The organism is Rathayibacter sp. RFBD1 (assembly GCF_002932915.1).
Classification (GTDB): domain Bacteria; phylum Actinomycetota; class Actinomycetes; order Actinomycetales; family Microbacteriaceae; genus Rathayibacter.
This window is the reverse complement of the sequence record NZ_PSWQ01000021.1, coordinates 1-115,343: the sequence shown is the minus strand read 5'-3', so window position 1 is coordinate 115,343 and position 115,343 is coordinate 1. Positions and strand designations below refer to the sequence as shown.

The window sequence follows — 115,343 nt, the reverse complement described above, 5'->3', positions numbered from 1 at the left end:
GGCGATCTTCTCGCCGACGAGGGCGTTCGTGAGCGTCGACTTGCCCACGTTCGGGCGGCCGACGAAGGACACGAAGCCCGCCCGGTAGGGAGCGGCGGCGGGAGTGGTGTCGGTCATCGTGCGTCCTCGTGCTGATCGCCCGTGGCTCCGCGGGTGGGAGCCGTGCTCGGGCTGGGGGTGGTGGTGCCGCCGTCCGCGATGATCGCGACGGGGCCGGTGCCGGGCTCGCCGGCGGTGTCCAGATCGGGATCGCGGCGGACGATCACCGTGGAGATGGTCCCACGGCGCGGGTCCGCCTGCTCGGCCTCGAGCAGCACTCCGCCGATCCGCGCCGTCGCGCCGCGCTCGGGGAGGCGCCCGTAGGCCTTGGTCAGCAGTCCGCCGACCGAGTCGACGTCGTCGTCCTCGAGGTCGAGCTCGAACAGCTCGCCGAGCTCGTCCACCGGCAGGCGCGCCGAGACGCGGTAGACCCCGGGCGCCGTCTCCTCGAAGAGGTCGACCTCGCGGTCGTACTCGTCGGAGATGTCGCCGACGAGCTCCTCGATCAGGTCCTCCAGCGTCACCAGGCCCGCGATGCCGCCGTACTCGTCGACCACCATCGCGAGGTGGTTGGACTCGAGCTGCATCTGGCGGAGCAGCTCGTCGGCCTTCTTCGACTCGGGCACGAACAGCGCCGGGCGCGCGAGATCGGCGACCGTGTCGTCGTCGTCCGGCCGCTCGTAGGTGTGCCGGGCCACGTCGCGCAGGTAGAGCACGCCGAGGACGTCGTCGACGCCGTCGCCGATGACGGGGAGCCGGGAGATGCCGCGGCTCAGCAGGAGCCCCATGCCGGCGCCGACGGAGGAGGTCGCCTCGATCGTCACCATGTCGGTGCGGGGCACCATCACCTCGCGGACGAAGGTGTCGTTGAACTCGAAGATCGAGTGGATCAGCTCGCGGTCGTCCTGCTCGAGCACGTCCTGCTCGGTCGCCTCGTCGACCATGCTGAGCAGCTGCTCCTCGGAGGAGAACCCCGCCGAGCGCCCGGTCCCCGGCGTCACCCGGTTGCCGAGAGCCACGAGCCCGTGCGCGACCGGGCCCAGCGCGAGCCGGAGCACGTGCACAAGCGAGGCGCTGGTGGACAGGACCGCGCGGGCGTTGGCGCGCCCGACGCTGCGGGGGCTGGAGCCGACCAGGACGAACGAGACCGCCGCCATGATCAGGACCGCCAGCAGGAGCGCGAGCCAGAGCTGCGGGACCTCGACGACCAGCACCGTGGTGACGAACACCGCGGCCGTCGTCTCGGCCGCGATCCGCGAGAAGTTGACGACGTTGACGTGGGCGCTCATGTCGCCCGCGATCGCGCGGAGAGCGCGGGTGCTGCGGGAGTGCTGGGCCATGTCGAGCAGGTCGCTGCGCGAGAGGACGCCGAGGGCGGCGTCGGTCGCGGCGAACCAGCCGCCGACGGCGACGAGCGCGAGGGCGGCGATGAGGAGCTGGAGAGTGGGCACGGCGCGCTCTAGCGGCGTCGCTCGCTGATGTGGAAGCCGACCAGGATGTCGCGCTGGATGCCGAACATCTCGCGCTCCTCCTCCGGCTCGGCGTGATCGAAGCCGAGCAGGTGAAGGAGCCCGTGGGCGGTCAGCAGCTGCAGCTCGTCGAGCACGGAGTGGCCGGCCGACTCGGCCTGGGACTGCGCGACCTGCGGGCAGAGCACGATGTCGCCGAGGAGCCCCGCGGGGGTCTGCTCGTCCTCGGTCCCGGGACGCAGCTCGTCCATCGGGAAGCTGAGCACGTCGGTCGGCCCCGGCTCGTCCATCCACTGCACGTGCAGCTGCTCCATCGCGCCCTCGTCGACCAGCACGATCGCGAGCTCGGCGTCGGGGTGCACGTGGAGCGAGTCGAGCGCGTAGCCGGCGAGGCGCAGCAGGGCGGCCTCGTCGACGGGGACGCTCGACTCGTTGTTGATCTCGATGCTCACGGGGGCGGGTCTTCCTTCGGTTCGGGAGGGGCGGGCGGGCTCAGCCGCGCGGAGGCTGGCGGTCGCCGGGTGGGCGGGCGGCCTGGCCGCGGCGCTCGGCGCGGTTCGCGAACTCCCGGGCCTGCTCGCGCTCGAAGTGCTGCGCCTGCTTCTGCTGGTCGTACTCGGTGTACGCGTCCACGATGCGGCCGACCAGGCTGTGGCGCACCACGTCCTCGCTGGTCAGGCGCGAGAAGTGGATGTCGTCGATGCCGTCGAGCACGCGCGTCACGAGGCGGAGTCCGCTCGCGCCGGTCGGCAGGTCGACCTGGGTGATGTCGCCGGTGACGACCATCTTGGAGCCGAAGCCGAGGCGGGTGAGGAACATCTTCATCTGCTCGGGCGTCGTGTTCTGCGCCTCGTCGAGCACGACGAACGAGTTGTTGAGCGTGCGCCCGCGCATGTAGGCGAGCGGTGCGACCTCGATCGTGCCGGCCGCGAGCAGCTTCGGGACGATCTCTGGGTCCATCATCTCGTTCAGCGCGTCGTAGAGCGGGCGCAGGTACGGGTCGATCTTGTCGGTGAGCGAGCCTGGCAGGTAGCCCAGCCGCTCCCCCGCCTCGACCGCCGGGCGTGTCAAGATGATCCGCTCGACCTCCTTGCGCTGCAGCGACTGCACGGCCTTCGCCATCGCCAGGTAGGTCTTGCCGGTTCCGGCCGGGCCGATGCCGAAGACGATGGTGTTCTGATCGACCGCGTCGACGTACTCGCGCTGCCCGAGCGTCTTGGGCCTCACGCTCCGTCCGCGTGCCGTGAGGATGGCCTGGCCGAACGCCTCGGCCGGGCTCACCGGCCCGCCGTTCTGCAGGATGCGGGCGGACTCGCGCACGCCCTCCGGGTCGAGATCGTGCCCGCTCGCGGTCATGCGCACCAGTTCTTCCACCAGGCGCGTCGCAGCGGTGACGGGCTCGCGCTCGCCGTCGAGCGTCACCTCGTTGCCGCGCACGTGCACCCGGACATCGGGGAATCGTCCTTCGACCGCTCGGATGAGGCGGTCCTGGGGTCCGAGGAGGCGAACCATCGCGACTCCGTCGACGGCGACGACGCGCCGCGTCGTCTCGGACGCGTCCGCGCCGGGGGCGGGACGCTCGTCGGGGCTCGCGCCCGTGTTCTCAACCGGTGGCAAGGGAGCCTCCCGTCTGGTGGCCGCCCAGGACGTGGGCGTGCACGTGGAACACGGTCTGGCCCGCCTCTTCGCCGGAGTTGAAGACGAGGCGGAACTGACCGTTGCTGTGGGCGTCGGCGAGCGACTGGGCGACCTGCACCATCTCGGCGAGCAGGGCGGGATCGGCGGCGGCGAGGGCGGCGACCGTGGCGTGCTCCTGGGTCTTCGGGAAGACGAGGAGGTGGACGGGCGCCTTCGGCTCGATGTCGGTGATCGCGAGGATGCGCTCGTTCTCGAACACCACATCGGCCGGGATCTCGCCCTGGACGATGCGCGTGAAGACGGTGGGTTCGCTCATGCACTCATCTTAAACGGGGCCCGTGCGCGACGGGCGCCGCGTTCGCCCACGGCACCCTGCTCCGGCGCCCCGAGGCGGCTGTGGAGGAGCGTCACCAGCGGCCCAGGCGGGCCGAGAGGACGGCGATGGCAGCGGGACCTGCGGTCGAGGTGCGCAGGACGGAGTCGCCGAGCGCGACGGCCTCGGCGCCCGCCTCCGCGAGCAGCCGCAGCTCCTCCGGAGCGATGCCGCCCTCGGGCCCGACGACGAGCACCAGGTCGCGTCCGTCCGGGACCACCTGGGAGAGCCGCGCCTGCGCCGAGGGCTCGAGGACCAGCACGCGGGACGTCGCGGCGCGCGCGACGAGACCGCGCACCTGCTCGAGCGGCGCGACCTCGGGCACCCGGGGGCGCAGCGACTGCTTGCTCGCCTCGCGCACGATGGCGCGCCAGCGCTCGCGCCCCTTCTCCTCCTTCGGGCCGGACCACCGCGAGATCGACCGCACGGCCTGCCACGGGACGACCTCGTCCACCCCGAGCTCGGTCGCCGCCTGCACGGCGAGCTCGTCGCGGTCGCCCTTCGCGAGCGCCTGCACGAGGACCAGGCGCGGGGACGGCACCGGGGACTCCTGCACCGACTCCACGACGAGCACCACTCGCGTCGGCTCCGCGCTCTCGACGACCGCGGTCGCGACGAGTCCGCGCCCATCCCCGACCCGGACGCTCTCGCCCGCGCGGATCCGGCTGACGGTCGCGGCGTGCCGTGCCTCCGCGCCGGTGAGCGCGAGCCGGCCCCCGACGACGAAGCCCTCGGAGTCCAGCGACTCGTCGATGTAGTGGTGCGCCACGGGCTCAGCCCAGGAAGCGGTCGCGGAGCTTGGAGAACAGGCCCTGCTGGAAGTGGGTCAGCGCGGGCTTCTGCGGCTTGTAGTGCTTCGCCAGCTCCTGGACCAGCTCCCGCTCGCGGTGGCCCAGCTTCGTCGGGGTGACGACCTGGATGCCGATGCGGAGGTCGCCGCGTCCGCTGCCCCGCAGGCGCGTGACTCCGCGTCCCTTGATCGTGACGATCTCGGTGCTCTGCGTGCCCGGCTTGATCTCGATCTCGATGTCGCCGTCGAGCGCCTTGAGCGACGCCGTGGAGCCGAGGATCGCGTCCGTCATCTGCACCTCGAGGGTGCAGAGCAGGTCGTCGCCGTTGCGGCTGAAGACGTCGTGGTGCTTGACCTTGATCTCGAGGTACAGGTCGCCGTTGGGGCCGCCGGCCGGGCCGACCTCGCCGCTGCCGGGCATCTGCAGGCGCAGGCCCGTGTCGACTCCCGCGGGGACGTCGACGGGGATGGTGCGGCGGGCGCGGACGCGTCCCTGGCCCTGGCAGGTGGAGCAGGGGGTCGCGATGACGGTGCCGTAGCCGCGGCAGGTGCCGCAGGGGCTGGCCGTCATCACATTGCCCAGGAGCGAGCGGACCGTGCGCTGGATCTGGCCGGAGCCGTGGCAGATGTCGCAGGTCACCGGCGAGGTGCCGGGCTGGCAGCACGAGCCCTGGCACGTCTCGCAGAGCACCGCCGTGTCGACCTCGAGGTCGCGGTGGGTGCCGAAGATGACCTCGTCGAGCGAGACCTCCACGCGCAGCAGGGCGTCCTGGCCGCGCTCGCGGCGGGAGCGCGGCCCGCGGGACGAGCCCTGCGCGCCCTGCCCGAAGAAGGTCTCGAAGATGTCGCCGAACCCGCCGAAGCCCTGGCCGCCGCCGCCGAAGCCCTCCTGGGGCCCGCGGTCGTACTGCGCCCGCTGCTGGGCGTCGCTCAGGACGTCGTAGGCGTGCGTGACGAGCTTGAAGCGCTCGGAGGCGTCCGCGCTCGGGTTGACGTCGGGGTGCAGCTCGCGGGCGAGTCGGCGGTACGCCTTCTTGATCTCGTCGGCGGAGGCGTCGCGGTCGACGCCCAGCACTTCGTAGTGATCGGCCACAGGTGGCTTCGTCCTTCGTTCGTGGGTCGGTGGGCCGGGCACGGCGCACCGGGGGGATCCGGCGAGGGCCGGGAGGTCGGGCCTACTCCTCGCCGAGGAGGCGCGAGAGGTAGCGGGCGACGGCGCGCACCGCGGTGATGTTGCCGGAGTAGTCCATCCGGATCGGGCCGAGCACGCCCAGGCGCGAGACCTGGCCGCCCGCGGTGTTGTACCCGCTCGTGAGCACCGAGGTCTCCTGCAGCCCGAACGGCGCGTTCTCGCGGCCGATGCGCACCGAGATGCCCCGGGGGTCCGGGGTCATCTCGGCGAAGAGGCGCAGCAGCTCCACCTGCTCCTCGATCGCCTCGAGCACGGGGTAGATGCTGCCCGAGAAGTCCTCCTCGGTGCGGACGAGGTTGGCGGCGCCGGCCATGACCAGGCGGTCCTGCCGGTTGGCGCCGACCTGCTCGAGCAGGGTCTGCACGATCGGCGTCAGCACGTGGCGCCGCTCGGGGCTGAAGCGCTCCGCGACGGAGCCGAGCGTCTCGGCCGCCTGCTGGAGCCCGAGGCCCAGCACGGCCGTGTTGAGCTTCGCGCGGATCTCACCGAGGAGCGCGTCGTCCACGTCCTCCGGGGTCTCGAGCACGCGCTGGTCGACCCGGCCGGTGTCGGTGATCAGCACCGACAGGAGGCGGCGGGGAGCGAGGGCGACGAGCTCCACGTGGCGCAGCCGCGCGGCTCCGAACGACGGGTACTGCACGAGCGCGACGCTGTTGGTGAGCTGCGAGAGCAGGCGGACGGTCTTGACCAGCACCTCGTCGAGGTCCGGGCTCTGCCCGAGGAACGTCTCGATCGCCTGGCGCTGCGCGGAGGTGAGCGGGCGCAGGTCGGCGAGCTGGTCGACGAAGAGGCGGTAGCCCTTGTCGGTCGGCACGCGGCCGGACGAGGTGTGCGGAGCCGCGATCAGCTCCTCCTCCTCCAGCTGGGCCATCTCGTTGCGGATGGTGGCGGCCGAGACGCCGAACGCGTGGCGCTCGACGATCGACTTGGAGCCCACCGGCTCCCGGTTCGCCACGTAGTCCTGCACGATCACGCGCAGGACCTGGAGACCGCGCTCCGTGACCATACGACCGACCTCCCGCCGGACTCCGAGTGCCCGCGGGCACGACCGTCTGCGGCGCTGACGCCGCGCGGAGCCTGGCACTCCGCAACTCTGAGTGCCAATCATAACCGGGAGGCGGACCGCCCGGCGGGGTTGCGCGGGGATCGGCCGGGGTGCACTCCTGCAGGGCCGCGGGGAGGAGCCCCGTCATCCCCGAGGAGGAGGTCCCGCGCGGCCCGGTGCGGAGGGAGTCGCCGCATGCCACGATGGACGCCGAGCGCACGGGGGACGCCCGTCGCCGCCGCCGGAACGGAGACCATCATGTCGGCCACCCCTCCCCCGCCCCCCGTCTACGGGACCCCGGCTCCGCCGCTGAACCCGGCGGACGAGAAGACCTGGGCGATCGTCACGCACGTGACCGGCATCTTCTTCAGCTTCCTGCCCTCGCTGATCGTCTTCCTGGTCTTCAAGGGGCGCGGACCGTTCCTCGAGGCGCACGCCAAGACGGCCCTCAACTTCCACCTGACGACGCTGATCGCCTACGTCGCCGGGACGATCCTGTCCTTCGTGCTCGTCGGCTTCATCGTGTTCCTGGTCGTGCCGATCCTGGTGATCGTCTTCGCGATCATCGCCTCGGTGCGCGCCAGCGCGGGCGAGTACTACACCTATCCGCTCAGCATCCCGTTCTTCAAGTAGCCGCGGAACCGGGCGGCCGTGCGTCGGCCGCCCCGGGATCCGGCCTCAGCCGTCGGTGAGGCGGCGCACGACCGCGTCGGCCAGCAGACGGCCGCGCAGAGTCAGCACGATCCGGCCGCCGAGCGCCGCCCGGCCGTCGACGAGGCCGTCGGCGATGAGCCCCGCCACCTCGCTGCGCCGACCGGCGTCGATCGCGTCGATGGGCAGCCCGTCCGCCAGGCGCGAGCGCAGCAGCACGTCCTCCACCCGCCGCGTCCCCGCGTCGAGCGTCTCCCGCCCGGCAGCGGGCGAGGCCCCGGTGCTCAGCCGGTCGGCGTAGGCCGCCGGGTGCTTCACGTTCCACCAGCGCACGCCTCCGACGTGGCTGTGCGCGCCGGGACCGACGCCCCACCAGTCGTGGCCGAGCCAGTACGAGAGGTTGTGCCGGGAGCGGTGGGCGTCGTCGCGCGCCCAGTTGCTGACCTCGTACCAGGAGTACCCGGCAGCGGCCAGGCGCGCGTCGGCGAGCTCGTACATGTCGGCGGTGAGGTCGTCGTCCGGGGTCGCGACCTCGCCGCGGCGGATCTGCCGGGCGAGCTTCGTGCCGTCCTCCACGATCAGGGCGTAGGCCGAGAGGTGGTCCGGCCGGTTGGCGAGCGCGGAGTCGAGCGACCGCTCCCAGTCGGCGAGGGACTCCCCCGGAGTGCCGTAGATGAGGTCGAGGCTGACCTGCAGGCCGGCCTCCCGCGCCCACTCGACCACGAGCGGGACCCGCTCCGGGTCGTGGGTGCGCTCGAGCGTGGCGAGGACGTGCGGCACGGCCGACTGCATCCCGAAGCTGACGCGGGTGAAGCCCGCCTCGGCCAGCGCGCGGAGGTAGGCGGCGTCGACGGAGTCCGGGTTCGCCTCGGTGGTGATCTCGGCGTCGGGCGCGACCCCGAAGTGGGTGCGGAGGCCGCCCAGCATCCGCACCAGGTCGCCGGCGGGCAGGAGGGTGGGCGTCCCGCCGCCGAAGAAGACCGTGCGGGCGGGGCGCCGGGGCAGGCCCGCGCGCTGGAGCACCTCGGCACCGAGAGCCATCTCGGTGATCGCCTCGTCGGCGTAGTCCTGCTGCTTCGCCCCGCGGAGCTCGGTCGCCGTGTAGGTGTTGAAGTCGCAGTAACCGCAGCGGACCCGGCAGAACGGCACGTGCACGTAGAGGCCGAGGTCGCGCTGCTCCACGCCGTCGACGACGGACGCGGGCAGTCCGCCGTCGAGCGGAGCAGGATCGGCGATCGGGAGGGCGCTCCCCACGTCAGCTGACGCGCGCCGGCAGCAGCGCGCGCAGGTACTTGGCGACCTGGCGCTTCTGCACGGCGCGCAGCACCGGCGCGCCCAGGCGGTAGAGACGGGTGGAGGGACGCGAGAAGACCCGGATGACGAGCCAGACGGAGTCGTCCGCGCGCTTCTCGACGACGAAGGACTCCTCGCCGCTCTCGGGGTGGCCCTCGAGGGTGCCGTAGGCGAAGCCGACCTGGTCGGGCTCGTCGACGACGTAGACCACGCGGACCGGGGCGTCGAAGACGCGGCCGAGCAGGGTCACGCGGAGCACGGCGGTCACGCCGGCGGTGATGTAGGGGGTGCCGTCGGGAGCGAAGTGCTCCTCCGTCGGCCGGCTGACGAGGTCGATCGGGGTGCCCGCCGCGTCGAAGTTGACGCCGGTGTACTGCACGCCGCTCCCGCTGGTGATGTCGGTCACCTCGATGCCGCTGCCGCGCTGCACGCCCCAGGTCATCAGGGAGGCGGTGGTGATGGCGAAGCGCTCGTCGCCCGAGCCGAGACGGGCCTCGAAGCGCTCGGCCGTGAAGCCGTCCGGCGGGTACTCGAGCAGGTCGGGTGCCAGAGTGCCGCCGACGGCCGCATAGGTGACCTGCGGCTGGCCCTCGAAGTTGGAGCGGCGGATGCTCACGTCCCGACCTTCTTCCCGGACTCCTCGAGCGCGGCGCGCGTCGAGTCCGCGTGCCGGGTGGTGCTGTCCATCCGACCCAGCGTATCCGACCGTCGGCGCCCCGAGCCGGGAACGACGGAGGGCCCTCCCCCGCCGGAGCGGGAGGAGGGCCCTCGTCGTGGTGCGGGTCGGGTCAGCTGCAGGGAGTCAGCTTCTGGACGGCCGGCGACAGGGTGCCGGTGCCGCCGAGGAGGACGACGCGCGTCGCTCCGCCGGCCTTGATGTCCTGCAGCACCTTGACCGGCACGCAGGTCGGGGGCACGGCGAAGAGGGGGCTCCCCGTGCGCCCGGCGGCCGCGGCTCCGGCCAGGGCGTCGGGGAAGTTCTCTCCGGTGGCCAGGAACACGGTCTTCGACCCGCGGGGGAAGGCCGCCCGGTTGAGCTGCTCCGAGGTGTCGTAGCGGTCGACCCCGCCGATGCGGGTGACGACCGGTCCGGCCGGCACCGTGAGGGAGTTCTGGATGCCGGCGCTGACCGACAGCTCGGAGCCCGCGATGGTGAGCACCGGAGGCCGGAGCCCCCTCAGGATCCCGACAGTGGTCGGGTCGGCCGCCGGGAGGCCGCCGTTCACGAGGACGACGGGGGCCGAGTTCTTGCCCGCGGCGGCGGTGGCGCTGAGCGCGTCGGGGAACTTCTCGCCGGTCGCGAGCCAGGCCCCCTTCGGCGAGCCGCCGCCGAAGGCGCTCTCGATGATCTTCCGCGACGTGTCGTAGCGGTCGGTGCCTCCGAGGCGGAAGACCCTCCCGTTCGCGTACTGGCCGAGGTCGGTGGCGAGGGCGTCGCTGACGCTGAGGTCGGAGCCGACGACGACGATCCGCTGGGGCTTGAGACGGGTGAGCTCGTCGCGGACGACCTGGCTCACCGAGTCGCGGTCGACCAGGAGGAGCGGGCCGCCCTGCTTCGCGGCGGCGGGACCGGCGCTGAGCGCGTCGGGGAAGTTCGCGCCGGTGGCGATGTAGACGACGGGGACGCCGGGGGTGTCGAAGGTCGCCTTCGAGATCTCGACGGCGGTGCCCTGGCGGTCGGTGCCCGCGAGGCGGACGACCTCCGGGCCGGTGCCCGGCGTCGGCGTCGGGGTGGTGGTCGACGGGACGACGCGCAGCGGCGCGCGCACGATGACGCCGGTGCCGGAAGGCTGCTCCCCGCCGCGGCTGAGTCCCTTCACCTCGACCGACGGGGCGCCGAGCGGCGTCGTGTCGCTGAAGGTGAGGTAGCGGTCGAAGAACTCCTGGGTCGGACGGATCGCGATGCCCCGTCCGCCCTCGACGACCGTGGGGGCGGCCTTCAGGCGGCCACCGTCCTCCGTTCCGACCGTGGCGCTGAGGCCCGCGAGGTCGAAGAAGCCGGGGACACCGGAGTCGAGGACGATGACGTCGCCCGCGCCGGCCTCGGTGACGGTGCCGCCGCCGGCCCAGAATTCGCCGCCGACGGCGCGGTCGGAGGAGGTGGACGTCGACAGGTCGAGGTCGGCCTCCGCGGACCCGCTCGCAGCAGTCACCTGGAGGTCGGCGGAGAGGGCGAGGACGAAGCCGGTCCGGTCGACGCCGGCCGGAGCGTACGCGTCGTCCGCCTCGTCCTCGGCGCCGTTCAGGAGGAGCGAGAGCGAGGTGCCGCCGAAGGAGCCGGCGGCGCGCCCGATCGGGATGTCGATCGAGTTGGTGGCGGTGTCGACGACGGATTCGCCGCTCGCGACGTCCGTCGCGGTGCTGCCCAGCTGCCACGTCACGACCCGGTAGCCGGGGTGCGACCACTCGGTGAAGGTGTCGGGAGCGGTGGAGTCGGGCAGCTCGACGGTCAGCGTGGTCGCGTCTGCGGCCACCGGCAGCGGCACGTCGGTGCCGAACCGGGCGCTGTCCGACCAGAAGTAGGGCGCGGGCGCGACCGGGATCACCTTGTTCGCTGCCGAGGCCGGTCCCGCCGCCACCAGCGATCCCGCTGCGACGGCCGCGATGCTCGCGAGCGCCGCCCCCGTCCTGATCCAGCGCTTCCTCGTGCTCGTAGGCACCACGGACTACCACCCTTCGTCATGGTGGAGGACCGGTCGTCGACGCTGCAGCCCCCCGTGCGGATCGATCCCGATCCACGGCCGCGTCCTGGCGTCCGAAAGCTATCGGTCCGCTGTGAGGCGCCGCAATCCCCGCGGACACGATGTCCCGGACGGGGGGTGCGTCACCCGTCCGGGAGGGGGGACAGGCGCCGACGACGGGGCTCGCGCTACTTCTTGTCCTTCGTCTCGACGTCGCCCGAGAGCGCGGCGATGAACGCCTCCTGGGGGACCTCGACGCGGCCGACCATCTTCATCCGCTTCTTGCCCTCCTTCTGCTTCTCGAGGAGCTTGCGCTTGCGGGTGATGTCGCCGCCGTAGCACTTGGCGAGGACGTCCTTGCGCATCGCGCTGATCGACTCGCGGGCGATGATCCGGGCGCCGATGGCGGCCTGGATCGGCACCTCGAACTGCTGACGCGGGATCAGCTTGCGCAGGCGCCCCGTCATCAGCACGCCGTAGGCGTAGGCCTTCTCCCGGTGCACGATCGCGCTGAACGCGTCGACCTGCTCGCCCTGCAGCAGGATGTCGACCTTCACGAGGTCGGCCTCCTGCGAGCCGGCGGGCTCGTAGTCGAGCGAGGCGTAGCCGGCGGTCTTGGACTTGAGGTTGTCGAAGAAGTCGAAGACGATCTCGCCGAGGGGCATGTGGTAGCGGATCTCGACCCGGTCCTCGCCCAGGTACTCCATGCCGATCAGGGTCCCGCGGCGGCTCTGGCAGAGCTCCATGATCGTGCCGACGTAGTCCTTCGGCGCGAGGATCGCGGCCTTGACGATCGGCTCCGTGACGGCGGCGATCTTGCCGACGGGGAACTCGCTCGGGTTCGTGACGGTGACGGTCTTCTTGTCCTCCGTCGAGACCTCGTAGATGACCGAGGGCGCCGTGGTGATGAGGTCGAGACCGAACTCGCGCTGCAGGCGCTCGGTGATGATCTCGAGGTGCAGGAGGCCGAGGAACCCGCAGCGGAAGCCGAAGCCGAGCGCCACCGACGTCTCGGGCTCGTAGACGAGCGCCGCGTCCGAGAGCTTGAGCTTGTCGAGGGCCTCGCGCAGGTCCGGGTAGTCGCTGCCGTCGATCGGGTACAGGCCCGAGAAGACCATCGGGAGCGGCTCGGTGTAGCCGGGCAGCGCCTGCGTCGCGGGCTTGGACGCCGTGGTGACGGTGTCGCCGACCTTCGACTGGCGCACGTCCTTCACACCGGTGATCAGGTAGCCCACCTCGCCGACCGCGAGACCCTGCGTCGCGACGGGCTCGGGGCTCGACACGCCGATCTCGAGGATCTCGTGCGTGGCGCGGGTCGACATCATCTGGATCTTCTCGCGCGGCGAGAGCTTGCCGTCGATCATCCGGACGTAGGTGACCACCCCGCGGTAGGCGTCGTACACGGAGTCGAAGATCATGGCGCGCGCAGGGGCGGAGGGGTCGCCGACGGGCGGCGGGATGAGCTCGGTGACGCGGTCGAGCAGCGCCTCGACGCCCATGCCGGTCTTGCCGGAGACGCGGAGGACGTCGTCCGGGTCGCCGCCGATGAGGCTCGCGAGCTCCTTCGCGTACTTCTCGGGATCCGCGGCCGGCAGGTCGATCTTGTTGAGGACCGGGATGATCGTGAGGTCGTTCTCGAGCGCGAGGTAGAGGTTCGCGAGCGTCTGGGCCTCGATGCCCTGCGCCGCATCGACCAGGAGGATCGCGCCCTCGCAGGCCGCCAGCGAGCGGCTGACCTCGTAGGAGAAGTCGACGTGGCCCGGAGTGTCGATCATGTTCAGGGCGAACGTGCGCCCGTCGCGCTCCCACGGCATCCGCACGGCCTGCGACTTGATCGTGATGCCGCGCTCGCGCTCGATGTCCATGCGGTCGAGGTACTGCGCGCGCATCGCCCGGTCCTCGACGACACCCGTGATGCCGAGCATCCGGTCGGCGAGGGTGGACTTGCCGTGGTCGATGTGGGCGATGATGCAGAAGTTGCGGATGGACGCCGGATCGGTAGCGGCGGGCTCGAGCCCGGAGTGTGCACGTGGAGACATCGTGGGACCAGTGTCCCATGCCCGGCGGCGGAGGCCGGGACCGGCGGCTACAGATCGAGTCCGTAGGTGCGGGTGGGCTCGACGCCGGGCGGGTTCTCCCGCTCGCCGAGGCGGACGAAGCCCATGCTCTCGTAGAGGGCGTGCGCGGTGGTCATCAGCGTGCCGCTGTTCATCACGACCCGCTGGAGGCCCCGCTCGGCGGCGAGCATCACGACGAACTCGGTGAGCAGCCGCCCGAGACCCCGCCCACGTGCCTCCGGGCCGACGGCGAGAAGCCGCCAGTCCATCTCGCCGGGGCGGCCGAGCTCGTACAGGTTGGCGCCCGGGCGCGCAGTGGTGACCGTGGCGAGGATCCGCCCGTCGCCCTCGACGGCGACCCAGACCTCGCCCTCGACGTCGTGCCGGGCGACCGCGGCGACGTCGGCGGCGTACTCCTCCCCCAGCTCGTAGTCGTGGGCGTAGGCGGCGAGCCGCAGGCGCGAGACCTCGTCGTACTCCTCCGCCCGGACGCGCCGGACCAGCACCTCGGCGGCGCTCATCCGCGCACCGGGGCCGGGAGGGCGCGCAGCCCGTGCTCGAGCGCGGCGGGATCCGCGGCGAGGCAGACGCGGATCCAGCCCTCGCCGGTGCGGCCGAAGGCGCTGCCGGGCGCGACGGCGACGAGGGTCTCGAGGAGGAACGACTCGACCCACGAGGCGACGTCCCCGCCGGTCGCGTGCGCCATGTCGATCCACAGGTAGAACGCGCCCTCGGGCTCGCGGTAGGCGATCCCCCGCTCGTCGAGCACGCCCGTCGCGAGCCGCAGGTTGGCGAGGTAGTGGTCGGAGGCGGCGGCCACCGCGTCCTGCGGCCCGGTCAGAGCGGCGAGGGCGGCGCGCTGGTCCGGAGTGGCGACGCAGCTGATCGCCGCCTCCTGCACCGTGACCATGATCGACGTGAAGCCGGGAGGCGTCACGAGGTAGCCGACGCGGACGCCGGTCATCGCGTAGGTCTTCGAGAAGGAGAAGACGCTGAGGACGCGGTCGGCGTCGTCCCCGCGCTCCTGCGCGATCGCCGCGAGGCTCACGTGCGGGCGCCCGTAGGTGAAGTACTCGTAGACCTCGTCGCTGAGCACCCACAGGTCGTGGCGCCGGGCGATGTCGAGCAGGCGCTCGAGGACCTCCCTCGGGAACACCACGCCGAGCGGGTTGGACGGGCTGTTGACGATCAGGACGCGGGTCCGGTCGGTGATCAGGCGCTCGACCTCCTCGGGATCGGGGAGGAAGGCGTTCTCAGCGCGCAGCGTGTACGGCACGGGGACGGCGCCGATGGTCCGCGCGTTGGTCGTGAAGACGGTGTAGCCCGGGTCGGGGATGAGCACCTCGTCGCCGGGCCCGAGCAGGAGCGTCATCGCCTGGTGCAGCGCCTGCGTGGCGCCGACGGTCACCCAGACCTGCTCGACGTCCGCCTCGATGCCGTTGTCCCGCGCCAGCTTCTCCACGATGGCCCGCCGGAGCTCGGGGACGCCGCCGTTGGGCCCGTAGCGGGTGTCGTCGGCCGCCCACGCCGCCCGGGCCGCCTCGATGATGTGCGGCGCGGTCGGCACGTCGGGCTCGCCCACCGCGAGGAGCGTCACTCCGTCGAGCCGCAGCGCGATCTCGAACAGGTGGCGGATGCCCGAGGGCGGCACCGCGGAGAGGTGATCGGCGAGACGGGGCACCGGCGTCACGTTACCGGCGGGCCCGGGCCGCGAGACGCCACGGCGGTCCGCCTCCCCCGGCGTGTCGCCCCGGCGGCCCCGACCCGGACGGCGCCGCACCCGCGGGCGCGGCGCGGTTGAAGGGTGACGACGGGTGCGCTAAAGTTCCTTGTTGGCTTGCGCTCCCCCTCCGGACACCCGGCAGGCGTGGAGTGATCAGAAGCCGGCGACCTCCAGTCGCACCGCAGGGCGTTCAGACGCCCGCGGAAGGGGCACTCCGTCGAGTAGCCGGCTGCACACACGCACATCCGAGAAGAAGGTAATCCACGTGGCAAACATCAAGTCGCAGATCAAGCGCAACCTCACCAACAAGAAGGCGAACGAGCGCAACAAGGCCGTCAAGAGCGAGCTGAAGACCGCCATCCGCTCGGTCCACACCGCCATCGCCGCCGGCGACACCGAGAAGGCCGGCACCGCCCTCGCCTTCGCCGCCAAGAAGCTCGACAAGGCCGCCAGCAAGGGCGTCATCCACAAGAACCAGGCCGCGAACCGCAAGTCGGCCATCGCGAAGCAGGTCGCCGCGCTGTAGTACTGCGCGAAGCTGCAACGACGAAGGGTCCGGCCTCTGGCCGGGCCCTTCGTCGTTTCCGCTTCGCGGTCGACGGGCTCCTCGTGCCTCGTCGCCCGTCGCGCAGTCGGCTTCCGCGCTTGGTTGCGGTGGGAGGAGCGGGTTTCGTTCCGGGTACGACGATCCGCTCGCACGCGGATCGCCGGTGACCCTGCGAGGGCATCGTCCGGCTCTCGATCGGCTGCGGCCCGGTCCGCTACCGCGGAGGGTCGCGGGGGGAGGAGCGGAGAGCGTTTCGGGGTACGACGATCCGCTGACTCGCGGATCGGCGGTGAGCTGTGCCGTCTTCGACGGGCTCCTCGTTCCTCGTCGGCCGTCGCGCGGTCGGCTTACAGGGGTGGTCGCTGTGGGAGGAGCGTCCTGCGTTCCGGGTACGACGATCCGCTGACACGAGGATCGGCGGTGACCCGCACCGATCTCGACGGGCTCCTCGTGCCTCGTCGCCCGTCGCGCAGTCGGCTTCCGCGCATGGTCGCGGTGGGAGGAGCGGGTTCCGTTCCGGGTACGACGATCCGCTGACACGCGGATCGCCGGTGACCCTGCGGGGTCGTCGTCCGACTCTTCGTCGGCCGCGGTGCGACCCTGCGAGGGGAGGTGATCCCCTCACTGCTGGTCGAGCGGCCGCGGAGCGGCGTACCGAGAACCGCAGGGGACGAGGTCGGTGCGGATCGCGGGCGCAGGGTCTTTCGGGCGGGTCAGAGGCCCCGGGCGGAGACGACGGAGACCATGCGCTCGAGGGCGTACACGGGGTCGCGGGTGGCGCCCTTCACGTTCGCGTCGGCGTCGGCGACCGTCAGGATCGCGGTGCCGAGGCCCTCGCCGGTCCAGCCCTGCAGGTCGCGCCGGGCCCGGTCCACCTGCCACGGAGCGAGGCCCAGACGCGAGGCGACCTGGCCCGAGCCCTCGCGCGAGCCGGCGACCTTCGCCATGGTCCGCAGCTTGCTCGCGAACGCGGCGACGATCGGTACCGGGTCGGCACCGGAGGCGAGGGCGTGGCGGAGCCCGAGCAGCGCCTCGCCGTGACGGCCCGCGATCGCGGAGTCGGCGACGGTGAAGGCCGTGGTCTCGACGCGGCCGCCGTAGTACTTCGCCACGGTCGCCTCGGTGATCTCGCCGGTGACGTCGGACAGCAGCTGCTGGCACGCCGACGCGAGCTCGTCGAGGTCGTCGGAGAAGGCAGACACCAGGGCTCGGACGGCACCGGTGGTCGCCGTGCGGCCGGCGGTGCGGAACTCGGCGATCGCGAAGTCGACCTTGTCGCTCTCGCGCTTGAGCTCGGCGCAGACGATCTCGATACCGCCGCCCGTGCCCGAGCGGATGGCGTCGAGGAGCTTCTTGCCCCGGTTGCCGCCGCCGTGGCGGAGCACCAGGGTCGCCCCGTCCGCGGGCGCCGAGAGGTAGTCGAGGGTCTCGAGGAGGAACGCGTCCGTGCACTTCTCGACGTTCGAGACGCGGATGAGGCGGGGCTCGTCGAAGAGGGACGGGCTCGCGAGCGTCAGCAGCTCCCCCGGCGCGTAGCCGCCGGCGTCGATGTCGCTGACCTCGAGGCTCGGGTCCTCGGCCCGGAGGAACTCGCGGAGGAAGCGCAGCGCGCGGTCGGCGAGGAACTGCTCCGGGCCGGTGATCAGCACGATCGGCGCCGGCCGGGTCTGGTTCCAGGCGAGCTGCGGGATCGCCGCCTTCGAGGGCGCTGCCTTCGCGCGCGCCGGGGCCCTGCCTGCCATGCCGTGTCCTTCCGTACCGCGCCCGTCCGAGCGCCCTCCACCCTACGGCCCGCTCACGGCGCCCCGAGGCCGCCGCGGGAGCCGTCGCGCCGCTCACCCAGACCGCGATCCCGTCGCTGCGGGACGCGAGCACGACCGTACCCTCGACATCCGACCTCAGCGCCTCGACCCCGCGCTCGGCCAGCAGAGCGAGCAGCGATGGATTCGGATGTCCGTAGTCGTTCTCCGCCCCGACGGAGATCAGCCCGACGCTCGCGCCGAGCGCGTCGTAGAGGGCGGGCGACTGGTCCGCGGAGCCGTGGTGCGCGACCTTGACCACGTCGACCCGGCCGACCGGCAGCCGGGAGACGCGTCCCTGCTCCTGCTCGCCGAGGTCGCCCAGGAGTGCGACGGAGAGCGGGCCGCCGCGGGCGTCCGGGCCGATGTCGACCCGGAGGGTCACGCTCGCCTCGTTCCCCCGCAGCGCGCTCCGCCGCTCCGGCCACTCGACCCGCCAGCGCAGCGAGCCGAGCGCGCCGCTGTCGCCGCGGACCGCCTCCTGCACGGCGACCCCCGCGCCGGTGAGCGCCGCCCGGTCGCGCTCGTCGTCGCGGCCCGCGGCGGGCCCGACGAGCGCGGCGTCGGTCCGTCCGAGGACGGCCTGGAGCCCGCCGACGTGGTCGAGGTCGTAGTGAGTGAGCACCAGCAACGGGATCCGGTCCACTCCCATCAGGCGGAGGCAGGCCTCGAGCGGTGCGGGCCCGGGCCCCGTGTCGACGAGCAGCACGCCCGCGTCTCCGCGGAGGAGGACCGCGTCGCCCTGCCCGACGTCGCACATCGCGACACGCCAGTCCTCGGGAACCGAGGCGGCGCGGAGGAGCGGCGTGGCGACGGTGGTGCCGCCGGCGGCCGCGATCGCGCACGCCAGCCCGACGGCGGCGATCCGGCGCACCCGCGCGAGCCGCGGCGACTGCGTGACCAGCACGAGACCGAGCAGGGTCAGCACGGTGAGCGCGAGCGCTCCTCCCACTCCGGGCCACCAGGCGATCCTCGGGGCGGGCCACGAGTCGACGGCGCGGGCGATCGAGGCGATCCACCAGGCGGGGACGGCGGCGAGCCGGATCGCCGCGTCGGCGGCTCCGGGCCACCAGGGAGCGAGCAGGCAGCCGATGAGCCCGAGCCCGGTCGCGGCGGGTGCCGCGGGCTCGGCGAGCAGGTTGGCGAGCACTCCGTACACCGGCACCGACGGGTCCACGAGCAGCAGCACGGGCTGGCAGGCGAGCTGCGCCGCGGTCGGCACCGCGAGCAGCAGGGCGAGAGGCCGGGGCAGCACTCGACCGAGAGCGCCCGCGATCGGCTCGGCGAGCAGCAGGAGTCCGGCGGTGGCGAGGACGGACAGCACGAAGCCGAGCCTCCCCGCGATCGAGGGGTCGGCGGCCACGAGGAGGACGACGGTCGCGAGCAGAGCGGGCACGGCCGCTCCGGAGCGACGCCCGAGCCGAGCGAGGAGGACCACCGTCGCCATCACGGCGGCCCGCACCACGCTCGGCTCGGGGGTCACCAGCACGACGAAGCCGGCGAGCAGGGCGAGGGCGGCGACGGTCCGGAGGCGGCGCCCGGCGCCGAGGAGCGCCGCGATCGTCCAGCCGGCGACCACCACCACGGCGCAGTTGGCGCCCGAGACGGCGGTCAGGTGGGTGAGCGACGCGGTGCGCATCGCCTCCTCGAGCCCCGCGTCGAGCGCGGACGTGTCGCCGGTCGCGAGGCCCGGCAGCAGCCCCGCCACATCGCCGCCGACCAGCGCCGCGCGCTCGAGGAAGCGCGAGCGCAGCACCTCCGCGACGGCCGCCGCTCCCCCGGGACCGCGCCGGTCCTCAACGGACGCCGCTCTCAGCATCGTCGCCTCGCCGACGGGCCCCTCCTGCGCGGCAGCACGCGCCTCCAGGTCGAGCTCGGCGCCCACGGGCAGACGACCGCCGGGATCGGCGAGCAGCACGCGGACGGGGGCCGCGGTCGACGCGTCTCCCACCCGCAGCGCCGTCGCGTCGAACCACACTCCCCCGGTCGCGAGCGGTCGGGCACCCGTGTCGACGCGCACGGTGACCGGAGTGAGGGCGCGATCCTCCTGGGCCTCCCGCAGCGACGCCGGGTGGCCACCGGGCGCCGCAGCGACGACGGAGGTGAGGGCCAGGGCGGCACCCGCGCCCGCGACGAGCACCGCTCCGACCAGCCGCCCGCCGAGGCCGCGCCGGAGCAGGACGCACGCCGCCCCGAGGAGCACCCAGCCCGCGGCGCACCACGAGAGGCCCCCGTCGAGCACCGCCGCGACCGGCAGCATCCCGGCCGCCCACGCCGTGGTCCAGGCGGACACAGCTGCCGGCAGGAGCCGCAGGTCCGCCGCCCGCACGCTCCTCACGGCGCGACCTGGTCGCGGAACGCGGCGAGCGTCTTCTCGCCGATCCCGGGGACCTCGAGCAGCTGGTCGACGGAGGAGAACGGGCCGTTCGCCTCCCGGTGGGCGACGATCTTCTTCGCGGTCGCCGGGCCGATCTCGGGCAGCTCCTCCAGCTGGGCCGCCGTCGCCGTGCTCAGGCTCAGCACGGATCCGGCGGCGGAGGCCCCTCCTGGAGCGGCCCCGCCCGGAGCCGCTCCCGCCGCGGCCGGCGCCGCTCCCACGGCCGGCACGACGATCTGCTCGCCGTCCACGAGCCTCCGGGCCAGGTTGACCGCCGCGCGCTCCGCCGACTCCTGGAACCCTCCGGCGGCGGCGACCGCGTCCGCCACCCGCGCCTCCGGCGACAGGACGTACAGCCCCGGAGAGGCGACCTCCCCGGCCACGTGCACGTACAGCGACTCGACCGCCGCAGCAGCGGGCGCACTCGTCGACACGGCGGGCTCCAGGACCCGCTCATGACCGCTCGACCGCGCTCCCGCGAGCAGCACCGCGACCACCGCGGCGCCGATGACGAGCACGACCGCCGCTCCCACTCCCACGCGCCAGCGCGGGCGGGCGCGGCGGGGCCGCAGCAGCGCCGTCAGCTGCTCGTCGTCCGTCCCGCTGGTCTCTGGCATCCGCCGACGGTAGGACCCGGAGCGGGAGCCCCGCGGGCGGCCGAGGCCGTTCCAGGGACAACTTCCCGATTCGCGTCCTGTGAAGGAGACGCCGAGGTCACGGTGGTGCCGCCATCTCGAATGCGCGGCTCGCGAGATTCGTGTCCCATCGCTCTCTTCCTCGTGTCTTCGGAGAACGAGGACTCCGCAAGAGTAGAACACTCTCGATATCCATAAATCCTCGTCCTGAATCGCCAGGGAGAGCGTGAAAGAAACCGTGGGAAGGAAGCAGTAGACAAGCTAGGCTCCGTTACATGAGCGAGCCGATAGATCCCACGACGACGAAGCCGCCAGGCGACCCGTGGAGATCCGGTCGATTCTGGCGGATGACTGTCGCTCTCATACTGACGATCGGCTATGCGATCGCCGCCGTGTGGTTCTACAGGGAATGCAGCGGGATCCGACTTTATGAGGGCGGAGCATTGCAGAGCACGTCTCTGACGTGCGCCCCTCCTGATCTGAGCAGTGCGTCCGTTCTTGCCCTGGTCCTCGTCGTCGTCGCACTCCTCTGGCCCGACCTCTCCGAGATAGCGGTTCTCGGCATTTCTTTGAAGAGACGAGTCGAGGCCGTCGAGGCGGGTGGCGAGGTTATCCGGGACGAGGTGGAACTCCTGCGCAACACTGTGCAGCTCCAACTCGTGCAGCAGGACGCCTCCGCTTCCGCCAGCACCACGACGTCGACCATCATTCACAACTATCCCACCCCCTGGAATGCTGAGGACAGCTTGAACCTCCAGGGCGTGAGCGGATCCGGCACCGGATTGGCTCCCGAATCCACCGGCTCGAGCAAGGAAGAACGGAGTAACTCGGATCTCGTCGTCGACATTCTGCGCGAATACGAGTCTCTCGCCACGCAAGCGGGATTCAATGCCGTGCGTGGACGAGGACGGCCGAGCCTGGCCGAGGCCGACCGGAGGAAGAGGGAGACGAATTTCGTCTCGAATCACGCGGACGCCATCCGGACCGTTAGGAACCTGCGGAATGCCGTCGCTCACGCCCAAGAAGTTCCACGACGAGACCTCGAACGTGGAATCGAACTGCTCGAGGAACTGAACACCGAGGCGGCCAAGGCCCTTCCGGCCTCCGAGGGGGAACCCGAGCAGAGCTGACCCTCAGGCGAGCGTCATCGAGCAGATCGTACGCACGACGGGGCCCCTCCCACGAGAGGAGGAGCCCCGTCAGCACGAAGCGGCTAGACCGCCTTCGTCACCAGGTTCACCAGGCGCGGCGCCCGCACGATCGCCTTCACGACCTCGCGGCCGACGAGAGCCCGGGCGACGCCGGCCGTGGCCCGCGCCTTCTCCTCGAGCTCGTCGGAGGAGATCTTCGGCGAGACCTCGAGCCGGTCGCGGACCTTGCCGTCGACCTGCAGGATCGCCGTGACCTTCTCCTCGACCAGCAGCGACGGGTCGGCCTTGCGCCAGAGCGCGTGCGCGACGGTGCCCTCGTAGCCCAGGCGGTGCCACATGTCCTCGGCCGTGTACGGCGCGAACAGGTTGAGAGCCATCGCGACCACCTCGACCGCCTCGCGGACCGCGGGGTCCCCGGCCCCGGCACCCGAGTCGACGACCTTGCGGGTCGCGTTGACGAGCTCCATCAGCCGCGCGACCACGACGTTGAACTTGAACGCCTCGATCAGCGACGGGGACTCCGCGAGGAACCGGTGGGTCTGGCGGCGCAGAGCCGCGTCGCCCGACTTCCACTCGACGTCGGGCCTCGAGGTGACGTCCTTCGCCAGGCGCCAGGCGCGGGCGAGGAACTTCGCGCTGCCGCCGGGCGAGACGTCGGCCCAGTCGATGTCGTCCTCGGGCGGGCCGGCAAACGCCATCGTCAGGCGCACGGCGTCGACGCCGAACTCGTCCAGCTGGTCCGAGAGGCGGACGATGTTGCCCTTCGACTTCGACATCGCCGCGCCGTCCATCTGCACCATGCCCTGGTTGAGCAGCGCCGTGAAGGGCTCCGTGAACGACACGTAGCCCAGGTCGAACAGCACCTTGGTGATGAAGCGCGCGTACAGCAGGTGCAGGATCGCGTGCGTCACGCCTCCGACGTACTGGTCGACGGGCGCCCACTTCTCGGCGAGCTTCGGATCGAAGGCCTGCGTGTCGTCCTTCGGCGAGAGGAAGCGGAGGAAGTACCACGAGGAGTCGACGAAGGTGTCCATCGTGTCCGGGTCGCGGCGGGCGGGCGAGCCGTCCACCGGGTGCGGCACGTTCACCCAGTCCTCCGCCGCTCCGAGCGGCGACGATCCCTTCGGCTGCAGGTCGAGGCCGTCGGTGGAGGGCAGGACGACGGGCAGCTGGTCCTCGGGCACCGGCACGAGCTCGCCGTCGGCTCCGTGGATGATCGGGATGGGGGTGCCCCAGTAGCGCTGGCGCGAGATCAGCCAGTCGCGCAGGCGGTAGTTCTTGGCCGAGCGGCCGCGGCCGCGCTCCTCGAGCATCCTGATGACGCGCTCGATGGCGGTGCGCTTGGAGAGCCCGTCGAGCGGCCCGGAGTTGATCAGGCGGCCGTCGCCGATCAGCGCCTCGCCGGTCGTGGCGGGGTCGAGCGAGTACTCCTTCTCGAGCGCGGCCAGCTCCTCCGGGTCTTCCGGGATGACCGGGATCGCCCCGGTGACGGAGGCGTTGGTGTCGACGACCACGCGCACGGGCAGGTCGAAGGCGCGGGCGAAGTCGAGGTCGCGCTGGTCGTGCGCCGGCACGGCCATGACGGCTCCGTGGCCGTAGTCGGAGAGGACGTAGTCGGCGGCCCAGATCGGCAGCCGCTCGCCGTTCACGGGGTTCACCGCGTAGCGGCCGAGGAACACGCCGGTCTTGGGGCGGTCGGCGGTCAGGCGCTCGATCTCGCTCGACTTCTGCACCGTCTCGAGGTAGCTGCGGAACGCGTCGCGGATCGCGGGCTCGGAGCCCTCGACCAGCTCGGAGGCGAGGTCGGAGTCGGGCGCGACGACCATGAAGGTCGCCCCGTAGAGCGTGTCGGGGCGCGTGGTGAAGACGGTGACGCGCTCGTCGCGGCCCTCGATCTCGAACTCGACGTCGGCGCCGATGGAGCGGCCGATCCAGTTGCGCTGCATGGCGATGACCTTCGACGGCCAGGAGCCCTCGAGCTGGTTCAGGTCGTCGAGCAGGCGGTCGGCGTAGTCGGTGATCTTGAAGTACCACTGCGTGAGCTTCTTCTTGACCACGACCGCGCCGGAGCGCTCGGAGGTGCCGTCCGCCAGGACCTGCTCGTTCGCCAGGACCGTCTGGTCCACCGGGTCCCAGTTGACCCAGCTGTCCTTGCGGTAGGCGAGGCCCTTCTCGTACATCTTGAGGAACAGCCACTGGTTCCACTTGTAGTACTCGGGGTCGGAGGTGTGCAGCACGCGGTCCCAGTCGAAGGACGCGGCGTAGCGCTTCATCGAGCGCTTCTGCTGCTCGATGTTGTCGTAGGTCCAAGTGACCGGGTTCAGCCCGCGCTTGATGGCGGCGTTCTCGGCGGGCAGGCCGAAGCTGTCCCAGCCGATCGGGTGGAGGACGTTGAAGCCCTGCTGGCGCCAGTAGCGCGCGATCACGTCTCCGAGCGCGTACGCCTCGGCGTGGCCCATGTGCAGGTCGCCCGAGGGGTACGGGAACATGTCGAGCACGTACTTGCGGGGGCGCTTGTCGTCGGGGTCGTCCGTCGCGAACGGGCGCGTCTCCTCCCAGATCGGGAGCCACTTCTCCTGGAGCGCTCGGAAGTCGTAGCGCTCCTCGTCGCTCGCGCCGGTCTGCCGGGAGGTGTCTTCTGCCACAGGTGCTTCTCACTTCTGAAGGAGGGGGAGAACGCGCACGCGTGGGCGGCTGCGTTCGACCATCAACCCTACTGGCCCTGCGCGCACGGCAGACGAACGCGGCGCCTGCTCACTCCTCGGCGGCGCCCAGCACCGCGAGGAGCGCCCGCGCCTTCAGGCGCGTCTCCTCGACCTCCTCCTCCGGCACCGAGAGCGCGGTGATGCCGCCGCCGGTCCCCAGGCGGGCGCGCTCGCCGTCGAGCACGAGGGTGCGGATCGTCATCGCGAGGTCCAGCGACCCGTCCGAGCCCAGGCGGCCGAAAGCGCCGGAGTAGACGCCGCGGGGACCGCGCTCCCACTCCCGCAGCAGCTCCACGGCCCGGCGCTTGGGCGCTCCCGTCATCGAGCCGGCCGGGAAGAGGGCTGCGATCAGCTCGGCGATCCCGACGCCGGGCGCCCGGCGGGCCGAGACCTCGCTGACCAGCTGGTGGACGTGCGGGTAGCTCTCCACCTCGAGCAGGCGGTCGACGACGACGGAGCCGGGGGCGGCGATCCGGGCGAGGTCGTTGCGGACGAGGTCCACGATCATCACGTTCTCGGCCCGCTCCTTCACGCTCGACACGAGCTCGTCCCGGAGCGCGCGGTCCTCGTCGGCGTCCCGGCCCCGGGGGCGCGTGCCCTTGATGGGATGCGTGGCGACGCGTCCGTCGGCCCCGCCGGTGAGGAACCGCTCGGGCGAGGCGCTGACGAGCGCGAGCGGGCCGAGGCGGATCAGCCCGCCGTGATGGCTCGGGCTGGAGCGGCGGAGGCGACGGTACGCCTCGACGGGATCGAACCGGCCCTCGACGACGATCTCGTCGGTGAGGCAGAGCTGGTAGGCGTCGCCCGCGCGGATGGCCTCCTGGCAGCGGCCGATCAGCGCCGTGTACTCGGCGGCGGAGTGGCGGCGGACCGGGTCGCCGGCGGGCTCGGGATCCGCGGGGTCCGCGGGTGCGGGCGCGCCGACGAGCTCGAGCAGGCGCGCGGTGAGGTCCTGCGCGTCGCCCGTGGCGACCAGGCGGACGGTCCGGGCCCCGTGGTCGAACTCGAGCACGGGGTCGCCCCGGAGCAGGGCGAGGGCGGGCGGATCCGCGGGGCCGGTCGGCGCCGAGGGCAGGGAGACGGAGGCGGCTCCCGCCTCGTAGGAGATCCAGCCGTAGCGGCCGAGCGCGCGGTCGCCCGCGGGGGCCTCGTCGTCGATCGCGGCGAGCGCCGCCGCCACGTCGCCGCCGGCCTCGACGAGGAGCACGTCCTCGCGGGCGCACGCGCCGAGGTAGGAGCGGCCGCTCGTCGCTCCGAGGCCCGAGTCGAGCCAGAACGACGCCTCGGCCGTGGCGAACAGGGCGTGGTGCGCGAGCTCCGGATCGACCCAGGGCAGCTCGATCGAGCGGACGTGCCGATCCTCCGAGACCACTGGGCTAGCGTAGGCGGTCGTGGACGGCGAGCAGGTTCGGGAGTGGGACGGGCGGGCCCTGACGACCGTTCCCGAGCCGCCCGGCACGTCCCTGGACGCAGCCGACTCCTGGCTGGTGGACGAGGGACGGGTCCGCGGGCTCGACCTGCACCGCGAGCGGTTCGCCGCCTCCGTCGCCTCGGCGGGCGGGCACCCGGACGTCGAGGCGTTCCTCGACGCCGCGATCGCCGCCCTTCCCCGCGAGGGCCGCTCCTTCCCCCGCGTCGAGCTCTCGGGTGGCGCCCTGCGGCTCCGGCTGCGACCCGCCCCGCCGACGACCCGCTCCGTGGTGCTGTGGACGAGCCCGGTGGATCCGCGCCGGACACCCTCCTGGAAGGGGCCGGACATCGCACGTCTGGCCCTCCTCCGCACGCGCGCGCACGCCGCGGGAGCGGACGAGGCCGTGCTGCTCGACGCCGACGGCGCCGTCATCGACGGAGCGAGCAGCGCGATCCTGTGGTGGCTGGGCGATGCGCTGGTCGTCCCTCCGGCGACGAGCACCCGCGTGCGCAGCGTGACAGCCCGCACGGTCTCGGTGCTCGCCGGCGCGCTCGGCGTGGACGTGATCGAGGCCCCGGCCGAGCCGGAGTCGCTGGAGGGCCGTGAGGTCTGGACGGCCAACGCCCTGCACGGTCTCCGGCTGGCGACCGCCTGGGTGGACGGACCGGCGCTCGCCGCGGAGCCGGGCCGCCTGGACGCCTGGCGGAAGCGGCTGGACGCTCTCAGGCGGCCCCTCCCGGCGCTCTGACCCCGCGGAGGACCTCAGCTCCCGCGCGTCCCCCAGACGGAGGGCCCCCGTTCCGGTCGCACTCGGGCGTCGGCCGTGCGAGCATCGAGTACCCCCTCTCCCGGCCCCCGCCGGCCACTCGAGAAAGTCCTGCGATGACGCGTTCCCCCTCCTCCCGCCCCCTCGCCTCCGGGCTGATCGCGCTCGTCGCGACCGGTGCCCTGCTCTTCGGCGCGACCCCGGCCCTCGCCGCGGAGAACCCGCAGAAGCCCCTGTCCTCCTCCGAGGAGGCGCCGACCGGCCTCGCTCCCGCGAGCGAGTCGCCCGAGGCCGCCCAGCAGACCGCCCGCGCGGCCGTCAGCTACTACAACGCCCTCGTCGGCGGCGAGGAGCTGGCCGCCGGACAGCGGATCGTCTCGGGCACGAACGGCTACTCGTTCCGGATGCAGACCGACGGCAACGCCGTGGTCTACGACCCGCAGGGCCGCCCCACCTTCGCCACGAACACCCAGGGCCGCGGCGACCACCTGGTCATGCAGACCGACGGCAACATGGTCGTCTACTCCGCCAAGGGCGGCCCCGTGTGGAGCACGAACACGATCAACGAGGCGGGAGCCTCGGTGATCATGCAGCCCGACGGCAACCTCGTCGTCTACCGCGAGAACGGCTCGCCCGCCTGGGCGAGCAGCGTCCGCCGCGTCATCGCCGAGCCGGTGACCGACACGCTGTTCACGGAGCAGACCCTCCGCCCCGTCCACCAGCTCACCTCCGCCGACGGCCGCTTCAGCGCCGTCATGCAGAACGACGGCAACTTCGTCGGCTACGGCCCGCAGGGCGCCGTCTGGGGCACCGGCACCGGCGGCTCCGGCAACCGCATCACCATGCAGAAGGACGGCAACGCCGTCATCTACGGCTCCGACGGCTCCGTCAAGTGGTTCTCGGGCACGCGCGGCAAGGACCTCCGCCTGGGCATCAACAACGCCGGCTCGCTGATCATCGTGAACCCGTCCGACGACGTGATCTGGACCAGCCAGGCCGCCTTCCCCTCGACGACGCTCTACGCGGCGAACTCGCTCGAGGCGGGCAGCTTCCTCCGCTCCGCGAACGGCGTCTACCGAGCGGTGATGCAGGCGGACGGCAACTTCGTCGTCTACGGCAAGAACGGCCCGATCTGGGCGTCGAAGACCACCCGCGCAGGCGGCTTCTTCGCCATCGACACCAGCGGGCAGATCGCCGTGGGCACCGAGACGACGAGCGGATGGTCGGTCGTCCCGCCCGCCGCGTCGGTCGGCCCCTACAAGCTCGTCATGCAGGACGACGGCAACCTCGTCGAGTACGACAGCCGCCGCGCGGTCTGGGCCAGCCGCGGCTGACGCCCCTCCGCCACGACGCCCCCTGGTCCCCGGACCGGGGGGCGTCGTCGTCTCCCCCGCCGTGGGACGATTCCCCCGACCCCGCCGCCCTCCCCGACAGGACCCCTGCGATGACGCACCTCCCCTCCGGCCGCTCCCTGACCGCCTCCCTCGCGGCGCTCGCCGCCACGAGCGCGCTCCTGCTGGGCTCGCTGCCCGCCGCCGCGGTCGAGGCCCCGCCCTCGGCGTCCTCCGCCGTCGCCTCCGCCGCGGTCCTCCGTGCCGGCGAGCAGCTCGCGCGCGGCGAGCGCCTGGTGTCCCCCGACGGCGCCTCCTCCCTCGTGATGCAGACCGACGGCAACGCCGTGGTCTACGCCGCCGGCGGCCGTCCCACCTGGGCCTCGGGCACGCAGGGGCGCGGCGACAGCCTGCGGATGCAGGACGACGGCAACCTCGTCGTGTACGCCGCGGACGGGCGCCCGGTCTGGGCGAGCGGCACGGTGGCCGACCCGGGCGGCGAGCTGCGGATGCAGGACGACGGCAATCTCGTGATCTACCGCCGCAGCGGCTCGGCCGCCTGGGCCAGCAGCATCGGCGGCCGGATCGACGAGCCGCGCACCGACACCCTGCGCCGCGGCAGCACCCTCTACGCGGGGAACCGGCTCGCCACCCCGGGAGGCACCACGGCGGTGATGCAGGCGGACGGCAACCTCGTCGTCTACGGGCAGGGCGGGGCTCTCTGGGCGAGCGGCACCCGCGGCCGGGGCAACGTCCTCCGGATGCAGGACGACGGGAACGCCGTGGTCTACACCGCGGACGGCGCGCCTCTGTGGGCCTCGGACACGTCCGGCGAGCCGGGCGCCACGATGGTCCTCCGCGAGGGCGATCTCCGGATCGCGGACGACTCCGGCGTCCTCTGGAGCAGTGCCGCGCTCGTCGTGCGCGACTCGCTCTCCCCGAGCGGCCTCGTCGTCGCGGGCACGCGGCTGACCTCGGCGAGCGGGCAGTGGCGGGCCGAGATGCAGCGCGACGGCAACTTCGTCGTCTACGGGCCGAACGGCGCGGACTGGGCGACGAACACCTCCTCCGCCTCCGGTGCCGCCTTCTCGATGAGCTCCGAGGGCCGGCTCGACGTGGCCGACTCCCGGATCCTCTGGCTGCGGTTCCCGAGGATCTCCTTCGGCATCGGCCAGACCGGCGTCGTCGCGCCCTACCGCCTCGTGCTGCAGGACGACGGCCGCCTCGTCGAGTACGACGGCATCGGACGGGCCGTCTGGGCCAGCCGGGGCTGACGCGCGACGCATGATGGAGGGGTGAGCGACCCCGGCGACTTCATCCGCTCGGCCCTGGAGTACGAGGGCGACGTCTGGCGCGCGCAGGACGTGCGCGAGCGCCTGGGAGCAGGGCTCGACTCGACGGGCGCCTCGGTCGGGGCGGTCCGCGGCACCGTCCGCGACGCGCTGAGGAAGTTCCACTCGCTCGAGCACGACGACGTGACAGCCCTCTCCTCCGAGCTGTGGGACCCGGCGGTCTTCGAACCGCGGCTGGCGGCCGTCGTGCTGCTGCAGTCCCGAGCCGAGTGGCTGCGCGGCTCCGACCTCACCCGGCTCGAGGGCTTCGTCCGCGACTCCCGCGTGGACGAGCTGAGCGACCCGCTGGCCCGCGACGTCGTCGCTCCGCTCCTGGCCGGGCTGCTTGGTGCGGCGCGGACCCGGGCGGACGCGGTCCTCGACCGCTGGGAGGCGGAGGGCGGGCGCCTGGCGCGCGCGGCCTCCCTGGCGCGGGCCTCGGTCCCCACGGAAAACGGCTGAACGGCCGCTCGGACCGACCGCCCCGCGGAGCCGGGCGCCTGCTCAGGCAGCCCGGTGCTCCTGAGCCGCCGTGCCGTCCGCCACCCGGATCCGCGTGTCGAACTCCAGGCCCGGATCGACCCGGTGCGCGATCAGGACCACCGTCCGCCCCTCGGCGGCGCGGAGCAGATCCCCGAGCAGAGCGTCGGCCACGGGAGCGTCCACCGACGCCGTCGGCTCGTCCAGCACCAGGACGCGGAAGTCGGCCAGGAGTGCGCGTGCGAGGGCGATCCGCTGAGCCTGGCCGCCCGAGACGAGCGAGCCCCGCTCCCCCACCCGCGCGTCGAGCCCGCCGCGTGCAGCAAGCCAGCTGCCTAGCCCGACCCGCTCCAGCACTGCCTCGAGAACGGCGCCATCGGCCTCGGGCCGCGCGAAGAGGAGGTTCTGCCGGATCGTGTCGTCGAAGAGGTACGGCTGCTGCTCCACGAGTCCGACCCGCTTCCGCACCTCCGCCTGCGGCAGCGTCCGCGCCTCGACCCCGCCCAGGAGGTAGCTGCCGGAGTGGTCGAGGAAGCGCACCAGAGCGTGCGCGAGCGTCGTCTTCCCGGAGCCGCTGCCGCCGGTGACGAGGACGCGCGCACCCTCCGGCAGGTCGAGCGAGACGCCCCGCAGCGCGGGCGTGTGCGCGCCGGGCCAGCTCACCGACAGGTCGCGCAGGACGATGCCGGCGCCCCGGGGAGCCGGGGCATCCGGGTCCACGTCCGCGTCGGTCGCGAGCGCCGGCGACGCCGCCTCGGCGTCCAGATCGGCCAGGCGCTGAGCGCTCGAGAGCGCGGTGCGCGCCGCCTGCACGGCGAGCGGCGCGGCGGCGGCGACCTCGAAGACCGCGAGCGGCACGAGCGCGACGACTCCCAGCGCCGGACCGCCGAGGTCGCCGATCGCCGGGATCCCGAGCGCGAGGCCCGCCCAGACCGCACCGCCCGAGCAGAGGGCGAGGACGGCCGCGGCCAGTCCGGCGGAGGCCGCCCGCCGACGCGCCGCCCGGGCGAGCGACTCCTCCGCGCGTGCCACGTCCGCCAGAGCGTCACCCGCCGCATCGAAGGCGATGAGCACGTCGAGACGGGTGACCAGCAGGTTGAGGCGCTCGGCGAGCTCCCCGCGCAGCGGCGCCAGCTCGCGGTCCGCCTGCGCGGAGAGCCGGCCGGCGCCCAGAGCCCCGCCGGCGAAGGCGAGGACGAGCAGCGCCAGCAGCACGGCGCCCATCGCCGGCAGCAGCAGCCAGACGCCGACCACGGAGACCGCAGCGACCAGCGCCGCGACGACCAGCGGCTGCACGACGCGCAGCGGCACGTCCTGCTGGGCGTCGACGTCCGACACCACCCGGGCGACCAGGTCGCCGCGGCGCACGCGGCCCAGCCCGTCCGGCGCGACCGGCACCAGGCGCTCGTAGACGCCCGCCCGGAGCTCCGCGAGCGCGCGGAAGGCGGCGTCGTGGCCGGTCAGCCGCTCGAGGTAGCGGAAGAAGGCCCGCGCCAGCGCGAAGGCCCGCACGCCCACGACGGCCATGGAGAGGAACAGGATCGGCGGCTGCTCGGCCGCGCGGACGATCAGCCAGGCCGAGCAGGCCAGCAGCGCCACGACGGCCGAGGAGGAGAGCAGACCGAAGGACAGCCCCGGCAGGAAGCGGCGCGGCCCGGGCATCGCGGCGCGGAGGACGTCGGAGCGGTTCACCTCGCGACCGCCCCCGCCGGCGCCAGGGCGATCACGGCGTCGGCCGCCGCGACGGTCGCGGGCCGGTGGCTGGCGACGACGACGATCGTCCCGCTCTCCGCCAGCGTCCGGAGTCCGGCGAGCAGCGCCCGCTCGGACTCCTCGTCGAGGGCAGCGGTCGGCTCGTCCAGGGCCAGCACCGCGCACCCGCGCTCGAGCAGGCGGTGCACGGCGCGGGCGACGGCGACGCGGGCGCTCTGCCCGCCCGAGAGGCCCGTCCCCTCGGCGTCGAGCCGGCGCTCGGGGTCCACGTCGACCGCGGCGATCGCCAGGGCCCGCCGCACGCGCTCGGGGTCCGGCGAGAGTGCCCCGAGCCCGACGGCGGAGGCGACGCTCCCCGGGAGCAGGTCGGGCCGCTGGCCCGCCCAGGCGAGCGTCGACCGCAGATCCGCGACCGGCGACCCGCCGAGCAGCAGCGTGCCCGAGAAGGGCACGAAGCCTGCGAGCGCGGCGAGCAGCGTCGACTTCCCGGATCCGCTGGGCCCGGTCACCACGGTGATCGACCCGACGGGGAGCACCGCGTCGACAGGAGCGAGCGCCCGCCCGCGTCCGTCGTCGACCGCGAGACCCCGCAGCTCGAGCGCCCCCGTCGCCGCCGGGGCCTTCCCGCGAGCGGGCAGGGCCGCCGCGCGCTCGAGGACGGCGAAGGCGCGGTCCGCCGCCTGCACCCCGTCCGCCGCCGCATGGAACTCGGCACCGACCTGCCGCACCGGCAGGAACACGTCCGGCGCCAGCACCAGGACGAACAGCCCGACGGCCAGCCCCAGCGAGCCGTCGACGAGCCGCAGCCCGATCGAGACGGCGACCAGCGCGACCGAGAGCGAGCCGGCGAGCTCCAGCACGAAGCCGCTGACGAAGGTCACCCGCAGCACCTTCATCGTGTGCACGCGGTAGTCCTCGGTCAGCGCGCGGATCCGCGTCGCCTGCCGCTCGGCCCGCCCGAAGATCTTGAGTGTTGCGAGGCCGCCGACGGTGTCGACGAAGCCGGACGCGAGCGCCTGCAGCCGCTCCCACTGCCGCGCCTGCACGGCCTGGGTCGCCCAGCCGATCAGCACCATGAACACCGGGATGAGCGGCAGGGTCACCACCAGGAACACCGCGCTGAGCGGATCGGCGAGGAAGACCACGAGTGTCAGGAGCGGCGTCGCCACCGCGGTGGCGATCAGCTGCGGGAGGTAGCGGGCGAAGTAGCCGTCGAGGGAGTCCAGTCCGCCGCCCAGCAGCGCGACGACCCCGCCTGAGCCCCCTTCGGAGCGGCCCGCCGGGCCGAGCTCGACCAGTGCGGCGAGGACCGCCTGCCGCAGCTGCGCCTTCGCTCCTGCTCCTCCGCGCACCGCGTTCACCTCGGTCGCCCAGGCGAGAGCCGCCCGCGCCGCGACGACCGCGAGCAGGGCGGCCAGCAGCGGCGCGAGATCGTCGGCGCTCCTCCCGTCGACCGCACCGGCCACCAGCTGCGCCACGAGCCACGCGAAGGCGACGATCGCCAGGGTCCTCGCCAGCGCGAGCACCCCGCCGAGCAGGAGGAACACGCGGGCCGCCCGGGCGTAGCGGAGCAGGCGCGGATCGAGGGGCTTCACGTCAGTGGGCGTCGACCGGGATGTGCGCGCGGCTGATGCGCTTGCGGAAGATCCAGTAGGTCCAGGCCTGGTAGCCGACGATGAGCGGCACGAACACCAGGGCGGTCCAACTCATGACCGTCAGCGTATAGGGCGTGCTGGAGGCGTTCTCGATCGTCAGCCCGTAGGCGGGGACGTTCGAGGCCGGCATAACCGCGGGGAACAGCGTCGCGAAGAGGGCGAGCACGGCGAGCGCGATGGTGCCGGCCAGCAGCGCGAAGGCGCGTCCCTCCCGGCCCCGCGTGATGGCGAGCCAGCCGCCGACGAGGGTCGCGGCCGCGCCCGCCGAGAGCGCCCAGGAGGCGGTGCTCCCCTGGCCGAGGTTGGTCCAGGCCAGGAAGACCGCGGCGACGACCACGGTGAGCAGCCCCGCGCGGGTCGCCAAGCGGCGCGCACGCTCGCGGATCTCCCCCTCCGTCTTCAGGGCGACGAAGACGACTCCGTGCGTGAAGAAGAGCAGGAGGGTCGTCGCTCCGCCCAGCAGGGCGTAGGGGTTCAGCAGGTCCAGGACGGTGCCGGTGAAGTTGTGGTCGGCGTCCATCGGGACGCCCTGCACGATGTTCGCGAAGGCCACGCCCCAGAGGAAGGCGGGCACCGCGGAGCCGACGACGATCATCGTGTCGAAGCGCCGCTTCCACTGCGCCTCCGGACGCTGGTGACGGTACTCGAACGAGACGCCGCGGGCGATCAGCGCGAGCAGGATGAGCAGAAGCGGCAGGTAGAACCCGCTGAAGAGCGTGGCGTACCACTCCGGGAACGCGGCGAACAGGGCGGCGCCGGCGACGATCACCCACGTCTCGTTCAGGTCCCACACCGGGCCGATCGTGTTGATCAGCACGCGGCGGTCGGTGTCGTCGCGCCCGAGGAACGGGAGCGACATGCCGACGCCGAAGTCGAACCCGTCGAGGACGAAGTAGCCGATGAAGAAGAAGGCGACGATCCAGAACCAGAGAACGGCGAGATCCATGAGGGGTGCCTCCTAGTAGACGGTGCCGACGAGCTGCGGGCGACCGCTCTCCTCGTCGACCTCGGGAGCGTCGTCGGGGCCGGCCTGCGCGGCCCGCTTGATCAGGCGGAACTCGACCACGGCGAGCGTGCCGTAGATCGCGGTGAAGGCGAGCAGCGAGATCAGGACCTCGACGCCGCTCACTCCGGGCGAGACTCCGTCGGCTGTCTTCAGCAGCCCGAAAACGAGCCACGGCTGGCGGCCCATCTCGGTGAAGACCCAGCCCACGATCATCGCCATCAGCGGCAGCGGGGCGGCCCAGATCGCGACCTTCCACATCCACTGCTTCGGCTCGCGGCCCTTCCGGGTGAACCAGAGGCCGGCCGCGGCCACGCCGATGGCCAGGACGCCGAGGGCCATCATCCAGCGGAACGACCAGTAGGTGACCCAGATGATCGGCGTGTAGTCGCCGGGTCCGTAGACCTGGGTGTACTGCGCCTGGAGGTCGTTGATGCCCTCGACCGTGCCGGTGAAGGTGTGCGTCGAGAGGAAGGAGAGCAGGTAGGGGATGCGGATCGAGAACAGCTCGCTCGAGCCGTCCGGCGTGCCCCAGGTGAAGACGGAGAAGGAGGCGTCGACGCCCGTGGAGGTCCTGTAGAGCGCCTCCGCGGCCGCCATCTTCATCGGCTGCGTGTCGACCATCGCGAGGCCGAGCGAGTCGCCGGTGAACAGGGTCAGGCCGCCGCTGACGAGCATCATCCAGGCGCCGAACCTCAGCGCGGGGCGCATGGTCTCGAGGTGCTGGTTCCGCGAGAGGTGGTAGGCCGCGACGCTGATGATGACGGCGGCCGAGACCATGAAGCAGGCGAAGATCGTGTGCGGGAACGCGGCGAGCGCGACCTTGTTGGTGAGGAGCGCCCAGATGTCGGTGAGCTCCGCGCGGCCCTTGGTCTCGTTGATGCGGAAGCCGACCGGGTTCTGCATGAACGCGTTCGCGGCGATGATGAAGTAGGCCGAGAGCGTGGTGCCCAGCGTGGTCAGCCAGATGGTGGCCAGGTGCAGCTTCTCGGGCAGCTTGTCCCAGCCGAAGATCCAGAGGCCGATGAAGGTCGCCTCGAGGAAGAAGGCGAGCAGGCCCTCGAACGCCAGCGGGGCCCCGAAGACGTCGCCGACGAAGCGGGAGTAGTCGCTCCAGTTCATCCCGAACTGGAACTCCTGGACGATCCCGGTCACGACGCCCATCGCGAAGTTGATCAGGAAGAGCTTCCCGAAGAACTTCGTCAGCTGCAGGTAGTGCACCTTCCCGGTGCGCACCCAGCAGGTCTGGAAGATCGCGACGGTGAGGGCCATGCCGATCGTGAGCGGCACGAACAGGAAGTGGTAGATCGTCGTCAGACCGAACTGCCATCTCGACAGCAGGAGCGGATCCAGGAGTTCGTTCACAGCTCCGAGAGTAGGTCGGCGGAAGGGGTCCGTCGGCTCCGATCCCAGTACTGGGGCGGATGTGCGGCCATCCGCGAGCTCCTGGCGGCACCCTTTCCGGGGTGGCCCCGGACGCCCCTCCGAGCGCTCCCGCCGACCGGTCGCTCGACGTCGAGACAGTCCCTCTCGACGTCGAGGGAGTCCCCCGCGCGGCGACTGCCGAGCGGGGCTCGCCTCCGTCGGACCCGCCGCCGCCGGCCTCTCGACGCCGAGCGATCAGGCAGGAGGCGGAACGCTGAGACTTCCTCTCACGAACCTTCAGTGAATTCCCAGGCGCACATCCGCGAGATCGGCCGTGGGAATCCGTTCACTGCGCGACGCATCGACGGACTCGCCCGGTGGAGAGACTCCCGGAGCCGATGCCGAGGCGCCGCCGGCGGGCGCCCCGCGGTCAGCCGGCGTCGACGCGAGAGCGGGAGCCGGAGAACCAGGCGGGCGCCTGGAAGCCGTACTTCAGCACGGGCAGGTCGCGGGTGAGGCGCCAGTAGCCCAGTGCCGCCGCGACGCCGATCCCGCAGACCAGGAGCGGCACGACCGGCCCGATGACGTCGAGCCAGCGCTCTCCGTCGAAGAGCAGCAGGGCGCTCGTGGCGAGCGAGACGAAGAGGACGTGCACCACGTACACCGGGAGCGTGTTGCGGCCGATGAAGGTGATCCAGCCCGCGCCGCGCCGGTTCGAGAGGAAGCGGGCGACCACGAGCCCGGCGAGGACCGCCAGCACGCTCACCAGGACCAGCCCGATCGTCAGCAGCGGGAAGCGGGCGCGGACGGCGAGGATCACGCCGGCGAGCACGAGGAACAGCACGCCGAAGCCGACTCCGCTGAGGATCCCGCGGCGCTCCACGAACGCGATCACCGCGTTCCGCAGGTAGAGGCCGAGCAGGAAGAACATCAGGTAGCGGGCCATGCCGTCCCAGGCGATGTTCCCGGTGCCCTCGGAGGTGCTGGAGCGGACGGCGTACCAGACCACGGCGATCGCGGTCGCGATGCCGATCTGCACCCGCCAGTCGATCCGGCCCTGCGCGAGCTTGGCGGCCACGAAGAAGATCGTGAGCGCGTAGAGGAACCAGAGCCCGTTGTGCGGCATCACCGGCTGGAGGAGCAGCGCGAGCGGGTCGGACTCGTCGGTGCCGCCCGGGTTGGGCACCACCAGGAAGAAGAGGAACCGCACCACGGACCAGAGCAGGAAGGCCCAGACCAGCAGGCTCAGCCGCGAACGCCAGAGCTCCGGCCACGACCGGGTGAGCACGGAGCCGGCGAACAGCCCCGAGGCGAGGAAGAACAGCGGCATCCGGAAGGTGATGAGGAGGAGGTTGATCTCGTTCCACGAGTCGGGGGCGATCCCGGCCGTCGTGGTCCACTGCACGGAGTGGGCCAGGGCGACCAGGATGATCGCGATGCCCTTCGCCGTGTCCACCCAGGTGATGCGTGCGCGTGCCATGAGTCCTCGTCGTGATCGTCCATCGGAAGTCGGCCGGCGGCGACGATGGCGATGGCGATGTGCAAGTGTCGCACGGCTGTGCATCCTCTGTGATGTTCTGCGCGTATCCGATCACGGCGATCCGGTGACGGAGAGACGGCCACCGGGTGCGCGGGTCCTCGGCCGGCCGCATCGTGGACGACGCGCCCCCGCCGATGCCCGAAGATCGAGCCATGACTCGAGCGACGCCCCCCGGCTCCGCCCCCGGCCCCCGCCGCATCCGCCTCCGCCTCCTGGTCGCGCTGCTGGTGCTCGCGCTGGTCCTCGCCGGCGCGGGCATCGCCCTCTCGCTCGCCTCGCGGAGCGGAGGCGCGGGCGCTCCGGCCGCGAGCTCCCCCGACCCCGGCCCGACCTCCTCCGTCGACATGGCCGAGCGCGTCGCCGGTCTCGAGAAGCGCTTCGCCGCCGGGTTCCCGCAGCACAGCATCGTCCTCACGGGCAGCTCCACGATCGGCCGCTGGACGACCTCCAAGGAGGACCTGCGCCCGCTCGAGACCTACAACATCGGGATCGGCGGCACGACCGTCGCCGATCACCTCGCGTGGCTGGACCGCATGGTCGCCCCCTTCGATCCCCGCGCCGTGATCGTGTACGTGGGGGCGAACGACATCAGCGGCGAGGAGGGCTCGCGCACCGGCGCCCAGACCGCCGGTGCCGTCGTCGAGTACCTCCAGCGCGTGGAGGAGGCCGCCCCCGACGCCGAGCTGTTCTACGTCGAGATCGCGGAGACGCCCGCCCGCGCCTCCGTCGGCGCCGAGGTCCGCGCCGCCAACACCGCGGTCAGCGCCTACGCCGAGACGGACGACCGCGTCACCTTCGTCCCCACCGCCGACGCGCTCGTCACCTCCGACGGCTCTGTCGACCCCTCCCTCTTCGTCGACGACGGCCTGCACTTCGACGAGGCCGGCTACGCCCGGTTCTCGGAGGCGGTCCGCGCGGTGGTCCTGCCCGCTCTGGAGTGAACCGGCGGGCCGACGCACTGCAGCCCCGCTCGACGTGAGCGGCCCGGGGACACCGCGCCCGGAGCCCCCAGTGTTGACCCTGAAGGGGGACACGGCCCCTCCGCCGCGCGCGCCTATCCTGGCCCCGCGTCATCGCCGACAGCGCCCTCTGCACCGCCGCAGACCGCCGCTCGCTCAGCAGCGCCGACCGTCTCGGAGTCACCGATGCCCCGCTCGAGGATCCGCCCCCGCGGTCTCGCCCTGCTCACCGTCCTGGCGATCACGGCCGCCGCGCTCGTCGCCGGGCCCGCGGGTCCGGCGTCCGCCGCTCCCGTCGTGCCCGTCGGCTTCACCGACTCCCGGGTGGCGGCCGTCCCCGCGCCGACCGCCCTCGCCTTCACGACCGACGGGCGCACCCTCGTCTCCTCGCAGACCGGAGCGATCCGGGTGATCCGCGCCGGCGGCCTGGTCGCCACTCCGGCCCTCGACCTGCGCTCGAAGGTCTGCGCCAACGGCGAGCGCGGTGTGCTCGGCCTCGCGGTCGACCCGGCACCGGGCTCGCGCACCGTCGTCGTCTACTACACCGCGAAGGGCTCCGACTCCTCCTGCCCGACCAACGCCGGCGGCACGGTGAACCCCGCGGGAGCCCCGCGCAACCGCGTCTCCTCGTTCCAGCTCGGCACCGACGACCGCATCGACCCGGCCTCCGAGCGCGTCCTCCTCGACGGCATCTACTCCCCCGCGAGCAACCACAACGGCGGCGACCTCGCCATCGGGAAGGACGGCCTGCTCTACGTCAGCGTCGGCGACGGCGGCTGCGACTACCGCGGCGGAGTCGGCTCGCCGGGCGGCAGCGGCTGCGGCGGCCGGAACGACGCCGCCCGCGACCCGAACATCCTGAACGGCAAGATCCTCCGGATCACCCTCACCGGGGGCGTCCCGGCCGGCAACCCCTACCTGGGCACCGGGACCGCCTCCTGCCGGCTCGCCCCGGCCGCCGCGGGCGTGCGCTGCCGCGAGACGTTCGCGAGCGGCCTGCGCAATCCGTTCCGGATGGCCTTCGACCCGAACGCGACCGGCACCGTCTTCCGCATCAACGACGTGGGCCAGGACGCCTGGGAGGAGATCGACCAGGGCGTCGCCGGCGCCGACTACGGCTGGAACACCCGTGAGGGCCACTGCGCGAAGACCGGCTCGGCCTCGAACTGCGGAGCCGCGGCGCCCGCCGGGCTCACCGACCCGGTCCACGACTACGCGCACAGCAGCGGCTGCGCCTCGATCACGGGCGGCGCCTACGTCCCCCGCGGCGTCTGGCCGGCCGCCTACGACGGCGCGTACCTCTTCGGCGACTACGTGTGCGGGAAGATCCGGACCCTCGGCCGCACCGGCGCGGCCGGCGACCTCGTGACCGGCCTCGGCGGCAGCAGCGCCGTCGCCATGGCCTTCGGTCCCTCGCGCGGGACCCAGGACCTCTTCTACACCAGCTACGCGAACGGCGGCGAGGTCCGGCGCCTCGCCTACACCGCCGCGGCGAACCGCGCCCCGACCGCGACACTCACCGCCGCCCCCTCCTCCGGCGCGGCTCCTCTCGCCGCGCGGCTGAACGGCTCGGGCAGCAGCGACCCGGAGGGCGGTGCCCTGACCTACCTGTGGTCGTTCGGCGACGGCACCCCCGACCGCATCACGACCGGCCCGACCTTCACCCACAGCTACGCCGCCGGCAGCTGGACCGCGTCCCTCCGCGTCCGCGATCCGAAGGGAGCCGTCTCCGCACCCGCGACGACGAGGATCACCTCGGGCGACAGTGCCCCGACGGTGAGCATCACCGCACCCGCCGACGGAGGGGTGTTCGTGACGGGCCGGAGCTACGGCCTCCGGGCCACGGCGACCGACGCCGAGGACGGCGTCCTGCCCGCCTCGGCGCTCACCTGGACCGTCCAGCGCCGCCACGCTCAGCACACGCATCCCTTCCTCGGGCCGCTGACGGGGAACGACCTCTCCTTCGTCGCCCCCGGCCCGGAGGACCTCGCCGCCGCCGCGGACAGCGACCTCCTGATCAGCGTCACGGCGACGGACTCGAGCGGAGTGTCGACGACGGCGACGCGGACGTTCTCCCCGCAGAAGGTCTCCGTCACCCTGGCCACCGCTCCCGCCGGCCGGACGGTCGTCGTCAACGGCACCGAGGTCGCCGGAGGCACGACCGTCGTCTCGTGGGCGGGCTCGGCCCTCCAGCTGGAGGTCCCGGACCAGACCGACGCGTCGGGCACGGCCTACCGGTTCTCGTCCTGGTCGGACGGCGGCGCCGCCTCGCACAGCGTCGTCACTCCCGGGAGCAGCACCACGCTGACGGCGACCCTCGTCGCCGCCGGGCCCCCCGGCGCGCCGACCGCGGTCACCGCCACGGCGGGCTCGGACGGCACGGCGACGCTCGCGTGGTCGCCCCCCGCGGGGACCGGTGGCTCGGCGGTCACCGGCTACCGGGTGTCGCGCGACGGGTCCGACACGAGCGGAGCCGGAGCCTGGAGCGCCGTGGTCGCCGCGACCAAGCGCTCGCAGACCTTCACGAAGCTGGTCCCGGGCCGCAGCTACACCCTCTCGGTGCAGGCGGTCACGGCGAACGGCACCGGCCCGGCGGCCTCCGCGCTCGTCGCCGTCCCCTGACCGCTCGGCGTCCACCGGCCTCCCGGGCGCAGCCCTGCCGCCGCCCAGCCGTGCGCCCCTACGATCGAGCCATGCCGAGCATCCGGAGCCGCCGTCGGCCCCAGCCCTTGATCGAGTCCGCGGCGGGCGGGGGCGCCCGGTGAACGACACCCTCACCGGAATCCTGGACTTCGTCGTCAGCGTCCCCCCGGTCTGGCGGACGCTCCTCGCCGGACTCGCGATCTTCTTCGAGACCACGATCCTGGCGGGCCTCGTGGTCCCGGGCGACACGATCGTGATCGTCAGCGCGACCGGCGTGACCAGCCCGCTGCAGTTCGCGGCGCTGGCCGTCACGGTCGTCATCGGCGCCCTCTGCGGCGAGTCCGTCGGCTTCTACCTCGGCCGCTGGTTCGGGCCGCGGATCCGCGCGTCGCGTCTGGGACGCCGGCTCGGCGAGAAGAACTGGCTGAAGGCCGAGCGCTACCTCGCGCGGCGCGGCGGGTTCGCCGTGTTCCTCTCGCGCTTCCTGCCGGTGCTGCACTCGCTGATCCCTCTGACGGTGGGGATGAGCGGGATGCGCTACCGGACCTTCATGGCCTGGACGATCCCGGCGTGCGTGCTCTGGTCGTCCGCCTACGTCGGCGTCGGCACGGCCGCGGCGGGCAGCTACCGGGAGCTCTCGGAGAGCCTGCACGGCGCCGGCTACGTCTTCGTGGGCGTCATCGTCGTCTTCGCCCTGCTCGTGCTCCTCGGGAAGAAGCTCCTGAACAGAGCGGAGGCGCGTCACCTCGACGAGTGACGCGCCTCCGGGCGTGGATCCGGGGAGGATCAGTCGACGAGACCCGCCGACTTCAGCCACTCGCCCGCGATCGCGGACGCGGACTTCTGCTCGTTGACGCTCTCGGAGTTGAGGGCGACGAGGTCGTCCGCCGTGAGCTTCGCGCTGACCGCGTTCAGCACCTCGGCCGCGTCGTCCGTGATCTTGCTCGAGACGATCGGCACGACGTTGTCGGCCACGAACAGTCCGTCCGGGTCCTCGAGAGCGACGAGGTCGTTCTTCTGGATGTTCGGGTCGGCCGTGTAGACGTTCGCCAGCTGGATCTGGTCGCTGGTGAGCGCGTCGACGGTGGTCGATCCGCCGCTGTCCTCGATCGCCTGGAAGGTGGTCGTGATGCCGTACTTCGACTGCAGGGTGTCGGGCCCGTAGGGCCGCGTCTGCAGCTCGGAGTTGCCGCCGACCACGATCGGGTCGGTGACGTTCTTGAGCGACGCGATGTCGGTCAGGTCCCACTTGTCGGCGAAGGCCTGGGTGACGGTGTACGAGTTCTGGTCGCTGGCCTCGGCGGCGTCGAGGGCGCGGAGGCCGTCGGGCAGCGCGTCGCCGAGCGCGGAGTACACGTCGTCGGCGGTGGTGGCCGTCGCGTCGGGCTCGAGCGCCTGCAGGAGGCTGCCGTCGTACTCCGGGAAGACGTCGATGGATCCGCTCTCGATCTCGGGCAGGTAGATCTCGCGCTGGCCGATGCGCAGCTGGCGGTCGACGGTGAAGCCGTCGTTCTCCAGCGCCTGCGCGTAGATCTCGGCGAGGATCTCGTTCGAGTAGTAGTCCTGCGAGCCGACCACGATGGTCTCGCTGCCCGCAGTCGCACCCGATCCCTCATCGAGCGGATCGCTCGAGGAACACCCTGCCAGTGCCACGACGGCACCGACCGCGAGTGCGCTGAGCGCGACACGGCCCTTCGTGAAATGTGCTGTGAACATTGCTATTTCCCTTCTTCGATGGGGATTCCCATCACCGCGCGTCGTCGGGGCGACGAGGCGCGGGAACCTGTGCGGCCGGCGGTGCCGGCCAGGCCGAGCACGACTCCGCGCGGCACGGCGAGCCGCTGGAGGAGGGCGAAGAGGATCTCGCTGAGGAGCGTCAGCACGATCACCAGGATCGAGCCGGCGAGCATCTGCGGGTAGTCCCCCGACTTCACTCCGCGGAAGATGTACTGCCCGAGGCCGCCGGCGCCGATGTAGTCCGCGAGCGTGGCGGTCGCGATGATCTGCAGCGCCGCCGAGCGGAGCCCGCCGATCAGCAACGGCAGCCCCAGCGGGATCTCGACCTTCGTCAGGATCTGCCACTCGGTCATGCCCATCGAGCGCGCCGCGTCGACCGTGCGGCGGTCGACCGCCTCGAGCCCGGAGTACGCGCCGGCGAGCACCGACGGGATCGCGAGCACGACGAGGGCGATCACCGGAGCGCCGAGGCCGAGCCCCAGGCTCATCGCCGCGAGGACGAGCACGCCCAGCGTCGGCAGGGCGCGCAGGCCGCCTGCGACCGGCACGGCGATGCCCTTGCCGCGCCCGGTGTGCCCGATCAGGTAGCCGATCGGGATCGCGATCGCGGCCGCGATCACGAGCACCAGCAGGCTGATGCCGACGTGCTGGGCGACACGGGTCGGGATCGCGTAGACCCCGGTCCAGTGCGCGGGGTCGGCGATCCAGGCGAAGGCCTCGGCGATGAGGTTCACGACGTCACCGCCCTCTCGACCGCGACCGGTCTGCGCGAGCGGCGCGTGCGGTCCAGAGCCGTCCAGGGCATGAGGAGACGGCCGATCAGCACCAGCAGTCCGTCGAGCACCAGCGCGAGGACGATCGTGAGGACGATGCCCGTGACGATCTCACCGGTGATGCCGCGCTGGAAGCCGTCGGTGAAGAGCAGGCCGAGGCTCTGGATCCCGAGCACCGCGCCGACCGTCACCAGGCTGACCGTGCTGACCGTGACCACGCGCAGGCCCGAGAGCAGGACCGGACCGGCCAGCGGGAACTCGACCCGCCAGAAGCGCGCCCAGCCGGAGTAGCCCATCGCGGTCGCCGACTGGCGGACGTCGTCCGACACCGCGCCCAGTGCGTCCGAGGTGGTGCGAACCATCAGCGCGACGCCGTAGAGGGTGAGGCCCGTGATCACGTTGGCGGTCGAGCGGAGCGGGATGCCCAGCAGGACCGGCAGCAGGATGAACATGGCCAGCGAGGGGATGGCGTAGAGCACGCCGAGCCCTGTCAGCAGGGTGCCGCGGCTCCAGCGGTAGCGGTTCGCGAACCAGCCGAACGGCAGCGAGACGAGGAAGCTGAGCAGGATCGGCGGGACCGACAGGGCCAGGTGCGCCAGCAGGTTCGCGACGATCGCGTCCGTGTTGTTGACGACCCAGTTCACGCGGCGGGGCCGTCCTGCGCGCGCAGCACTCCGGTCGGGCGCCCGTCGCCGTCGACCACGATGCGGGCGCCGTCGCGCTCCTCGATCCGGAGCGAGCGCTTGCCGCGGTCGGCACCGACGAAGCCGGCGACGAACTCGCTCGCGGGGTTCGCCAGGATCTCGGCGGGCGAGCCCTTCTGCGCGATCCGGCCGCCCTTCTCGAGGATGACGACCTGGTCGCCGAGGAGGAACGCCTCGTCGATGTCGTGGGTGACGAAGACCACGGTCTTGTCGAGCTCGTCCTGGAGCCGCAGGGTCTCGCGCTGCAGGTCGGCGCGCACGAGAGGGTCGACCGCGCCGAACGGCTCGTCCATCAGCAGGATGTTCGGGTCGACCGCCAGGCCCCGCGCCACGCCGACGCGCTGCTGCTGGCCGCCGGAGAGCTGGCTGGGGTACCGGGCGGCGAGCGCACGGTCCAGTCCGACCGTGTCCATCAGCTCGAGCGCGCGGGCGTGCGCCTGCTTCTTGGCGACCCCGTTCAGCCGCGGCACGGTCGCGATGTTGTCGATGACCTTGCGGTGCGGCAGGAGGCCGGAGTTCTGCATCACGTAGCCGATGCGGCGGCGGAGCGCGACGGCGGGCAGGGACGAGATGTCCTCGCCGTCGATCTCGATGGTGCCGGAGGTCGGCTCGATCATCCGGTTGATCATGCGGAGGATCGTGGTCTTCCCGCAGCCCGAGGAGCCGACGAAGACGGTCGTCTGCCGGGAGGGCAGCACGAGCGAGAAGTCGTCGACCGCCCGCGTGCCGTCCGGGTACTGCTTGCTGACGTTGCGGAACTCGATCACGAGGCCGCCCGCCGTCCGGCGGTGTGCGCGCCGATCTGTCCCTGGTCCACGACTGTGCCCGCTCTCGCTCCGCGCGTCCGGCCGTTGCACGGCCCGCGGCCCCGAACGGGGCCAGGCGGCAAGGAAAACACCATTAGCAGCCGCCTGCCAACCCGGACCGCGAAGTGTTGCGGGATGTTCCGGGAGCGACTAGGGCCTTGACAGCCCGGGCGGGTCAGGACTCCTCGACGGCTCCGTAGTGCGAGGTCATGTAGTGGCGCAGCAGCGAGCGGCTCTCGTCGATGAAGCGCTGGTCGCCGTTGGGGTCGATGAGGAACGCGCGCGTGAGCAGCGCGTCCGCGACCTCGATGGTCACCTCGAGGCGGAAGGACAGCTGCGCGCCGCCCGGGAGGCCGTACTCGGACGCGAGGATCTCGGCGAAGCGGCGGGCGAAGAAGCCGGCCTCGAACGCCTCGCCCGCGACCTCGGGGGCGTGGATCGTGTCGACGAAGCGGATGGAGCGGAAGCCCGGCTCGTTGCGGTGCATCTCGCAGAAGGCGTCGATCGCGCAGTCGACCGCGCCCCACCAGTTGCCCGGGTGGGTGTCGCGGATCTCGGTGATGACGCGGCGGCGGAAGCGCTCGAGGGCTCGCTCGCGCAGCGCCTGGAGGACGGCGATGCGGTCCGGGAAGTAGCGGTAGACCGTGCCGATCGCGGCTCCCGCGCGCTCGGCGACCATCGCCGTGGTCAGGCGGTCGAAGCCGACCTCGTCGACGACGGCGGCCGCCGCGTCGAGCAGCGAGGCGAGACGGGCGGCGCTGCGCACCTGCACCGGCTCGTTGCGGACCTGGGACGATTCACCGAACGGTCGATCGACGAGGTTTCCAAGAGGCACGGCGGGCTCCTTCGGTCGTGGTTCCTACAATCGTACGCACGGCGACCGCCGGTCGGGGTCGTCTCATCGAAAGTCCCTCGTGTTTCGCGCCCCCGGAAGGGCGACGGCTCCGCGGGTCCGATCCACCCGGGAGAAACCATGTGCGGACGCTTCGTCCTCTCGCAGACCACCGCCGACCTGGTGGCGCTCTTCGACATCGACGAGCCGGGCGCCGACCTGCCGGAGCCGTCCTGGAACATCGCGCCGACCCAGCGGATCGCCGTCGTCGCGGAGTCGATGAAGGGGGTCGAGGAGGGCAGCCCCCCGCGGCGCCGGCTCGCCGGAGCCCGCTGGGGCCTGGTGCCCCGCTCCGCCGCCGACCCGTCCGCGGGGCCGCCGCTGTTCAACGCGCGGATCGAGTCCGTCGCCGAGAAGCCGTCGTTCCGCGAGTCCTACGCCTCCCGGCGCGCGATCGTGCCCGCCTCGGGCTGGTACGAGTGGCGGGTCGGCGCGGACGGGGCGAAGGCACCCGTCTACGTCTCGCCGGGCGAGGGCTCGCTCCTCCTGTTCGCCGGTCTCTACGAGTGGTGGCGCTCGGCCCAGCCGGGCTCTCCGTGGCTGCTCTCGGCGACGGTCCTCACCCGCCCCTCCGCCGGGCCGCTCGCCGAGGTGCACGAGCGGATGCCCGTGCTGCTGCAGCCGGAGCTGATCGAGGACTGGCTGGACCCGGCGTCCCCCGGGGACGCCGAGCTGCTGCGCGCGGCCGCCGAGGGCGCGGCCGAGCTGGCCGAGGAGCTCGAGGTGCACGGCGTCGGCGCGGCCGTGGGCTCCGTCTCGGCGAACGGCCCCGAGCTGATCGAGCCCACCGGAGCCTGACGATCGCGTGAGAGCGCGATCCGCGGTCCGGCATCCGGTCTGACAGACTGGGCGGATGCCGCTGACGCCCGAGAGCAAGCCCCTGAGCGCAGGCAAGGCGGAGGTCATGCACCGCGCCGCCCGCCTCGAGGACCGACTCCACTCCTTCCGGATGAGGCGCGTGAAGCGCAAGGGCTACGTCCCGAGGGTCATCCCCTACACCGGCTACGGCTCGACGACGCAGCTGCGCGTCCTGGCCCGCGTCCTCTACACGCGGCCGACCCCTCCCGGGGTCGAGGAGGTCCGCCCCGTCGAGGGCGTGCGCGGCTGGCGGAGCTTCACCAGCGTCTTCGTGAGCGGGGCCGTCGTGACCGTCGAGGCCGACGGGCAGACCCACCGGGTGACGGCCGACCGCGGCGGAGTCGTCGACGCGGACCTCCCGATCACGCTCGAACCCGGCTGGCACACCATCACCTTCTCGACCGCGGGCTCGAAGCCCGTCGAGGCGCCCGTCTTCATCGTGCGTCCGGAGTCGCGGCTCGGCGTCGTGTCGGACGTGGACGACACGGTGATGGTCACCGCGCTCCCCCGCCCCTTCGTCGCCGCCTGGAACACCTTCGTGCTCGACGAGCACGCCCGGATGCCCACGCCCGGCATGGCGGTCTTCCTCGACCGCTTCGCCCGGCAGTACGAGGGCTCCCCGGTCATCTACCTCTCCACCGGCGCGTGGAACGTCGCCCCGGCGCTCACCCGCTTCCTCTCGCGTCACCTGTACCCGGCCGGAGCGCTCCTCCTGACCGACTGGGGCCCGACGCACGACCGCTGGTTCCGCAGCGGCAAGCAGCACAAGGAGATGAACCTCCGCCGACTCGCGGCCGAGTTCCCGGACGTGCGCTGGCTGCTGGTCGGCGACGACGGGCAGCACGACGAGGAGATCTACTCCGACTTCGCGGACGAGCACCCCGACAAGGTCGCGGCGATCGCGATCCGCCAGCTCTCCACAGGCGAGGCGGTGCTCGCGGGAGGCCGCTCCAAGGCCGAGGACCGCTCCCTGACCAGCGGCACGACCTGGGTCTTCGCGCCCGACGGCGCCGGCATCTCCGAGCAGCTGACGGAGCTCGGCATCCTCTGATCCCGCACCGGCTCCGGGAACGACGGAGCCGTCCGCTCCCCGGGGGGAGGGACGGCTCCGGTCGATCGGCTCGGACTACGCCTGGTGGGCGGCCTGCAGGTCGAGGGTGATGGTGACCTTCTCGCCGATGAGCACGCCACCGGTCTCGAGGGCCGCGTTGTAGGTCAGACCGAAGTCGGTGCGGTCGATGGTCGCCTTGGCGGTGAGGCCGGCCTTGTAGTTGCCGTAGGGGTCGGTGCCGAAGCCGCCGAACTCCACCTCGAAGGTGACGGGCTTGGTGGTGCCCTTGATGGTGAGCTCGCCGTCGACGAGGAAGTCGTCGCCGTTCGGGCGGACGGCGGTCGAGACGAAGTGGATCTCCGGGTACTTCTCGGCCTCGAAGAAGTCGCCGGTGCGGAGGTGGCCGTCGCGGTTGGGCTCGTTGGTGTTGACGGAGGCGACCTCGGCGGTGGCCTCGACCTTGGAGTCGAGCGGGTTCTCGCCGGTGGTGAACGTGGCGGTGAAGCGCTCGAACTTGCCCTTGACCTTGCTGATCATCAGGTGGCGGACGCTGAACGCGACCTCGCTGTGGGTGGGGTCGATGACCCAGGTGCCGGCCTTGTAGCCGGGGATGGTGACGGTGTCGGTCATGGTTTCTCCTCGAGTGTGACGGTCGTCGCGGGGAGAGCGTCCCCGTCCGATGTATGCAAGCGCATCGACGTCGATCAGTATTCCATGTAGCGACAACTATTTCATCCACGTTCCGTCGAAGGATCGGCGGACACCGCGTGAACACGGAGCGCCGCACCCCGGACGGGGGTCGGAGACGCTCCCCGAGCAGTCGTCAGCGGTCGGCGGGAGCCGGGTTGCGGATGCCGAGGAGGGAGACGACGCCGCCGGCGACCAGGAGGGCGGAGGTCGCGACGGCGGCACGGGAGAAGCCCTCGACGTCGAGCGAGTCGCCGACCACGAGCGAGGTCGCGGCGATGGCGACCAGCCCGGCGATGCGCGAGACGGCGTTGTTCACGGCGGAGCCGACTCCGCTGTGCCCGTCCTCCACCGCGCCGAGGATCGTCGAGGTCAGCGGAGCGACCGTCACCGCGAGGCCGAAGCCGAAGAGGAGGATCCCCGGCAGCAGCTGCGTGGCGTAGTCGGCGCCCTCGTCGACGAAGGAGAGCAAGAGGAACCCGGCCGCGGCGATCAGCGGTCCGACGCCCATGAAGAGCCGCGGGCCGAAACGCGCCGACAGCGACCCGGAGACCTGCGAGAGCAGGAGCAGCAGGATCGTCGGCGGGAGCGTCGCGAGCCCGGCCAGGGTCGCCGAGAAGCCCAGGGTCTGCTGGAGGAACAGGCCCAGCGCGAAGAAGCCGAAGGAGAGCGCGCCGTAGACGAACGCCGTCGAGACGTTGCCGACGGTGAAGTTCCGCGACGCGAAGAGCGACAGCGGCAGCATCGGATGCGCCGCGCGCCGCTCCCACACGACGAACGCGACGAGGGCGGCGACTCCCCCGATCAGGGCGGTCAGCACGAGCGGATGCTGGATCCCGAGCCTCTCCTGCTCGATCAGCGCGAACACCGGCCCTCCCAGGCCGATGACCCCGAGCACCGCGCCGACGCCGTCGATCGGCACCCGGGTCCCCGAGTCGACCGCGCCGAGCCTGCGCAGCAGGACCAGCGTCACCGCGATCGGCAGCAGGTTGAGCGCGAAGACGTACCGCCACGAGCCCGCGTCCACCAGCAGGCCGCCGAGCACGGGGCCGGCGATCGTCGCCGTGCCGGTCCAGGCCGTCCACGCGCCGATGGTCCGGGCCTGCGCGGCGCCGTGGACGGTCGCGATGATGAGGGCGAGCGAGCTGGGCACGAGGATCGCGCCGGCGGCGCCCTGGAGCATCCGCGCCACGATGAGGACCTCGGCGGTGGGGGCCAGCGCGCACAGCAGCGAGGTGACACCGAAGCCGATCAGGCCGATGGTCATGCTGCGGGCCCTGCCGATGCGGTCGGCGAGCGAGCCGGCCACGAGGATCAGCGCGCCGAGCGTGATCAGGTACCCGTCGACCACCCACTGCTGCACCGCGAGCCCGCCGCCGAGCTCGCGGGTGATGGCGGGCAGGGCGACGTTGACGACGGTGCCGTCGAGGAAGGCGACGAAGGAGGCGAGGACGGCCACCACGAGCACCGCGCGGCGGCGCGTCTCGGCGGGCTCGGCGGAGGCGGTCATGCTCGGGCTCTGGTCACCCGCTCACCGTACCGGCGGCCGCCGCTCCCGGGGCCGGGAGGGCGGGCATCCGGGCCCCCGAGCGCGGCCGCACGACGGATCCAGACTCGTCGCCTACTCTCGTAGCCATGTCTGCGCAAGGAACCGCCCGCGGCGGCGTGCTCGCCCGGGTCCTCGGGATCGTCGGAGCCAGCCTCGCCGGGGGCCTGCTGATCACGGTCGGGGTCACTCCCGCCCTCGCCGTCACCGGTCTCGCCGAGAACAACCCGATCGGGCTGTTCGAGACGGTGCCGGAGTACCTCGAGCTCGGCCAGCTGGCCCAGAAGACCGAGATCTACGCCAAGCGCACCGACGGCTCGGACGAGCTGCTCGCCTCCTTCTACGCGCAGAACCGCGAGGAGGTGGCCTTCGACCAGGTCAGCCAGTCCGTGAAGGACGCGGCGGTCTCGACCGAGGACCCGCGCTTCTACGACCACGGCGGCGTCGACCTGCAGGGCACGATCCGCGCGGTGCTCAGCAACATCGTCGGCGGGGACCTCCAGGGCGGATCCTCCATCACTCAGCAGTACGTCAAGAACGTCCTCGTGCAGAAGGCGGAGTCGCTGAGCGCGACCGACGAGGCGGCCTCCGAGGCCGCCTACGAGGAGGCGACCGCGACCACTCCGAGCCGCAAGCTCAAGGAGATGAAGCTCGCCGTCGACCTCGAGAAGAAGTACAGCAAGGACGACATCCTCCTCGGCTACCTCAACATCGCCGGCTTCGGCGGCCAGGTCTACGGCATCCAGGCGGCGGCCGAGTACTACTTCTCGACCAGCGCGGCCGACCTGAGCCTCGCGCAGGCCGCGAGCCTGATCGCCACGGTCAACAACCCCAACGGCCTCAGGATCGACCAGCCCGAGAACATCCCGGACAACAAGATCCGCCGCGACTACGTCCTCGACCAGATGCTGCAGGAGGGGAAGATCTCGCAGGCCGACCACGACGCCGCCGTCGCCGAGGAGGTCGTCCCCGCGATCACTCAGACGCCCACCGGCTGCCAGACCGCCGGCAACGCGGCCTTCTTCTGCGACTACATCACCCGTGTCGTCCAGAACGACCCGGCGTTCGGCGACGACGCGGACACCCGCCTCGCGAACTTCCAGCGCGGCGGCTACAAGATCTACACGACGCTCGACCGCGACCTGCAGGACACCGCGGCGAACGCGACGAACAACGCCGTCCCCAAGGTCCCCACCCTCGACACCAACATCGGCAGCGCGACCGTCTCGATGGAGGTCGGCACCGGCCGGATCCTGGCGATGGTGCAGAACAAGGACTACGACGCGGCCGGCGCCGTGAACGGCGCGAACTTCTCCGCCGTCAACTTCAACACCGACACGGCCTACGGCGGCTCCGCCGGGTTCCAGGTCGGATCGACCTACAAGGTGTTCACGCTCGCGCAGTGGCTCGCGAGCGGACGCACCCTGAACGAGACGATCAACGGCCGCGAGCGCACCTTCTCGGGCTTCCCCGCCAGCTGCGCGCCGGGCGGCGAGCTCGACACCTCCTACGAGGTCAACAACGACGACAGCGAGAACGGCAGCTACAGCGTGCTGACCGGCACGATGCAGTCGATCAACACCGTCTACGTCTCGATGGCGCAGCAGCTCGACCTCTGCGCGATCCGCGACCGCGCGGTCGGCTTCGGCGTGAAGGCGGCCGACGGCGGCGAGGTCGACTACAAGCCGTCCGCCGTCCTCGGCTCGGACACGCTCATCTCCCCCCTCTCGATGGTCACCGCCTTCGCCGGCTTCGCCAACAACGGCACCGCCTGCTCCGCGATCGCCATCGACTCGATCACCGACGCGACCGGCGCCGCCGTCCAGCCGCCGACCTCCACCTGCAACCAGGCCCTCAGCCCCGAGCTGACGGCGGTCGCGAACTACGCCCTGCAGCGCGTCGTCACCGGCGGCACGGCCGCCCAGTCCGACCCGGACGACGGCATCGAGCACATCGGCAAGACGGGCACCACCGACAACGCGGAGTCGACCTGGATGGACGGCGCGAGCTCGCGCGTCGCGACCGTGGTCTGGGTGGGCAACATCGACGGCCACACCTCGATGCGCGAGGTCCGCTTCCCGAACTCGGAGCTCGAGAGCCGCCCGTACGCCTCCAACATCCGCCACTACATCTGGAACTCGGTGATGACCCGCGCCGACCAGAAGTACGGCGGGGACGACTTCGAGGAGCCCAGCAGCGCCCTGCTGAACGGCCGCCAGATCGCCGTGCCGACCGTCTCCGGCCGCTCGGTCGACGACGCCACGGAGGCGCTGGAGGACCTCGGCTTCGACGTCGAGGAGGGGGCGACCATCGACTCGTCGCTCCCCGCCGGCGTGGTGGCGGGCACCGACCCGGCCGCGGGCACGACCGTCGCGCGCTACTCCGACATCGCCCTGCTGATCAGCAACGGCTCGCAGGTCCCGGCTCCCGCCACCCAGGCACCGGCTCCGGCTCCGACCGGCACGGGAGTCCCCGCGACCGAGGCTCCCCCGGCGACGCCCACGGCGACCCCGACAGCGACAGCCACGGCGACTCCGACGGCGGAGGTCGAGGAGTGAGCTTCGACGCGGACTTCCTCGGCGTCCCCGCGGGTGCGCCGCGCCTGAGGGTCGAGCGCCCGGTGCGGCTCCTGCCGTACACGCACTTCGAGGTGCTGCTGGATCCGGAGCGGCGCCTGGCCGTCTCGACGGCCGTGAACATCGACGGCGCGCGCCTGGTCGAGCTCGGCCGCGGCGACGACTGGCACCTCGACGACCGCATCCCCGCCTCCGAGCAGACCGGGCCGGAGGTGTACGCCCGCAACGACCTCGACCGCGGCCACCTGGTCCGCCGCCGCGACCCCGTCTGGGGCGACCGGGACGAGGCCGCCGCGGCCAACCGCGACAGCTTCTGCTACACGAACGCCGCGCCCCAGGCGAGCGGCTTCAACCAGTCGCAGGAGCTGTGGCTCGGGCTCGAGACGCTGGTGCTCGAGTACGCGCAGACCTGGCGCACGCGCCTGAGCGTCTTCACCGGGCCCGTGCTCGCGGACGACGACCCGGTCTACCGCGGTACGGGCATCCCCCGCCGCTTCTGGAAGATCGCGGCGTGGAGCCCGGACGGATCGACGCTCGCGACGAGCGCGTACCTGCTCGACCAGAGCGAGCTCGTGGAGCGGGTGCGCGAGGGCCTGGTGCCGCTCGGCGGCTTCAGGACGTTCCAGCTGCCGGTCGCCGCGATCGGCGAGCTGACCGGTCTCGACGTGGACCTCCTCGCCGGGGCCGACGTGCTCGGCTCGGCAGGACTCCGGCCGGAGCCGTGGCGCGAGATCGTCGAGCCGTCCGACGTGGCGAGCGGCCTCCTCCCCCGCTGAGGCTCCGCCGGGGGCAGGATGGGCGGATGAGCACCCCCGTCCTGGTCGAGATCACCTCCGGCGCCGTCGTCCTCCGCGACCCGGAGGGTCCGCTCGTCCGCGTCGACGAGGCGGGCTACCTCCGCGGCGACGGGGTCTTCGAGACCGTCGCGGTCCTCGACGGACGTCCCCGCGCGCTCGGCGAGCACCTCGCGCGGCTGGCCGGATCGGCCCGGGCCGTCGGGCTGACGATCCCGGAGGCGCCCCTCTGGTCCCGAGCGGTCGACCTCGCCGTGGCGGAGCACGACCGGGTCGACGACCTGACGGTCCGCTTCATCGCCGCCCACGGCTCGAGCGACTCCGCCCGGTGCACCGTGCGCGCGGCTCCGACTCCCGACTCGAGCGCGCTTCGGGAGAAGGGCGCGGCCGTCGTCGTGCTGGACCGCGGGTACGCGAGCGGTCCGCTCGCGCCGTGGCTGCTCCCGGGCGTCAAGACCACCTCGGGCGCCGTCACCCGGGCGGCGCTGCGCGAGGCGGCGTCCCGGGGCGCGGACGACGTGGTCTGGCGCACGAGCGACGGGCTTCTCCTCGAGGGGGCGACGTCGAGCCTGGTGCTCCTCGGCGACGGGGTGCTCGCGACGCCGCTCTCGGACAGCGTGCTCGCCGGCACGACGGTCGAGCGGGTCCTCGCGCTGGGCGAGCGCCGCGGGCTCGCGTCGTCGCGCCGCGAGCTGCCGGTCTCGGCGCTCACCGGTGCCGATGCGGCGTGGCTGGTGTCGAGCACCCGGCGGGCGATCCCCGTCCGCTCGGTCGACGGCGCACCGCTCGCGATCGACGCGGGCCTGACGGCGGCGTTCGAGGCGGGGCTGCTCGCCGGCTGATCGCGTCCGCGGCTCGGACTCCCTGCGTGTCAGGCCGCTGCGGCCAGCGCGCGGGAGGTGTGCGGGCCGACCCCGGCCTCCTCCGCGTCTCCGAGATCGGCGAGCGTGTCGACGTCCAGCCTCAGCGTCGACGAGCCGGGCAGCACGACGACGGCGCAGCCCGCGTCGCGGTGCCGGGCCAGCGAGCCCGGGCCGAATGCCGGAGCGACGAGGGCCCCGGCCGCCAGCAGGAGCGCCGTGGTGCCGCTCCCCTCACGGTCCGGGACGACGGCCGGGAGCGACCGCGTCGCGAGCGCCTCGGAGAGGTCCGACGGCAGCAGGGCGGGCAGGTCCCCGGTCAGCACGATCACCGGGGCGCCCGGCCGGCGGTGCAAGGCGGCCTCGGCTCCCGCGGACACGGCGGCGTCGAGGGTCCCCGGGTCGGGCACCACCACCAGCTGCGGGTGCTCCGCCCGTGCGCGGTCGGCCGCACCGGCGTCGGAGGTGACCAGGAGAAGGCTCGCCACCGGCTCCGCGGCGGCCACGGCGGCGAGCGTGTCCAGGAGGAACGCCTCGGCCAGCGCCGCGCGGCCCGGCACGTCGAGGCGCGTCTTCGAGCCGCCGCGGCCCTTGAACACGACGACCGCGCTCCAGCCGGTCACGCGCGCTCCTCGCGCGAGGCTGCTCCGGCCGCGAAGCCCTCGGCGAAGGCCTCGTCGGCGCCGAGGCGGAACATGTCGTCGGGGCCCGTGCGGGTCAGCTTGCGGGCACCCGGGCTCTCGACCCCCGTCACCAGGCGGGCGAGCCCGCGGACGACGGCGACGGGACGGCCGCTCGCCTTGCCCTTCACCAGGTCGCCGAGCGCGGCGATCTCGTCCGCGACGGCCGGCATGGTCACTCCCAGCGTGCGCCCCAGGGCGTCGACCCCGCCGCGGAGGTCGTCGATCACGAGGACGCCCGCGGCTCCGATGGCCGCGTCGGTCTGCCCGACCCGCCAGGCGCGGCCCAGGGTGTCGCTGACGAGCACGCCCACCTCCACGCCGAGCCGCTCCCGGAGGCCCGCGCAGAGGGCCCGCGCCGAGGCGTCCGGGTCGACGGGGAGGAGGAGGACCGTCCCCTCCGCGACGTTGCTGGCGTCGACTCCGGCCGCCGCCTGGACGATCCCGAGGCGGTTCTCGACGATGCGGGTGACGCCGGAGCCGTGCGCCCGGGTGGCGACGACGCGGACGGTCTCGGCCGTGATCGCGTCCTCGCGGTCGGTCGCGGCGACGACGCGCCCCTCCGCCTTCGAGACGATCTTGCTCGTGACCACGAGGATGTCGCCGTCCGCGGGCCGGTCCTCCTCGGCGGCGGCGGCGACGGCCGCGAGGATCAGCTCGAGCAGGTCGTCACCGGGAGTCACCTCCGGGATGCCGTCGAGGGCCCAGGCCTGCACGCGCGTCTCGCTCACCGGTCCATTCTCCCGGCTGCCGCGGGCGCACGGGTCCACGGCCCGAGATCGCCCGGGCAGGCGATCGGCGGCGCCTCAGCCGGCGGCGAGGTACGCGGCGACCGCGGGCGGCACGTAAGGGGCGACGTCGCCGCCGAGGGAGGAGACCTGCCGCACCAGCGAGCTCGACACGTGGGCGTGCGCGGGATCGGGCAGGAGGAACACCGTCTCGACGTGCGCGAGGTTGCGGTTCACGATCGCCATGGGGGTCTCGTACGCCACGTCGACCTGCGAGCGGATGCCCTTCACCAGGATGCTCGCGCCGACGTCGGTGCAGTAGTCGACGAGCAGGCCCATGCTCCACGAGGCGACGACGATCCGCCCCTCGACCCCCGCCTCCGCGATCGACTGCTCGATGAGCGAGACGCGCTGGGCGATCGGCAGCAGCGCCGTCTTGGCGGGGTTGTGCACCACCACGACGTGCAGCTCGTCGACCAGGCGCGCGGCCCGCTCGATCACGTCGAGATGACCGAGGGTCACGGGGTCGAAGGAGCCGGGGACGACGGCGATGCGGGCCATGCCGACAGAGTAGCGGGCGGGCACCGCCTAGCTCTTGGCGAGGAACTCCCGGTCGCGGTCCTGCACGCGGCGCTCGAGCGCGGCACGGAGCCGGTCGTGCGCGGCGAGCGACGGGTCCTCCGCGAGGAGCCGCTCGGCCAGCGCCCGCGCCTCCACGATCACGTCGGCGTCCTGCACCACCCGCAGCAGGCGGAGCGACGAGCGCCCGCCGGACTGCGAGTCGCCCAGCACGTCGCCCTCGCGGCGCAGCTCGAGGTCGACCTCGGCGAGCGCGAAGCCGTCGAGCGTCGCGGCGACCGCCTCCACCCGCTCGCGCGCGACCGTCCCCGCCTCCGCCGCCGTCACGAACAGGCACACCCCCGCGACGCCGCCGCGCCCGATGCGCCCGCGGAGCTGGTGCAGCTGCGAGACCCCGAACCGCTCCGCGTCGAGCACGACCATCATCGAGGCGTTCGGCACGTCCACGCCGACCTCGATGACCGTCGTCGACACCAGGACGTCGATCTCCCCCGCGGCGAAGGAGCGCATCACGGCGTCCTTCTCCTCCGTCGTCATCCGCCCGTGCAGCGCGGCCGACCGCCGCTTCCCGAGCAGCGGATGCGCGCGCACGCCCTCGAGCGTGGCCGCGACGGTCGTGGGCGGCGCGGCGGCGTCCTCCTCGGGCGGCTGCGCGCCCTCGGCGGGCTCCCCCGGCTCGATCGCCGGGCAGACGAGGTAGACCTGGTGGCCCGAGCGGATCTCCTCCTCGGCGCGCTCCCACGCCCGCGCGATCCACGCGGGATGGTCGGCGAGCGGGACCACGTGGCTCGTGATGCCGGGGCGCCCGGCGGGCAGCTCGCGGATGGTCGAGGTGTCGAGATCGCCGAAGACCGTCATGGCGACGGTCCGCGGGATGGGCGTGGCCGTCAGCACCAGCACGTGCGGCGGGGTGGCGCCCTTCCGGCGCAGGGCGTCCCGCTGGTCCACGCCGAAGCGGTGCTGCTCGTCGATCACGACGAGGCCCAGGTCGTAGAAGGAGACCGCGTCGCCGAGGAGGGCGTGCGTGCCGACGACGATCTTCGCCGTGCCCGAGACGATCCGGAGGAGGGCCGCGCGGCGCTGCGCCGCCCCCAGCCCGCCGGTGAGGAGGGTCGGCACCAGCTCGGCCGCGAGCTCCGGGCCGAGGGTCCTCGCGATCGAGCGGAGGTGCTGCCCCGCGAGCACCTCGGTGGGAGCGAGCAGCGCCGCCTGCCCGCCGCTCTCGGCCGTGGCGAGCATCGCCCGGAGCGCGACGAGGGTCTTGCCGGAGCCGACCTCGCCCTGCACCAGCCGGGTCATCGGGCTCTCGGCGGCCAGATCGGCGGCGATCTCGTGCCCCACCTCGGTCTGGTCGCCGGTGAGGGCGAAGGGCAGCGCGGCGTCGAAGCGCTCGAGCAGCCCGCCGGGGCCGGGCACGCGGGCGGTCGCGGGGCTGCTGCGCGCCGAGGCCCGGCGCTCGAGCAGGGCGAGCTGCAGGAGGAACGCCTCGTGGAAGCGCAGCGTCTCGCGCGCCTGCGCCTCCTCGCCCTCCCGCTGCGGGCGGTGGATCAGCTCCAGCGCCTCGCCGAGGCCCAGCAGCGAGCGGCCGGCGCGCACCTGCTCGGGCATCGGGTCGGGCACGTCGCGCAAGCCGTCCAGCAGTACGCCTATCGCGGCCTGGAGCTGCCAGCTCGAGATCGCGCTGGTCGCCGGGTAGATCGGGATCGGCCGCTCGGCCCAGTCCTTCGCGAGCTCACCGCCTCCCGTCTCCGTCGCGGCGGCCTCCTCGTCGTCGAACAGGCGGTAGTCGGGATGCGTGAGCTGCGGGGTGTCGCGGAACATCGAGACCGTGCCCGCGAAGATCCCGCGCACGCCGCGGTGGAGCTTCGCCGCGCGCCAGGGCTGTCCGAAGAACGTCAGAGAGAGCGTGCCCGAGCCGTCCGAGATGACGACCTCGAGCAGGGTGCCGCGCCGGTTGCGCATCGGGCGCTCGCGCACCTCGCGCACCTCCGCCACGATCGTCACGCTCTCGCCCACGGGGAGGCGCGAGAGCGCCGTCAGCTCGCCCCGCTTCGCGTAGCGGCGCGGGTAGTGGCCCAGGAGCTCGCCGACCGTGCGGTACCCGAAGGCCTTCTCGACCGCGCTCGCCGTGCGCGGCCCGATCAGCGGCGCGAGCGAGGCGTCGAGGGGGTCCGGGATCACCTAGCGATCATAGGTCGGACCTCGGACGCGCGAGCCGGGCGACCGGGTCCAGCGCCGAGCGGGGCACGACCGACGCGAGCACCCGACGACCGGCACCCGCGGAGCCGCGGAGCGCGGCGGCCACGGCGGTCGCGTCGTCCCACGCCTCCGACTCGCCCGCGGACGGCGAGTAGCGCCGGCGCTCGACGCGCTCCCGGAGCCCCTGCAGACGTGCCGCCGCTCCGGGGTCGAGGGCGGGAGCCATGCGGGCCTCCTGCGCGCGCGGAGACTCCGTGTCCTCCACGGGGACGCCCAGGTCGCGGGCGGTCGCCAGCAGCTCGGCCCATGCGGCCTCGACGGAGCCGGAGCGCGCGGACCGGCGCCGCAGCGCGCGCTGGACGGCGCGCATCAGCCAGGGGACGAGCACGAGCAGCAGGAGCAGCACCCAGAGCGTCGCCGCGGGAGCCGCCGTGGTGCTCGAGGCGCCGACGGCACCGGGGGTCGGCGTCGCCGACGCGGCCGTCGGAGTGGGTGTCGCGGCGGGAGCGCTGGTCGCACCGGGCGCGGTGGTCGCGGTCGAGCCCGGGGCGGTGGGGCCCGAGGACGCCGTCGCGCTCGGCAGGGTGTAGGAGGCCGGAGCGCCGCGGCTGGGCGTCGGCTCGAAGGGCAGCCAGCCGACCCCCTCGAAGTACAGCTCGGGCCAGGCGTGCAGGTCGGAGGAGAGGACGCGGTAGGTGGTCAGGTCGCTGCCGCCGGAGGGCACGACGGAGCCGGGCTGGTAGCCGATGGCGAGCCGCGACGGGATCCCGAGCTCGCGCGCCATCACCGCCATCGCCGAGGCGAAGTGGACGCAGTAGCCCTCCTTCGTCGTCAGGAACGCCGAGAGCACGCCGACTCCGTCGCCGTCGTAGCCCTCCTCCGCGGGGGTGTCCTCGGAGTAGCGGAACTCGGACGAGCGGAAGTACGTCTGCAGCGCGCGCGCCCGGTCGTAGGCGGTCGGAGCCTCCGCCGTGACCTCCTCGGCCGTGGAGCGGACGATCTCGGGCACGTCGTCGGGGAGCGAGAGGTACCGGTCGACGCCGGACGGCGCGGGAGCGGCGAGCAACTGCTGCGGGTCGGGCTCGAGCCGCAGCGCCTGCACCTGGTAGTCGTCTCCGGAGCGGGTCGTCGCGTCGCCGCGGATCGAGCCGTCCTGCACGTCCTGGAGCCAGCCGTCGCCGACGCCCGTCAGCGACGAGACCGGATACGGCACGGGGAGCCACTGGCTCCGCAGCGTCTCCACCGAGACGTCGACCTCCTCCGCCTCGCGCGGCACGCTCTCGGAGAGCCCCTCGGGCGCGATCGGCGCCTCGATCGGAGCGGTCTGCTCCGTCTCGCTCGGCGCCCAGTCGTCACCGTCGAAGTCCGAGACGGTCAGCACGCGGAGGTAGACGGGCAGGTCGGAGTCGGTGGCGTAGCGCAGCACGGTCACGGGGTTCGGGCGGCGCAGGTCCGCGCCGAGGGCGACCACCGGGTCGATCGCGCCGTTGAAGAGGCTGCCGGAGACGCCCGAGGGGGCGGTGGTGCGCGCGTAGCCGGCCGCCGAGCCGGCGACGACTCCCGCGCCCAGGACGACGACGGTCACGGCCGCGAAGGCGGGCAGCACGGCCGAGGCCGCGCTCGGGCCGCTCGGGCGGCGGGGGGCGGCCGTGGCGGCGAGCACGCCCGCGTAGGCGAGCGCAGTGACGACGAGGCTCGCCCAGGACACCTCGGAGGGGTCCACGATCGACGGCACCGCGAGCAGCGCCGCGGGGAACAGACCGGCCAGGGCGGGGAGGCGGACGGAGAAGGCGAACAGGTCGGCCGCCCAGGCGAGCACGACCACCCCGCCGATCAGGAGGAACGAGATGCCGTCGTCGGCGATGGCCGGGAGCCCCTGCTGCGCGATGGACTGGAAGCCGCCCTGCGCGAGCGCCTCCGCCTGCGCGACGGCGCCGGGTGTGGGGATCACGAACAGCAGTGCCCGACCGGGCACGAACATCGCGGTCAGCACGCCGACCATCGTCAGCGTGCCGAGGATCGGCGGGACGACGGGGTGCACGCGCAGAGCCCGGGCGGCGGCCGGGACGCCGAGCACCACGGCGACCGCGCTCGCGAGGAGCACCAGCCAGTCGACGCCGACGAGGAGCCGCCCGATCCCGGCGGCGGCGGCCGTGATCGCGAGGAAGAGCAGACCGCTCAGAGGAGCCGACCCGGCGCGCGGATCGCTCTCGACGCGGCGGCTCACGCCACCACCCGCAGGGCGAGAGCCTGCGCCCACGCCTCCTCGACGGAGGCGCTCGGGTCGACGGACACGGCGTACCAGCCGAGCGAGGCGAGAGCCGCCTCCTCCTCAGCGGTGCCGGCGACGACGAAGGCGATCGCGGGGCGCGACTGCGCGGCCAGGGAGCCGAGGGCGTCGAGGTCCGACTCGAGGAGTCGGGTGAGCACGGCGAAGACCGGGCGTACTCCCCCCGTGTCGCGCATGTCGGCCGAGATCCGGGTCACCGCGTCGACCGACTCGCGCGAGGGCGCCAGCTCGGCCAGGCGCAGCAGCACGTCGTGCGCCACCTCGCGCTCGTCCTCCGAGTGCTCCGGCTCGCCGTCCGCACCCGTCTCGACGAGGTGGGTCTCGAAGCCGCGGTCGAGCAGGTGCACGGCGAGGGAGGCCGTCATCGACACCGCCCACTCGAGCCGGTCGTCGCCGCGCCGCTCGAGCACGCGCTCGGCCCGGGTCTCGAGGAGGATCCACGCGTGCGGATCGGTGTTCTGCTCGTCCTGGCGGACCATGAGCTCACCGGAGCGGGCGCTCGCCCGCCAGTGCACCCGGCGCATGGCGTCCCCCGGGCGGTAGTCGCGCGGGATCACGTCGTCCGTGCCGGCGCCGGCCGTCGCGTGCGCGACCGGGCTCGATCCACCTGCTCCGTGCGCGTCCAGGACGTCGCTCTGGAGCGGCACGACCCGCGGAGTCACGACGAACGGCTGCGCAGCCCCCACGACGCTCTCGCGGAGCGCGAGCCCGAGGCCGTCGCCGCGCACCAGGCGCAGCGGGCCGATGCGGTGGATCCCGCGCCGCTCGGCGGGCAGACGGTAGCGGGCGCGCACGCGGCCGCCCGACGGGACGCCCGGCAGCCCGAAGACGCCCTCGGCGACCGGCCGGCCGACGACGACCCCGCGCTCCACGCGCTCGAGCCGGTCGTGGGCGCGGGCCCCGCTGCGGACGGCGCGGCCGCGGTTCTCGAGCAGCACATCGACCTCCACCACGTCGCCGGCCGCGACGGTCTGGGGAGCGAAGCGGCGCTGCACCCGGAACGACGCCGGCGCCAGGAGCAGGGAGACGAGCGCGCCCAGGGGCAGGCCCAGCAGCACCAGGCCGACGAACAGCAGCTCGCGGAACTCCGACAGCGGCGCTATCACCACTCCCGCGACGCCCAGCAGAACGAGCGCCCAGCCGCGCAGCGTCAGCGCGACCCCGCGGAGCGCGGGCAGACCGCCGAGACGGGACGACGGCGTCTCGGCGGCGCGGGCCTCAGTCGCCACGGTTGCCGAAGGGGACGGGGGTGGCCGCGACGATGCGCTGCACGATCTCGGTGACCGAGTGCGAGGATCCGGCGCCGGAGCGGCCGGGGAGGCGGGTGGCGGGCAGGAGGCGGTGGCCGAGCACGGGGACGGCGAGCGCGTCCACGTCGTCCGGCACCACGAAGTCGCGGTCGCTGAGGGCGGCGAGCGCCTTCGCGGCGGCGATCAGCTGGAGCGTGGCGCGCGGGCTCCCCCCGAGCCGCAGCTCGGGGTCCACCCGCGTGGCCTGCATGATCGCCACCACGTACTCCTGGACAGGCGGTGCGACGTACACGGAGCGCACGTAGGCCATCATCCGCTCGAGCTCGGCGAGGCCCACGACGGGCCGCAGCTCCTCGAGCGGGCTGGCCGAGTCGCGGGTGCGGATCATCTCGAGCTCGGCGCGCTCATCGGGGTAGCCGAGCGAGAGGCGGGCCATGAAGCGGTCGCGCTGGGCCTCGGGCAGCGAGTAGGTGCCCTCCATCTCGACCGGGTTCTGCGTCGCGATCACGGCGAAGGGGCGCGGGAGGAGGTGGGTGGTGCCGTCGACCGAGACCTGGCGCTCCTCCATGCACTCCAGCAGCGCCGACTGCGTCTTGGGCGAGGCCCGGTTGATCTCGTCGCCGATCAGGATGTTCGCGAAGACCGGGCCCGGCTTGAACTCGAAGTCGCGGGTCGCCTGGTTGTAGACCGAGACCCCCGTGACGTCGGAGGGGAGCAGGTCGGGCGTGAATTGGATGCGCGCGACGCTGCCGCCGACCGAGGCCGCCAGCGACTTCGCCAGGACCGTCTTGCCGGTGCCGGGGACGTCCTCCATCAGGAGGTGCCCACCGGCGAGGAACACCGTCAGCGCCATCGAGACCTCGGCCGACTTGCCGTCGATCACGCGGGTGAGGTTCCCGAGGACGGCGCCGCAGTGCGCCGTGAACTCCTCGCGGGTCAGGGGCGTCTCGGGAGCCGCTCGGCGGCCGACAGCGGAGCGGGTGTCTTCGAGCGACGTCATAGCTACGGATTCTGGCAGTCCTGACGGGAAAAGGGTCCAGGTTCCGCGAGTTCGCAGTGTGCCGCCAGGCGGGAGCCGCGCGGCGGCCACCGGACGCCGCAGGCAGGGGTGCCGCCCTATGCTCGATCCGGTGACCAGGATCATCGCCGGATTCGCCGGCTCGCTCACCCTCCGGGTTCCGCGCGCGGGCACCCGCCCCACCAGCGACCGCGTGCGCGAGGCCGTCTTCTCGGCCCTCGAGGCCCGGGACGCCCTCGACGGCGCGACGGTGGTCGACCTCTACGCGGGCTCCGGCGCCCTCGGGCTCGAGTCGGCCAGCCGCGGAGCGAGCGCGGTCGTCCTGGTCGAGCGCGACCCGAAGGCCGCGAGGACCGCGGGCGAGAACGCACGGGCGATCGCGACCGCGGCGGCCAAGAACAAGCGGCCCGCCCCGCGGATCGAGGTGGTGACCGGCTCGGTCCGCTCCTTCCTCGACGGCTCCCCGGCCCTCAATACGGACACGGTGTTCCTCGACCCGCCCTACGACCTCGGCGAGGACGATCTCGCCGCCGATCTCGCCGGTGTGCTGCCGCTGCTGCGCGAGGACGCGGTGGTCGTCGTGGAGCGGAGCTCCCGCAGCCCGGAGCCGCGCTGGCCCGCGGGTCTGGAGCGGGAGCGGAGGAAGGACTACGGCGAGACCACCATCTGGTGGGCTTCGCCTGCGTCGCCCGCGCCGGCCGCCTCGCCCGCTTCCTCCGCGGCCGGCTGACCGGCCTCAGCCCGCCGCGCCGTCCCAGCCGAGGTACGGGTCCCAGCCCCCGCGCCCCTCGAGCGCGACCCCGCCCAGTCGCACCTCCGGGTCCCCCTCGCGGACGGCCCCGAGCGGGACGAAGCCCTCCGGCAGCGCCGCGGCGGGCGGGAAGCACGCGAGCATCGCGTGGTCCTCGCCACCTCCCAGCACCAGCGCCCTCGCCAGGTCGAGGTCCACGCCCTCCACCCCCGTGAGCCCGCGCGCGTGCACGTCGACCGCCGCGGCATCGAGGTCGATCGCCACTCCGCTCGCACGCGCCATCCGACGGGCGTCGAGCACCACGCCGTCCGAGACGTCCATCATCGCGGTGGCGGTCCCGCCCGCGGCCTCGCCCGCGGAGATCGGCGCGGTCGGGCGCAGCTGCGCCTCGAGGAGGGACGGATGCCGCTCGCGGAGCCGGTCGGCGAGGTCGGCCGACGGCTCCCCGTCCCGCCGCGCCTGCTCGAACAGCAGGCGCAGCCCGAGCCCCGCTCGTCCCAGCGGGCCGGCCACGGCGAGCACGTCCCCCGGCCTCGCACCGCTGCGGAGCACCGGCGGTCGTCCGTCGAGCGAGCCGAACGCCGTGATCGAGAGCGTCAGCGTCGCGGAGGCGGACAGGTCTCCCCCGACGACTCCGCATCCCGGCGCCATCGCGGCGCAGCCGGCGGCGAGCCCGCCCGCGATCCCCTCCAGCACGTCGACGCCCAGCGACTGGGGCGCCGCGAGCGCGACGACGAGCCCGGTGGGACGGGCCCCCATCGCCGCGACGTCGGCGAGGTTCGAGGCCGCCGCCTTCCAGCCCAGGTCCGCCGGGCTCGACCAGGCCAGCCGGAAGTCGGGGCCGTGCACCATCATGTCCGTGGTCACCACGAAGCGGCCGTCGGGAGCCCGCAGCACCGCGCAGTCGTCGCCGGGCCCGACCAGGGTCTCCGCGCCCGGGCCGCCGAGCCGGGCCAGCACCCTCGCGAGCACCTCGCCCTCGCTGAGCTCGGCCAGGGTGGGACTCCGATCCTCTGCCATGGTTCACACGCTAGCGTTGACGGCGATGTCAGCCGACACGCCCTCCTCGAGTCGACCAAAGAGGATGCTGACCCCCGGTCATGCTGTAGAGCACGAAGTTTGTGTCGTCTTGCATAACAACCTTGAATTCTTCTCCGCTATGTCCAGCCGTTCCCGAACTCCACAACGGTCGGTCACTGCGGCTGTAAACGACAATATTCCCGTCACTTTGAAGCGCGAGCTTCTTCCCCGACGACCTAGTGCCCGACGCCCAATACGGTGATCGATTTGCGTCGTGCGCAACAAAGTTGCCATCAGACTGGAAGTACGTGTACGAGTCGTTCGATCGAGCAACGAAGCGACCGTCAGATCCATTTCCATAGATCCGGGAAATTGGTCCGGTAGAACCGCCGGGTATCTTGCCGAATCGAACTTCACTAGGTGCCGCATTGGCACTTTCAGCAAAAGTTACAGACCCCACAAGGACGAGACAAAGCGCCATCGCGGGAGCGAAAATTGACTTCTTATTCACCTGGGCTTCCTTTCGTTCGGAAGCCTCAACTTATCGCATCACAGTGCCTTCGCGGGCGATCGCGCCAATGTCGCGCCAACACTACTGCGGAGCGTCCGTCGGCAATACGAGGTCTCCGAGGTCCTGGCACTCAACATTTCCCGTGGGAGCAAGGGCACCGACTGCAGGAGCCAAGTCGACGAGCACGGTACTTCCGGAGATTGACTCGCTATCAATGATTACTTCGGTCGCAGGTACGCGACCAAAGGTAACGAATCTATAATTTGGTGCGTCGGAGTCATCTGGGATCCAATCAATACCATTTACTTCGATACATCTCGGATCCGCAGCCGGGGGCTCAAGACCGCACCGCAAAAGAACTATTGCTGGAGAACCCCAAGCTGCGGTCGCTTGGGCGTTTGTTTCGCGTCGCGCGACATCCCCGCCAGCCCCGTCGGTCAGCCCATCGGGAAGCCGTGACGAGATTGTTGCGCAGCTAGCACTCTCCGAGTCGTCTGCAGCCTCCAATGCAACTACAGGCGCGCATCCGCTCAACAACAGGGCTGCGAGCCCGTAAACTCCGTATAGCGAGTATCGGGAACTAGCCAAATGACCACCTAGCCAATCGAGTATATTCAGATAACAACGGAAAACACACAGTAAAGCATTTTCATCATTTAGGGCATGTTAGAAGAATCCTCAAAGCGATAGAAGAGGATATAAATTTTCTCGGATTAAAACGTGGAGCTTCGGAACTAAGTTGCGGATATCTGCACACACCGGTCTCCACCTGCGCCAAAGAACTACCTGATCTTATCCCACTAGAGACGCCCCACCAGTCTGGTGCTCTAAACGCCGCAAATCTACCTATTCCCTCATAAGAGTTGAAGTAGGCCTTGCTGAGGGCGACGACGGGCGCGCTCCTCGAGAGCAGCAGCGCCGCCGCGCCGAGGAGCACGGCCCCTCCCCGCGGCCGTCGGTCGAGCATCGTCCGGCGCCTCAGCGGTCCGGTCGCAGGGCCAGCCCGACGACGCGACGGGCGTGCTCCTCCGCCGCCCCGAGCTCGCGCGCGCGGGACGCGAACACGGCGGCCGCGGCCTGCAGCTCACGCTCCAGCGCGTCCACGCCTCCCGCGACGACCGTGCCCGCCCGGCCGCGCGTCTCGACCAGGCCCGCCGACTCCAGCTCCCGGTAGGAGCGGGCGACCGTCCCCGCGGCGACGCCCAGCGTCTCGGCCAGCGCGCGCACCGGCGGCAGCCGCGTGCCGACCGGCAGCTCGCCCGCGGCGATCAGAGCGGTGATCTGCTCACGGATCTGCTCGAAGGGCGCCGCGGCCGCGCCCGCCTCGACGCGGAGCGCGAGCGCCGACGTCATCGGGCGGCGACCGGGACGCGGTCGAGCGCCGAGTCGAGCAGCTCGCTGATCAGGTCCGGGTAGTCCACGCCGCTCGCGCCCCACATGCGCGGGAACATCGAGACCGGCGTGAAGCCGGGCATGGTGTTGATCTCGTTGACGACGAAGCCGTCGGCGGTGAGGAAGAAGTCGACCCGGGCGAGGCCCTCGGCTCCGATCGCGTCGAAGGCGCGGATCGCGAGGGACCGCATCTCGGAGAGCTCGCCGTCGGTCAGGTCGGCCGGGCAGACCAGCTCGATACCGGACGCCCCGAGGTACTTCGCCTCGAAGTCGTAGAAGCCGCGGCCGGAGACGACCACCTCGCCGGCGACGGAGGCGCGGGCCGGAGCACCGCGGCGCCCGCCGAGCACGCCGATCTCGACCTCGCGGCCGACGATGCCCGACTCGATCAGCACCCGCGAGTCGTGCGCGAACGCCTCCTCCAGCGCGGCCTCGAGCTGCTCGCGCTCGTCGATCCGGCTGACGCCCACGCTCGAGCCGGCCCGCGCCGGCTTCACGAACGCGGGCAGGCCCAGCTCGTCGAGGGCCGAGGAGGCGTCGCCCGGGTCGGCGCGCCACTCCGCCTCGGTCACGAGGTACCAGGGCGCCACCGCGAGGCCCGCGGCCCGCAGCACCGTCTTGGTGAAGTGCTTGTCCATGCCGAGCGCCGACGCGAGCACGCCCGAGCCGACGTAGGGCAGCCCGACGAGCTCGAGCATCCCCTGGACGGTGCCGTCCTCGCCCCACGGGCCGTGCAGGATCGGCAGCACCACGTCGACCTCACCGAGCGAGCGCGTCGCGCCGTCCTCGGTCGTCACGGTGAGCTCTCGCGAGAGGGCCGACTCCGGCCAGCGCACACGGGAGCCGTCGTCCTCGACGCGGGGCAGCGACGCGGCGTCGAGAGCGAACTTCTCGGGACGGTCCTCCTCGAGCACGAAGGCGCCGTCGGAGGTGATCCCGACGGGGATCACCTCGAAGCGGTCACGGTCGATCGCCCGCAGCACCCCGGCCGCCGTTGCGCAGCTGATCGAGTGCTCGCTGGAGCGCCCCCCGAACAGAACGGCCACGCGGAGCTTGCTGGTCATCGAGGTTCCTCTCACCCTGTGGCTCGTCCGAATCCGTGGTCAGGTGCGGCGCGATGTCCTTCGGATCGAGCGTACCGGCGAGCACCTGCGACACCTGCTCGACGATGGGCATGTCGACTCCCCTGGCGCGCGCCAGCTCGAGGACCGGCGCGACGGAGGCGAGCCCCTCCGCCGTCTGCTGCATCGACTTCACCACGTCGGTGAAGCTGTAGCCCTGGCCGAGCAGGCGCCCGGCCGTGTTGTTGCGCGAGAGGGACGAGCTCGACGTCGCGATGAGGTCGCCGAGCCCCGCGAGTCCGGCCATCGTCTCGGCCCGTCCGCCGTACGCGACCGCGAAGTCGGTCATCTCGGCGAGACCGCGCGTGATGATCGACGCCTTCGTGTTCTCGCCGTAGCCGACGCCGTCGACGATGCCGATCGCCACGGCGATAAGGTTCTTCAGCACGCCGCCGAACTCGGTGCCGATCACGTCGGTGTTGACGTAGGAGCGGAAGTAGCGGTTGGTCGCCGCGAGAGCCACCTCCTGCGCGGTGACGAGGCTCTCGGAGGCGATGACCGCCGCGGTCGGCTGCTCCTTGGCGATCTCGAGTGCGAGGTTGGGCCCGGAGGCGACGGCGATCCGGTCGGGAGAGACCGGCAGCATCTGCGCGATCACCTCGCTCATCCGCTGGCCGGTGCCCTTCTCGACGCCCTTCATCAGGCTCACCAGCACCGTGCGCTCGGTGAGGAACGGCGTGATCGCCTCGAGGTTGCTCCGCAGCGACTGCGACGGGATGGAGAGGTAGACGTGGTCCGCGCCCTCCAGCGCCTCCTCGATGCGCGGCGTGGCCCGGATGTTGCGCGGGAGGTTGATGCCGGGGAGGTAGTCGCTGTTGCGCTTGGCCTCGGTGATCTCGCGGGCCAGCTCGGCGCGGCGCGCCCACATCACGACGTCGGAGCCGCCGTCGGCGAGGATCTTCGCGAAGGTGGTGCCCCAGCTGCCGGCGCCGAGGACGGCGACGCGGCGGGGCACGGGGATGGGCGCCTTCCTACTGCTCGGACTCAAAGCGACCCGTGCCCTTCTGGTTGTGCTCGGAGGGGTTCCAGCGCTTCTCGGGCGCCGCCTCGCCGCGCAGCTCCTCGAGCAGGGCGGTGATCGCCGCCATCACGACCGCGGAGGCCTCGGTGAGTGTGGCGGAGTCGAGGCTGCGTCCGCGGAAGGCGGACAGGTCGACGGGGTCGCCGACGATCACGTCGACGCGCTTGCGGCGGAAGAGGGTGATCCGCTTGGAGTAGCGGCCCATCAGCTGCTGCGCACCCCAGTGCGCGACCGGGACGACGGGCAGCCCGTACTGCAGCGCCATCCGCACCGCTCCCGTCTTGCCGCGCATCGGCCAGAGCTCGGGGTCGCGGGTGAGGGTGCCCTCGGGGTAGATGATGACCGAGCGGCCCTCATCCACGAGAGCCTTGGCGGTCTTCAGCGGCTCGCTGCCGCGGACCGAGCCCGAGCGCTCGACGGGGATCTGCCCGGAGCCGCGCAGGATCGAGCCGAGCACGGGCACCGAGAACAGCGAGGCCTTGGCGAGGAAGCGCGGTGCGCGGCCGGCGCGCCACAGGGTCCAGCCCGTGATGATCGGGTCGATCTCGCTGTAGTGGTTCGGCGCGAACACGAAGGCCCCGGTGCTCGGGATCCTGTCGCCGTTCCGGATCCGCAGGTCGACCGAGGCGGTCATCACGGGGATCACCGCCGCCGCGAGGAACCAGAAGATGGACGGACGGCTTCGCTCAGACACCCGCCCATCCTCGCATCCCGCATCGGAGGGGCCGCGTCCCCACGCCCGGGAGCAGCGGGGCCCCGCGGTGGGAGGAGCGGCCCGGCCGCCGGCTACGGTACCGGCATGCCCCGTCCGCGTCGCCGCCCGTCGCCGTGGGACGCCGTCGGCAGGGCCCTCGGCCGCCTCGCCGACTCGCCGATCGCGCTGTCCGGCCTGGTGCTCCTGATCGTGTGGGGAGTCGTGCTGCTCGCCACGCAGGCCGGACGCGATGCGGCCGCGCTCGGCGACGGCCTCCTGCTGACGCTCGCGGTCCTCGTCGGCGGCTCGGCGTCAGTCGCCCTCGTGATCGGCGGGGTCGACGCCCTCTGGCGCGTGGCGGTGGCACCGCTCGCCCACGTCGAGGCGGAGGCGACCGGCGGCGTCGCGGTCCTCGGACGCGGCCGGCTCGGGGCGGGCCTCCGTCGTATCGAGCCGCGGTTCCCGCTGCCGACGCTGCGGCCCTACGCGGTGGTCGTGCCGCGCCGCCGGGGACTGACCGTCTCCTTCGGCGACTGGGGCGTCGTCGTGCCCTGGGCGCGGATCGCGCGGCTGGAGCGGCGGTGGGTGCTGGTGGGCCTGCGTCCGCGCGAGGCCCTCGAGGTCGTCCTGGCCGGGACGCGGCGCGGACGCCTGACGCTGGTCCTCGTCGAGTCGCCCGGACCGCTGGGCCTCCGGCCCGCGCCGGAGACGACGCTCGCGCTCCTCGAGAAGCGGATCCGGGGACGCCTGGAGGAGGCCGCGGAACCGCCCGCGTGGGGCGCGCCCGGACGCGACAGGACCCCGGGCCGCTGAGGACGGTCGTCCTCCTCGGCACCGGGGTCCCGGCGGGCGGCTACGCGTCGAGCGAGAAGTCGGCGCCCAGCAGCTCGAGCTTGGTGAGGAAGTTCTCGTAGCCGCGGCTGATGATGCCGACGTTCGAGACCGTCGAGGTGCCCTCGGCCGAGAGCGCCGCGATCAGGTGCGAGAAGCCGCCGCGCAGATCCGGCACGACGATGTCGGCGCCGTGCAGCTTCGAGGGTCCCGAGATCACGGCCGAGTGCATGAAGTTGCGCTGCCCGAAGCGGCAGGCCTGCCCGCCGAGGCACTCGCGGTGGATCTGGATGGTCGCGCCCATCTCGACGAGCGCGTCGACGAAGCCGAAGCGCTGCTCGTAGACGGTCTCGTGCACGATCGAGACGCCCTTGGCCTTCGTGAGCGCCACGACCAGCGGCTGCTGCCAGTCGGTCATGAAGCCGGGGTGCACGTCGGTCTCGATGATGACCGGCTTGAGCTCGCCGCCCGGGTGGTAGAAGCGGATGCCGTCCTCGGCGATCTCGAACGCGCCGCCGACCTTGCGGAAGACGTTGAGGAAGGTGGTCATCTCCTGCTGGCGGGCGCCGCCGACGAAGATGTCGCCGTCGGTCGCGAGGGCCGCGGCCGCCCAGGAGGCCGCCTCGTTGCGGTCGAAGAGCGCGCGGTGGGAGTAGCCGGTGAGCCGGTCCACGCCCTCGATGCGGATCACGCGGTCGGTGTCGACCGAGATGATGGCGCCCATCTTCTGCAGGATGTTGATCAGGTCCATGATCTCGGGCTCGATCGCCGCGCCCGAGAGCTCGGTGATGCCGGAGGCGCGCACCGCGGTCAGAAGGACCTGCTCGGTCGCTCCGACGCTCGGGTAGGGCAGCGACACCTTGGCGCCGTGGAGGCCCTCGGGGGCCGACATCCGGATCCCGGAGGGAAGCTTCTCGATCACCGCGCCGAAGTTGCGGAGGACCTCGAGGTGGTAGTCGATAGGGCGGTCGCCGATGCGGCAGCCGCCGAGGTCGGGGATGAACGCCTCGCCCAGGCGGTGCAGGAGCGGGCCGCAGAAGAGGATCGGGATGCGGCTGGAGCCGGCGTGCGCGTCGATGTCGGCGAAGTGCGCGGACTCGACGTTCGAGGGGTCGAGGATCAGCTCGCCGACCTCGGCGCCCTGCTTCACCTTGACGCCGTGCACCTCGAGGAGGCCCTTCACGACGCGGACGTCGCTGATGTCGGGCACGTCGCGGAGGGTGGAGGCGGTCTCGCCGAGGAGCGCCGCGACCATCGCCTTGGTGACGAGGTTCTTCGCTCCCTTGAGCTCGATGCGCCCCACCAGCGGCCGACCGCCCTTGATGGTGATCCGCTCCGTCGTCATCCCCACGCGGGCTCCCGAGGCCTTGGCGTCCTGGAGGGCCTTGGCGTCCTGAAGAAGTGTGTTCACGCTATTTCACCGGCAATGTCTTGGGCCGCCAGCTCTCGCGGCGGGTCTCGAATTCGGAAATGAGCGCTTCGTCGCGCAGGGTCAGGCCGATGTCGTCCAGGCCCTCGATCAGGCGCCATCGAGTGTAGTCGTCGATCTCGAAGTCGAAGGCCTCGCCACCGGCGGTGACCGTACGCGCAACCAGATCCACCGTCGGTTCTATTCCCGGGGTGCTCTCGATGATCTCCCACAGGCGCTCGACGTCGGCCTCGGACACGACGGCGGCCAGGAGTCCCTGCTTGCCGGCGTTGCCGCGGAAGATGTCGCCGAAGCGGGGCGAGATCACGACCCGGAAGCCGTAGTCGCGCAGCGCCCACACGGCGTGCTCGCGGCTGGAGCCCGTGCCGAAGTCCGGCCCGGCCACGAGGATGCCCGCACCGCGGTACCGCTCCTGGTTGAGGACGAAGTCCTCCTCCTGGCGCCAGCCGTGGAACAGGGCGTCCTCGAATCCGGTCTTCGTGATGCGGCGGAGGTAGACGCCGGGGAGGATCTGGTCGGTGTCGACGTTGGCGCGCTTCAGGGGCGCGGCGATCGCGGTGACGGTCTCGAACTTCTGCACGGTCAGACTCCTGCTCTCTCGCGCGCCGGCTCCAGGTCGGAGGGGCTCGAGAGCGTGCCGCGCACGGCCGTGGCGGCAGCGACGAGCGGCGAGACGAGGTGGGTCTTCGCCCCCTTGCCCTGACGGCCCTCGAAGTTGCGGTTGGAGGTGGAGGCGACGCGCTCCCCCTCGAGGAGCTGGTCGGTGTTCATGCCGAGGCACATCGAGCAGCCGGCGAAGCGCCACTCCGCCCCGAACGCCGTGACGATCCGGTCGATGCCCTCGGCCTCCGCCTCGAGCCGCACGCGGGCGGAGCCGGGGACGACCATCACGCGGACGCCCGGCGCCTTCGTGCGCCCCTCGACGATCGCGGCGAAGGCCCGCAGGTCCTCGATCCGGGAGTTGGTGCAGGAGCCCATGAAGACGACGTCGACCGGGATCTCCTTCATCGGCGTCCCGGGCTCGAGCGCCATGTACTCCAGCGCGCGCAGGGCGCTGGTGCGCTCGTTCAGGTCGTCGATGGTCTCGGGGTCGGGGACGGACTGCGAGAGCGAGACGCCCTGGCCGGGGTTGGTCCCCCAGGTGACGAACGGCTCGAGCGCGTCGGCGTCGATCACGACCTCGGCGTCGAAGACCGCGCCCTCGTCGCTCGGCAGCGTCCGCCAGTAGGCGACGGCGGCGTCCCAGTCCTCGCCCGCGGGGGCGTGCGGACGGCCCTGCAGGTAGGCGAACGTCGTCTCGTCCGGCGCGACCATGCCGGCGCGCGCGCCCGCCTCGATCGACATGTTGCAGATCGTCATCCGGCCCTCCATCGAGAGCGCCCGGATCGCGGAGCCGCGGTACTCGAGGATGTAGCCCTGGCCGCCGCCGGTGCCGATGCGGGCGATGACCGCGAGGATGACGTCCTTGGCCGTGACCCCCTCCTTCAGCGTCCCCTCGACGGTGATCGCCATCGTCTTGAAGGGCTGCAGCGGCAGCGTCTGCGTGGCCATCACGTGCTCGACCTCGCTCGTGCCGATGCCGAAGGCGATCGCGCCGAACGCGCCGTGCGTCGAGGTGTGCGAGTCGCCGCAGACGACGGTGATCCCGGGCATCGTCAGGCCGAGCTGAGGGCCGACGACGTGCACGATGCCCTGCTCCACGTCGCCGAGGGAGTGCAGGCGGACGCCGAACTCGCCGGCGTTCCGGCGCAGAGCGTCGATCTGGGCCCTGCTGGTCGGGTCCTCGATGGGCCGGCCGATCTGCAGGGTCGGCGTGTTGTGGTCCTCGGTCGCGATGGTGAGGTCGGGGCGGCGGAGGGGGCGCCCGGCCGCGCGCAGCCCGTCGAACGGCTGGGGGCTCGTCACCTCGTGGAGGAGGTGGAGGTCGATGTAGACGAGGTCCGGAGCGCCGTTCTGGCCCTTGACGACGACGTGGTCGTCCCAGACCTTCTCGGCGAGGGTGCGGGGCCTCGAGGTGCGGATCGTGTCCGCGAGCGAGCGGGGTTCCGCTCCGCTCGACGCGGGCGCGGCTGCGCCGGGTGACTTCTCGGTCATGACGGGTCCTTCTCCTTCAGGAGTCGCTGCTCGGCCGGGCGAGGCACCGCGACGAGGGAGGCCGTCAGATCGAGGTCTCGTCGCGGCACGGAAGGAGGTGCGGGCCGCTCAGCATGGACCGAGAATAGCACCGCGCTCCCCCGCTCCCGGGAGCCGGCGGCGCACGGTCGACGGGCTCAGGCGCGGGCGTCGAGCACCGCGTCGACGACGACCACGGTCACGTTGTCCCGCCCGCCGGCGTCGACCGCCGCGCTCACGAGCGCCTGGGCGAGGTCGGCCGGGTCGCCGGAGTCGCGGCGCGCGAACAGCGCCGCGATCCGCTCGTCCGAGAGCTCCTTGGTGAGCCCGTCGGAGCAGAGCAGGTAGCTGGCGCGCGGCACGACGGGCAGCGTCCAGACGTCCGTCTCGACCTCCTCGTCGGCGCCGAGGGCGCGGGTGACGATGTTGCGGTCCGGGTGCGACTCGGCGGACTCCCGCGTGAGCAGGCCCGCCGAGACGAGCTCCTGCACGGCCGAGTGGTCCACGGTCAGCTGCTCGAGCTCCGTCCCGTCCCAGCGGTAGACGCGGGAGTCGCCGACGTTGAAGAGCGCCCAGCGGGCGGGCCCGGAGGGCTCGGGCAGGACGAGCATCAGCCCCGTGAGCGTCGTGCCGCAGAGCGCACCGCCCACGTCCAGCGCGCGCACCGCCGTGTTGGCGCCCTCGACCAGGTCGAACACCGCGTCGACCGGTCCGAGGGCCGTCGGCCGGTTCTCGTGCAGAGCCCCGACCGCCGCGGCGCTCGCGAGGTCGCCGCGGGCGTGCCCGCCCATCCCGTCGGCGACCGCGAGCAGCAGCTCGTCGGCGAGGAGGGAGTCCTCGTTGACCCGGCGGACGGCTCCGACGTCGGTGCTGCTGCTGACGGCGAGCCGCAGCGCCCCCTGGGGCAGGTCGACGGTGGTGGTCGTCATCGCGGGGTCACTTCTCCTCGGCGGCCGAGCGGGCGTCGTCCGAGACGACCTCGGGGTGCCCGTCGTGCATCTCGATGTGGCGGTGCTCGCGGCGCATCTTCGCCAGGCTCGCGAGCGTCGCGACGGTCATGCTCAGGACGATGACCACCAGCGAGGTGATCGTGTCGATGTCCCACACCGGCACGGGCTCGCCGCCGTTGATGAAGGGCAGGTCGTTCTCGTGCAGGGCGTGCAGGACGAGCTTCACGCCGATGAAGGCGAGGATGAACGCGATGCCGTACTTGAGGTACTCGAGCTTGTCGATGAGGCCGCCGAGCAGGAAGTAGAGCTGGCGGAGCCCCATCAGGGCGAAGATGTTCGCGGTGAAGACGATGAACGGGCTCTCCGTGATGCCGAAGATCGCGGGGATCGAGTCGAGCGCGAAGAGCAGGTCGGTCGAGCCGATCGCCAGGAAGACGATCAGCATCGGGGTGAAGAACCTCGTGCCGTTCTTGACCGTGCGGATCTTCGAGCCGTCGAACTCGTCCGAGATCCTCACGCGCTTGCGCAGGAGGCGGATGAGCAGGTTGTCCGTGCCCTCGTCCTCGTCCTCCTTGCCGAACGCCTGGTTCCACGCCGTGTAGACCAGGAACGCGCCGAACAGGTAGAAGATCCAGCTGAAGCTCTCGATGAGCTGCGCGCCGAGGAGGATGAAGATCCCGCGGAAGACCAGCGCGATGATGATGCCCACCATCAGCACCTCCTGCTGCAGCTTCGCCGGCACCGCGAAGCGCCCCATGATGATGACGAAGACGAACAGGTTGTCGATCGAGAGGCTGTACTCGGTCAGCCAGCCCGCGACGAACTGGCCCGCGAGCTCGCCGCCGCCGAGGATCAGCATCGCCAGCGCGAAGATCAGCGCGAGCGTGACGTAGAAGCCGACCCAGAGGCCGGACTCCTTCAGGCTCGGCACGTGCGGGCGCTTGTAGACCAGCAGCAGGTCGGCGGCGAGGATCAGGCTCAGGACGACGAACGAGCCGATCACGAACCAGACGGGCAGATCGAGCATGAGGGCCTTCCGAGTGGGTGGGGGCCGAAAGTCTCTCCCCGGGGAGCGGACGGCCGTGCCGGTCCGCGTCACCCGTCCCGCCCCCGGCACCGCGCAGGGGCGGTGCGTACTGACGGGAGCGGAAAGGCGGGATACTCCCCTTCGCGGATGCGATCCTAGCGCCGATCCGGCGGGATGCGGCCCCGGGGAGGCGGAGCGGGAACGAGGCGATCGGCGCGATGCGTCGAGCGGGTGCCGCGTGGCGAGCACCCGGGTGTTAAACGAGAAGAACCCCCGGTCAGACCGGGGGTTCTTCTCGTGTTGCCGTGGTGACCCCAGCGGGATTTGAACCCGCGTTACCGCCGTGAGAGGGCGACGTCCTAGGCCGCTAAACGATGGGGCCGCGTTTTTGCAACTCGAAGAGTGTTGCACACGGATCCGCATCGACGCAAATCGAGCGCCCGGCCTATCCGGTCTCCGCTCGGCCCCGGCCTTGCCCGCCGCCCGCCGAGGCGCTTGGCTCGGGGCATGAGACTGACGAAACTCGAGCACGCCGCTGTCCTGATCGAGGAGGACGGCGCCCGGCTGGTGATCGATCCGGGGTCCTTCACCCGGCCCGTCGAGGGGACGGCCGACACCGTCGCCGTGGTGCTCACCCACGAGCACGCCGACCACTGGACCCCGGAGCAGCTGCAGCGCCTGCGCGACGCGGCCCCGTCGCTGCGGATCCTCGGCCCGGCCGGGGTCGCCGCCGCCGCCGAGGGCTTCGACGTCGAGACGGTCGCCGACGGCGACGTGGTGACGGTCGGCCCGTTCGAGCTGCGCTTCTTCGGCGCCCGCCACGCGGTGATCCACCGGAGCATCCCCGTCATCGACAACGTCGGCGTCCTCGTCGACGGCCGCGTCTACTACGCCGGCGACTCCTTCACCGTCCCCGAGGGCGTCGACGTCGAGGTCCTCGCGGCCCCGTCGGGCGCGCCGTGGATGAAGATCGCCGAGGCGATGGACTACGTGCTCGAGATCGCGCCGCGGCACGCCTTCGCGACCCACGAGCAGGTCCTCTCGGAGGCGGGACGCGCGCTCGGCCACGACCGGCTCGGCTGGGCCGTGCGCGAGGGGGGCGGGGAGTACCACGCGCTCGAGCCCGGCGACGTGCTCGAGCTCTGACGCCGGGGACGACGACGGCCGGGTCGGGGGCGAGCCCCGGCCCGGCCGTCGTCGCGATCCGCTAGCGGATCAGTAGTACTCGCCCTGGCGGTAGTCCCAGGAGTTGAACTGCTCGGCGAGGTTCAGCATGATGCGCTCGTAGTCGAGGCCGCGGCGGATCAGCACGGGGCCCGGGGTGATCGAGCGCTCGCTGCCCTGCACGGGGATGAGGGCGCCCGAGGCGTCCACCATCGAGACCATGACGCCCTGCTCGTGGCGGGAGTCCTCGTCCTTGTCCGGCTGGATGGAGGAGACGTACGAGTCGGCCGAGACGATGACGTCCGCCTCGTTCTCGATCCGCTCGCCGATGTTCGCGACCCGGCCGCGGTTGCCCACGCCCGAGGGGTTGGCCGAGCTGGCGAAGGTGAGGGTGCGGTCGCGCTCCCACAGGGTGGCGACCAGCTGCTCGGCGGGGCGGCCGAAGCGGATGACGAAGCAGCTCGTGCCGCGTCCGTCGCGGACCAGCTCGCGGGCGTCCTCGTCGATGAGCTCGACCGCCTCGGCCTTCCACGGAAGGATGCAGCCGAGCAGGACGTCCTGGTCCCAGTGCTTCCGGTAGAAGGCGAGGACCTCGTCGTTGAGCTCCGCGAGCTCGACGAGCTGCTCGATGCTGGAGCAGAGCACGACGCCGGGCTTGTTGCGGTTGCGCTGCTTGGCCGAGAACTTGCGCTCGAGGCCCGCGCCGTCGGTCGTCATCAGGATGTAGCCGACCTTGGTCGCGCAGACGACCAGTCCACCGGGAGCGGCGAGCGCGTCCACTGCCTCGGCAGGAGCCTGCTCACGCCATTCGATCACCGTCGTGCTGGTCATTCTTTCCCTTTCGTGGTGTCCAGAGACGCCATGGGCGGGGCCCCGGCCGAGCGGAAGCCTAGCGGATGGCCCCGCGGCGGCAGGCGCGGCGGACCCTCGTCCCACGGCGGGAGCGGCCCGGCCGGAGTGCACTCCGCCGGGTGCCGGCACGGGTCGTCACGACCCCGCTGCGGGCCCCGCTCCCGGGCTCCAGGAGGTCACGCTCGCGAGGTCGGCGCCGAACTCGACGCGGAGACGGACGGGCGGGCCGCCGCGCAGCACGTCCGGCAGCCACAGGCGCGCGTCGTCCCACATGCGGTCGTAGGGCACCTCGTCGACCGGGACGAACGCGGCGGCGAGCTCGCTCGACTCGGTGACCTCGCCGGCGACCCGGCGGCAGAGGAAGACGTGCGAGCGCTGACTCCATGCCGGCCGGTGGGGGAAGGAGTAGTCGAGCACGCCGCGCGGCTCCAGGTCGTCCGGGAGGGCGACGAGCCCCGCCTCCTCCTCCAGCTCGCGGACGGCCGCGTCGACGGGCGACTCCCCGAGCTCGAGCTTGCCGCCGGGGGCGACCACGCGGCCCTCGCCGAGGCCCCTGCGCTTGCGGCCGAGGAGCACCTCCGCGCCCCGCGGGCCGTCGCGGAGGACGTAGACGACGCAGACCTCGGGCAGCCCCACCGCGCACCTCCGCTCCGACGGGCCGGGGGCCCGGCACCGCCGTCGTAGGCTAGCCCGGTGACGACGACCGCGCTCGAGCGCTTCCAGGCCCTGCTGCGCGTCGACACCGTGTCCCACTCGGACGAGTCGGCGACCGACTGGAGCCGCTTCCACGCCTTCGGGGAGCTCGTCGCCGAGCTCTACCCGGCGCTGCACGCGGCGCTGGAGTCCGAGACCGTCGCCGGCCACTCCCTCCTCTGGCGCTGGCGCGGTGACAAGCCGGGCGAGCCGGCCGTGCTGATGGCCCACTACGACGTGGTCAGCGTGACGGCGGCGGAGTGGTCGCACGACCCGTTCGCGGCCGAGACGGTCGTCGCCGCGGACGGCCGCACCTCCGTCGTGGCGCGCGGCGCCCTCGACGACAAGGGCTCCCTCGTCGCCCTCCTCGAGGCGGTCGAGGCGGCCGTCCTGCGGGGCGAGCGGCCCCGGCACGACGTGTACCTCCTCTCCACGCACAACGAGGAGACGGCGGGCGACGGCGCCCCCTCGGTCGTCGCCCTGCTCGGCGCGCGCGGGGTCCGCCCGCGCCTCGTGCTCGACGAGGGCGGGAACGTGCGGCGCGGCATCCTGCCCGGCGTCACCACCCCGATCGCCGTGATCGGCGTCACCGAGCGCGGGATCATGAACCTCGAGCTGACCTGCCGCGACGTCGGCGGCCACGCCTCCGCTCCGCCGCCCCCGCCCGGGCTGCTCGCCACCCAGCGGCTCGCGAGGGCGATCCACCGCCTGACCGAGAACCCGTTCCCCTCGACCCTCCCGGAGCCGATCGCCCAGCTGGTGCGCGCGGCGGCCGACCACGCGGACGCGGCCCACGCCGTCTGGTACGCCCGCCCGCACGAGCACCCGGACGCCGTCGTCGGCGCGCTCGCCGCCCACTCCAACCGCTCGGCCGCGATGCTGCGGACGACGGTCGCGATCACCGAGCTGCGCGGCAGCACCGGAGCGAACGTCCTCGCCTCCAGCGCCAGCGCCACCGCGAACGTGCGGATCAACCCGGGCGGCACCGTGGCGGGCGTGGTCGAGCGCATCCGCGCCGTCATCGACGACCCGGAGGTCGAGGTCGAGGTGAAGGTCGCCCACGAGCCCTCCCCCGTCTCCCCCACCGGCGAGCCCGGCGACGGCGGGCCGTACGACCTGCTCCGCGCGGTCGTGCAGGAGTCGTTCCCGGACGCGGTCGTCGCCCCCTACGTGCAGACCGGCGGCAGCGACGCCCGGCACTTCCACGCCATCAGCGACCACGTCTACCGCTTCATCCCGTTCGAGATCAGCCCGCGGCAGCAGCTCGGGATCCACGGGGTCGACGAGTCGGTCGAGGCCGACCAGTTCGAGCGCGCCATCGAGTTCTACGCGCGGCTGCTCGCCCGGCTCTGATCGCGGCGGTCCTCCGGGGTCGGGGAGGACCGCGCAGCGACCGGCAACCTGGGAGAACCGTTCGATGACGCGCCGACCGGTGTTGGCCCGGAGTTCACCCCGCGATGATGGACTGGTCTCAGCGGGGTCGCCTCCGCTGGAGCAGTGCGCAAGTGCCGACGCCGGGTCGCGTGATCCGGCTCCCGCCGATCGTGGAACCCGAGGATCATGTCCCTCCGCCAGGCCGAGTACCCCCGGCCCAACCACTTCATCCTTCACCTGAGCGACACCCACTTCATCGCCGGAGACGGCGGCCTGTACGGCTCCGACGTCGACAGCGAGGCCCAGCTGCGGCTCCTGTTCGACGAGCTGGAGGCGTCCGGCGGACGTCCGGAGGCCGTTGTCATCACGGGTGATCTCGCCGACAAGGGCGAGCCGGAGGCGTACGCGAAGCTGCGCGCCGTCGTCGAGCCCGCGGCCGCACGCCTCGGCGCCGAGGTGATCTGGGTGATGGGCAACCACGACGACCGCGGCGCGTTCCGCTCGGGGCTGCTCGACCAGCTCCCGACCACGCAGCCGGTCGACCGCGTGCACGACGTGAACGGGCTGCGGATCATCGCGCTGGACTCCACCGTGCCCGGCGCCCACTACGGGGAGATCTCGGACGCGCAGCTCGACTGGCTGGCGGAGGAGCTCTCCAGCCCGGCCCCGCACGGCACGATCCTCGCGCTGCACCACCCGCCGGTGCCGAGCGTGCTCGACCTGTCGGTCCTCGTGGAGCTGCGCGACCAGCCCGCCCTCGCGGAGGTGCTCGAGGGCTCCGACGTCCGCAGCATCATCGCGGGCCACCTGCACTACTCGTCGACGGCGATGTTCGCCGGCATCCCGGTCTCGGTCGCGTCGGCCACCTGCTACACCCAGGACCTCAACGTGCCGGTGGGAGCGACCCGCGCCCGCAACGGCGCCCAGGCGTTCAACCTGATCCACGTCTACGACGGCACGGTGCTGCACTCGGTGGTGCCGATCGGCGCCTCGACCGAGGTGTCCTACGTCTCGGCGAACGAGACGCAGCGGATCCTCGCGGACCACGGCGTCGAGATCGCCGCGGCGACGGCGGCCCCGGTCGCCCGGGACGAGGAGCTCTACCCGCCGCTCGTGGAGCGGGTGGGCGTCAGCGCGTAGCGACGCGACGGGGCGTCGGGGCGTCGGGGTCGCCCCGACGCCTCCGGGCGCCGCGTCGACCGCGTCCTCGGACACGGCCGGGGTGTCAGCGCCCGCCGGCGCGGTCCCGCGCGAACAGCCATCCGGCAAAAGCCAGCGCCGCGGCCAGCGCGACGCCCACGCCGACGCCCGCTCCCACTCCGATGCCCGGGAACACGAGCGAGCTCGCCAGGCCGAGCAGCAGCCCGGCCACCGCTCCCCCGACGGCCCAGCCCACGGTCAGTCCTCGCGCTCCCACGGAGCCGGGATCGGGTAGTACTCCTCGAGGAACCCGATGACGGCCTTGGTGCGCGCCTCCGCCGAGATCTCGGGGAAGCTGCCGTCGTTGAGGCAGAAGAAGTCGACTCCGCGGTTCTTGAGGAGCTTGCGCATGTCCTTCAGCCCCTGGTGCATCGTCGTGTCGACGTACTTCACCGAGGCGTTCTCCTGCACGACCGCACGCCCGGTCATCAGCGCGTAGTAGTGGTAGAGCGAGTTGGTGACGGAGACGTCGCTCGCGGAGCGGAAGCGGCTCGCGGCGGTCGCGGTGAACTCCGGCTCGAACTCGGCCTCGAGCTCGGCCATCACGGTCTTGCGGAGCGGCGTGGCGGCGTGCTCGAGGTGACGGGTCGTCATCGCGCCGAAGCGCTCGCGGAGCAGGCGCCGGTTGACGCGAGCCGCGTTCTCGAAGCCGCTGCGGGAGGCGTTGGAGTCGCCCATGCCGATGCGGGTCGTCGCCTCGATGAACTTCGTGATGCCCCCCGGCGAGAAGAAGATCGACGGGTCGACCGGGCGCCCGAAGAACATGTCGTCGTTGGAGTAGAGGAAGTGCTCCGCCAGCCCCGGGATGCGGTGCAGCTGACTCTCGACCGCGTGGGAATTGTGCGTCGGCAGCACCGAGAGGTCGCGGAAGTGGTCCTCGCTGCGCACGAGGGTGACGTCCGGGTGCTCGTCCAGCCAGCGCGGGCGCGGGGAGTCGGTGACGATGTAGATGTGCCGGATCCACGGCGCGTACATGTAGACGCTGCGCAGGGCGTACTTGAGCTCGTCGATCTGGCGGAAGCGCGCCGGAGCGTCGTCGCCCTCGCCCACCACGTAGCTCGCCATGCGGGCCGCACGGGCGCGCTGGAACTCCAGGTCGGTGCCGTCGACCCACGAGAAGACGATGTCGACCTCGAAGCGGATGTCACTGACGAGCGGCTCGAACATGCCCTCGAACGTCGGCCAGGTGCGGCCGTACGCCTCGACGTGGGCGTCGATGGCTTCGGCGACGGGGAGGCTGTTGCGCATGAGCGCGTTCTCGGCGGGAGTGATGATCTCCTCCTCGCCCACCTTCCACAGCTCGAGGCGGACGCCGCTGCGGGCGCCGTAGCGCAGCGATCCCGTGGAGGAGACGCGCGGGCGGAAGAGCTTGAAGACGGAGGCGCGCGGATACGGCGCGAGCACGCCCTCGGCCAGGAGCTGCGGCGGGGTGCCCCGCTTGTCGACCGTCTTGGCGTAGAAGGGCTCGGTCGCGAAGGCACGCGCCAGCAGCGTGGCCAGCTCGGCGCCGAGCACGCGGTCCACCGCGAGGAAGGGCGAGCCGTCGGTGCCGCGGATGAGGCGGTAGGGGAATTCGGCGGCGTCGAGGACCTCGCCGATGGCGATCAGGTCCTCGGTCCAGGCCGCGCGGGGCGTCGTACTCGAGTTCACCAGCGAGAACAGGCCGGCATGGACCACGACGTCGTCGCGGTCGAAGTGGCGCGGGCGCAGGAGCGGTGACGGAAGAGCACGGACGGAAGGCATGATTCACATTATCCGCCGTGGATTTCGTCCGTGTGACCGGGCCGTCGGCTTGACAGCGACCGCAGGGCCGCACGGTCAGCGCGAGAGCGACCCCAGACGGTCCCCCGCCTTCTCCGCGGCCTTCGCGGCCCGCCTGGCGCGGTGCCGCTCCTCGGCGGCGACGACCCCCAGCGCGAAGGCCCCCTCCCCGCTGCGATCGGCCTCCTCCAGGATCAGCGCACGGGCGACGAGCGCGTCGCGCTCCTCCCCCAGGGCGTCGGCGAGGTCCTCGCCCGCCTCGGCGAGCGAGCGGCGCCGGGCGCCGACGGCCTCGGGGACGACCGCCCGCCACGCCTCCACGGTGTAGCGGAGCCGCTTCGCCGCCTTCCGCAGGTCGTGACGAGCCTCGAGCGAGCCGCCGGCCGCCGCGGAGCCCGCCGCGGAGATGCGCGCGAGGTCCTTCGCGACGGAGCGGCGCACCAGCACCGTCGCGCTCGAGCCCGCCCGCGCGGTGCGGGGCGGGTCCGCGAGCAGGGCGTCGAGCGAGGCGAGGAGCGCGAGGTAGCGGCCGCCGCGCAGAGTGCGGTCGACGCGGCGCAGCGCCGAGGCGTGCCGGTGCTCGATCTCCTCCAGCAGGGCGGTGGGGGTGCTCGGGGCGCCCTCGACGGCCGCCAGGGAGGCGCGGAACCGCTCGGCGAGCACCTCCTGGTCGCGGGCCGCGCCGAGGACCCCTCCCAACCAGCGCAGCTCGTCCCGCACGGGGTCGGTCGCCGCACGGTCGAGCACCGAGCGGGAGGCGGCGAGGACGGACCGGAGCCGGCGCGCGAGCACGCGCATCCGGTGCAGGGCGTCGTCGGCCTCGAGGCGCACCCGCGGGTCGACGGCGCGCAGCTCGCGCAGGAGCGAGCGGACCGCGGCGAGCGCCGCCTCCCCGCCGTTCCGCGGATCCGGGACCGCCTCCTCGATCGGGCCGCCGGTGGCCCGGGCGAGCTTGGAGGCGCTGGCGGCCGGGCGGGCGCCCGCGGCGAGGAGGCGCTGCTCGATCGCGTCGAGGACCCGCTCGCCCTCGTCGCCCGGGACGTCGACGAGCTCGACCTCCCACTCCCTCCAGCGCCGCTCGCGGCCGGTGCGCTGGTCGCGCGCGGTCACCAGGTCGTCGGCGATCTCGGCGAGCTCCCGCCCGTGGGAGTCGAGGGCGCGGGTGATCGAGCGGACCGTCTCGAGCAGCGCCAGCGGCTCGAGCGGCGCGCGCCCCACCTGCCCGAGCACCGGCTCGCGGACGGCGGACGGGACCGTGCGCGAGGCCGTGAGCTCCGTGTGTATCTCGGTCCGGCCGGAGGAGCCGGGCAGCTTGACGTGCCAGCCCTGGTCGGATCCGCCCTCGCGGCGGCGCAGCGTGATCCGCGCCCGGGACAGAGCGCGCTCGGCGGTGTCGAAGTACTCGGCGCGGAGGGTCACCGGCTCCTCCGTGCGGACACTCGCGACGCTCCCGGTGCCGGACAGGTCGGGCAGCCGGGTGCCCGCGTCGACGTCGTACTTGCGCTCGACCTCGGTCTGCACTCTCCGCGCACCGCCCGCCCGGGACGTCGCCGACTCGTTCTCCGCACCGCTGGCCATGCTCCATTGTGATCACGCCCGGCGCCGCTGCGGCACCCCGGGCGGCCAGGGGCGCCCTCGCCCTAGGCTGGAGCGATGACCGCGCCCGTTCCGCCCGTCGCCCGCCGCGTCCCCCTCGAGCGCCGCCACCACGGCGACGTGGTGGTCGACCACTACGAGTGGCTGCGCGAGAAGGAGAGCCCCGAGGTGATCGCGCACCTCGAGGCCGAGAACGCGTACACCGAGGCGGTGCTGGCTCCTCTCGCTCCGCTGCGCGAGCGCCTGTTCGAGGAGATCCGCTCGCGGACGAAGGAGACCGACCTCTCGGTCCCCGTCCGAGAGGGCTCCTGGTGGTACTTCTCGCGCTCCTACGAGGGCCGCCAGTACGCCGTGCACTGCCGGGCGCCGATCAGCGGGCCGGACGACTGGACGCCGCCGTCGATCGCCGAGGGCGGTCCGCTCGAGGGCGAGCAGGTCGTCCTGGACGGCAACGCGGAGGCGGAGGGGCACGACTTCTTCTCGCTCGGCAGCTTCGACGTCTCGGCGGACGGCCGACGGCTGCTCTTCGGCACCGACGTCGAGGGCGACGAGCGCTACACCCTCCGCATCCGCGACCTCGAGACCGGCGAGGACCTGCCGGACGTCATCGAGGGCACCGGCGGCGGAGCGACCTTCGGCGCCGACGCGCGCTTCGTCTTCTACCCGACCGTCGACGAGTCCTGGCGCCCCGACACGATCTGGCGGCACGAGGTCGGCGCCGGGATCCCGGACGAGGTCGTCTTCGCCGAGCCCGACGAGCGCTACTGGATCGGCGTGGGCCTCACCCGCAGCCGCCGCTTCCTCGTCATCGAGATCGGGAGCAAGATCACGAGCGAGTGCCTGCTGCTGGACGCGTCCGACCCGACCGGCTCCTTCCGCTCGGTGTGGCCGCGCCGCGAGGGCGTGGAGTACGAGGTCGAGCACGCCGTCGTCGACGGGCGCGACCGCCTGCTGATCGTGCACAACGACGGCGCCCTCGACTTCGAGATCGTCGAGGAGCCGGCCGACCTCTCGCTCGACGCCGATGCCCGGGCCGGCGAGCGCCGCGTGGTGGTGCCGCACCGCGAGGGCCGCCGGATCGAGGGCGTCGACGCCTTCGCCGGGCACGTCGTCGTCTCCTACCGGGCCGACGGAGCCACCCGGCTCGGGCTGCTCCGCGAGGACGGCGCCGGAGCGCGGCTCGAGGAGATCGTCTTCGACGAGCCGCTCTACGACGCGGGCCTGGCGGGGAACCCGGAGTGGGAGCAGCCCTCCCTCCGCCTCGCCTACACCTCGTTCGTCACCCCCTCGACCGTGCTCGCGCTCGACGTCGCGACGGGCGAGCGCACGGTGCTCAAGCAGCAGCCGGTGCTCGGCGACTACGACCCCGCGCTCTACGTGCAGAGGAGGGAGTGGGCCGTGGCGGAGGACGGCACGCGGGTGCCCCTCTCGCTCGTCTGGCGCCGCGACGCCGCCGATCCGGACTCGGCCCCCGCGCCGCTCCTCCTCTACGGCTACGGCTCGTACGAGGCGAGCATCGACCCGGGCTTCTCGATCGCGCGCCTCTCGCTGCTCGACCGCGGCGTCGTCTTCGCCGTCGCGCACGTCCGCGGCGGCGGGGAGATGGGCCGCTCCTGGTACGAGAACGGGAAGACGCTGGCGAAGCGGACGACCTTCACCGACTTCGTCTCCGCGGCGCGGCACCTGGTCGACACGGGCTTCACCACTCCCGACCGCCTGGTCGCTCAGGGAGGGTCGGCCGGCGGCCTGCTGATGGGCGCGGTCGCGAACCTCGCCCCGGAGGCGTTCGCGGGTGTCCTCGCGCAGGTCCCGTTCGTCGACGCGCTCACCTCGATCCTCGACCCGTCGCTCCCGCTCACGGTGATCGAGTGGGACGAGTGGGGCGACCCGCTGCACGACGCCGAGGTGTACGCCTACATGAAGTCGTACTCGCCCTACGAGAACGTCCGCGAGGACGTGCAGTACCCCCGGATCCTCGCGACGACGAGCCTCAACGACACCCGGGTGCTGTACGTGGAGCCGGCGAAGTGGGTGGCCAGGCTCCGCGAGGTCGGCGCTCCCGCGCTGCTGCGCACCGAGATGACCGCGGGACACGGCGGGGTGAGCGGACGCTACGAGCGCTGGCGCGAGATCGCGTTCGAGTACGCCTGGACGCTGGACGTGCTCGAGCTGGCCTGAGCGCCCCGCCGCAAGCCCCTCCGCCCGTCGTCCGCGGCCAGTAGGGTTCGGGGTGCCGACGGAGGGAAGAGCATGAGCGCAGGCCTGTCGATCGACCGCATCGCCGCATGGGTGGCGGACCAGAGGTGGTACGCGAGCAAGGGGCGGCGCCCCGAGCTGGAGGTCCGCGGCGCCTGGTCGCTGCACCCCGGCGAGGCGGAGGTGGTGGACCACCTCTTCATCGACCGGGCAGGCACGAGCCCGGTGCTGTACCAGGTGCCGGTGACCGTCCACGCGGCTCCGCTGCCCGGGCTCGAGGACGCCCTCGTCTACTCCGACGACGCGCACTTCGTGTACGACGCTCCGCGCGACCCGGTGTTCGCCCGCGCCCTGCTCGGGATGATCGCTGACGGCGGCCGCTCCGACGAGGACGGCGCCCAGGGCGGCGCCCGCGCCGAGGGCCACCGGCAGCCGGGTGCCGCGATCGGGGCGTTCGCGTCCTCGAAGGTGCTCAGCGGCGAGCAGTCGAACACCTCGGTGATCGTCCGCACGACCGCCGACGACGGATCCGACGCGACCCCGGTGATCGTCAAGGTCTTCCGCGCCCTCCACCACGGCGACAACCCGGACGTGACGGTGCAGTCGGCGCTCAACGCCGCCGGGAGCGCCCTCGTCCCGCCCGTGATCGGCAACGTGACCGGCGAGTGGGACGACGAGGGCGAGGAGACGGGCCGCGCCTTCGGGCACCTCGCCTTCGCGCAGGAGTTCCTCCCCGGGGTCCAGGACGCGTGGCGCGTCGCCCTCGAGGCGGTCGCCGCCGACTCCGACTTCACCGGACCCGCCCGCGAGCTGGGCCGCGCCACCGCCGAGGTGCACGCGACGCTGGCGGAGGTCATGCCGACCGAGGACACCACGTCCGAGGTCGTCGAGCGGATGGTCGCGGCCATGCGCCGTCGCCTGCGCATCGCCTCGACCGAGGTCCCCGTGATCGCCGAGGACTCGGAGGCGATCGAGGCCGTGTTCCGCGCCGCCGAGACCGCGCCGTGGCCGAGGCTCCAGCGCATCCACGGCGACTACCACCTCGGGCAGGTCCTGTCCGTGCCCGATCGCGGCTGGGTGCTCCTCGACTTCGAGGGCGAGCCGCTGCGGCCCATGCACGAGCGCCGTCTTCCCGACGTGGCGCTGCGCGACGTGGCGGGGATGCTGCGCTCCTTCGACTACGCGGCGGGTGCGCACGAGCAGGCCGAGCCGGGCGCCTCGAGGGCGGCGTGGGCGGCGGCGAGCCGGGCCGCGTTCCTCGAGGGCTACGCCGAGCAAGCGGGCGACGCGGTCACCGCGCACCGGGCGGTGCTCGACGCGTTCGAGCTCGACAAGGCCGTCTACGAGGCGATCTACGAGGCGCGCAACCGGCCGGAGTGGCTGTCGATCCCGGTCGCCGCGGTGCAGCGCCTCGCCGGACGCTCGTAGGGTGGCAGGCATGAGCGACGACACCGACGACAAGAAGCCCCTGGACCCGCTGAGCGACTTCAGCATCCCGGGCGACACCGATCTGCACACGACCGGCGACGCCTCGGGCGCGGACGGCGACGAGGTCGCGGAGCCCGGAGCGGACGAGGACTGAGCCGCCTGCTCTGCGGGCCCTGCCTCGGCCGTCGGCTCCGCTGAGCCGGCGGCCGTCCTAGCCCAGCGGGGCGAGCGGCTCGACCGCCGGCCCCTCCAGCACCGTCCCGTCGGCTGCGAAGCGAGAGCCGTGCAGCGGGCAGTCCCAGCTGCGCTCCGAGTCGTTCCAGGTGACGATCCCGCCCAGGTGCGGGCACACCGCCGACACCGCGCAGCGCCGCCCCTCCACGGTGGAGACCGCGACGGGCTGCAGGTCGTCGCGGGCGAGCGAGCCCTGGCCCTCCGCCGGCACCACCCCGGCCGAGCGGGGCGCGCGGAGCGCTGCCGACCAGCCACGGGCGTACCAGGCGCCCACCGCCAGCCCGGCGCCGAGCCCCTCCGCCATCACCCGAGGCAGCGTGGGCCGGCGGTGCAGCGTCCTCGCCCAGGCCGGCGTCGCGCCCTCGAGGTCGGCGACGAGCGTCAGCGCGGCCTGCACCGCGTTGGTCATCCCCCACTTGTCGTAGCCGGTCGCCAGGAAGATCCGTCCGCGGCCCCGCGGCAGCCAGCCCACGAACGGCACGCGGTGGAATGGCTCGTAGTCCTGCGCGCTCCACTGCGCGACCGGCTCCGCCCCCGGGAAGGACCGCCGCGTCCAGGCGACCAGGTCGTCCACCGCCTCCGAGGTGACGGGCCTGCGCCCCACGGGGTGGCCGTTGCCGCCGATCAGGAGGAGCCGCTCGCCGTCGCGCTCGGCGTCGCGCACCGAGCGGGACGGCTCGTCGACCGAGAGGTACATGCCGTCGGGGATCGGCGCGTCGGTGCGGAACGCGACCGCATACGAGCGCAGCGCTGCGATCTTGGCGAAGTAGAGGCCGCGGTCGAGGATCGGCGCCCCCGTGAGCAGGTAGGCCCGGTCCCCGGTCACCGGGCCCGCGCTGGTGCGGACCCGGACGGGAGCGGTCGCTCGCATCCCGAGGGCCCGGACGCCCTGCACCAGCGTGCCCCCGGCGGCGCGGAAGTCGGCGGCGAGCGCCGTGAGGACGTCCATCGGGTCGAACTGGGCCTGGTCGTCGAGGGCGACGGCCGCCGTGCTGGGGAACGGCACGTCGAGCTCGCCGACGAGGCGGGTCGCGAGGCCGAAGCGGCGCGCGGTCGCGTGCTCCTTCAGGACGGCGTCCACGCCCTCGGGCGTCTGCGCGTAGCTGTAGGCGGTGCGCCTCTGCACCGGCACGCCCGCGCCCTCGCAGTAGTCGAGCAGCCAGCGGAAGCCCGCGAGGTTCGCCGCGACATAGGCCTCGGTCACCGCGGGGATGTTGCGCTCCGCGATCCGGGAGAGGTGCGCTCCCTGCAGGAGGCTGAGCTTCGCCGTCGTGTTCCCGGTCGTGACCGCGCCGACCTCCCGCGCCTCCAGCACCAGCACGCGCCGGCCGGTCCGCTGCAGGAGGAGCGCGGTGACCAGCCCGGTGAGTCCGGCGCCGACCACGACGTCATCGAAGCGCGCGCCCGGCACGAACTCGTCGGAGGGGATCGGAGCCGCGCCCGCCCGCCAGAGGGAGCGGGGCCGCGGGGCCGTCGTGGTCGTGTCCTCCGGAGTCATCGGGAGTCCCTCCGTTCAGGGGCCGGACGGCCCGCGAGCGACGCTACGCGGAGCCTCCGGGACCGTCACGGTGTTGACACGTCGCGGGACGCGGGCTCAGAGCCAGCCCCACCGCTTGAAGAGCCGGTGCAGCACCACGCTCGAGGCGAGCATCGCCGCGAGCGCCGCCGGGTACCCCCACGCCACGTGCAGCTCGGGCATCACGTCGAAGTTCATGCCGTAGATGCTCGAGATCATGGTCGGCGCGAAGAAGATGGCCGCCCAGGCGGAGATCCGCTTGACCTCGTCGTTCTGCTGGTTGCCCACCTCCGCGAGCTTCTTCATGTCCTCGTTCTGGCGCTGGGCGACGAGGGTCGCGTTCACCGCCAGGATCTCCCGCAGCGTGGTGCGGAAGCCGTCGACCCGCTCGGTGACGAGCGCGACGTGGTCGGCGACGTCGCGGATGTAGCGGCGCAGCTCCACATCCGACTGGAACACCTCGAAGTCGGTGACGAGCCGCCCGAGCATGCCGGTCAGCGGAGCGACCGCACGCTGGAAGTCCAGCACCTCCTGGCTGAGCTCGTAGATGCGTCGGGACACCGCCGGGTCGCCCTCGAAGACCTGCGCCTCGATCTCGTCGATGTCGTTCTCGAGACCGGCGACGACGGGCGAGTACTGATCCACGACGGCATCGAGGATCGCGTACAGCACGGCGACCGGGCCGACGCGCAGCAGCTCCGGATCGGCCTCCATCCGCCGCCGCACCAGCGAGAGGTCGGGCTTCTCGGAGTGGCGGACCGTGACGACGAAGTTCGACCCCACGAACAGGTGGAGCTCGCCGAAGTCGACCTCCTCGCGCTGGTCGGAGTAGCTGGCGGCGCGCAGCACCACGAACATGTCGCTGCCGTACCGCTCGAGCTTGGGCCTCTGGTGCGCGCTGATCGCGTCCTCGAGGGCGAGCGGGTGCATCGAGAACTCGTCCTCGAGCGCGGCGAGCTCGGCCGCGTTCGGCCGGTACAGCCCGATCCACGCCATCGCGTCGGGCAGCTTCTGCAGGGCGGCGAGCGCCTCCGGGATGCTGCCGGGAGAGACGACCCGGCGGCCGTCCTGGTAGATCGCGTTGTCGACCGTGCTGGTGCGGGCCGGCTCGTCGTCCGGGCGCAGACGCTGGAGGGGAGCGGTGTCCTCGGCGGCGGCGCGGGTGCGCGAGCCCAGACCCAGGATCGTCGCGGGGACGCGGGGCAGCTTCACGACCATCTCCTCTGCTCGACCAACGCCCTATTGTGCACCTCCCGGTGAACGGGAGGTGTCCGCTGCGCCGCCGGTGTCGGAGGGCCTCACTAGCCTGGAGTCGCTCCCCCGGACGACGCAGAGGAAGGACGACCGTGAAGCTGCTGCACACCTCGGACTGGCACATCGGCCGCACCTTCCACGGGCACTCCACGACGGCGGCGCTCGCGACCGTGCTCGAGGCCCTGGTCGAGACGGTGCGGGCCGAGCGCGTGGACGCGGTGCTGATCGCCGGCGACGTCTTCGACTCCGCCGTGCCCGCCGCGGAGCACTACACCCTCCTCACCCGCACGCTCGAGGCGATCCGCGCGGCCGGCGCCGAGGTCGTCCTCACCAGCGGCAACCACGACTCCCCCGCCCGGCTCGGCTTCCAGGCCGGGCTCCTGCGCGGAGCGGGCGTCCACGTCCTCACCGACCCCGAGGCGTACGCCGAGCCGGTCGTGCTGCGCGACGCGTCCGGCCTCGAGGTCGGCGTCCACGGCATCCCCTTCCTCGAGCCCGCCCTCTACCGCCACCGGCACCCGGAGGAGCAGCTGCGCCGCCACGAGGACGTGCTCGCCTTCGCGATGGCGCGGGTGCGCGCCGCCGCCGAGGCGGCGGGCCGTCCCTGGGTCGTGCTCGCGCACTGCTTCGCGGTCGGAGCCCCGGCCGCGGTCCTCGAACGCGACATCACGGCGGGCGGGCTCGACTACGTCTCGGTCGAGCACTTCGCCGCGGCCGACTACGCGGCGCTCGGGCACATCCATGGACGCGCCGAGCTGCTGCCGGGCGTGCGCTACTCCGGAGCGCCGCTGCACTACTCGTTCGGCGAGGCGTCGAAGCCGCGCGGCGCCTGGCTGGTGACGATCGGGCCCGAGGGGCTCGAGGGCGTCGAGTGGTCGCCGCTCCCCGTGCCGAGGAGGCTCAGCGTGATCGAGGGCGAGCTCCAGCAGCTGCTGCGCGATCCCTCCCTGGCCGAGGTGGAGGGCGACTGGGTCTCGGCGGTGCTCACCGATCCCGTGCGCCCGCTCGACGCGATGGCGCGCCTGCAGTCGCGCTTCCCCGGCTGCGCCACGCTCGAGCACCGGCCCCCGCACGCCGCGGCCGAGCCGCGCGCGTACGCCGAGCGGATCCGCGGGCGGAGCGACGTGGAGGTCGTCGACGACTTCCTCGCCCACGTCCGCGGCGGTCACGGCGCCACGGAGACCGAGCGCGCCCTCACCCTCGACGCGCTCGCGGCCGTCGAGGCCGAGGCTCTGCGGTGAGGATCCGCCGACTCGCCTTCGCCGGACTCGGACCGTTCCGCGCCGAGCAGTGCGTCGACTTCGACCGGCTCGAGGACGTGGGCGTGTACCTCATCGCCGGGCGCACCGGAGCGGGCAAGTCGACGATCCTCGACGCGATCGCGTTCGCGCTCTACGGCTCGGTCCCCCGCTTCGACGGCACCGCCTCGCGCCTCCGGAGCGACCACAGCGGCCCCGAGGACGAGACCTTCGCCGAGCTCGACTTCGAGGCGGCGGGGCGCGTCTACCGCGTCCGGCGCTCGCCCGAGTACGAGCGGCCGAAACGGCGCGGCACCGGCACCACGACCCAGCCGGCGAAGGTCGAGCTGCTGGAGCAGGTCGACGGCACCTGGGTCGGGCTCTCGTCGAGCGCGAAGGAGGTGGGCGCCGACATCGGCCGGATCGTCGGCCTGACGAAGGACCAGTTCCTCCAGGTGATCCTGCTGGCGCAGAACCGCTTCCACGAGTTCCTGCTCGCGAAGAACGACGACCGGCAGCGGCTCCTGCGCACGCTCTTCGCGACCGAGCGCTTCGATCTGCTCCGCCGCCGCCTGCTCGAGCAGCGCGACGCGAGCGCCGTCGGGCTCGAGGAGGAGCGCGCGGCCGTGACGGCGCTCGCGGACGAGGCCGTCCGGCTCCTCGATGACGGAGCCGAGCCGCCTCTGCCGGACGCCGCCTGGTTCGCCGGGCTGCCGGTGCGGCTCGCCGCTCCGCTCGAGGCGGCCCGGGCCGGCTCCGCCGCGGCCGACGCGGCGCACGAGGCCGCGGGCACCGCTCTCGACGAGGCACGGCGCATCGCCCGGGGCCAGGAGCGGCGCCGGCGCGCCCTCATCGAGGCGGAGGAGCTCGTGGTCGCCGAGGCGCACGTCGAGCAGCAGCGGGCCGCGATCGAGCGCGCGCGCCGGGCCGACGGCGTGCTGCCGCTGCTCCGCTCCGCCCGGGCAGCCGCCGAGAAGGAGCGGGCCGCCCGGCAGCAGCGCGACCTCGCCGCCGACGCCTACGGGGACGCGTCCGGGGGCCCGGCCGCCGAGACGGCCGAACGGCTCGCCGCTGTCCTCGGCGCCCTCGCCGAGGCGCTGGCAGAGGAGCGCCGGCTCCCCGACGCGGAGCGCGTCACCGAGCGGTCCGCACGCGCCGAGCAGGCGGCGGCGACCGCGCTCGCCGGGATCGAGGCGGAGCTGCGCGAGCTGCCCGCTCGCGTCGACGCGCTCGCCGGCGAGGAGGAGTCCCTGGCCGGGGAGGCCGCCGCCGTCCCCGCGCGCGTCGACGAGCTCGCCGCGCTCGAGCGGAGGATCGCCGCGGCCCTCGAGCGCGATCTCACTGCGGCGGGTCTGCAGCGGCTCCGCTCGGCCTACGCCGACGCGGCGCGCGTCCACGGCGAGCGCGCCGCGGAGCAGGCCGCCCTGATCGCGCGCCGGTTCGCCGGGTTCGCCGGGGAGCTCGCCGAGCGGCTGGAGCCGGGCGAGCCCTGCCCCGTCTGCGGCTCGTGCGAGCACCCCCGCCCGGCCGAGCACGACGGCCCGACGACGGTCGGCACCGACGACCTCGACCGGGCCCGCGTCGCGGTGGAGCGCGCCGCCGCCGCCCTCGACGGCGCCCGCGAGCGCGAGGGAGCCGCGGCTCGGGCTCTCGCGGCGCTAGAGGAGCGCGTGGGCGAGGACGCGGATCCGGAGTCGCTCCGCCCGGCGCACGAGGAGCGGCTCGCCTCGGCGCGCCGCGCCGCCACCCGCATGGAGGAGCTGCGGCGCGAGCGCATCCGGCTGCGCACCCGGATCGACGCTCTCACGTCCGGGCGGGACGCCGCTCGTGAGGAGCACCGCGCCCGCGCCGACGAGTCCGCCCTCGCCGCTGAAGCGCTGCGGCTGCTGCGGGAGCGCGTCGAGGCCTTCCGCGACGGCGCGACGAGCGTCGCCTCGCGCGTCGAGCAGCTGAACGCCCAGCGCCGTCGTGCCGTCGCCCTGGTCGAGGCCGAGGAGGCGGCCGTCTCGCGGTCCGAGGCCGCCGCCGCCGCCCGGGAGGAGCTCGCCGAGGTCCTCGCCGAGCGCGGCTTCACGACCGCCGAGGAGGCCGAGTCGGCCGCGCTGGCCAGCGGGGACCGGGCGCGGGCCGAGGCCGTCGTCGCCGAGCACGAGCGACGGCGGAGCGCGACGGAGGCGGTGCTCGCCGACCCGGAGCTCCGCGGACTGCCGGGCACGGCCGTCGACCTCGCCGACGCCGAGGGGCGCTCGCGCGAAGCCTCCGCCCGTCGCGACGAGGCGCGAGCCGGCCTCTCCGTGCTCGAGCACCGCTCGGAGCGCCTGGCCGAGCTCGCCGCGACGGCCGCGGGCCGCCTCGCCGTGCTGGGTGAGCGCCTCCACCGCCACGAGGAGCTGCGCGCGCTGGCCGAGACCGTCTCCGGCCGGGGGCAGAACACGCGCCGGATGGACCTCGAGGCCTTCGCCCTCGCCGGACGCCTGGAGGAGATCGTGACCGCGGCGAACCTCCGCCTCGACGCGATGACCAGCGGCCGCTACGCACTCGCCCACGACGACTCGCTCGCCTACCGCGGTGCCGCCTCCGGCCTCGGGATCGACGTGCTCGACGCCTTCACCGGCGTCCGCCGGCAGCCCGCCTCGCTCTCCGGCGGCGAGACGTTCCTCGCCTCGCTCGCCCTCGCCCTCGGCCTCGCCGACGTGGTGACGGCGCAGTCCGGCGGCATCTCGCTCGAGACCATGTTCATCGACGAGGGCTTCGGCTCGCTCGACGCCGAGACGCTCGAGACGGCGCTCAGCACGCTCGACGAGCTGCGGTCGGGCGGTCGGACGATCGGCCTGATCAGCCACGTCGACGCGATGCGCGAGCGGCTGCCGATCGGCCTCCGCGTCGCCGTGGGGCCGCGCGGCGACTCGACGATCCTCACCGGCTGAGCGGCCGCTCCCGGGCGAAGGGGCGACGACGGCCCGCTCCCTCCTCTCGCACTGCAGCAGCGAGCGCGCCCGCGCCCGCTGCTAGGGTCGTGCGCAGTGACACGGGGTGCCCGCCAGGGCTGAGAGAAGACCCGTTGAACCTGATCTAGTTCGTACTAGCGAAGGGATGTCGCGAATGAGCATTCGCACGCCTGTCCACCCGACCCTCCCCGCCGACACGGCGCCCGACCCGGCGTCCGTGGGTCGCGATCTCGCCGAGCTCCGCGCCGCCGGGCCCCTGGTGCAGTGCATCACGAACGCGGTCGTCACCGGCTTCACCGCCAACAGCCTTCTGGCCCTCGGCGCCAGCCCGGCGATGTGCGACCTGCCCGGCGAGGCGGGCGTCTTCGCGGGCCTCGCCTCCGCGGTGCTCGTCAACCTCGGCACGCCCGGAGCGGAGCAGCGCGAGGGTGCTCGCGAGGCGGTCGCCGCGGCCGGACGCGCCGGCACCCCGTGGGTGCTCGATCCGGTCGCCGTGGGCCCGCTGCCCGTCCGCACCGCTCTGGCGGTGGAGCTGCTCGAGGCGCGGCCCGCGATCATCCGCGGCAACGCCTCCGAGATCCTCGCCCTCGCGGGAGCCGGTGCGGGCGGCCGCGGCGTGGACGCCGTCGACACCGCCGAGCAGGCGCTCGACTCCGCCCGCGTCCTCGCCCGCCGCACCGGAGGCGTGGTCGCCGTCTCGGGAGCGGTCGACCTCGTCACCGACGGCGAGCGGATAGTCCGGGTCACGGGGGGCCACCCGCTGCTGACCCGCGTGACCGGCGGCGGCTGCGCGCTCGGCGCCGTGATGGCGGCGTTCCTCGGCGCGGGCGCCCGCCCGCTCGACGCGGCCGTCAGCGCTTCCGCGGTCTGGGGCCTCGCCGCCGAGCGGGCCGCCGCCCCGAGCAGCGGTCCCGGGTCCTTCGCCGTCGGCCTCCTCGACGCCCTCGCTGCCCTCCAGCCGGCCGACGCCGAGGCCGGGGCGCGGATCGCATGAGCCTCGACCTCTCGCTCTACCTCGTCACGGACACCGCCCAGTGCGGCCCGCGCGGCGTGCCCGCGGTGGTCGCCGCCGCCGTCCGGGGCGGAGTCACGACCGTGCAGATCCGCGATCACGACGCCCCCGCCGCCGAGCTCGTCGCCCTGACCCGGGCCGTCGCCGCCGTCCTCGACGAGCGCACGACCCTGCTGGTCGACGACCGCGTCGACGTCGCCCTCGCCGCCCGCCTCGCGGGCGCCCGCGTCCACGGCGTCCACCTCGGGCAGTCCGACCTCCCCGTCACCGCCGCCCGCTCGCTGCTCGGACCCGACGCGGTGATCGGGCTCACCGCGAACACCCCCGAGCACCTCGCCGCCGTCCGCGCCCTGCCCGCGGGGACGGTCGACTACCTCGGCGTCGGCGTCATCCGGCCCACCGCGACCAAGCCCGACCACCCCGCTCCCCTCGGTGTCGACGGGTTCGCCGCCCTCGCCGCGGCCACGGCGCTGCCCTGCGTCGCCATCGGCGGAGTCGGAGCCGCGGACGCGGGGCCACTCCGCCTCGCCGGTGCGGCCGGCCTCGCGGTCGTGTCGGCGCTCTGCACGGCCGCCGACCCCGCGGCGGCCGCCCGCCTGATCCGAGCGGAGTGGGACCGATGACCGCCGGCGCTCGCGTCCCCCGTGTCCTCAGCATCGCCGGCACCGATCCGACCGGCGGTGCAGGCGTTCAGGCCGACCTCAAGTCGATCGGCGCGCTCGGCGGCTACGGCATGGCGGTCGTCACCGCGCTCGTCGCGCAGAACACGCACGGGGTCCGCTCCGTGCACCTGCCGCCCGCCGCGTTCCTCCGCGAGCAGCTCGACGCGGTGAGCGACGACGTCACGATGGACGCGGTGAAGATCGGGATGCTCGCCACGGCCGAGTACGCCGGAGTCGTCGCCGAGTGGCTCGACGAGGTCCGCCCGCCCGTCGTGGTCGTGGATCCGGTGATGGTCGCGACCAGCGGTCACCGGCTGCTCGCTCCCGAGGCGGAGGACGCCGTGCGCGACCTGCTCCGCCGCGCCGACCTGGTGACGCCGAACCTCCCCGAGCTGGGCGTGCTGGCCGGAGAGCCGACCGCCTCCGACTGGCCGGCCGCGCTCGCGCAGGGGGCGATGCTCGCCAGCGCCCTCGACGCCGCCGTGCTGGTGAAGGGCGGCCACCTCGACGGCCCCGCCACCCCGGACGCGATCGTCACCCCCGACGGCCTCGTGCGCGAGGTCCCCGGCGAGCGCGTCGCCACCTCGAACACGCACGGCACCGGGTGCTCGCTCTCGTCCGCGATGGCGACGCTCCTGGCCGGGCGCGACGCCTCCTCCGACGCCCTGGTCGAGGCGCTGACGGAGGCCAAGGAGTGGCTGACCGGCGCCCTGCGCGCCGCCGACGCCCTGGAGGTCGGCACCGGCAACGGCCCGATCGACCACTTCCACCGGCAACGTCCTCCGGCGTTCTGCGCGGACGTCTGGGAGCGGACCCGGACCCTCCGCGACGAGATCGACGCGCTCCCGTTCGTGCGGGCCCTCGGCGACGGCTCCCTCGGGCGGGAGGACTTCGAGTGGTACCTCGAGCAGGACGCTCTCTACCTCACCGAGTACGCCCGCGTCCTGGCCGTGGCGGCGCAGCGCGCGCCGACCACCGCCGAGCAGGTCTTCTGGGCCGAGGGCTCGGCGTCCGCCCTCGCGGCGGAGGCGCAGCTGCACCGCGACCGGCTCGGGACCAGGGACGCGACGCCCGCGCCCGTGACCCGCGGCTACACCGACCACCTGCTCGCGGTCGCCGCGGGCGGCGGCTACGGCGAGATCGTCGCCGCCCTGCTCCCCTGCTTCTGGCTCTACGCCGACGTCGGGTCGCGCCTCGCCGCCTCCGGGCACCCCGAGCACCCCTACGCGGACTGGCTGCTCACCTACGGCGACCCGGTCTTCGCGGCGGCCACCGAGCGGGCGATCGAGTTCACGGAGCAGGCCGCCCGCGACGCCTCACCGAGGCAGCGCGCCGCGATGAGGGACGCGTTCCTGCGGTCGAGTTCGTTCGAGAAGGACTTCTTCGCCGCACCGCTCGCCCGGACCGGCTGAGCTCTCAGCCGGCCCGGTCGGGTGCGCTCAGCCGGCCCGGCCGGGTGCGCTCAGCCGATCGCCTCGCGCAGGACGTGCATGAGGGCGTCCAGCTGCACCGTGTCGGCCGAGGCCGTCTCGGCGTCCGCGCCGTCGAGCGCCCGGGCGGCGAGACCGGCCTTGGCGTCGATGAGCTCCGCGATCTTCGCGTCGATCGTGTGCGCCGCGATGATCCGCCACGCCGTCACCGGCTCCTCCTGGCCGATGCGGTGCACGCGGTCGATCGCCTGCGTCTGCTCGGCCGAGGTCCACGACAGCTCGGCGAGCACCACGTTGGACGACGCCTGCAGGTTCACGCCGACTCCCGCCGCGGTGAGCGAGCAGACGGCGACAGAGACGTCCGGATCCTCGTTGAAGGCGTCGATCTGCGTCTGGCGGAACGCCGCGGTCTGGTCCCCGCGGATGGAGACGGACGTCAGCTCGCGCTTCTCGAAGGTGTCCTCCGCCTGGTCCATCACGTCGATGTGCTTCGCGAAGAAGACGACCTTGCCCACCGAGCGGGCCAGCTGCGAGGCGTAGTCGGCGGCCAGCGCCGCCTTGGCCTGGCCGATCCGGCGCACCATGGTGAAGACGTTCTCGCCGGTCTTGGCCGACTTCGACTCCTCGAGCTCGCTCTGCGCCACGATGCGGACGAACCGCTCGCGCTCGTCGTCGTCGAGCTCGTGCGTGATCGAGGAGGTGACCGCCCTGAAGCGCTGCAGCATGCGGGCGCCGAGCTCGCGCTCGGCCTTCTGGATGGAGCGGCCGAGGTCGTCGTCCAGCTCGACGGGCAGATCGACGATCCGCTTCGACGGCAGGTCGGCGGCGACGTCGATCTTCTTGCGCCGGACGATGCCGAGGTCGATCACGGCCTCGCGCGCCTCCGGGTAGAAGCCCGTGTCGGCGGGGGTGAGGCCCGTCTCCTCGAGGCGGCCCATCAGCTCCGGTCCCGGCTTGGTCTCGTCGATCCAGCCGAGGAAGCGCCAGATGGCGCGGAAGTCGTCGACGTCGTTGATCAGCGGGGTGCCGGTCAGCGCGATCATCAGCGGATCGTGCCCCGGAGTGGTCTCGCGGATCCTCGACGCCAGCGCGAGCACACTCTGCGAGCGCTGCGAGCGGAGGTTCTTGATGAAGTGCGCCTCGTCGACGACCATGCCGCGGAAGCCCAGGCTCCCGAGCCAGCCGATGTGCCGGTCGAGGATGTCGTAGTTGACGATGACCACGTCGGCGAACGCGTCGAGCGTGCCGCCGTCTCCGTGGATGACCGTGGCGCGCCGCTGCGGCGTCCAGTGCTCGACCTCGCGCGCCCAGTTCATCTTGACCACGTTCGGCACCACCGCGAGCAGCGGGTACGCCCCGACCACCGAGGCGGCCAGGAGGCTCTGCGCGGTCTTGCCCAGACCCGGCTCGTCGGCGAGCAGGAAGCTGCGGTGCCCCTCGCGGGCGCTCTCGATGAAGCGCGCCTGGTGCGGCATCAGCTCGCGGCCGCGCGGCGAGACCCGGTCGAGCTTCGGCGGCTCCGGGAGCTCCATGCTCGCGGCCCGTCCGCCCGCTCCGTACTCGAACGCCTTGAAGAGCGGCCCGAGCAGCTCCCAGTCGTCGAGCCGGCGGCGCGGCGCCGGAGCCGAGGCCTCGGCGATCGAGAAGTCCGGCGGGAGGAAGGGGTTCGCCAGCTGGCGGGCGCGCACCGACTGCGGCACGACCTGGTTGACCGGCACCTCGGGCTTGGGCTCCGGCTCGGTCACGATCAGCAGCTCGTCGGGGCTGAGCTCCGCGCCCGCCTCGAGCAGCCAGTCGCGGCGGAGCTTCTGCGCGGCCGCCGTGACGCCGGCCTCCGATTCGAGCAGCGCGATCAGGCTGGTGTCGCGGGCGGCCGTCTTGGCCAGGATCGTGGCGATGCCGTCGAGGCGCTTCATCTCCTCGGCGCGCTGCGCGTCGCTGAGCGAGGGATCGACCTTGACCCGCTTGCGCTCCTCGCGCATCAGGAGGGCGATCACCAGGAACTTCGTCCGGTTGGTCGGTCCGACCTTGCCGGTCTGGGCCTTCGCCTCCACCTCGCGGACGCGGCGGGCGAGGATCGGGATGATCCCCGCGTTGTCCACGCCGCGCGAGCGCGATCGGGGTCGGCTCCCGGCGGCGTTCGACGCTCGTCGCGTCTGACCGGACTGACGCTGGCCGCTGCGAGCCATGCTCCTCCTCGATGTGTGACGGGGGGCGGAGGAGGGGTTCCCGCGCGCTGCCGTCGCCGTGCATCCGCCGGATCGCCTCCGGAGAGGCGTCGGGCGTCGGTGCATCCGGTGGCCGTCGGGAGCTCCGAGCAACGGGTCTGGGACCCGGTCGCAGCATCCCCGGCGTGCGGGTGCGCCGCCAGTCTACTCCTCGGGGCGGTCCGGTCGGCGCTCCGCCGCGCGGACGGTCGCGCTCGTCGTCATTCCGGAGTCGGGACGCGGATGACGAGGCCCGCCGCCACGAAGACGCCGACCGCGGCGAGGCTCAGCGAGGACCAGATCGCGTCCGGGAAGGCGAACGGCAGCACCGGGTTCCACAGCACGAGCACCGGGACGAGCCCGATCAGCCAGAGGAGTGCGCGCGCCTGGATCGCGAACCAGCCGATGACCGCCGCGAGGATCGCGACCGGGTAGCGGATGAAGTCGTAGGCGTCGGAGCCGACGAGGGCGAGCCCGGCCAGCAGCACGATCGCGCCGAGGATCCCGGGCGCGAGCGCCATGCGGGCGCGGTCGCGCGAGGGGTAGCGGGCGGCGGTCGCGCGGGACGGCTTGCGGGTGCTCACCCCTCGATCGTAGGCGCGCATACCCCGCCCGGGTACCGCCTGCGGCGCGTAGGCTGGAGGAGTGATCGAGGACCTCAAGAAGCGCTCGCTGCACCGTGCCCGGATCCTGGGCGGCCAGATGCGCGGCCTCGAGCGGATGATCGAGAACGAGGACTACTGCGTCGACATCGTCACGCAGTCCCTCGCGATCCAGAAGTCGCTCGGCTCGCTCAACAAGCTCATCGTCGAGAACCACCTCCGCACGCACATCACCGCGATGTTCGAGGAGGGCGGAGACGCCCGCGAGGCGGCGATCGCCGAGCTCGTGAAGATCTTCGAGCTCTCCAACAACCGCTCGTGACCGCCGGCCTCGTCGCCACGGCGCGGGTGCGCCCGCTGCTGCTCGACGGGGGCCTGGGCACGGAGCTGGAGGCGCAGGGCGCCGCGGTGGACTCCTCGCTCTGGAGCGCCCGGGTCCTGCTGGAGGAGCCCGGCCGGGTCGTCGCCGCGCACCGCGCCTTCGCGGAGGCGGGCGCCCGGGTCGCGGTGACAGCGAGCTACCAGGTGTCCGCGAGCGGATTCGCGGCCGCGGGCCTGGCCCCGGGCCTCGCCGAGCGCGCCCTCCGGGAGAGCGTCGACCTGGCCCGGCGCGCGCAGAGCGGCTGGGTCGCCGCCGCCGTCGGCCCTTACGGCGCTAGCCTCGGCGACGGCTCCGAGTACCGCGGCGACGACGGCCTCACCGTCGGCGAGCTCGCCGCCTGGCACCGCCCGCGACTGGAGACCCTGGCCGCGGCCGGGCCCGACCTGCTCGCCGTCGAGACCATCCCGTCGGTGCGGGAGGTGCGCGCCGTCGTGGAGGCCCTCGCGGGCTCCTCGGTCCCCGCCTGGATCTGCGTGAGCGGCCGTTCGGGCCGCACCGCGGCCGGCGAGCCCCTGGCCGAGGCGCTCGCCGTCGCCGCCGCCTCCGAGGAGGTGGTCGGCGTGGGAGTGAACTGCTGCCCGCCCGGCGACGTCGCCGAGGCGGTCCGCATCGCCCGCTCCGTCACCGGCAAGCTGGTCGTCGTGTACCCGAACAGCGGCGAGGAGTGGGACGCCGTCGAGCGTCGCTGGGCAGGCGACGCGGCCTTCGACCCCGCGCTGGTCGCCTCCTGGCGCGCGGCGGGAGCGGATCTGATCGGCGGCTGCTGCCGCGTGGGACCTGCGGCGATCGCTGCCCTCGGACGAAGCCTGGAGGAGGAGTCGTGACCACCCTGAGAGCCGTGCGCGGCGACCTCACCCGCGAGCACGTCGACGCGATCGTGAACGCGGCGAACTCGTCGCTCCTCGGCGGCGGCGGCGTCGACGGCGCGATCCACCGCGCGGGCGGACCGGAGATCCTCGCCGAGTGCCGCCGGCTCCGCGGGACCGAGCTGCCGGACGGCCTGCCCGCCGGCTCCGCGGTCGCCACGACCGCCGGCCGCCTCCCCGCCCGCTGGGTCGTGCACACCGTCGGTCCCGTCCACTCGCGGTCGGAGGACCGCAGCGCCGTCCTCGCCTCGGCCTACCGCGAGTCGGTGCGCACCGCCGTCGGTCTCGGTGCGCGGACGCTCGCCTTCCCGGCCGTCTCGGCGGGCGTCTACGGCTGGCCGATGGACGACGCGGCGCGCATCGCGGTGGAGACGGTCCGCGAGGCGACCGCGGACGGCGCACTCGACGAGGTCCGGTTCGTCCTCTTCTCCGCGGACGCCCTCGCGGCCTTCGAGGCCGCCCTGGCCGCGGAATGACGGAAGGGGAGCCGACCCTGCGGTCGACTCCCCCTCCACGGTGCTGCGCTAGGCCGTCTTCGGCCGCGCGAACTCGTCGTAGGGCAGCGTGATCGGGCGGGTCCGCGGAGGCATCCGCACGACCGCCTCGAGCGCCGGGCCCAGAGCCTCGCGCCAGGCGCGGTAGCCGTCCTCGTTGAGGTGCAGGCCGTCCGGCGAGTACTGCTCGAGCAGTCCGCCGTCCTCGCCCGCGAGCACCGGCCACAGGTCGAGGTAGCCCGCGTGCGCCGTGGGCGCGAACTGCCACAGGTGGCGGTTGATCTCGCGGATCTGCGGCGCGAACTCGTGACCGCGCGGCAGGACCGAGGTCACCAGGATGCGCACGTCCGGGAGGTCGCGCCGGAACGTCGCGACGATCGTCTCGATGTTGCGCACGACGTGCTCCGTCGTGCGGTGCCAGGCGAGGTCGTTGGTGCCGACCAGCAGCACCACCGTGTCCGGCTCCTGCGCGACCAGCTCGGCGAGCCGCGCGACGACGTCCGCCGTGGTGGCCCCTCCGACTCCCTCGTCGACGACCGTCGACTCCGTCAGCCACTCGCCCCAGGCTCCCGCCTGGATGATGCTGTCCCCGATGAAGAGGACCTTCCCCAGCTGGAGTCCGCGCCCCGCGTCCGTACTCGACCGTTCGCTCATCGTGCTCCTCTCGTCGGCGTCCCGGGCGGCCTCGCCGCCGCCGGACCCCTCCATTGTCACCGCTGCACCCGGCGCCCGCCAGGGGAGCGCTCGTCGCCGGAGTCCGGCAGGTCGGCCGCGGTGGCCGTGATGCGGTTGGCCATGCCGTTGAAGATGATGCCGTGGAAGGGCAGGATCGCGAACCAGTAGAGCCTGCCCGCGAGGCCCTGCGGGAAGAACACCGCGCGCTGCGTGTAGACCGAGCCGCCGTCTCCGGAGGGCTCGGCGCGCATCTCGAGCCAGGCCCCGCCGGGCACCTTCATCTCGGCGCGCAGGCGCAGGAGCTTCGGCCGCTCGATCTCCTCGACGCGCCAGAAGTCGAGGGCGTCGCCGGCGTGCAGGCGCGCGGAGTCGCGGCGCCCGCGCTGCAGGCCCACTCCCCCGACGAGGCGGTCCATCCAGCCGCGGATCACCCACGCGAGCGGGAAGGAGTACCAGCCGTTGGTGCCGCCGATGCCCTCGATGACGCGCCAGAGCTTGGCCGGGTCGGCCTGGGTGCGGCGCTCCTTGAGGTCCACGTAGACCGTGTGGCCGGCCCACTCCGGGTCGCTCGGCAGCGGATCGCTGGGAGCGCCGACGACCTCCGCGTTCTGCCAGCTCGTCTCGATCTCGCCCGCCTGCATCTTTCCCAGCGCGAGCCGGACGGCGCGGCGGTAGGAGGTCAGCCCGCCCTCGGGGTCGGGGATGAGCGCGCGGATGTCCTGCTCGTGCACGACGCAGTCGTACTGCAGCGAGGCGATGATGGGCACCGCGAGCGAGCGCGGGATCGGCGTGACCAGGTTGACCCACTGCGAGGCCAGCCACGGGGTGAACACCGGCAGGGACGCGATCGGCCGCTGCGGGAGCCCGGCCTCGACCGCGTAGCCGTTCATCATCTGGCCGTAGCGGAGCACGTCGGGCCCGCCGATGTCGAAGGTGCGGTTGAGCGTGGCGTCCTCGAGCGACGCGGAGCCGATCAGGTAGTGCAGCACGTCGCGCACGGCGATCGGCTGGATGAAGTTGCGCACCCACTGCGGCGCGGGCATGTACGGCAGCACGTCGGTGAGGTGGCGCACCATCTCGAACGAGGTCGACCCGGAGCCGATGATCACGCCCGCCTGCAGGGCGATCGTCGGCACTCCCGACTCCATCAGGATCCGGCCCACCTCAGCGCGCGAGCGGAGGTGCTTCGAGAGCTCCTGGCCCTCGGGGTGCAGGCCGCCGAGGTAGACGATGCGGCCGACGCCGGCCGACCTCGCGGCCGTGGCGACGTTCTGCGCGGCGCGGCTCTCGACCTCCTCGAAGTGGGCGTGGTCGTTGCCCGAGCCCATCGAGTGGACGAGGTAGTAGAGGACGTCGACGCCCTCGACCGCGGCCTCCAGCGACTCCGGATCGCCGAGATCGCCCTGGGCGACCTCGACCTCCTCCGCCCACGGCACGTCGACCAGCTTGCGCGGGTCGCGCACCAGGACGCGCACCCGGAAGCCCGCCTCGAGGAGGCGCGGCGTCAGCCGGCCGCCGATGTAGCCGGTCGCGCCGGTGACGAGCGCGAGGGGGCGCGCCGAGTCGGAGGGGGTTTCGCTCATGCGGCCACGGTACGCCGATGGCCCCGGGACCTCTCCCGCTGGTGCGGGCCCGCGGCCCCTGCTAGGCGGCTGCCGGCATCCCGCTCAGTCGATGCCGAGGACCTCGCGGACCTGCACCACGTCGTGGTTCATCTGGCGGATGAGGGGCTCGACGCCCTCGTAGGCGACCTGGCCGCGGATCCGGCCGACGAACGCCACGTCGACCACGCGGTCGTAGAGGTCGAGGGTGTCGAGCGTCTGATCGAGCACGTACGCCTCGACCTGCTTGGGCGGCACTCCGACGAAGGTCGGGTTGCTGCCGACCGAGATCGCGGCGGGATGCGTGACGCCGTCGGTGGTGAGCCGGCCCGCGTAGACGCCGTCGGCCGGGATCAGGCCCTGCGACTCCGGCGAGAGGTTCGCGGTCGGGAAGCCCAGCTCGCGGCCGCGCTTCGCTCCGTGCACGACCACGCCGCGGACGACGGGCTCGTGCCCGAGCAGGCGCGTCGCGTGCTCCACGTCGCCCTCGGCCAGCAGCTCGCGGACCCAGGTGGAGGAGACGCGGCGCCCGTCCTCGGGCCGCACGTCGTCGATCAGCTCCACCTCGAATCCGTGCTGCCCGCCGAGCACGCGCAGCAGGTCGACGTCGCCCGCTCCCCGGGCGCCGAAGCGGAAGTCGGAGCCGACGAGGACCACGCGGGCCTCGAGCGCCTCCACCAGCACCTGCTCGACGAACTGCTCTGGCGAGAGCGCCCGGAACGCCTCGTCGAAGGTGAGCAGCAGCGTCGCGTCCACGCCGGTCCCGGCGAGGAGCTCGAGCTTCTGCTCGTTGCCGACCAGGACGGGCGGGCACTTCTCCGGCGCGATCACGCTGAGCGGATTGCGGTCGAAGGTGACGACGACGGCGGCGAGCCCCTGCTCGCGGGCCCGCTCGTGCAGCCGGCCGATGACGGCCCGATGCCCGGAGTGGACGCCGTCGAACTTGCCGATCGTGACGGCGGAGGGTCCGATCCCGGCCAGGTCGCCGGGGCGGGTCTCGACGCGCATCAGGCGGCCGCCGGGGCCGTGCGCCGCCCCTGCACGCGGAGCCACCAGAGGCCGAGCACGGGCAGGACGAGCGGGATGAGCAGGTAGCCGGCGCCGAAGGCCGCCCACACCGTCGACTGGCGCCCGAACGGGTCGGCGCTCGCGAGCCCGAGGAGCTGCGGAGCGAGGAGGCTGAGCGCGCCGACCACGAGCACGCCCACCAGCTCGAAGGTGATCGTCACCCACGCGACGCGCTGCCAGGCGCGGCCCGGGACGATCAGGGCGACCGTCGCGACGATGTACACGACGGCCGAGAGCGCGGAGAGCGAGAACGCCAGCGGCGCCTCGTCGAACCGGTCGATGATCTGGAAGACGGAGCGCCCCGTCGCGGCGAGCGCGAGGATCCCGTAGACCACGACCAGGAGGCTGCCGATCCCGCGCGAGCGGGCGGAACGGGTCGGCTCTCCGCTCCCGGGGGCCGAGGGGACTGAGGGGTCGTGAGCGGCCCGTCCGGACGCATCGCTGGCTGGTTTCGACATCGCACGTCCATGCTAGGCGCTCGCCGGGCCGGGCCCGGTGGCGGGCCCGATCAGGCGCTCTGGAAGAACCAGATCTGGTGCATCCGGTAGACCATGACCGCGATCGAGAGGCAGGCGACGCCCAGGATCACGGTGCTCCAGCGGCTCCGCTCGATGAGCGCCCAGAACCCGGCCGCGAGCGGCAGGAGCAGCGCCGAGATCAGGTAGATGTAGTACTCCGGCAGGCTCCCCGACGGGCGGTTGCCGACCAGCGGCGACACGATCGCGACCGCCAGCTGGACGATCAGCAGCAGCTCGACGATCGCCGTCGCGCCGACCGAGACGTCCGAGGGACGGCGGGCGAGCAGCCCGAGCACGAGGCAGAGCAGGCCGGCCGCGACGGCGATCCCCACCTGGAGGATCGTGAACCACTCGATCACGAGGCGGCCGTCCGCAGGTCCTCGGTCGGGAAGTTGACGACGCTCTTGAGCTGGGTGCCGCGCCGCTCGGCGAGGCCGATCAGCCGCTCCCCCGGGCCGACCGCGGCGAGGAGGCCCTTCGCGCCCGCCACCGCCTCCGGGGCCGGGATGCGCTTGCCGTTCGCGAGATCGCCCGCCTCCTGGGCGTCGAGGCGCAGCAGGGGGAACAGCTCGCCCGCCACGAGCGTCGGCGGCAGGAGCGCGGCGGGGACGTCGAGCTCGTCGATCCCGCCGGCCTGTGCCACGGAGAAGGGGCCGACCGCGGTGCGCCGCAGCGCGGTCAGGTGGCCGCCGACTCCGAGGGACGCGCCCAGGTCGCGGGCGAGCGCGCGGATGTAGGTGCCGGAGGAGCAGGTGACGCGCACGTCCAGGTCGAGGAACCCCTCGACCGGGCGGCTCGCCAGGACGGCGAACTCCGAGACGGTCACGGGGCGGGAGGCGAGCACGACCTCCTCGCCGTCGCGGGCGCGGGCGTAGGCGCGGCGGCCGTCCACCTTGATCGCGCTGACCGTGCTCGGGACCTGCTCGATCGCTCCGGTGAGGGCCGCGATCGCGTCGGACACCGGCTCCGGGGCGAGGGCCGCGACGAGGGCTGGCTCCGCCGAGGCGAGCACCTCGCCCTCCTGGTCGTCGGTGGTGGTGGAGGAGCCCAGCCGGATCGTCGCCTCGTACTGCTTGTCGAGGCCGACGAGGTAGGTGAGCAGGCGCGTCGAGGGGCCGAGACCGAGGATCATCAGCCCGGTCGCCATCGGATCGAGCGTCCCCGCGTGGCCGACCTTGCGGGTCCCCGCGCGGCGGCGGGTCCGCGAGACGAGGTCGTGGCTGGTGATGCCGCCGGGCTTGTCCAGCAGGAGGATCCCGTTCGGAGCCGGGGCGGGGGTCTCGAGCACGGGTGCGAGGATACACGGACGGATCGGGAGTACCCCCGGGGTGCAGCCGGAGCCCTCGCCCGCCCGTCCTAGGCTGTCCGGATGAGGATCGCAGTACTCGGAGCAGGCGCCGTCGGCGGCACCATCGCCGCCCTTCTCGACCGCGCCGGGCACGACGTCGAGGTCACCGCCCGAGGCGACCACCTCACCGCGATCCGCCGGTCGGGGATCCGGCTCGACGGGGCGTGGGGCGAGCACACCGCCTGGGTCCGCTGCGGCGAGTCCCTCGACCTCGTGCCCGATCTCGCCTTCGTCTGCACGAAAGCGCAGGACGCCGAGGACGCGCTGCGCACCAACCGCCGCACGGTCGACGGCACCCTCGTCGTCGTCGTCCAGAACGGACTGGACGGACTCACCGCGGCGGCCCGGCAGGTGCGCGACGCCCGGCTCGTGGGTGCTCTCGCCCTCTTCGCCGCGAGCCACCTCGAACCCGGCCGCGTCACCGTCACGGCTCCTGCCACGACCACGCTCGGCGTCCCCGGCCGCCCGGCCGACGACGACGTGCGACGGGCCGCCGCCGTGCTCGGCGAGGCGGTCCCCACCGCCGTCACCGACGACTTCACCGGAGCGCAGTGGACGAAGCTGCTGATCAACGAGGTCAACGCCCTGCCCGCGATCACCGGGCTCTCGGTCCAGGAGACGATCGACGATCCGGGGCTGCGTCGCGTCCTCGCCCGATCGATGCGCGAGGCCGCCCGGACAGGCCTCGCGTCGGGCGTCCGCTTCGGCTCGCTGCAGGGACTCTCGAACGCCTCCGTCCGCGCCCTCGCCGCCGCTCCCCTGCCCCTGGTCGAGCTGCTCCCCCGCCGGATGGCCGCGCGGATGGGCGAGGTGCCGAACCCCGGGTCGACGCTGCAGAGCGTCCGCCGCGGAGTGCCGAGCGAGATCGACCACCTGGCCGGGGCCGTGGTCCGCACCGCTCACCGCGGCGGGCGCGAGGCACCGGTCAACCAGCTGCTGGTCGACCTGGTGCACGAGGTCGAGCGGGCGGGCGCCTTCGTGCCGCCGGCTGAGGTCGTGCGCCGCGCCGCCCTGGTCTGAGTCCGCGGCCCTGTCGGACCGACGCCGCCCGCGGCGGCGGCCTCCGTCCCGAGGCTCAGCAGGAGTCGGCGAAGAGGCGCCGGGGCTGCTCCGGATCGCGGATGTCGACGAGGATCCCCGCCAGCCGGCGCGGATCCGTCGTGGCGCGGTACGCCGCGTCCACCGGCGGCTCCTGCGTGTCGAGGCGGATGCTGGTGCTCCACGCGCCGCGCAGCTCCGGCCGGAGGGCGAACTCGCCGTCGACGAGCAGCACCGCGTCGCGGCCGGCGGTCCGCCAGCGCGCCTGCCGCGCCTCGTCGCGCACCGCGTCGAAGCCCGCGAGCACGAACCCGGTGCTGCCGCCGAGGGTGAACGGATCGAGCAGGACGCGGCGCAGGAGCTCGTAGTCGTACCCGGCCGCGTAGGAGCGCTGCTCCTCGGGCACGGCGGGGTCGTCACGATCGGCGCGGGGACGTCGGAAGTCGGCGAGGTGCGCGACGATCGCGTCCTTGCCGGCCCGGCGGAGCGCCTCCGCGAGGTCGAGCGCGAACGCCGCGCTCACCGCGGGGTCGTCGCCGTCGATCCCGACCTTGACCCGTCCGCGCCCGTAGTTGTGCAGCACCTCCGCCGCGAGAGAGTCGAGCACATCGGCCTTCTGCGGAGCCCACCTGGTCATCCGCCCACGATACGCGCCGCCGCCTAGTGTGGGCTGATGCCCTCCGACCCTCTCGCCGACGCGATCACCGCCTGGTTCCGCACGAGCGCCCGCGACCTGCCGTGGCGCCGCGAGAACTTCCCCGCCTGGGGCACGCTCGTCAGCGAGTTCATGCTGCAGCAGACCCCGGTGGTCCGCGTCGTCCCGCGTCTGGCGGAGTGGCTGGAGCGCTGGCCGACACCCTCCGCGCTCGCCGCCGTCCCGCCCGGCGAGGCGGTGCGCGCCTGGCAGTCCCTGGGCTACCCGCGGCGGGCCCTGCGCCTGCACGCCTGCGCCGTGGCGATCGCCGAGGAGCACGGCGACGTGGTCCCCGACGACGTCGAGACCCTCCTCGCGCTGCCCGGCATCGGCGACTACACCGCCCGCGCCATCGCCGTGTTCGCCTACGGGAGGCGGCACCCCGTGGTCGACACCAACGTCCGCCGGGTCCTCGCGCGCGCGGTCGACGGAGCGGCGGAGCCCGGCCCGCCCCGCGCGAGGGCCGACCTCGCCGCGATGTCGGCGCTGCTGCCCGAGTCGCTCTCCGAGGCGGCGGCCTTCAACGCGGGCGCGATGGAGCTGGGGGCGATCGTCTGCACCGCCCGCGCTCCGCGCTGCGACGAGTGCCCGATCCGCGACCTCTGCCGCTGGCGGGCGGAGGGGTACCCCGAGCACACCGGGCCCGTGAAGGCGAAGCAGAAGCGGTTCGAGGGCTCGGACCGCCAGGTCCGCGGCCTCATCCTCGCCGAGCTGCGCGCCGCGCACGGCCCGGTCACCGCGGCCGAGGTGGAGTCTCTCTGGCCGGACGCCGACCAGCGCGGTCGCGCCCTGGCCGGGCTCCTCGCCGACGGCCTGGCGACGGGCGGCCCGGAGGACGGCTACCTCCTCCCCGGCTCCTGAGGGCCCGTCGACCGCCGTCCGCGTCGGAGGAGGCGGGTAGGGTCGGCGCCGTGACCGGTCGCCGCCTCCGCCTCCCCCGCCCCGACGCCGCCGTCGAGCGCGCCCTCGACGTCGACCTCGCTCAGGACGTCCAGCGCGCCCTCGCCGCGGTCCGCGTCGAGAACGACCTGCCCGGCCCGTTCCCGCCGGCCGCGCTGGCCGAGGCCGAGCACGCGGAGGCCGGAGCGGACGACGAGGACCGCGTCGACCGGACGGACCTCCCCTTCGTGACGATCGACCCGCCCGGCTCGCTCGACCTGGACCAGGCCCTCCACCTGGAGCGCACGTCGGAGGGCGTCGTCCTCCGCTACGCCATCGCGGACGTGCCCGCGGTCGTCCGCACCGGCGGAGCGCTCGACGCCGAGACGCGCCGCCGCGGCCAGACCTACTACCTCCCGGACGGCCGCGTCCCGCTGCACCCCGCGGTCCTCTCCGAGGGGACCGCGTCGCTCCTGCCGGACGAGACGCGCCGAGCGCTGGTCTGGACGCTGACCCTCGACGAGCGGGCGGAGCCGCGCTCGGTGCACCTCGAGCGGGCGCTCGTGCGCAGCGTGGCCCGGCTCGACTACGAGGGCGTGCAGCGCAGCGTCGACGCGGGCGATCCGCACCCCTCCCTCGCCCTCCTCCCCTGGTTCGGACGCGAGCGCCTGGCGCGCGAGGCCGAGCGCGGAGGAGCGAGCCTGACGCTGCCCGAGGAGGAGATCGTCGCCGCCGACGGCGGCTACCGGGTCGAGCGCCGCGCTCCCCTGGCCGTCGAGGGCTGGAACGCCCAGGTCTCGCTGCTGACCGGTATGGCGGCGGCGACGATGATGCTCGACGCGGGGGTGGGCATCCTCCGGACCATGCCCGAGGCCGACCCCGCCACCGTCGCGGCCTTCCGCTCCCGAGCCGCGGCGCTCGGCATCCCGTGGCCCGAGGAGGAGGCCTACGGCGCCTACCTGCGCCGCCTCGACACCGCCGACCCCGCCCAGCTCGCCATCATGTACGCCGCGGCGAGCCTGTTCCGCGGCGCCGGCTACACCGCCTTCGACGGCGCCCCGCCGGAGCATCCCGAGCAGGCGGCTCTCGCCGCGCCGTACGCGCACGTCACCGCGCCGCTGCGGCGCCTGGTCGACCGGTTCGGCCTCGCCGTCTGCCTCGCGGTGTCCCGCGGCGGAACGATCCCGTCGCAGCTGCGCGAGGCGCTGCCCCTGCTCCCGCCGCTCCTCGCCGCGAGCGACCGCCGGGCCGGAGCCGCCTCCCGTGCGGCGACCGCGATCGTCGAGGCTGCCGTCCTCCGCGGCCGCGAAGGAGCCTCCTTCAGCGGGATCGTCGTCTCCTCGGCGCGCACCCGCTCCTCGGTCCAGCTGCTCGACCCGGAGATCACCGTCGACGTCCCGGCCCCGCTCACGCCGGGAGCCCGTGTCGTCGTCGTCCTGGAATCGGTCGACGTCGCCACGGGCTCCGCGGTGTTCGGGCTCGGCGCCTAGTCCTCGTCGTCCTCGCGGGGCTTCACATAGGGGTCGGCCTCGCCGGCGTAGTCCGCCTGAGCGGCGAGCGACTGCACCTGCGAGTCCTGGCTGCGCGCGGCGGCGAGCAGGTCCTCGATGTGCTTCGCGTTCTCGGGCACCGCGTCGAGGATGAACTCGAGCGACGGCGTGAGCCGGGACGTGATGTTCCTGCCCACCTCGGTGCGAAGCATTCCGGTGGCGGCCTTGAGGGCCGCGGCCGAATCGGCGCGCTCCTCATCGGTGCCGTAGACCGTGTAGAACACCGAGGCGTGCTGCAGGTCGCCGGTCACCTGGACATCGGTGATGGTGACGAAGCCGAGGCGCGGGTCGCGGAGACCGCGCTCGAGCCGCTTCGCGACGATCACCTGGATACGTTCGGCGAGCTTCCTCGCCCGGGCCGGATCTGCCATGGCTGGTCCTCACATCTCTCTCGGCGAACCGTTCAGCTCGCCATTCAACCACTCTCCGCCCGGACGACCGGTCGCGTCCGAGGGGGCCTTGCTTCTGGGGCGTGATGCCCCTCGACCGCGCGTCTGCGACCGCGCGGGTGGAGTGCCTCCTCGCGGCTCCCTCCCGCGGGCCTGCGGCCCGCCCGCCAGGCCCGGCCAGGAGCCGCGAGGAGGCACCCCACCCGTGCCCGCGATCGGAGGGAGTGCGGGTCCGCCCCCCGGATCCTCGGGGACCGGGGTGGGAAGGCTCAGGTGCAGGATCGGGAGCCGGACGTCGCCCGCAGGCTCGCTGCTCGCTCAGCGGGCGCAGTCACCGCTGCAAGAACGTCTGATCGGGGACGGCCTCCCACGCCCGGAGGTGCGGAAGCGCACGCTGGAGGATGCGCACCTCCCGGACACGGGCGGCCCCGATTCCTCCCGCAGGGCGCGAGAGGACGAGAGTCCCCTCCCGATCCCGCACGAACAGCGCCGTGAGACGCCGGAAGGCCCGGGCGGACCCGGGCCTTCCAGTGGAGCGGATCAGCCTCGCGGCTTCTCCTTCATCTCGATCGTCTCGATCTCGTCGCCGATCTGGATGTCGTTGTACTTTCCGAGTCCGATACCGGCCTCGTAGTCCGTACGGACCTCCGTGACGTCGTCCTTGAAGCGACGCAGCGACTCGATGGCCAGGTTGTCCCCGACCACGACGCCGTCACGGATGACGCGCGCCTTCGAGTTGCGGGTGATCGTGCCGGAGCGGACGATGACACCCGCGATGTTGCCGAACTTGGAGGAGCGGAACACCTCGCGGATCTCGGCGACACCGGACTGGACCTCCTCGAACTCGGGCTTGAGCATGCCCGTGAGCGAGTTCTCGACCTCTTCGATCGCGTTGTAGATGACCGAGTAGAAGCGGATGTCCACTCCTTCTCGAGCAGCGCGCTCGCGGGCCTTCGGGTCGGGGCGGACGTTGAAGCCCACGATGATCGCGTTGTCGATCGTCGCGAGGTTGACGTCCGACTCCGTGATCGCACCGACACCGCGGTGGATGATGCGCAGCTGCACCGAGTCGTCGACCTCGATCTTGACGAGCGACTCCTCCAGCGCCTCGACGGCACCGGACACGTCGCCCTTGATGATGAGGTTGAGCGACTCGACCTTGCCCTCCTCGAGAGCACGGGTGAAGTCCTCGAGCGAGATGCGCTTGCGGGCCTTGGCCAGCAGGGCGTTGCGCTGAGCGGCTTCGCGCTTCTCGGCGATCTGACGGGCCGTGCGGTCCTCCTCGGTGACGAGGAAGGTGTCGCCGGCGCGGGGCACGGACGAGAGTCCCTGCACCTGCACCGGACGCGACGGCACGGCTTCGAGGACGGCGTTGCCGTTCTCGTCCGCCATCGCACGGACGCGGCCGTAGGCCGTTCCGGCGACGATCGCGTCTCCGACGCGCAGCGTTCCCGACTGGATGAGCACGGTCGCGACCGCACCGCGTCCCTTGTCGAGCTTCGCCTCGATCGCGACTCCGCGCGCCTCCTTGTTGGGGTTGGCGCGCAGGTCGAGACCGGCGTCCGCGGTGAGAAGCACGGCGTCCAGGAGGTCCTGGATGCCGGTACCCGCGCGAGCCGACACGTCGACGAACATGACGTCTCCGCCGTACTCCTCGGCGACGAGCCCGAACTCGGTGAGCTGCTGGCGCACCTTGGCCGGGTTGGCGTCGGGCTTGTCCACCTTGTTCACCGCGACCACGATCGGCACGTTGGCCGCCTGGGCGTGGTTCAGCGCCTCGATGGTCTGCGGCATGATGCCGTCGTCCGCCGCGACCACGAGGATCGCGATGTCCGTGACCTGGGCACCGCGGGCTCGCATGGCGGTGAACGCCTCGTGACCCGGGGTGTCGATGAAGGTGATCGGGCGCTCGATGCCCTCGTGCTCCGCGACGACCTGGTACGCACCGATGTGCTGCGTGATGCCGCCCGCCTCGCCGGCGACGACGTTGGCGTTGCGGATCGCGTCGAGCAGGCGCGTCTTTCCGTGGTCGACGTGACCCATGACGGTGACGACGGGGGGACGGATCTCGAGGTCCTCGTCCGTCTCGTCGTCGAGCTCCTGCTCGAGGTCGAGACCGAAGCCCTCGAGGAGCTCCTTGTCCTCGTCCTCGGGCGAGACGACCTGGATCTTGAAGCCGAGCTCGGAGCCGAGCACCTCGAAGGTGGCCTCGTCGAGCGACTCGGTCGCCGTCGCCATCTCGCCGAGGGCGAAGAGGACGGTGACCAGGTTGCCGGGGGGCACCGGCACGCCGGTCATGGCCTCGATCTTGTCGGCGAAGTCCGAGATCGACGCGCCGCGGCGCAGACGGATGACCGTCCTGCCGTCGCCGCGGGGGACGCTGACGCCGCCGAGCGACGGGGCCTCCCTGAGCTCGAACTCCTGACGCTTCGTGCGCTTGGACTTCCGGGCCTTGCTCTTGCCGCCGCCGCGACCGAAGGCTCCTGCGGTTCCACCGCCGGGGCCGCGACCGCGACCGCCGCCGCCACCGGGACGCGGGGCGAAACCGCCACCGGCACCGGGAGCGCCGCCGGGGCGCTGGAAGCCGCCGCCGGCCGGACGACCGGCACCGCCGGGACGTCCTGCTCCGCCGCCGGGTCCGCCGGGACGCTGGCCGAAGCCGGCGGGGCGCTGGCCCATGCCGGGTCCGCCGGGTCGGGGCGCGCCGGGGCGCGGAGCAGCCGGGCGGGGGATGTTGCCCGGGGTCGGACGCGATCCCATGCCCTGCGAGCTGGCGAAGGGGTTGTTGCCGGGGCGCGGGGCGGCGGGACGCTGTCCCATGCCCTGGTTGCTGGCGAACGGGTTGTTGCCCGGGCGCGGGGTGCCGCCGGGGCGGTTGGAGCCGCCCGAGGCGCCGCCGGGGCGCGGGGTGTTCGCGGCGGGAGCCGGACGCGGGGTCACGGGCTTGGGTCCGCCGGGGGTCGCGCCGGACGCCGGCTTCTCGGCGGCGGCCGGAGCCGCGGGGGCCTCGGTCGGAGCCGGAGCGGCGGCCTCGGCGGGCGCGTCCTTGGCTGCCTGAGCGCGCTGAGCGGCCGCGGCCTCCTGGGCGGCCTGAGCCTGGGCCTGGCGCTCGGCGACCGACATCGGCGGTGCCGGCGCCGGAGCGGGCGGCTTGGCCGGTCCGGGCGTGGGCGCGGACGGACGCGCGCCGGAGGGGCGCGCGTCCGTCCGCGCCCACGCCCGGAC

General features: G+C 73.1%; 100 protein-coding genes, 1 tRNA gene, 1 pseudogene and 1 riboswitch (1 of these 103 running past the window's edge). Of the genes and pseudogenes, 34 read left to right on the top strand and 68 right to left on the bottom strand.

The genetic code is table 11. The features are described 5' to 3' along the window. From era to hrcA, 8 genes are all read right to left on the bottom strand, one after another. Positions 1-117, bottom strand: the 5' portion of a protein-coding gene (gene era, locus C5D50_RS10955; RefSeq protein ID WP_104223426.1) for a GTPase Era. Its footprint begins 795 nt before the window's first position; 117 of the gene's 912 nt are visible here — the first part of the coding sequence; the start codon lies at positions 115-117; its stop codon lies off the left edge, out of view. Then, complete coding sequence (locus tag C5D50_RS10950; protein WP_104283500.1) at positions 114-1,490, bottom strand: hemolysin family protein; 1,377 nt, start codon at positions 1,488-1,490, stop codon at positions 114-116. The genes era and C5D50_RS10950 overlap by 4 nt, the downstream gene beginning before the upstream one ends. 8 nt (positions 1,491-1,498) lie before the next feature. After that, entirely contained in the window at positions 1,499-1,960 is a 462-nt protein-coding gene (ybeY, locus tag C5D50_RS10945; protein WP_104223424.1) for an rRNA maturation RNase YbeY, read from the bottom strand. Between the two features lie 40 nt (positions 1,961-2,000). Next, on the bottom strand, positions 2,001-3,020 hold the full coding sequence (locus tag C5D50_RS10940; protein WP_104227485.1) for a PhoH family protein: 1,020 nt from the start codon (positions 3,018-3,020) through the stop codon (positions 2,001-2,003). A 91-nt stretch (positions 3,021-3,111) separates the two neighbouring features. Beyond that, a complete protein-coding gene (locus C5D50_RS10935) occupies positions 3,112-3,462 on the bottom strand; it encodes an HIT domain-containing protein (RefSeq protein WP_104283498.1) in 351 nt (116 codons plus the stop codon). A gap of 91 nt (positions 3,463-3,553) precedes the next feature. Continuing rightward, the gene (locus C5D50_RS10930; RefSeq protein ID WP_104283497.1) at positions 3,554-4,288 is read right to left on the bottom strand and encodes a 16S rRNA (uracil(1498)-N(3))-methyltransferase; all 735 of its coding nucleotides are present in this window, start codon (positions 4,286-4,288) and stop codon (positions 3,554-3,556) included. A 4-nt stretch (positions 4,289-4,292) separates the two neighbouring features. After that, positions 4,293-5,402 carry a molecular chaperone DnaJ gene (gene dnaJ / locus C5D50_RS10925; RefSeq protein ID WP_104225203.1) on the bottom strand — a complete coding sequence of 370 codons (1,110 nt, stop codon included), beginning with the start codon at positions 5,400-5,402 and terminating at the stop codon, positions 4,293-4,295. Between the two features lie 82 nt (positions 5,403-5,484). Then, on the bottom strand, positions 5,485-6,507 hold the full coding sequence (gene hrcA, locus C5D50_RS10920) for a heat-inducible transcriptional repressor HrcA (protein WP_104223131.1): 1,023 nt from the start codon (positions 6,505-6,507) through the stop codon (positions 5,485-5,487). A 234-nt stretch (positions 6,508-6,741) separates the two neighbouring features. Here hrcA and C5D50_RS10915 point away from each other — a divergent pair, with 234 nt between their 5' ends. Further along, entirely contained in the window at positions 6,742-7,179 is a 438-nt protein-coding gene (locus C5D50_RS10915; RefSeq protein WP_244229439.1) for a DUF4870 domain-containing protein, read from the top strand. A gap of 45 nt (positions 7,180-7,224) precedes the next feature. Here the strand turns inward: C5D50_RS10915 and hemW are convergent, their stop codons facing one another. The 6 genes from hemW to C5D50_RS10885 all read right to left on the bottom strand — a co-directional run bounded on the left by hemW (position 7,225) and on the right by C5D50_RS10885 (position 14,909). After that, entirely contained in the window at positions 7,225-8,451 is a 1,227-nt protein-coding gene (gene hemW, locus C5D50_RS10910) for a radical SAM family heme chaperone HemW (RefSeq protein WP_104283496.1), read from the bottom strand. Position 8,452: 1 nt separating this feature from the next. Further along, complete coding sequence (locus C5D50_RS10905) at positions 8,453-9,106, bottom strand: DUF1990 family protein (protein ID WP_244229440.1); 654 nt, start codon at positions 9,104-9,106, stop codon at positions 8,453-8,455. Between the two features lie 172 nt (positions 9,107-9,278). Next, entirely contained in the window at positions 9,279-11,153 is a 1,875-nt protein-coding gene (locus tag C5D50_RS10900; RefSeq protein ID WP_104283495.1) for a cell wall-binding repeat-containing protein, read from the bottom strand. Between the two features lie 206 nt (positions 11,154-11,359). After that, positions 11,360-13,210: a translation elongation factor 4 gene (lepA, locus tag C5D50_RS10895; RefSeq protein ID WP_104223127.1), complete on the bottom strand. Its 1,851-nt coding sequence runs from the start codon at positions 13,208-13,210 to the stop codon at positions 11,360-11,362. A gap of 47 nt (positions 13,211-13,257) precedes the next feature. Then, positions 13,258-13,749, bottom strand: a complete 492-nt coding sequence (locus C5D50_RS10890) for a GNAT family N-acetyltransferase (protein ID WP_104283494.1) — start codon at positions 13,747-13,749, stop codon at positions 13,258-13,260. Beyond that, a complete protein-coding gene (locus C5D50_RS10885) occupies positions 13,746-14,909 on the bottom strand; it encodes a pyridoxal phosphate-dependent aminotransferase (protein WP_104248213.1) in 1,164 nt (387 codons plus the stop codon). The genes C5D50_RS10890 and C5D50_RS10885 overlap by 4 nt, the downstream gene beginning before the upstream one ends. A 307-nt stretch (positions 14,910-15,216) precedes the next feature. Between C5D50_RS10885 and rpsT the strand changes: the two genes are divergently transcribed. Then, on the top strand, positions 15,217-15,477 hold the full coding sequence (gene rpsT, locus C5D50_RS10880) for a 30S ribosomal protein S20 (protein WP_097165711.1): 261 nt from the start codon (positions 15,217-15,219) through the stop codon (positions 15,475-15,477). Between the two features lie 734 nt (positions 15,478-16,211). Here rpsT and holA read toward each other — a convergent pair. From holA to C5D50_RS10860, 3 genes and pseudogenes are all read right to left on the bottom strand, one after another. Beyond that, the gene (gene holA, locus C5D50_RS10875) at positions 16,212-17,240 is read right to left on the bottom strand and encodes a DNA polymerase III subunit delta (RefSeq protein WP_104225645.1); all 1,029 of its coding nucleotides are present in this window, start codon (positions 17,238-17,240) and stop codon (positions 16,212-16,214) included. Positions 17,241-17,808: 568 nt separating this feature from the next. Continuing rightward, a pseudogene (locus C5D50_RS17005) lies at positions 17,809-19,116 on the bottom strand (ComEC/Rec2 family competence protein); the annotation flags it as partial. A 515-nt stretch (positions 19,117-19,631) separates the two neighbouring features. Next, on the bottom strand, positions 19,632-20,291 hold the full coding sequence (locus C5D50_RS10860) for a ComEA family DNA-binding protein (RefSeq protein WP_104255142.1): 660 nt from the start codon (positions 20,289-20,291) through the stop codon (positions 19,632-19,634). A 293-nt stretch (positions 20,292-20,584) separates the two neighbouring features. Between C5D50_RS10860 and C5D50_RS10855 the strand changes: the two genes are divergently transcribed. Further along, positions 20,585-21,439, top strand: coding sequence for a hypothetical protein (locus C5D50_RS10855; RefSeq protein WP_146086921.1), 855 nt, complete (start codon positions 20,585-20,587; stop codon positions 21,437-21,439). Between the two features lie 83 nt (positions 21,440-21,522). Here C5D50_RS10855 and leuS read toward each other — a convergent pair whose 3' ends face one another. Continuing rightward, positions 21,523-24,105, bottom strand: a complete 2,583-nt coding sequence (gene leuS, locus C5D50_RS10850) for a leucine--tRNA ligase (RefSeq protein ID WP_104283492.1) — start codon at positions 24,103-24,105, stop codon at positions 21,523-21,525. Between the two features lie 109 nt (positions 24,106-24,214). Next, positions 24,215-25,537, bottom strand: a complete 1,323-nt coding sequence (gene pabB, locus C5D50_RS10845; protein WP_219814711.1) for an aminodeoxychorismate synthase component I — start codon at positions 25,535-25,537, stop codon at positions 24,215-24,217. A gap of 19 nt (positions 25,538-25,556) precedes the next feature. Between pabB and C5D50_RS16710 the strand changes: the two genes are divergently transcribed. The 4 genes from C5D50_RS16710 to C5D50_RS10825 all read left to right on the top strand — a co-directional run bounded on the left by C5D50_RS16710 (position 25,557) and on the right by C5D50_RS10825 (position 29,466). Next, positions 25,557-26,324: an aminotransferase class IV gene (locus C5D50_RS16710; protein ID WP_258069594.1), complete on the top strand. Its 768-nt coding sequence runs from the start codon at positions 25,557-25,559 to the stop codon at positions 26,322-26,324. Positions 26,325-26,458: 134 nt separating this feature from the next. Continuing rightward, positions 26,459-27,676, top strand: coding sequence for a hypothetical protein (locus C5D50_RS10835; protein ID WP_104289006.1), 1,218 nt, complete (start codon positions 26,459-26,461; stop codon positions 27,674-27,676). 110 nt (positions 27,677-27,786) lie between these two features. Then, positions 27,787-28,947 carry a hypothetical protein gene (locus tag C5D50_RS10830; RefSeq protein ID WP_181137337.1) on the top strand — a complete coding sequence of 387 codons (1,161 nt, stop codon included), beginning with the start codon at positions 27,787-27,789 and terminating at the stop codon, positions 28,945-28,947. A 21-nt stretch (positions 28,948-28,968) separates the two neighbouring features. Continuing rightward, positions 28,969-29,466, top strand: a complete 498-nt coding sequence (locus tag C5D50_RS10825) for a DNA alkylation repair protein (protein WP_104283487.1) — start codon at positions 28,969-28,971, stop codon at positions 29,464-29,466. Positions 29,467-29,508: 42 nt separating this feature from the next. Here the strand turns inward: C5D50_RS10825 and cydC are convergent, their stop codons facing one another. From cydC to C5D50_RS10800, 5 genes are all read right to left on the bottom strand, one after another. Continuing rightward, positions 29,509-31,176: a thiol reductant ABC exporter subunit CydC gene (cydC, locus tag C5D50_RS10820; RefSeq protein ID WP_104283486.1), complete on the bottom strand. Its 1,668-nt coding sequence runs from the start codon at positions 31,174-31,176 to the stop codon at positions 29,509-29,511. Then, positions 31,173-32,792, bottom strand: coding sequence for a thiol reductant ABC exporter subunit CydD (cydD, locus tag C5D50_RS10815; RefSeq protein WP_104283485.1), 1,620 nt, complete (start codon positions 32,790-32,792; stop codon positions 31,173-31,175). Before cydD ends, cydC begins: the two co-directional genes overlap by 4 nt. 1 nt (position 32,793) lies before the next feature. Continuing rightward, on the bottom strand, positions 32,794-33,798 hold the full coding sequence (gene cydB / locus C5D50_RS10810) for a cytochrome d ubiquinol oxidase subunit II (RefSeq protein WP_104263596.1): 1,005 nt from the start codon (positions 33,796-33,798) through the stop codon (positions 32,794-32,796). A 12-nt stretch (positions 33,799-33,810) separates the two neighbouring features. Then, a complete protein-coding gene (locus tag C5D50_RS10805) occupies positions 33,811-35,220 on the bottom strand; it encodes a cytochrome ubiquinol oxidase subunit I (RefSeq protein WP_104267010.1) in 1,410 nt (469 codons plus the stop codon). A 430-nt stretch (positions 35,221-35,650) separates the two neighbouring features. Beyond that, positions 35,651-36,700: an acyltransferase family protein gene (locus C5D50_RS10800; RefSeq protein WP_104348320.1), complete on the bottom strand. Its 1,050-nt coding sequence runs from the start codon at positions 36,698-36,700 to the stop codon at positions 35,651-35,653. A 212-nt stretch (positions 36,701-36,912) separates the two neighbouring features. Here C5D50_RS10800 and C5D50_RS10795 point away from each other — a divergent pair, with 212 nt between their 5' ends. From C5D50_RS10795 to C5D50_RS10785, 3 genes are all read left to right on the top strand, one after another. Next, the gene (locus tag C5D50_RS10795) at positions 36,913-37,701 is read left to right on the top strand and encodes a GDSL-type esterase/lipase family protein (protein WP_181137336.1); all 789 of its coding nucleotides are present in this window, start codon (positions 36,913-36,915) and stop codon (positions 37,699-37,701) included. Positions 37,702-37,905: 204 nt separating this feature from the next. Next, complete coding sequence (locus tag C5D50_RS10790) at positions 37,906-40,341, top strand: PQQ-dependent sugar dehydrogenase (RefSeq protein ID WP_104283480.1); 2,436 nt, start codon at positions 37,906-37,908, stop codon at positions 40,339-40,341. Between the two features lie 139 nt (positions 40,342-40,480). Beyond that, positions 40,481-41,119, top strand: coding sequence for a DedA family protein (locus C5D50_RS10785; RefSeq protein WP_104283479.1), 639 nt, complete (start codon positions 40,481-40,483; stop codon positions 41,117-41,119). A gap of 29 nt (positions 41,120-41,148) precedes the next feature. Here the strand turns inward: C5D50_RS10785 and C5D50_RS10780 are convergent, their stop codons facing one another. From C5D50_RS10780 to C5D50_RS10760, 5 genes are all read right to left on the bottom strand, one after another. Continuing rightward, positions 41,149-42,078 carry an ABC transporter substrate-binding protein gene (locus C5D50_RS10780; protein ID WP_104223111.1) on the bottom strand — a complete coding sequence of 310 codons (930 nt, stop codon included), beginning with the start codon at positions 42,076-42,078 and terminating at the stop codon, positions 41,149-41,151. A 2-nt stretch (positions 42,079-42,080) separates the two neighbouring features. After that, on the bottom strand, positions 42,081-42,833 hold the full coding sequence (locus C5D50_RS10775) for an ABC transporter permease (protein ID WP_104223110.1): 753 nt from the start codon (positions 42,831-42,833) through the stop codon (positions 42,081-42,083). Beyond that, positions 42,830-43,516, bottom strand: a complete 687-nt coding sequence (locus C5D50_RS10770; protein ID WP_104223109.1) for an ABC transporter permease — start codon at positions 43,514-43,516, stop codon at positions 42,830-42,832. Before C5D50_RS10770 ends, C5D50_RS10775 begins: the two co-directional genes overlap by 4 nt. Further along, entirely contained in the window at positions 43,513-44,343 is an 831-nt protein-coding gene (locus C5D50_RS10765) for an ABC transporter ATP-binding protein (protein ID WP_104225631.1), read from the bottom strand. Before C5D50_RS10765 ends, C5D50_RS10770 begins: the two co-directional genes overlap by 4 nt. Before the next feature lie 214 nt (positions 44,344-44,557). Further along, a complete protein-coding gene (locus C5D50_RS10760) occupies positions 44,558-45,217 on the bottom strand; it encodes a TetR/AcrR family transcriptional regulator (RefSeq protein ID WP_104223107.1) in 660 nt (219 codons plus the stop codon). 138 nt (positions 45,218-45,355) lie between these two features. On the opposite strand from C5D50_RS10760, the gene C5D50_RS10755 reads away from it, so the two are divergent. Then, positions 45,356-46,072, top strand: a complete 717-nt coding sequence (locus C5D50_RS10755) for an SOS response-associated peptidase (RefSeq protein WP_104283478.1) — start codon at positions 45,356-45,358, stop codon at positions 46,070-46,072. A gap of 55 nt (positions 46,073-46,127) precedes the next feature. Then, a complete protein-coding gene (locus C5D50_RS10750) occupies positions 46,128-47,183 on the top strand; it encodes an App1 family protein (protein ID WP_244230626.1) in 1,056 nt (351 codons plus the stop codon). A 75-nt stretch (positions 47,184-47,258) separates the two neighbouring features. Here C5D50_RS10750 and C5D50_RS10745 read toward each other — a convergent pair whose 3' ends face one another. Both C5D50_RS10745 and C5D50_RS10740 read right to left on the bottom strand, forming a co-directional pair. Continuing rightward, positions 47,259-47,813 carry a YceI family protein gene (locus C5D50_RS10745; RefSeq protein WP_104223105.1) on the bottom strand — a complete coding sequence of 185 codons (555 nt, stop codon included), beginning with the start codon at positions 47,811-47,813 and terminating at the stop codon, positions 47,259-47,261. A gap of 193 nt (positions 47,814-48,006) precedes the next feature. Next, the gene (locus tag C5D50_RS10740; protein WP_104283477.1) at positions 48,007-49,380 is read right to left on the bottom strand and encodes a DHA2 family efflux MFS transporter permease subunit; all 1,374 of its coding nucleotides are present in this window, start codon (positions 49,378-49,380) and stop codon (positions 48,007-48,009) included. A 125-nt stretch (positions 49,381-49,505) separates the two neighbouring features. Between C5D50_RS10740 and C5D50_RS10735 the strand changes: the two genes are divergently transcribed. From C5D50_RS10735 to C5D50_RS10725, 3 genes are read left to right on the top strand one after another with little or no spacing between them, the layout of a single operon-like run. Beyond that, the gene (locus C5D50_RS10735; RefSeq protein WP_104223103.1) at positions 49,506-51,974 is read left to right on the top strand and encodes a transglycosylase domain-containing protein; all 2,469 of its coding nucleotides are present in this window, start codon (positions 49,506-49,508) and stop codon (positions 51,972-51,974) included. Beyond that, positions 51,971-52,768 (top strand): DNA/RNA non-specific endonuclease, encoded by a 798-nt coding sequence (locus C5D50_RS10730; RefSeq protein WP_244230625.1) that lies wholly within the window; start codon positions 51,971-51,973, stop codon positions 52,766-52,768. The genes C5D50_RS10735 and C5D50_RS10730 overlap by 4 nt, the downstream gene beginning before the upstream one ends. 26 nt (positions 52,769-52,794) lie before the next feature. Continuing rightward, a complete protein-coding gene (locus C5D50_RS10725) occupies positions 52,795-53,628 on the top strand; it encodes an aminotransferase class IV (protein WP_104262532.1) in 834 nt (277 codons plus the stop codon). Between the two features lie 29 nt (positions 53,629-53,657). Here C5D50_RS10725 and cofC read toward each other — a convergent pair whose 3' ends face one another. The 7 genes from cofC to C5D50_RS10685 form a co-directional block, all read right to left on the bottom strand. Next, complete coding sequence (gene cofC / locus C5D50_RS10720) at positions 53,658-54,269, bottom strand: 2-phospho-L-lactate guanylyltransferase (RefSeq protein WP_104283476.1); 612 nt, start codon at positions 54,267-54,269, stop codon at positions 53,658-53,660. Beyond that, a complete protein-coding gene (locus C5D50_RS10715) occupies positions 54,266-55,057 on the bottom strand; it encodes a coenzyme F420-0:L-glutamate ligase (protein ID WP_258069593.1) in 792 nt (263 codons plus the stop codon). Before C5D50_RS10715 ends, cofC begins: the two co-directional genes overlap by 4 nt. Positions 55,058-55,132: 75 nt before the next feature. Continuing rightward, positions 55,133-55,615 carry a pantetheine-phosphate adenylyltransferase gene (coaD, locus tag C5D50_RS10710; protein ID WP_104223138.1) on the bottom strand — a complete coding sequence of 161 codons (483 nt, stop codon included), beginning with the start codon at positions 55,613-55,615 and terminating at the stop codon, positions 55,133-55,135. A gap of 27 nt (positions 55,616-55,642) precedes the next feature. Beyond that, on the bottom strand, positions 55,643-57,814 hold the full coding sequence (locus C5D50_RS10705; protein WP_374955346.1) for an ATP-dependent DNA helicase RecG: 2,172 nt from the start codon (positions 57,812-57,814) through the stop codon (positions 55,643-55,645). A 7-nt stretch (positions 57,815-57,821) separates the two neighbouring features. After that, positions 57,822-60,059, bottom strand: coding sequence for a DUF3488 and transglutaminase-like domain-containing protein (locus C5D50_RS10700; protein ID WP_146086918.1), 2,238 nt, complete (start codon positions 60,057-60,059; stop codon positions 57,822-57,824). Continuing rightward, positions 60,056-61,351 (bottom strand): DUF58 domain-containing protein, encoded by a 1,296-nt coding sequence (locus C5D50_RS10690; protein WP_104267002.1) that lies wholly within the window; start codon positions 61,349-61,351, stop codon positions 60,056-60,058. The genes C5D50_RS10700 and C5D50_RS10690 overlap by 4 nt, the downstream gene beginning before the upstream one ends. Then, positions 61,341-62,372, bottom strand: coding sequence for a MoxR family ATPase (locus tag C5D50_RS10685; RefSeq protein WP_104225624.1), 1,032 nt, complete (start codon positions 62,370-62,372; stop codon positions 61,341-61,343). Before C5D50_RS10685 ends, C5D50_RS10690 begins: the two co-directional genes overlap by 11 nt. Positions 62,373-62,502: 130 nt before the next feature. On the opposite strand from C5D50_RS10685, the gene C5D50_RS10680 reads away from it, so the two are divergent. Beyond that, positions 62,503-63,120 carry an RsmD family RNA methyltransferase gene (locus C5D50_RS10680; RefSeq protein WP_104283473.1) on the top strand — a complete coding sequence of 206 codons (618 nt, stop codon included), beginning with the start codon at positions 62,503-62,505 and terminating at the stop codon, positions 63,118-63,120. A gap of 6 nt (positions 63,121-63,126) precedes the next feature. On the opposite strand, the gene thiL is transcribed toward C5D50_RS10680, so the two are convergent. The 6 genes from thiL to C5D50_RS10645 form a co-directional block, all read right to left on the bottom strand. After that, positions 63,127-64,161 carry a thiamine-phosphate kinase gene (gene thiL, locus C5D50_RS10675; RefSeq protein ID WP_104289004.1) on the bottom strand — a complete coding sequence of 345 codons (1,035 nt, stop codon included), beginning with the start codon at positions 64,159-64,161 and terminating at the stop codon, positions 63,127-63,129. A gap of 592 nt (positions 64,162-64,753) precedes the next feature. Further along, positions 64,754-65,260, bottom strand: coding sequence for a DUF3515 family protein (locus tag C5D50_RS10665; RefSeq protein WP_104283465.1), 507 nt, complete (start codon positions 65,258-65,260; stop codon positions 64,754-64,756). Between the two features lie 390 nt (positions 65,261-65,650). Beyond that, positions 65,651-66,025 carry a GntR family transcriptional regulator gene (locus tag C5D50_RS10660; RefSeq protein ID WP_104283464.1) on the bottom strand — a complete coding sequence of 125 codons (375 nt, stop codon included), beginning with the start codon at positions 66,023-66,025 and terminating at the stop codon, positions 65,651-65,653. Beyond that, complete coding sequence (locus C5D50_RS10655; RefSeq protein WP_104283463.1) at positions 66,022-67,128, bottom strand: D-alanine--D-alanine ligase family protein; 1,107 nt, start codon at positions 67,126-67,128, stop codon at positions 66,022-66,024. Before C5D50_RS10655 ends, C5D50_RS10660 begins: the two co-directional genes overlap by 4 nt. Continuing rightward, a complete protein-coding gene (locus C5D50_RS10650) occupies positions 67,025-68,140 on the bottom strand; it encodes an NAD(P)H-dependent glycerol-3-phosphate dehydrogenase (protein ID WP_181067828.1) in 1,116 nt (371 codons plus the stop codon). Before C5D50_RS10650 ends, C5D50_RS10655 begins: the two co-directional genes overlap by 104 nt. Before the next feature lie 16 nt (positions 68,141-68,156). Then, positions 68,157-68,840, bottom strand: a complete 684-nt coding sequence (locus C5D50_RS10645; RefSeq protein WP_104283471.1) for a 1-acyl-sn-glycerol-3-phosphate acyltransferase — start codon at positions 68,838-68,840, stop codon at positions 68,157-68,159. Positions 68,841-69,005: 165 nt separating this feature from the next. Between C5D50_RS10645 and C5D50_RS10640 the strand changes: the two genes are divergently transcribed. Further along, entirely contained in the window at positions 69,006-69,713 is a 708-nt protein-coding gene (locus tag C5D50_RS10640; RefSeq protein WP_104283462.1) for a hypothetical protein, read from the top strand. 40 nt (positions 69,714-69,753) lie between these two features. Here C5D50_RS10640 and murA read toward each other — a convergent pair whose 3' ends face one another. The 6 genes from murA to C5D50_RS10610 form a co-directional block, all read right to left on the bottom strand. After that, the gene (gene murA / locus C5D50_RS10635; protein ID WP_167299052.1) at positions 69,754-71,076 is read right to left on the bottom strand and encodes a UDP-N-acetylglucosamine 1-carboxyvinyltransferase; all 1,323 of its coding nucleotides are present in this window, start codon (positions 71,074-71,076) and stop codon (positions 69,754-69,756) included. A gap of 67 nt (positions 71,077-71,143) precedes the next feature. Further along, a complete protein-coding gene (gene leuD / locus C5D50_RS10630) occupies positions 71,144-71,740 on the bottom strand; it encodes a 3-isopropylmalate dehydratase small subunit (RefSeq protein ID WP_104283461.1) in 597 nt (198 codons plus the stop codon). Positions 71,741-71,742: 2 nt separating this feature from the next. Continuing rightward, positions 71,743-73,254 carry a 3-isopropylmalate dehydratase large subunit gene (gene leuC, locus C5D50_RS10625; protein WP_104283460.1) on the bottom strand — a complete coding sequence of 504 codons (1,512 nt, stop codon included), beginning with the start codon at positions 73,252-73,254 and terminating at the stop codon, positions 71,743-71,745. Positions 73,255-73,430: 176 nt separating this feature from the next. Further along, a complete protein-coding gene (locus C5D50_RS10620; RefSeq protein ID WP_104283459.1) occupies positions 73,431-74,201 on the bottom strand; it encodes a PP2C family serine/threonine-protein phosphatase in 771 nt (256 codons plus the stop codon). A 7-nt stretch (positions 74,202-74,208) separates the two neighbouring features. Next, positions 74,209-75,249, bottom strand: coding sequence for a TerC family protein (locus C5D50_RS10615; RefSeq protein WP_104283458.1), 1,041 nt, complete (start codon positions 75,247-75,249; stop codon positions 74,209-74,211). Positions 75,250-75,555: 306 nt separating this feature from the next. After that, positions 75,556-75,631: transfer RNA gene (locus C5D50_RS10610), tRNA-Glu, on the bottom strand. 125 nt (positions 75,632-75,756) lie between these two features. Here C5D50_RS10610 and C5D50_RS10605 point away from each other — a divergent pair. Beyond that, entirely contained in the window at positions 75,757-76,395 is a 639-nt protein-coding gene (locus C5D50_RS10605; protein ID WP_104249616.1) for an MBL fold metallo-hydrolase, read from the top strand. A 69-nt stretch (positions 76,396-76,464) separates the two neighbouring features. On the opposite strand, the gene C5D50_RS10600 is transcribed toward C5D50_RS10605, so the two are convergent. Both C5D50_RS10600 and C5D50_RS10595 read right to left on the bottom strand, forming a co-directional pair. Next, positions 76,465-77,244: an L-threonylcarbamoyladenylate synthase gene (locus tag C5D50_RS10600; protein WP_104283457.1), complete on the bottom strand. Its 780-nt coding sequence runs from the start codon at positions 77,242-77,244 to the stop codon at positions 76,465-76,467. A 156-nt stretch (positions 77,245-77,400) separates the two neighbouring features. Further along, positions 77,401-77,901, bottom strand: coding sequence for an 8-oxo-dGTP diphosphatase (locus C5D50_RS10595; protein ID WP_181137335.1), 501 nt, complete (start codon positions 77,899-77,901; stop codon positions 77,401-77,403). A gap of 57 nt (positions 77,902-77,958) precedes the next feature. On the opposite strand from C5D50_RS10595, the gene C5D50_RS10590 reads away from it, so the two are divergent. After that, positions 77,959-79,311, top strand: a complete 1,353-nt coding sequence (locus C5D50_RS10590; RefSeq protein ID WP_104283455.1) for a M20/M25/M40 family metallo-hydrolase — start codon at positions 77,959-77,961, stop codon at positions 79,309-79,311. 207 nt (positions 79,312-79,518) lie between these two features. Next, positions 79,519-80,472, top strand: a complete 954-nt coding sequence (locus C5D50_RS10585; RefSeq protein ID WP_104237890.1) for a phosphodiesterase — start codon at positions 79,519-79,521, stop codon at positions 80,470-80,472. Positions 80,473-80,557: 85 nt separating this feature from the next. Here C5D50_RS10585 and C5D50_RS16585 read toward each other — a convergent pair whose 3' ends face one another. The 3 genes from C5D50_RS16585 to C5D50_RS10575 all read right to left on the bottom strand — a co-directional run bounded on the left by C5D50_RS16585 (position 80,558) and on the right by C5D50_RS10575 (position 83,871). Beyond that, positions 80,558-80,728: a hypothetical protein gene (locus C5D50_RS16585; protein ID WP_159939285.1), complete on the bottom strand. Its 171-nt coding sequence runs from the start codon at positions 80,726-80,728 to the stop codon at positions 80,558-80,560. Positions 80,729-80,730: 2 nt separating this feature from the next. Then, positions 80,731-82,275, bottom strand: a complete 1,545-nt coding sequence (locus C5D50_RS10580) for a stealth family protein (RefSeq protein ID WP_104233778.1) — start codon at positions 82,273-82,275, stop codon at positions 80,731-80,733. A 75-nt stretch (positions 82,276-82,350) separates the two neighbouring features. After that, entirely contained in the window at positions 82,351-83,871 is a 1,521-nt protein-coding gene (locus tag C5D50_RS10575; protein ID WP_104283454.1) for a CYTH and CHAD domain-containing protein, read from the bottom strand. Positions 83,872-83,946: 75 nt separating this feature from the next. On the opposite strand from C5D50_RS10575, the gene C5D50_RS10570 reads away from it, so the two are divergent. From C5D50_RS10570 to C5D50_RS16580, 3 genes are all read left to right on the top strand, one after another. Further along, entirely contained in the window at positions 83,947-86,067 is a 2,121-nt protein-coding gene (locus tag C5D50_RS10570) for a S9 family peptidase (RefSeq protein WP_104283453.1), read from the top strand. 72 nt (positions 86,068-86,139) lie between these two features. Next, entirely contained in the window at positions 86,140-87,513 is a 1,374-nt protein-coding gene (locus tag C5D50_RS10565) for a phosphotransferase (protein ID WP_104283452.1), read from the top strand. Positions 87,514-87,523: 10 nt separating this feature from the next. Next, positions 87,524-87,667: a hypothetical protein gene (locus tag C5D50_RS16580; protein WP_159914626.1), complete on the top strand. Its 144-nt coding sequence runs from the start codon at positions 87,524-87,526 to the stop codon at positions 87,665-87,667. A 57-nt stretch (positions 87,668-87,724) separates the two neighbouring features. Here the strand turns inward: C5D50_RS16580 and C5D50_RS10560 are convergent, their stop codons facing one another. Both C5D50_RS10560 and C5D50_RS10555 read right to left on the bottom strand, forming a co-directional pair. Further along, positions 87,725-89,245, bottom strand: coding sequence for an FAD-dependent oxidoreductase (locus C5D50_RS10560; protein WP_104283451.1), 1,521 nt, complete (start codon positions 89,243-89,245; stop codon positions 87,725-87,727). 96 nt (positions 89,246-89,341) lie between these two features. After that, positions 89,342-90,481: a magnesium and cobalt transport protein CorA gene (locus tag C5D50_RS10555; protein ID WP_104283450.1), complete on the bottom strand. Its 1,140-nt coding sequence runs from the start codon at positions 90,479-90,481 to the stop codon at positions 89,342-89,344. 128 nt (positions 90,482-90,609) lie between these two features. On the opposite strand from C5D50_RS10555, the gene C5D50_RS10550 reads away from it, so the two are divergent. The 5 genes from C5D50_RS10550 to thiD all read left to right on the top strand — a co-directional run bounded on the left by C5D50_RS10550 (position 90,610) and on the right by thiD (position 97,789). After that, positions 90,610-91,758 carry an exonuclease SbcCD subunit D gene (locus C5D50_RS10550; RefSeq protein ID WP_104255110.1) on the top strand — a complete coding sequence of 383 codons (1,149 nt, stop codon included), beginning with the start codon at positions 90,610-90,612 and terminating at the stop codon, positions 91,756-91,758. Continuing rightward, on the top strand, positions 91,755-94,682 hold the full coding sequence (locus tag C5D50_RS10545) for an AAA family ATPase (protein ID WP_104283449.1): 2,928 nt from the start codon (positions 91,755-91,757) through the stop codon (positions 94,680-94,682). The genes C5D50_RS10550 and C5D50_RS10545 overlap by 4 nt, the downstream gene beginning before the upstream one ends. 92 nt (positions 94,683-94,774) lie before the next feature. Beyond that, positions 94,775-94,866, top strand: a riboswitch (TPP riboswitch). After that, positions 94,858-95,697 carry a hydroxyethylthiazole kinase gene (thiM, locus tag C5D50_RS10540; protein ID WP_104283448.1) on the top strand — a complete coding sequence of 280 codons (840 nt, stop codon included), beginning with the start codon at positions 94,858-94,860 and terminating at the stop codon, positions 95,695-95,697. (Overlaps the previous riboswitch by 9 nt.) Continuing rightward, positions 95,694-96,338: a thiamine phosphate synthase gene (thiE, locus tag C5D50_RS10535; protein ID WP_104255108.1), complete on the top strand. Its 645-nt coding sequence runs from the start codon at positions 95,694-95,696 to the stop codon at positions 96,336-96,338. Before thiM ends, thiE begins: the two co-directional genes overlap by 4 nt. Then, positions 96,335-97,789, top strand: a complete 1,455-nt coding sequence (gene thiD, locus C5D50_RS10530) for a bifunctional hydroxymethylpyrimidine kinase/phosphomethylpyrimidine kinase (protein WP_104283447.1) — start codon at positions 96,335-96,337, stop codon at positions 97,787-97,789. Before thiE ends, thiD begins: the two co-directional genes overlap by 4 nt. Positions 97,790-97,839: 50 nt before the next feature. On the opposite strand, the gene C5D50_RS10525 is transcribed toward thiD, so the two are convergent. Beyond that, positions 97,840-99,996: a DEAD/DEAH box helicase gene (locus C5D50_RS10525; RefSeq protein ID WP_104283446.1), complete on the bottom strand. Its 2,157-nt coding sequence runs from the start codon at positions 99,994-99,996 to the stop codon at positions 97,840-97,842. A gap of 239 nt (positions 99,997-100,235) precedes the next feature. Next, the gene (locus tag C5D50_RS10520; RefSeq protein WP_244229446.1) at positions 100,236-100,598 is read right to left on the bottom strand and encodes a DUF6804 family protein; all 363 of its coding nucleotides are present in this window, start codon (positions 100,596-100,598) and stop codon (positions 100,236-100,238) included. 61 nt (positions 100,599-100,659) lie between these two features. Between C5D50_RS10520 and C5D50_RS10515 the strand changes: the two genes are divergently transcribed. The 3 genes from C5D50_RS10515 to C5D50_RS10505 are packed head-to-tail and all read left to right on the top strand — an operon-like array spanning position 100,660 to position 102,340. Beyond that, complete coding sequence (locus C5D50_RS10515; protein WP_104223062.1) at positions 100,660-100,938, top strand: metal-sensitive transcriptional regulator; 279 nt, start codon at positions 100,660-100,662, stop codon at positions 100,936-100,938. Then, positions 100,935-101,822, top strand: a complete 888-nt coding sequence (gene mmuM, locus C5D50_RS10510) for a homocysteine S-methyltransferase (RefSeq protein WP_104283445.1) — start codon at positions 100,935-100,937, stop codon at positions 101,820-101,822. The genes C5D50_RS10515 and mmuM overlap by 4 nt, the downstream gene beginning before the upstream one ends. Then, positions 101,819-102,340, top strand: a complete 522-nt coding sequence (locus tag C5D50_RS10505) for an O-acetyl-ADP-ribose deacetylase (protein ID WP_104225600.1) — start codon at positions 101,819-101,821, stop codon at positions 102,338-102,340. Before mmuM ends, C5D50_RS10505 begins: the two co-directional genes overlap by 4 nt. A gap of 48 nt (positions 102,341-102,388) precedes the next feature. Here C5D50_RS10505 and C5D50_RS10500 read toward each other — a convergent pair whose 3' ends face one another. From C5D50_RS10500 to truB, 6 genes are all read right to left on the bottom strand, one after another. After that, complete coding sequence (locus tag C5D50_RS10500; protein ID WP_104283470.1) at positions 102,389-103,012, bottom strand: GDSL-type esterase/lipase family protein; 624 nt, start codon at positions 103,010-103,012, stop codon at positions 102,389-102,391. A 56-nt stretch (positions 103,013-103,068) separates the two neighbouring features. Then, positions 103,069-104,616 (bottom strand): SDR family oxidoreductase, encoded by a 1,548-nt coding sequence (locus C5D50_RS10495; protein ID WP_104233790.1) that lies wholly within the window; start codon positions 104,614-104,616, stop codon positions 103,069-103,071. 84 nt (positions 104,617-104,700) lie between these two features. After that, positions 104,701-105,642, bottom strand: coding sequence for a bifunctional riboflavin kinase/FAD synthetase (locus C5D50_RS10490; RefSeq protein ID WP_104283469.1), 942 nt, complete (start codon positions 105,640-105,642; stop codon positions 104,701-104,703). Next, positions 105,642-106,160 (bottom strand): hypothetical protein, encoded by a 519-nt coding sequence (locus C5D50_RS10485; protein ID WP_258062220.1) that lies wholly within the window; start codon positions 106,158-106,160, stop codon positions 105,642-105,644. Before C5D50_RS10485 ends, C5D50_RS10490 begins: the two co-directional genes overlap by 1 nt. A gap of 50 nt (positions 106,161-106,210) precedes the next feature. Continuing rightward, positions 106,211-106,579, bottom strand: coding sequence for a hypothetical protein (locus C5D50_RS10480; protein ID WP_104223058.1), 369 nt, complete (start codon positions 106,577-106,579; stop codon positions 106,211-106,213). Continuing rightward, positions 106,576-107,508 (bottom strand): tRNA pseudouridine(55) synthase TruB, encoded by a 933-nt coding sequence (gene truB / locus C5D50_RS10475; protein WP_104283444.1) that lies wholly within the window; start codon positions 107,506-107,508, stop codon positions 106,576-106,578. The genes C5D50_RS10480 and truB overlap by 4 nt, the downstream gene beginning before the upstream one ends. Positions 107,509-107,589: 81 nt before the next feature. Between truB and C5D50_RS10470 the strand changes: the two genes are divergently transcribed. Next, complete coding sequence (locus C5D50_RS10470) at positions 107,590-108,588, top strand: ketopantoate reductase family protein (protein WP_104239488.1); 999 nt, start codon at positions 107,590-107,592, stop codon at positions 108,586-108,588. Positions 108,589-108,643: 55 nt separating this feature from the next. On the opposite strand, the gene C5D50_RS10465 is transcribed toward C5D50_RS10470, so the two are convergent. Further along, complete coding sequence (locus C5D50_RS10465) at positions 108,644-109,243, bottom strand: hypothetical protein (protein WP_146086917.1); 600 nt, start codon at positions 109,241-109,243, stop codon at positions 108,644-108,646. Between the two features lie 36 nt (positions 109,244-109,279). Here C5D50_RS10465 and C5D50_RS10460 point away from each other — a divergent pair, with 36 nt between their 5' ends. Next, a complete protein-coding gene (locus C5D50_RS10460) occupies positions 109,280-110,161 on the top strand; it encodes an A/G-specific adenine glycosylase (protein ID WP_104223054.1) in 882 nt (293 codons plus the stop codon). 50 nt (positions 110,162-110,211) lie between these two features. Further along, positions 110,212-111,669, top strand: coding sequence for a ribonuclease catalytic domain-containing protein (locus C5D50_RS10455; protein WP_104283442.1), 1,458 nt, complete (start codon positions 110,212-110,214; stop codon positions 111,667-111,669). Here the strand turns inward: C5D50_RS10455 and rbfA are convergent. Together rbfA and infB are read right to left on the bottom strand one after the other, a co-directional pair. Beyond that, positions 111,666-112,100 carry a 30S ribosome-binding factor RbfA gene (gene rbfA, locus C5D50_RS10450; protein WP_104223052.1) on the bottom strand — a complete coding sequence of 145 codons (435 nt, stop codon included), beginning with the start codon at positions 112,098-112,100 and terminating at the stop codon, positions 111,666-111,668. The two genes, C5D50_RS10455 and rbfA, sit on opposite strands and share 4 nt — an antisense overlap. Positions 112,101-112,658: 558 nt before the next feature. Beyond that, positions 112,659-115,343 (bottom strand): translation initiation factor IF-2 (infB, locus tag C5D50_RS10445; RefSeq protein ID WP_104289003.1); only part of this gene is annotated, 2,685 nt, incomplete at its 5' end.

Coding starts and splice junctions, on each gene's coding strand:
- C5D50_RS10490 (WP_104283469.1), bottom strand. CDS start 105,642: ATGCGCGTCGAGACCCGCCCCGGCGACCTGGCCGGGATCGGACCCTCC.
- C5D50_RS10860 (WP_104255142.1), bottom strand. CDS start 20,291: ATGCCAGAGACCAGCGGGACGGACGACGAGCAGCTGACGGCGCTGCTG.
- C5D50_RS10560 (WP_104283451.1), bottom strand. CDS start 89,245: ATGACTCCGGAGGACACGACCACGACGGCCCCGCGGCCCCGCTCCCTC.
- murA (WP_167299052.1), bottom strand. CDS start 71,076: ATGACGACGGAGCGGATCACCATCAAGGGCGGTCGGCCGCTGGTGGGG.
- C5D50_RS10940 (WP_104227485.1), bottom strand. CDS start 3,020: ATGGTTCGCCTCCTCGGACCCCAGGACCGCCTCATCCGAGCGGTCGAA.
- C5D50_RS10465 (WP_146086917.1), bottom strand. CDS start 109,243: ATGACCAGGTGGGCTCCGCAGAAGGCCGATGTGCTCGACTCTCTCGCG.
- cydB (WP_104263596.1), bottom strand. CDS start 33,798: ATGGATCTCGCCGTTCTCTGGTTCTGGATCGTCGCCTTCTTCTTCATC.
- C5D50_RS10655 (WP_104283463.1), bottom strand. CDS start 67,128: ATGACCAGCAAGCTCCGCGTGGCCGTTCTGTTCGGGGGGCGCTCCAGC.
- C5D50_RS10565 (WP_104283452.1), top strand. CDS start 86,140: ATGAGCGCAGGCCTGTCGATCGACCGCATCGCCGCATGGGTGGCGGAC.
- C5D50_RS10780 (WP_104223111.1), bottom strand. CDS start 42,078: ATGTTCACAGCACATTTCACGAAGGGCCGTGTCGCGCTCAGCGCACTC.
- C5D50_RS10525 (WP_104283446.1), bottom strand. CDS start 99,996: ATGGCTCGCAGCGGCCAGCGTCAGTCCGGTCAGACGCGACGAGCGTCG.
- C5D50_RS10645 (WP_104283471.1), bottom strand. CDS start 68,840: ATGACCGCCTCGGTCGACCTGCGGATCCGGAACGGCGACAGGATCCCG.
- C5D50_RS10800 (WP_104348320.1), bottom strand. CDS start 36,700: ATGGCACGCGCACGCATCACCTGGGTGGACACGGCGAAGGGCATCGCG.
- thiD (WP_104283447.1), top strand. CDS start 96,335: ATGACCGCCGGCGCTCGCGTCCCCCGTGTCCTCAGCATCGCCGGCACC.
- C5D50_RS10460 (WP_104223054.1), top strand. CDS start 109,280: ATGCCCTCCGACCCTCTCGCCGACGCGATCACCGCCTGGTTCCGCACG.
- rbfA (WP_104223052.1), bottom strand. CDS start 112,100: ATGGCAGATCCGGCCCGGGCGAGGAAGCTCGCCGAACGTATCCAGGTG.
- thiM (WP_104283448.1), top strand. CDS start 94,858: ATGAGCATTCGCACGCCTGTCCACCCGACCCTCCCCGCCGACACGGCG.
- thiL (WP_104289004.1), bottom strand. CDS start 64,161: ATGGCAGAGGATCGGAGTCCCACCCTGGCCGAGCTCAGCGAGGGCGAG.
- C5D50_RS10685 (WP_104225624.1), bottom strand. CDS start 62,372: ATGACGTCGCTCGAAGACACCCGCTCCGCTGTCGGCCGCCGAGCGGCT.
- C5D50_RS10495 (WP_104233790.1), bottom strand. CDS start 104,616: ATGAGCGAAACCCCCTCCGACTCGGCGCGCCCCCTCGCGCTCGTCACC.
- C5D50_RS10570 (WP_104283453.1), top strand. CDS start 83,947: ATGACCGCGCCCGTTCCGCCCGTCGCCCGCCGCGTCCCCCTCGAGCGC.
- C5D50_RS10485 (WP_258062220.1), bottom strand. CDS start 106,160: ATGTCGAAACCAGCCAGCGATGCGTCCGGACGGGCCGCTCACGACCCC.
- C5D50_RS10470 (WP_104239488.1), top strand. CDS start 107,590: ATGAGGATCGCAGTACTCGGAGCAGGCGCCGTCGGCGGCACCATCGCC.
- leuC (WP_104283460.1), bottom strand. CDS start 73,254: ATGACCGAGAAGTCACCCGGCGCAGCCGCGCCCGCGTCGAGCGGAGCG.
- C5D50_RS10605 (WP_104249616.1), top strand. CDS start 75,757: ATGAGACTGACGAAACTCGAGCACGCCGCTGTCCTGATCGAGGAGGAC.
- C5D50_RS10915 (WP_244229439.1), top strand. CDS start 6,742: ATGCCACGATGGACGCCGAGCGCACGGGGGACGCCCGTCGCCGCCGCC.
- C5D50_RS10890 (WP_104283494.1), bottom strand. CDS start 13,749: ATGAGCGCCGCCGAGGTGCTGGTCCGGCGCGTCCGGGCGGAGGAGTAC.
- C5D50_RS10500 (WP_104283470.1), bottom strand. CDS start 103,012: ATGAGCGAACGGTCGAGTACGGACGCGGGGCGCGGACTCCAGCTGGGG.
- C5D50_RS10660 (WP_104283464.1), bottom strand. CDS start 66,025: ATGACGTCGGCGCTCGCGCTCCGCGTCGAGGCGGGCGCGGCCGCGGCG.
- C5D50_RS10855 (WP_146086921.1), top strand. CDS start 20,585: ATGAGCGAGCCGATAGATCCCACGACGACGAAGCCGCCAGGCGACCCG.
- C5D50_RS10790 (WP_104283480.1), top strand. CDS start 37,906: ATGCCCCGCTCGAGGATCCGCCCCCGCGGTCTCGCCCTGCTCACCGTC.
- C5D50_RS10620 (WP_104283459.1), bottom strand. CDS start 74,201: ATGACGACCACCACCGTCGACCTGCCCCAGGGGGCGCTGCGGCTCGCC.
- thiE (WP_104255108.1), top strand. CDS start 95,694: ATGAGCCTCGACCTCTCGCTCTACCTCGTCACGGACACCGCCCAGTGC.
- hrcA (WP_104223131.1), bottom strand. CDS start 6,507: ATGGTCACGGAGCGCGGTCTCCAGGTCCTGCGCGTGATCGTGCAGGAC.
- C5D50_RS10755 (WP_104283478.1), top strand. CDS start 45,356: ATGTGCGGACGCTTCGTCCTCTCGCAGACCACCGCCGACCTGGTGGCG.
- C5D50_RS10600 (WP_104283457.1), bottom strand. CDS start 77,244: ATGACCAGCACGACGGTGATCGAATGGCGTGAGCAGGCTCCTGCCGAG.
- C5D50_RS10580 (WP_104233778.1), bottom strand. CDS start 82,275: ATGCCTTCCGTCCGTGCTCTTCCGTCACCGCTCCTGCGCCCGCGCCAC.
- C5D50_RS10575 (WP_104283454.1), bottom strand. CDS start 83,871: ATGGCCAGCGGTGCGGAGAACGAGTCGGCGACGTCCCGGGCGGGCGGT.
- C5D50_RS10615 (WP_104283458.1), bottom strand. CDS start 75,249: ATGCTCGATCTGCCCGTCTGGTTCGTGATCGGCTCGTTCGTCGTCCTG.
- C5D50_RS10795 (WP_181137336.1), top strand. CDS start 36,913: ATGACTCGAGCGACGCCCCCCGGCTCCGCCCCCGGCCCCCGCCGCATC.
- C5D50_RS10740 (WP_104283477.1), bottom strand. CDS start 49,380: ATGACCGCCTCCGCCGAGCCCGCCGAGACGCGCCGCCGCGCGGTGCTC.
- C5D50_RS10750 (WP_244230626.1), top strand. CDS start 46,128: ATGCCGCTGACGCCCGAGAGCAAGCCCCTGAGCGCAGGCAAGGCGGAG.
- lepA (WP_104223127.1), bottom strand. CDS start 13,210: ATGTCTCCACGTGCACACTCCGGGCTCGAGCCCGCCGCTACCGATCCG.
- C5D50_RS10725 (WP_104262532.1), top strand. CDS start 52,795: ATGAGCACCCCCGTCCTGGTCGAGATCACCTCCGGCGCCGTCGTCCTC.
- C5D50_RS16580 (WP_159914626.1), top strand. CDS start 87,524: ATGAGCGACGACACCGACGACAAGAAGCCCCTGGACCCGCTGAGCGAC.
- C5D50_RS10640 (WP_104283462.1), top strand. CDS start 69,006: ATGCCCCGTCCGCGTCGCCGCCCGTCGCCGTGGGACGCCGTCGGCAGG.
- C5D50_RS10585 (WP_104237890.1), top strand. CDS start 79,519: ATGTCCCTCCGCCAGGCCGAGTACCCCCGGCCCAACCACTTCATCCTT.
- C5D50_RS10735 (WP_104223103.1), top strand. CDS start 49,506: ATGTCTGCGCAAGGAACCGCCCGCGGCGGCGTGCTCGCCCGGGTCCTC.
- coaD (WP_104223138.1), bottom strand. CDS start 55,615: ATGGCCCGCATCGCCGTCGTCCCCGGCTCCTTCGACCCCGTGACCCTC.
- C5D50_RS10745 (WP_104223105.1), bottom strand. CDS start 47,813: ATGACCGACACCGTCACCATCCCCGGCTACAAGGCCGGCACCTGGGTC.
- holA (WP_104225645.1), bottom strand. CDS start 17,240: ATGGCAGGCAGGGCCCCGGCGCGCGCGAAGGCAGCGCCCTCGAAGGCG.
- C5D50_RS10835 (WP_104289006.1), top strand. CDS start 26,459: ATGACGCGTTCCCCCTCCTCCCGCCCCCTCGCCTCCGGGCTGATCGCG.
- C5D50_RS10555 (WP_104283450.1), bottom strand. CDS start 90,481: ATGGTCGTGAAGCTGCCCCGCGTCCCCGCGACGATCCTGGGTCTGGGC.
- C5D50_RS10830 (WP_181137337.1), top strand. CDS start 27,787: ATGACGCACCTCCCCTCCGGCCGCTCCCTGACCGCCTCCCTCGCGGCG.
- C5D50_RS10935 (WP_104283498.1), bottom strand. CDS start 3,462: ATGAGCGAACCCACCGTCTTCACGCGCATCGTCCAGGGCGAGATCCCG.